Source organism: Acinetobacter sp. YH12068_T, assembly GCF_024606005.1.
GTDB classification, from domain to species: Bacteria; Pseudomonadota; Gammaproteobacteria; order Pseudomonadales; family Moraxellaceae; genus Acinetobacter; species Acinetobacter amyesii.
In genome coordinates, this window is record NZ_CP094555.1 from 1 (window position 1) to 115,343 (window position 115,343).

95 protein-coding genes, 2 tRNA genes and 3 rRNA genes (1 of these 100 running past the window's edge) are annotated in these 115,343 nt (G+C 41.1%); 52 read left to right on the forward strand and 48 right to left on the reverse strand.

From position 1 onward, the window contains the following. The 5 genes from dnaA (at position 1) to MST18_RS00025 (ending at position 6,809) form a co-directional block, all read left to right on the forward strand. Entirely contained in the window at positions 1-1,386 is a 1,386-nt protein-coding gene (dnaA, locus tag MST18_RS00005; RefSeq protein ID WP_180066860.1) for a chromosomal replication initiator protein DnaA, read from the forward strand. 108 nt (positions 1,387-1,494) lie between these two features. Continuing rightward, positions 1,495-2,643 carry a DNA polymerase III subunit beta gene (gene dnaN / locus MST18_RS00010; protein ID WP_180133861.1) on the forward strand — a complete coding sequence of 383 codons (1,149 nt, stop codon included), beginning with the start codon at positions 1,495-1,497 and terminating at the stop codon, positions 2,641-2,643. A 23-nt stretch (positions 2,644-2,666) separates the two neighbouring features. Beyond that, positions 2,667-3,749, forward strand: coding sequence for a DNA replication/repair protein RecF (gene recF / locus MST18_RS00015; RefSeq protein ID WP_180133860.1), 1,083 nt, complete (start codon positions 2,667-2,669; stop codon positions 3,747-3,749). 43 nt (positions 3,750-3,792) lie between these two features. Continuing rightward, positions 3,793-6,261, forward strand: a complete 2,469-nt coding sequence (gyrB, locus tag MST18_RS00020; RefSeq protein ID WP_180133859.1) for a DNA topoisomerase (ATP-hydrolyzing) subunit B — start codon at positions 3,793-3,795, stop codon at positions 6,259-6,261. Between the two features lie 170 nt (positions 6,262-6,431). After that, positions 6,432-6,809 (forward strand): hypothetical protein, encoded by a 378-nt coding sequence (locus MST18_RS00025; RefSeq protein WP_180133858.1) that lies wholly within the window; start codon positions 6,432-6,434, stop codon positions 6,807-6,809. 530 nt (positions 6,810-7,339) lie between these two features. Here the strand turns inward: MST18_RS00025 and MST18_RS00030 are convergent. Continuing rightward, the gene (locus MST18_RS00030; protein WP_180133857.1) at positions 7,340-9,277 is read right to left on the reverse strand and encodes an ATP-binding cassette domain-containing protein; all 1,938 of its coding nucleotides are present in this window, start codon (positions 9,275-9,277) and stop codon (positions 7,340-7,342) included. 197 nt (positions 9,278-9,474) lie between these two features. Here MST18_RS00030 and MST18_RS00035 point away from each other — a divergent pair, with 197 nt between their 5' ends. From MST18_RS00035 to erpA, 4 genes are all read left to right on the forward strand, one after another. Continuing rightward, positions 9,475-10,479, forward strand: coding sequence for a putative solute-binding protein (locus MST18_RS00035; RefSeq protein ID WP_180133856.1), 1,005 nt, complete (start codon positions 9,475-9,477; stop codon positions 10,477-10,479). Positions 10,480-10,736: 257 nt separating this feature from the next. Beyond that, positions 10,737-11,747: a putative solute-binding protein gene (locus tag MST18_RS00040; RefSeq protein ID WP_078194442.1), complete on the forward strand. Its 1,011-nt coding sequence runs from the start codon at positions 10,737-10,739 to the stop codon at positions 11,745-11,747. 203 nt (positions 11,748-11,950) lie between these two features. Next, the gene (locus MST18_RS00045; RefSeq protein WP_180024958.1) at positions 11,951-12,958 is read left to right on the forward strand and encodes a putative solute-binding protein; all 1,008 of its coding nucleotides are present in this window, start codon (positions 11,951-11,953) and stop codon (positions 12,956-12,958) included. Between the two features lie 135 nt (positions 12,959-13,093). Continuing rightward, positions 13,094-13,429 (forward strand): iron-sulfur cluster insertion protein ErpA, encoded by a 336-nt coding sequence (erpA, locus tag MST18_RS00050; RefSeq protein WP_078194440.1) that lies wholly within the window; start codon positions 13,094-13,096, stop codon positions 13,427-13,429. A 68-nt stretch (positions 13,430-13,497) separates the two neighbouring features. Here erpA and MST18_RS00055 read toward each other — a convergent pair whose 3' ends face one another. The 4 genes from MST18_RS00055 to grpE all read right to left on the reverse strand — a co-directional run bounded on the left by MST18_RS00055 (position 13,498) and on the right by grpE (position 17,723). Next, complete coding sequence (locus MST18_RS00055; RefSeq protein WP_171263823.1) at positions 13,498-13,875, reverse strand: hypothetical protein; 378 nt, start codon at positions 13,873-13,875, stop codon at positions 13,498-13,500. Positions 13,876-13,995: 120 nt separating this feature from the next. After that, a complete protein-coding gene (locus MST18_RS00060; RefSeq protein WP_180133855.1) occupies positions 13,996-14,907 on the reverse strand; it encodes a matrixin family metalloprotease in 912 nt (303 codons plus the stop codon). A gap of 215 nt (positions 14,908-15,122) precedes the next feature. Beyond that, complete coding sequence (gene dnaK / locus MST18_RS00065; RefSeq protein ID WP_078194438.1) at positions 15,123-17,063, reverse strand: molecular chaperone DnaK; 1,941 nt, start codon at positions 17,061-17,063, stop codon at positions 15,123-15,125. A 120-nt stretch (positions 17,064-17,183) separates the two neighbouring features. Continuing rightward, a complete protein-coding gene (grpE, locus tag MST18_RS00070) occupies positions 17,184-17,723 on the reverse strand; it encodes a nucleotide exchange factor GrpE (RefSeq protein ID WP_111885723.1) in 540 nt (179 codons plus the stop codon). A 936-nt stretch (positions 17,724-18,659) separates the two neighbouring features. On the opposite strand from grpE, the gene MST18_RS00075 reads away from it, so the two are divergent. Continuing rightward, positions 18,660-18,887 carry a hypothetical protein gene (locus tag MST18_RS00075; RefSeq protein WP_257227544.1) on the forward strand — a complete coding sequence of 76 codons (228 nt, stop codon included), beginning with the start codon at positions 18,660-18,662 and terminating at the stop codon, positions 18,885-18,887. Between the two features lie 184 nt (positions 18,888-19,071). Here MST18_RS00075 and MST18_RS00080 read toward each other — a convergent pair whose 3' ends face one another. After that, positions 19,072-19,641 (reverse strand): hypothetical protein, encoded by a 570-nt coding sequence (locus tag MST18_RS00080; protein ID WP_168379529.1) that lies wholly within the window; start codon positions 19,639-19,641, stop codon positions 19,072-19,074. A 201-nt stretch (positions 19,642-19,842) separates the two neighbouring features. Here MST18_RS00080 and MST18_RS00085 point away from each other — a divergent pair, with 201 nt between their 5' ends. Further along, positions 19,843-20,913 (forward strand): alpha/beta hydrolase, encoded by a 1,071-nt coding sequence (locus MST18_RS00085; protein ID WP_078194436.1) that lies wholly within the window; start codon positions 19,843-19,845, stop codon positions 20,911-20,913. A 63-nt stretch (positions 20,914-20,976) separates the two neighbouring features. Here MST18_RS00085 and MST18_RS00090 read toward each other — a convergent pair whose 3' ends face one another. Next, positions 20,977-21,648 carry an acetoacetate decarboxylase family protein gene (locus MST18_RS00090; RefSeq protein WP_180133870.1) on the reverse strand — a complete coding sequence of 224 codons (672 nt, stop codon included), beginning with the start codon at positions 21,646-21,648 and terminating at the stop codon, positions 20,977-20,979. 101 nt (positions 21,649-21,749) lie between these two features. Between MST18_RS00090 and MST18_RS00095 the strand changes: the two genes are divergently transcribed. The 11 genes from MST18_RS00095 (at position 21,750) to MST18_RS00145 (ending at position 34,604) form a co-directional block, all read left to right on the forward strand. Beyond that, positions 21,750-22,319 (forward strand): peptidylprolyl isomerase, encoded by a 570-nt coding sequence (locus tag MST18_RS00095; RefSeq protein ID WP_180024952.1) that lies wholly within the window; start codon positions 21,750-21,752, stop codon positions 22,317-22,319. A gap of 429 nt (positions 22,320-22,748) precedes the next feature. Then, positions 22,749-24,287 (forward strand): 16S ribosomal RNA (locus MST18_RS00100). 61 nt (positions 24,288-24,348) lie between these two features. Continuing rightward, positions 24,349-24,425, forward strand: a tRNA-Ile gene (locus MST18_RS00105). 74 nt (positions 24,426-24,499) lie between these two features. Then, positions 24,500-24,575, forward strand: a tRNA-Ala gene (locus tag MST18_RS00110). Positions 24,576-24,988: 413 nt separating this feature from the next. Further along, positions 24,989-27,882: ribosomal RNA gene (locus MST18_RS00115) — 23S ribosomal RNA — on the forward strand. 190 nt (positions 27,883-28,072) lie between these two features. Next, a 5S ribosomal RNA gene (rrf, locus tag MST18_RS00120) occupies positions 28,073-28,187 on the forward strand. The 16S, 23S and 5S rRNA genes sit together here with 2 tRNA genes alongside, the layout of an rRNA operon. A 628-nt stretch (positions 28,188-28,815) precedes the next feature. Further along, positions 28,816-30,189, forward strand: coding sequence for an MFS transporter (locus MST18_RS00125; protein ID WP_180066004.1), 1,374 nt, complete (start codon positions 28,816-28,818; stop codon positions 30,187-30,189). Positions 30,190-30,549: 360 nt separating this feature from the next. Further along, entirely contained in the window at positions 30,550-31,995 is a 1,446-nt protein-coding gene (locus tag MST18_RS00130; RefSeq protein WP_180134004.1) for an aldehyde dehydrogenase family protein, read from the forward strand. Positions 31,996-32,082: 87 nt separating this feature from the next. Then, positions 32,083-32,643, forward strand: coding sequence for a DUF1287 domain-containing protein (locus MST18_RS00135; RefSeq protein WP_180134003.1), 561 nt, complete (start codon positions 32,083-32,085; stop codon positions 32,641-32,643). 367 nt (positions 32,644-33,010) lie between these two features. Then, positions 33,011-34,495 carry a sodium-dependent transporter gene (locus MST18_RS00140; RefSeq protein WP_078194502.1) on the forward strand — a complete coding sequence of 495 codons (1,485 nt, stop codon included), beginning with the start codon at positions 33,011-33,013 and terminating at the stop codon, positions 34,493-34,495. A gap of 1 nt (position 34,496) precedes the next feature. Continuing rightward, positions 34,497-34,604, forward strand: coding sequence for a methionine/alanine import family NSS transporter small subunit (locus MST18_RS00145; protein WP_078194501.1), 108 nt, complete (start codon positions 34,497-34,499; stop codon positions 34,602-34,604). Positions 34,605-34,678: 74 nt separating this feature from the next. Here the strand turns inward: MST18_RS00145 and rsmB are convergent, their stop codons facing one another. Together rsmB and fmt are read right to left on the reverse strand one after the other, a co-directional pair. Next, a complete protein-coding gene (gene rsmB / locus MST18_RS00150; RefSeq protein ID WP_180107714.1) occupies positions 34,679-35,986 on the reverse strand; it encodes a 16S rRNA (cytosine(967)-C(5))-methyltransferase RsmB in 1,308 nt (435 codons plus the stop codon). Then, positions 35,986-36,945, reverse strand: a complete 960-nt coding sequence (fmt, locus tag MST18_RS00155; protein ID WP_180009587.1) for a methionyl-tRNA formyltransferase — start codon at positions 36,943-36,945, stop codon at positions 35,986-35,988. The genes rsmB and fmt overlap by 1 nt, the downstream gene beginning before the upstream one ends. A 437-nt stretch (positions 36,946-37,382) precedes the next feature. Between fmt and ilvD (MST18_RS00160) the strand changes: the two genes are divergently transcribed. From ilvD (MST18_RS00160) to MST18_RS00175, 4 genes are all read left to right on the forward strand, one after another. Further along, the gene (gene ilvD, locus MST18_RS00160) at positions 37,383-39,212 is read left to right on the forward strand and encodes a dihydroxy-acid dehydratase (RefSeq protein ID WP_180107712.1); all 1,830 of its coding nucleotides are present in this window, start codon (positions 37,383-37,385) and stop codon (positions 39,210-39,212) included. 687 nt (positions 39,213-39,899) lie between these two features. Then, complete coding sequence (gene ilvD, locus MST18_RS00165) at positions 39,900-41,585, forward strand: dihydroxy-acid dehydratase (protein WP_180134002.1); 1,686 nt, start codon at positions 39,900-39,902, stop codon at positions 41,583-41,585. 151 nt (positions 41,586-41,736) lie between these two features. Then, positions 41,737-43,059: a hypothetical protein gene (locus tag MST18_RS00170; protein WP_180134001.1), complete on the forward strand. Its 1,323-nt coding sequence runs from the start codon at positions 41,737-41,739 to the stop codon at positions 43,057-43,059. Then, a complete protein-coding gene (locus MST18_RS00175; protein WP_180134000.1) occupies positions 43,040-43,327 on the forward strand; it encodes a chorismate mutase in 288 nt (95 codons plus the stop codon). The genes MST18_RS00170 and MST18_RS00175 overlap by 20 nt, the downstream gene beginning before the upstream one ends. 69 nt (positions 43,328-43,396) lie before the next feature. Here MST18_RS00175 and MST18_RS00180 read toward each other — a convergent pair whose 3' ends face one another. After that, positions 43,397-44,731: an ISNCY family transposase gene (locus MST18_RS00180; RefSeq protein ID WP_016658832.1), complete on the reverse strand. Its 1,335-nt coding sequence runs from the start codon at positions 44,729-44,731 to the stop codon at positions 43,397-43,399. 567 nt (positions 44,732-45,298) lie between these two features. Between MST18_RS00180 and MST18_RS00190 the strand changes: the two genes are divergently transcribed. Further along, positions 45,299-45,679 (forward strand): hypothetical protein, encoded by a 381-nt coding sequence (locus MST18_RS00190; protein WP_168417344.1) that lies wholly within the window; start codon positions 45,299-45,301, stop codon positions 45,677-45,679. A gap of 195 nt (positions 45,680-45,874) precedes the next feature. Here the strand turns inward: MST18_RS00190 and nadS are convergent, their stop codons facing one another. The 4 genes from nadS to MST18_RS00210 form a co-directional block, all read right to left on the reverse strand. Continuing rightward, positions 45,875-46,147, reverse strand: coding sequence for a NadS family protein (nadS, locus tag MST18_RS00195; protein ID WP_004676016.1), 273 nt, complete (start codon positions 46,145-46,147; stop codon positions 45,875-45,877). Next, complete coding sequence (locus MST18_RS00200) at positions 46,140-46,460, reverse strand: type II toxin-antitoxin system RelE/ParE family toxin (RefSeq protein ID WP_002126330.1); 321 nt, start codon at positions 46,458-46,460, stop codon at positions 46,140-46,142. The genes nadS and MST18_RS00200 overlap by 8 nt, the downstream gene beginning before the upstream one ends. Positions 46,461-46,607: 147 nt before the next feature. Further along, positions 46,608-47,948 (reverse strand): ISNCY family transposase, encoded by a 1,341-nt coding sequence (locus MST18_RS00205; protein ID WP_180133351.1) that lies wholly within the window; start codon positions 47,946-47,948, stop codon positions 46,608-46,610. A 180-nt stretch (positions 47,949-48,128) separates the two neighbouring features. After that, positions 48,129-48,737 carry an FMN-dependent NADH-azoreductase gene (locus MST18_RS00210; RefSeq protein ID WP_180133350.1) on the reverse strand — a complete coding sequence of 203 codons (609 nt, stop codon included), beginning with the start codon at positions 48,735-48,737 and terminating at the stop codon, positions 48,129-48,131. A gap of 98 nt (positions 48,738-48,835) precedes the next feature. Here MST18_RS00210 and MST18_RS00215 point away from each other — a divergent pair, with 98 nt between their 5' ends. Together MST18_RS00215 and MST18_RS00220 are read left to right on the forward strand one after the other, a co-directional pair. Beyond that, positions 48,836-49,747 (forward strand): LysR family transcriptional regulator, encoded by a 912-nt coding sequence (locus MST18_RS00215; RefSeq protein ID WP_180128562.1) that lies wholly within the window; start codon positions 48,836-48,838, stop codon positions 49,745-49,747. A 379-nt stretch (positions 49,748-50,126) separates the two neighbouring features. Then, a complete protein-coding gene (locus MST18_RS00220; RefSeq protein WP_180133349.1) occupies positions 50,127-50,864 on the forward strand; it encodes a sulfite exporter TauE/SafE family protein in 738 nt (245 codons plus the stop codon). Positions 50,865-50,867: 3 nt separating this feature from the next. Here the strand turns inward: MST18_RS00220 and MST18_RS00225 are convergent, their stop codons facing one another. The 4 genes from MST18_RS00225 to MST18_RS00240 all read right to left on the reverse strand — a co-directional run bounded on the left by MST18_RS00225 (position 50,868) and on the right by MST18_RS00240 (position 56,954). Next, positions 50,868-51,776: a LysR family transcriptional regulator gene (locus MST18_RS00225; protein WP_180133348.1), complete on the reverse strand. Its 909-nt coding sequence runs from the start codon at positions 51,774-51,776 to the stop codon at positions 50,868-50,870. 115 nt (positions 51,777-51,891) lie between these two features. After that, the gene (locus MST18_RS00230) at positions 51,892-53,196 is read right to left on the reverse strand and encodes a solute carrier family 23 protein (RefSeq protein WP_067765704.1); all 1,305 of its coding nucleotides are present in this window, start codon (positions 53,194-53,196) and stop codon (positions 51,892-51,894) included. A 297-nt stretch (positions 53,197-53,493) separates the two neighbouring features. Beyond that, complete coding sequence (ppc, locus tag MST18_RS00235; RefSeq protein WP_180133347.1) at positions 53,494-56,178, reverse strand: phosphoenolpyruvate carboxylase; 2,685 nt, start codon at positions 56,176-56,178, stop codon at positions 53,494-53,496. A 152-nt stretch (positions 56,179-56,330) separates the two neighbouring features. Further along, positions 56,331-56,954, reverse strand: coding sequence for a TetR/AcrR family transcriptional regulator (locus MST18_RS00240; protein ID WP_180133346.1), 624 nt, complete (start codon positions 56,952-56,954; stop codon positions 56,331-56,333). 151 nt (positions 56,955-57,105) lie between these two features. Between MST18_RS00240 and MST18_RS00245 the strand changes: the two genes are divergently transcribed. The 4 genes from MST18_RS00245 (at position 57,106) to dnaJ (ending at position 63,085) form a co-directional block, all read left to right on the forward strand. Further along, positions 57,106-58,212 carry an efflux RND transporter periplasmic adaptor subunit gene (locus tag MST18_RS00245; RefSeq protein ID WP_180133345.1) on the forward strand — a complete coding sequence of 369 codons (1,107 nt, stop codon included), beginning with the start codon at positions 57,106-57,108 and terminating at the stop codon, positions 58,210-58,212. Continuing rightward, positions 58,212-61,349 (forward strand): efflux RND transporter permease subunit, encoded by a 3,138-nt coding sequence (locus MST18_RS00250; protein ID WP_180133344.1) that lies wholly within the window; start codon positions 58,212-58,214, stop codon positions 61,347-61,349. Before MST18_RS00245 ends, MST18_RS00250 begins: the two co-directional genes overlap by 1 nt. Before the next feature lie 133 nt (positions 61,350-61,482). Further along, complete coding sequence (locus MST18_RS00255) at positions 61,483-61,860, forward strand: hypothetical protein (RefSeq protein ID WP_078194105.1); 378 nt, start codon at positions 61,483-61,485, stop codon at positions 61,858-61,860. A gap of 106 nt (positions 61,861-61,966) precedes the next feature. Beyond that, entirely contained in the window at positions 61,967-63,085 is a 1,119-nt protein-coding gene (dnaJ, locus tag MST18_RS00260; RefSeq protein WP_078194104.1) for a molecular chaperone DnaJ, read from the forward strand. An 84-nt stretch (positions 63,086-63,169) separates the two neighbouring features. On the opposite strand, the gene MST18_RS00265 is transcribed toward dnaJ, so the two are convergent. After that, positions 63,170-64,813, reverse strand: a complete 1,644-nt coding sequence (locus MST18_RS00265; protein ID WP_180133343.1) for a PglL family O-oligosaccharyltransferase — start codon at positions 64,811-64,813, stop codon at positions 63,170-63,172. A 198-nt stretch (positions 64,814-65,011) separates the two neighbouring features. Between MST18_RS00265 and dapB the strand changes: the two genes are divergently transcribed. Both dapB and MST18_RS00275 read left to right on the forward strand, forming a co-directional pair. Further along, positions 65,012-65,833: a 4-hydroxy-tetrahydrodipicolinate reductase gene (dapB, locus tag MST18_RS00270; RefSeq protein WP_078194102.1), complete on the forward strand. Its 822-nt coding sequence runs from the start codon at positions 65,012-65,014 to the stop codon at positions 65,831-65,833. 58 nt (positions 65,834-65,891) lie between these two features. Then, on the forward strand, positions 65,892-66,536 hold the full coding sequence (locus MST18_RS00275; RefSeq protein WP_180133342.1) for an START domain-containing protein: 645 nt from the start codon (positions 65,892-65,894) through the stop codon (positions 66,534-66,536). Positions 66,537-66,568: 32 nt separating this feature from the next. Here the strand turns inward: MST18_RS00275 and MST18_RS00280 are convergent, their stop codons facing one another. Beyond that, positions 66,569-66,997, reverse strand: a complete 429-nt coding sequence (locus MST18_RS00280; protein ID WP_257227520.1) for a hypothetical protein — start codon at positions 66,995-66,997, stop codon at positions 66,569-66,571. A 107-nt stretch (positions 66,998-67,104) separates the two neighbouring features. On the opposite strand from MST18_RS00280, the gene MST18_RS00285 reads away from it, so the two are divergent. Further along, complete coding sequence (locus tag MST18_RS00285) at positions 67,105-68,541, forward strand: PLP-dependent aminotransferase family protein (protein WP_180133341.1); 1,437 nt, start codon at positions 67,105-67,107, stop codon at positions 68,539-68,541. Positions 68,542-68,611: 70 nt separating this feature from the next. Here MST18_RS00285 and MST18_RS00290 read toward each other — a convergent pair whose 3' ends face one another. From MST18_RS00290 to MST18_RS00345, 12 genes are all read right to left on the reverse strand, one after another. Continuing rightward, a complete protein-coding gene (locus MST18_RS00290) occupies positions 68,612-69,634 on the reverse strand; it encodes an NAD(P)-dependent alcohol dehydrogenase (protein WP_180024808.1) in 1,023 nt (340 codons plus the stop codon). Between the two features lie 24 nt (positions 69,635-69,658). Beyond that, a complete protein-coding gene (locus tag MST18_RS00295) occupies positions 69,659-70,228 on the reverse strand; it encodes a DNA-3-methyladenine glycosylase I (protein WP_078194098.1) in 570 nt (189 codons plus the stop codon). A gap of 19 nt (positions 70,229-70,247) precedes the next feature. After that, positions 70,248-70,493 carry a hypothetical protein gene (locus MST18_RS00300; protein ID WP_078191630.1) on the reverse strand — a complete coding sequence of 82 codons (246 nt, stop codon included), beginning with the start codon at positions 70,491-70,493 and terminating at the stop codon, positions 70,248-70,250. 15 nt (positions 70,494-70,508) lie between these two features. Then, positions 70,509-71,015: a M23 family metallopeptidase gene (locus MST18_RS00305; protein ID WP_180026235.1), complete on the reverse strand. Its 507-nt coding sequence runs from the start codon at positions 71,013-71,015 to the stop codon at positions 70,509-70,511. A gap of 85 nt (positions 71,016-71,100) precedes the next feature. Then, entirely contained in the window at positions 71,101-72,147 is a 1,047-nt protein-coding gene (mutY, locus tag MST18_RS00310) for an A/G-specific adenine glycosylase (protein ID WP_180133340.1), read from the reverse strand. Positions 72,148-72,302: 155 nt separating this feature from the next. Beyond that, a complete protein-coding gene (locus tag MST18_RS00315; protein ID WP_180128550.1) occupies positions 72,303-72,662 on the reverse strand; it encodes an HIT family protein in 360 nt (119 codons plus the stop codon). A gap of 51 nt (positions 72,663-72,713) precedes the next feature. Next, positions 72,714-73,454, reverse strand: a complete 741-nt coding sequence (locus MST18_RS00320; RefSeq protein WP_180133339.1) for a dienelactone hydrolase family protein — start codon at positions 73,452-73,454, stop codon at positions 72,714-72,716. A gap of 193 nt (positions 73,455-73,647) precedes the next feature. After that, complete coding sequence (locus tag MST18_RS00325) at positions 73,648-74,340, reverse strand: FKBP-type peptidyl-prolyl cis-trans isomerase (protein ID WP_180133338.1); 693 nt, start codon at positions 74,338-74,340, stop codon at positions 73,648-73,650. A 54-nt stretch (positions 74,341-74,394) separates the two neighbouring features. After that, positions 74,395-75,108 (reverse strand): FKBP-type peptidyl-prolyl cis-trans isomerase, encoded by a 714-nt coding sequence (locus tag MST18_RS00330; protein WP_078191625.1) that lies wholly within the window; start codon positions 75,106-75,108, stop codon positions 74,395-74,397. A gap of 246 nt (positions 75,109-75,354) precedes the next feature. Next, the gene (locus tag MST18_RS00335; protein ID WP_218955361.1) at positions 75,355-77,541 is read right to left on the reverse strand and encodes a polysaccharide biosynthesis tyrosine autokinase; all 2,187 of its coding nucleotides are present in this window, start codon (positions 77,539-77,541) and stop codon (positions 75,355-75,357) included. A 16-nt stretch (positions 77,542-77,557) separates the two neighbouring features. Continuing rightward, positions 77,558-77,986, reverse strand: coding sequence for a low molecular weight protein-tyrosine-phosphatase (locus MST18_RS00340; RefSeq protein WP_180133337.1), 429 nt, complete (start codon positions 77,984-77,986; stop codon positions 77,558-77,560). Next, on the reverse strand, positions 77,986-79,041 hold the full coding sequence (locus MST18_RS00345; RefSeq protein WP_180133355.1) for a polysaccharide biosynthesis/export family protein: 1,056 nt from the start codon (positions 79,039-79,041) through the stop codon (positions 77,986-77,988). Before MST18_RS00345 ends, MST18_RS00340 begins: the two co-directional genes overlap by 1 nt. A gap of 418 nt (positions 79,042-79,459) precedes the next feature. On the opposite strand from MST18_RS00345, the gene tviB reads away from it, so the two are divergent. From tviB to MST18_RS00370, 5 genes are read left to right on the forward strand one after another with little or no spacing between them, the layout of a single operon-like run. Next, positions 79,460-80,734 (forward strand): Vi polysaccharide biosynthesis UDP-N-acetylglucosamine C-6 dehydrogenase TviB, encoded by a 1,275-nt coding sequence (gene tviB, locus MST18_RS00350; RefSeq protein ID WP_306670019.1) that lies wholly within the window; start codon positions 79,460-79,462, stop codon positions 80,732-80,734. Positions 80,735-80,744: 10 nt separating this feature from the next. Continuing rightward, positions 80,745-81,866, forward strand: a complete 1,122-nt coding sequence (wecB, locus tag MST18_RS00355) for a non-hydrolyzing UDP-N-acetylglucosamine 2-epimerase (RefSeq protein WP_180133335.1) — start codon at positions 80,745-80,747, stop codon at positions 81,864-81,866. A 19-nt stretch (positions 81,867-81,885) separates the two neighbouring features. Continuing rightward, positions 81,886-83,136: a UDP-N-acetyl-D-mannosamine dehydrogenase gene (gene wecC, locus MST18_RS00360; RefSeq protein ID WP_180133334.1), complete on the forward strand. Its 1,251-nt coding sequence runs from the start codon at positions 81,886-81,888 to the stop codon at positions 83,134-83,136. Positions 83,137-83,196: 60 nt separating this feature from the next. Then, complete coding sequence (locus tag MST18_RS00365; protein WP_180133333.1) at positions 83,197-84,357, forward strand: hypothetical protein; 1,161 nt, start codon at positions 83,197-83,199, stop codon at positions 84,355-84,357. After that, positions 84,354-85,226, forward strand: a complete 873-nt coding sequence (locus MST18_RS00370; RefSeq protein ID WP_180133332.1) for a glycosyltransferase — start codon at positions 84,354-84,356, stop codon at positions 85,224-85,226. Before MST18_RS00365 ends, MST18_RS00370 begins: the two co-directional genes overlap by 4 nt. Here MST18_RS00370 and MST18_RS00375 read toward each other — a convergent pair. Beyond that, positions 85,223-86,608: a lipopolysaccharide biosynthesis protein gene (locus MST18_RS00375; RefSeq protein WP_257227519.1), complete on the reverse strand. Its 1,386-nt coding sequence runs from the start codon at positions 86,606-86,608 to the stop codon at positions 85,223-85,225. The genes MST18_RS00370 and MST18_RS00375 overlap by 4 nt on opposite strands. Before the next feature lie 105 nt (positions 86,609-86,713). Here MST18_RS00375 and MST18_RS00380 point away from each other — a divergent pair, with 105 nt between their 5' ends. From MST18_RS00380 to MST18_RS00410, 7 genes are all read left to right on the forward strand, one after another. Then, on the forward strand, positions 86,714-87,757 hold the full coding sequence (locus tag MST18_RS00380; protein ID WP_180133330.1) for a hypothetical protein: 1,044 nt from the start codon (positions 86,714-86,716) through the stop codon (positions 87,755-87,757). A 14-nt stretch (positions 87,758-87,771) separates the two neighbouring features. Further along, positions 87,772-89,580, forward strand: a complete 1,809-nt coding sequence (locus MST18_RS00385) for a heparinase II/III family protein (protein ID WP_180133329.1) — start codon at positions 87,772-87,774, stop codon at positions 89,578-89,580. Further along, the gene (locus MST18_RS00390) at positions 89,577-90,788 is read left to right on the forward strand and encodes a glycosyltransferase family 4 protein (protein ID WP_180133328.1); all 1,212 of its coding nucleotides are present in this window, start codon (positions 89,577-89,579) and stop codon (positions 90,786-90,788) included. The genes MST18_RS00385 and MST18_RS00390 overlap by 4 nt, the downstream gene beginning before the upstream one ends. Positions 90,789-90,791: 3 nt before the next feature. Beyond that, on the forward strand, positions 90,792-91,400 hold the full coding sequence (locus tag MST18_RS00395; RefSeq protein WP_180133327.1) for a sugar transferase: 609 nt from the start codon (positions 90,792-90,794) through the stop codon (positions 91,398-91,400). Then, on the forward strand, positions 91,400-92,053 hold the full coding sequence (locus MST18_RS00400; protein ID WP_180024793.1) for an acetyltransferase: 654 nt from the start codon (positions 91,400-91,402) through the stop codon (positions 92,051-92,053). Before MST18_RS00395 ends, MST18_RS00400 begins: the two co-directional genes overlap by 1 nt. Positions 92,054-92,085: 32 nt before the next feature. Beyond that, positions 92,086-93,255: a DegT/DnrJ/EryC1/StrS aminotransferase family protein gene (locus MST18_RS00405; protein WP_180133326.1), complete on the forward strand. Its 1,170-nt coding sequence runs from the start codon at positions 92,086-92,088 to the stop codon at positions 93,253-93,255. A gap of 127 nt (positions 93,256-93,382) precedes the next feature. After that, a complete protein-coding gene (locus tag MST18_RS00410; RefSeq protein ID WP_180133325.1) occupies positions 93,383-95,257 on the forward strand; it encodes a nucleoside-diphosphate sugar epimerase/dehydratase in 1,875 nt (624 codons plus the stop codon). A gap of 69 nt (positions 95,258-95,326) precedes the next feature. Here the strand turns inward: MST18_RS00410 and glmS are convergent, their stop codons facing one another. The 8 genes from glmS to MST18_RS00450 all read right to left on the reverse strand — a co-directional run bounded on the left by glmS (position 95,327) and on the right by MST18_RS00450 (position 102,946). Next, the gene (gene glmS, locus MST18_RS00415; RefSeq protein ID WP_180133324.1) at positions 95,327-97,165 is read right to left on the reverse strand and encodes a glutamine--fructose-6-phosphate transaminase (isomerizing); all 1,839 of its coding nucleotides are present in this window, start codon (positions 97,163-97,165) and stop codon (positions 95,327-95,329) included. A gap of 12 nt (positions 97,166-97,177) precedes the next feature. After that, a complete protein-coding gene (glmU, locus tag MST18_RS00420) occupies positions 97,178-98,542 on the reverse strand; it encodes a bifunctional UDP-N-acetylglucosamine diphosphorylase/glucosamine-1-phosphate N-acetyltransferase GlmU (RefSeq protein ID WP_180133323.1) in 1,365 nt (454 codons plus the stop codon). Positions 98,543-98,563: 21 nt separating this feature from the next. After that, complete coding sequence (locus tag MST18_RS00425) at positions 98,564-99,040, reverse strand: phosphatidylglycerophosphatase A (RefSeq protein ID WP_078194116.1); 477 nt, start codon at positions 99,038-99,040, stop codon at positions 98,564-98,566. 22 nt (positions 99,041-99,062) lie between these two features. Further along, entirely contained in the window at positions 99,063-99,980 is a 918-nt protein-coding gene (gene thiL, locus MST18_RS00430; RefSeq protein ID WP_180133322.1) for a thiamine-phosphate kinase, read from the reverse strand. A 20-nt stretch (positions 99,981-100,000) separates the two neighbouring features. Continuing rightward, positions 100,001-100,450: a transcription antitermination factor NusB gene (nusB, locus tag MST18_RS00435; protein WP_067765594.1), complete on the reverse strand. Its 450-nt coding sequence runs from the start codon at positions 100,448-100,450 to the stop codon at positions 100,001-100,003. A 4-nt stretch (positions 100,451-100,454) separates the two neighbouring features. Next, positions 100,455-100,925, reverse strand: coding sequence for a 6,7-dimethyl-8-ribityllumazine synthase (ribE, locus tag MST18_RS00440; RefSeq protein WP_180133321.1), 471 nt, complete (start codon positions 100,923-100,925; stop codon positions 100,455-100,457). Between the two features lie 11 nt (positions 100,926-100,936). Next, entirely contained in the window at positions 100,937-102,058 is a 1,122-nt protein-coding gene (gene ribBA, locus MST18_RS00445) for a bifunctional 3,4-dihydroxy-2-butanone-4-phosphate synthase/GTP cyclohydrolase II (RefSeq protein ID WP_078194075.1), read from the reverse strand. 309 nt (positions 102,059-102,367) lie between these two features. After that, positions 102,368-102,946, reverse strand: a complete 579-nt coding sequence (locus tag MST18_RS00450) for a TetR/AcrR family transcriptional regulator (protein WP_180133320.1) — start codon at positions 102,944-102,946, stop codon at positions 102,368-102,370. Between the two features lie 152 nt (positions 102,947-103,098). Here MST18_RS00450 and MST18_RS00455 point away from each other — a divergent pair, with 152 nt between their 5' ends. Continuing rightward, positions 103,099-103,842 carry an SDR family oxidoreductase gene (locus tag MST18_RS00455; protein ID WP_180133319.1) on the forward strand — a complete coding sequence of 248 codons (744 nt, stop codon included), beginning with the start codon at positions 103,099-103,101 and terminating at the stop codon, positions 103,840-103,842. Positions 103,843-103,891: 49 nt separating this feature from the next. After that, positions 103,892-104,497: a 2-hydroxychromene-2-carboxylate isomerase gene (locus MST18_RS00460; protein ID WP_180133318.1), complete on the forward strand. Its 606-nt coding sequence runs from the start codon at positions 103,892-103,894 to the stop codon at positions 104,495-104,497. Between the two features lie 191 nt (positions 104,498-104,688). Here MST18_RS00460 and MST18_RS00465 read toward each other — a convergent pair whose 3' ends face one another. Together MST18_RS00465 and MST18_RS00470 are read right to left on the reverse strand one after the other, a co-directional pair. Beyond that, complete coding sequence (locus MST18_RS00465; protein ID WP_180133317.1) at positions 104,689-105,180, reverse strand: hypothetical protein; 492 nt, start codon at positions 105,178-105,180, stop codon at positions 104,689-104,691. 244 nt (positions 105,181-105,424) lie between these two features. Next, positions 105,425-106,936 (reverse strand): aldehyde dehydrogenase family protein, encoded by a 1,512-nt coding sequence (locus tag MST18_RS00470; RefSeq protein WP_078194071.1) that lies wholly within the window; start codon positions 106,934-106,936, stop codon positions 105,425-105,427. 221 nt (positions 106,937-107,157) lie between these two features. Between MST18_RS00470 and MST18_RS00475 the strand changes: the two genes are divergently transcribed. Next, entirely contained in the window at positions 107,158-108,339 is a 1,182-nt protein-coding gene (locus MST18_RS00475) for a transcriptional regulator (protein WP_078191528.1), read from the forward strand. Between the two features lie 21 nt (positions 108,340-108,360). On the opposite strand, the gene MST18_RS00480 is transcribed toward MST18_RS00475, so the two are convergent. Both MST18_RS00480 and MST18_RS00485 read right to left on the reverse strand, forming a co-directional pair. Further along, positions 108,361-109,323, reverse strand: a complete 963-nt coding sequence (locus MST18_RS00480; RefSeq protein WP_180133316.1) for an alpha/beta hydrolase — start codon at positions 109,321-109,323, stop codon at positions 108,361-108,363. Positions 109,324-109,569: 246 nt separating this feature from the next. After that, complete coding sequence (locus MST18_RS00485; protein ID WP_180123833.1) at positions 109,570-110,781, reverse strand: iron-containing alcohol dehydrogenase; 1,212 nt, start codon at positions 110,779-110,781, stop codon at positions 109,570-109,572. A gap of 400 nt (positions 110,782-111,181) precedes the next feature. On the opposite strand from MST18_RS00485, the gene MST18_RS00490 reads away from it, so the two are divergent. After that, a complete protein-coding gene (locus MST18_RS00490; RefSeq protein ID WP_078194067.1) occupies positions 111,182-112,882 on the forward strand; it encodes an NAD-dependent malic enzyme in 1,701 nt (566 codons plus the stop codon). Positions 112,883-113,029: 147 nt separating this feature from the next. Here the strand turns inward: MST18_RS00490 and MST18_RS00495 are convergent, their stop codons facing one another. The 3 genes in view from MST18_RS00495 to MST18_RS00505 are tightly spaced (at most 10 nt apart) and all read right to left on the reverse strand, a layout consistent with a single transcriptional unit that may run on beyond the window. Continuing rightward, positions 113,030-113,689, reverse strand: a complete 660-nt coding sequence (locus MST18_RS00495; protein ID WP_078191524.1) for a methionine ABC transporter permease — start codon at positions 113,687-113,689, stop codon at positions 113,030-113,032. Continuing rightward, a complete protein-coding gene (locus MST18_RS00500) occupies positions 113,670-114,740 on the reverse strand; it encodes a methionine ABC transporter ATP-binding protein (protein ID WP_180133315.1) in 1,071 nt (356 codons plus the stop codon). The genes MST18_RS00495 and MST18_RS00500 overlap by 20 nt, the downstream gene beginning before the upstream one ends. Before the next feature lie 10 nt (positions 114,741-114,750). Continuing rightward, positions 114,751-115,343, reverse strand: partial view of a MetQ/NlpA family ABC transporter substrate-binding protein gene (locus tag MST18_RS00505; protein ID WP_180133314.1) — the 3' portion only. Its footprint extends 238 nt past the window's final position; the window shows 593 of its 831 coding nt (coding positions 239-831); the start codon falls outside the window, past its right edge — the gene reads right to left on this strand; the stop codon is at positions 114,751-114,753.

The window sequence follows — 115,343 nt, forward strand, 5'->3', positions numbered from 1 at the left end:
ATGCTTTGGACAGACTGCTTAACTCGCTTGCGACAAGAGCTTTCAGGAAATGTCTATACAATGTGGATACGCCCACTAGTGGCAGAAGATGCAGGTGATAGTCTAAAACTCTATGCACCGAATCCGTATTGGACACGCTATATTCAAGAGCATCATTTAGAACTGATTTCAATTTTAGCGGAACAGTTGTCTGAAGGTCGGGTACGTAAAGTCGAGATTTTGGTTGATTCACGGCCTGGTGCAATTTTATCTGCAGCTGAGCAACCAGCAACAACCACCGCAGCATTAGAGTCAACGCCACAAGTGTCGGCACCGACTCGTCCTAAAAAAGAAAAAGAAGAGACGTCATCAAAGAATAACCGTAAGCGTCAGCTTAACCCATTATTTACCTTTTCCTTGTTTGTTGAAGGCCGTTCCAATCAGATGGCGGCAGAAACCTGTCGTAAAGTCTTGACGCAGCCCGGTGCTTCACAGCATAACCCCTTATTTTTGTATGGACCGACTGGTTTAGGTAAAACCCATTTGATGCAAGCCGTAGGTAATGCATTATTACAAGCGAAGCCGAATGCACGTGTGATGTACATGACGGCTGAAAGTTTTGTACAAGACTTTGTGAGCTCGTTACAGCAAGGTAAGGTCGAAGAATTTAAGAAAAATTGTCGTTCGCTAGATTTGTTATTGGTGGATGATATTCATTTGTTGGCGGGTAAAGAGGCCAGTTTGGTTGAGTTTTTCTATACCTTCAACGCATTATTAGATGAATCTAAACAAATCATTTTAACTTCGGATCGTTATCCAAAAGAACTGACTGAGCTAGATCCACGTTTGGTTTCACGTTTTTCGTGGGGCTTATCGGTGGGTGTGGAACCACCAGATATCGAAACTCGTATTGAAATTTTACTGAAAAAAGCGGAAAGCAATGGCGTGGAACTTCCACGTAATTGTGCGCTGTTTATTGCTCAACAGGTGGTTGCCAATGTTCGTGAACTAGAAGGTGCGCTGAATAAAGTTGTAGCCATTTCTCGTTTTAAAGGTACCGCTATCGACCTTGATGTGGTGCGTGAATCATTAAAAGATGTGTTGGCGATTCGTGCACGTACCATTAGTACTGAAAATATTCAGCGTGTGGTGAGTGAATATTTTCGTATTCCGCTGAAAGAATTGGTTGGCCCAAAACGTACACGTATTTATGCACGTCCACGTCAGTTGGCTATGGGGCTAGCACGTGAGCTGACAGGGGATAGTTTCCCTGAAATTGGTATGGCTTTTGGTAACCGTGACCACAGTACTGTGATGCATGCCTGTGAAAAAGTACAAAGCCTGCGAGAAGAAGATCCAATCTTCAATGAGGACTATAAAAACTTGCAACGTCTGCTGCAAAGTTAAGTCTTTTTGTTCAAATTCTGTTCTTGCAATGCGGTATATTCTGCCGCATAGTACACTGCTAAAAAATTAATTTATTTTGTCTGTCTTCAGTTTTTAGAGGAATGTATCGTGCGTTTAAAAATCGCGAAAGAAAGCTTACTGAATGTTCTATCACATGTCGTAGGAGCGGTTGAGCGTCGCCATACCTTAAATATTTTATCTAATGTCAAAGTACAGGTAACAGAGCAAGCTTTGACCATTACCGGTTCAGATCTTGAAGTTGAACTGGTTGCAAGTACACCACTTACTGAAGGTGCATGTTTACAAGCAGGGGTGACGACAGTTCCTGCGCGTAAACTGATGGATATCTGTAAATCATTACCGTCAGCGGCATTGATTGATTTGCAAATTACTGAAGACCAACGTTGTATTTTAAAATCTGGAAACAGTCGTTTTGTATTGGGTACTTTGCCTGCTGAAGACTATCCATTATTAACCACTGAAAATACTCACGGCACTCAAGTCGGTGTGACTCAACGTGAGTTAAAGCGTTTATTTGAAAAAACGTCTTTTGCTATGGCGGTTCAAGATGTGCGTTTTTATTTGACGGGTACTTTGCTTGAAATTGATGAAAATCAATTGCGTGCAGTAACGACCGATGGTCACCGTTTGGCGATGTGTGAAACAGCGGCAAGCTCGAATGCGACACAAGCAATGCAAGCGATTGTTCCACGTAAAGCCGTAGGTGAATTGCAGCGTCTATTGAGTGTTGAAGACGAGCAATTATCGTTGTTAATTGGTCGTGAATTATTAAATGTAACAATTACCATTGCCAGCCGTGATAAAGAGCAGGGTGATATTACCGTGAGATTTACTACAAAATTGATCGATGGTAAATTCCCAGACTACCGCCGTGTGATTCCACGTGGTGGCGATAAAAACGTGCGCATTGCACATGATGTATTTAAACAATCACTACAACGTGTAGCGATTTTAAGTAATGAAAAATTGCGCGGCGTATTTTTGAAGTTTAATGCGGACACTTTACAACTTCGTGCCAATAACCCTGAGCAAGATGAAGCGATCGAAGATCTTGCGATTCAATATGCAGATGCACCGATGGAAATGTCGTTTAATGCACAGTACTTATTGGAAGTTCTGAATGTATTGGATGGTGATGATGTTGCAATGACCATGACAGAAGCCAACCATTCGGTATTGGTACAAGATCCACAACAACAAGATCAAACCTATGTTGTGATGCCAATGCGTGTTTAATTCAGACTGACGTCTCAATTATTATGCATATCACGCGTTTACATGTAAAACGTGTTCGAAATTTAAAGACGGTTGCACTCTCTGGGTTGCAGCCGTTTAATGTCTTTTATGGGCAAAATGGTTCAGGCAAAACTTCTGTATTAGAAGCAGTACATTTGCTGGCAACAGGCCGTTCTTTTCGAACTCATATTCCGAAAAACTATATTCAAAATAATAGCCCTGACGCTGTCGTCTTTGCGCAGTCTGCAACAGATCGTATTGGTATGCAAAAAATGCAGTCGGGCGAGCAAGTGATTAAAGTCAATGGAGACCTAGTGGGGACACAAGGACAGTTGGCTAAGATTTTACCGCTACAACTCATCGACCCACAAAGTACAGATATTATTGATCATGGTGCGAAGCCACGACGTCAACTTTTAGATTGGTTGATGTTCCACGTGGAACCGGAGTTTTACCATACATGGCAATATTATGCACGGGCATTAAAACAGCGGAATAGTTTGCTGAAATCACGACGTCATTTGAGTCTGTCTGACTTAGAACCGTGGAACAAAATGCTCAGTGACTATGGTGAGATATTACATAGTCTACGCAGCAATGTGGTGGAACAGTGGATTCGATATTTTCAACAAGATCTAGAAGCCTTATTGCCTGATTTAACAGTGACACTGGAATACAATGCAGGCTTTCATGCTGAAACAGGACTGCTGAATGATCTGACCAATCAGCACTTTAAAGACTGCGAACGTGGCTATACTGAGTATGGTCCGCACCGTGCAGATTTAAGGTTAAAAACCACTATGGGTGATGCAGATGTTGTGCTCTCTCGTGGGCAAAAAAAGTTATTGATCATGGCGTTAAAACTGTCACAGATTGCAATGCTACATGCTTGTAATAAGGAAACTGTGGTATTATTAGATGATCTGACAGCAGAATTAGATTTAACCGCACAACAGCGTTTAATTGAGCGTTTAAGCCATCTTGGTAGTCAAGTTTTTATTACCACTTTAGACCATGATTCAGTGCAAAAACACTTACATGATTTATCTATTTCTTATCAATTATTCAAAGTTGAAAATGGTACGGTGCAGGCTGTTGTGCAATGAAATACCACCTTTGGATAGACCTATTTTTCACTAGGGAGAAACCATGAGTTCAGAAGATCAAGCTGCTTCTCAAACAGAACAAACCATAGAAAAAGCTTATGATTCCTCTAGCATCAAAGTATTACGTGGTCTAGACGCTGTACGTAAGCGTCCGGGCATGTATATTGGTGATACTGACGATGGTACTGGCCTACACCACATGGTGTTTGAAGTTGTCGATAACTCAATTGATGAAGCGTTGGCAGGTCATTGTGACGAAATTCAAGTCACCATTCATGAAGATGAATCTGTAAGCGTATCGGATAACGGTCGTGGTATTCCTACCGACATTCACCCAGAAGAAGGTGTTTCTGCAGCAGAAGTGATTTTGACGATTCTGCATGCGGGCGGTAAATTTGACGATAACAGCTATAAAGTTTCAGGCGGTCTACACGGTGTAGGTGTATCCGTGGTGAATGCGCTTTCAAGTAAGCTCGAATTAACCATTCATCGTGCGGGTCAAATCCACCAGCAAGAATATAAACACGGTGATTCCGTGTATCCATTAAAAGTGGTGGGTGAGACAGATCGTACAGGTACACGTATACGTTTCTGGCCAAGTGCTGAAACCTTCAGTCAAACGATTTTTAATGTCGATATTTTGGCGCGTCGTTTACGTGAATTATCTTTCCTGAATGCAGGTGTGCGAATTGTACTACGTGACGAACGTATCAATTTAGAACACGTTTATGACTATGAAGGTGGTTTGTCTGAGTTTGTAAAATATATTAACCAAGGCAAAACCCATCTGAATGATATCTTCCACTTCACTACTCAAGCCGATAATGGCATTGGTGTAGAAGTTGCATTGCAGTGGAACGATTCTTATCAGGAAAATGTTCGTTGCTTTACCAATAACATTCCACAAAAAGATGGCGGTACGCATTTAGCGGGTTTCCGTGCTGCATTAACCCGTGGCTTAAACAGCTACATGGAAAGCGAAAACTTACTCAAAAAAGAGAAAGTGGCGGTTTCTGGTGATGATGCGCGTGAAGGCTTAACTGCAATTGTTTCGGTGAAAGTGCCTGATCCAAAATTCTCTTCGCAAACCAAAGAAAAATTGGTGTCGAGCGAAGTGAAAACTGCGGTTGAACAAGCCATGAATAAATCGTTCTCTGAATATCTTTTAGAGAATCCACAAGCTGCTAAATCGATTGCAGGCAAAATTATTGATGCAGCACGTGCGCGTGATGCAGCGCGTAAAGCACGTGAAATGACTCGTCGTAAGAGTGCGCTTGATATTGCAGGCCTGCCAGGTAAATTGGCCGATTGTCAGGAAAAAGATCCTGCATTGTCTGAACTTTACTTAGTGGAAGGTGACTCTGCGGGCGGTTCTGCAAAACAGGGCCGTAACCGTAAGATGCAAGCGATTTTGCCGCTGAAAGGTAAAATCCTCAACGTGGAACGTGCACGTTTTGACAAGATGATTTCTTCACAAGAAGTGGGAACGTTGATTACTGCTTTAGGCTGTGGTATTGGCCGTGAGGAATACAACCCAGATAAACTGCGTTATCACAAAATCATCATCATGACCGATGCCGACGTCGATGGTTCGCACATTCGTACGCTACTATTGACCTTCTTCTTCCGTCAAATGCCAGAACTTGTGGAACGTGGATATATTTATATTGCACAGCCACCGTTGTATAAGCTGAAAAAAGGCAAGCAAGAACAGTACATCAAAGATAATGATGCACTTGAGACTTACCTGATTTCAAATGCAATTGATGAGCTTGAATTACACATCAGTGCAGAAGCGCCAGCCATTCGTGGTGAGGCTTTAGCGGGTGTGATTGCGGATTATCAAACCTCTCAAAAGAGCTTGCATCGTCTGACTGTACGTTATCCTGCAAGTGTGTTGGATGGTTTATTGGCAGTAGAAGGCTTTAAGTTAGATCAAGCAAATAACCAAGACTATGTACAGACTTGGGGTGAGCAGCTACGTGCCAATATTGAGAAAACTCAACCAAGTTTACGTCCTGAATTAAGCTTAGAAACTTTTGAGCATGAAGATACTGAAGGCAATAAGTCAGCAACTTATTTCCCGCGTATTACCATCTATGTTCATAATTTACCGCACCAATACTTGTTAGATTCAGGTCTATTGGGTTCAGGTGAATATGCGCGTTTACTCAAAAATTCGAAGAGTTGGTTCACCTTATTGGAAGAAGGTGCTTACCTACAAAAAGGCGAGCGCAAAATTCCAGTGGGCAGCTTCCATCAGGTTTGGCAAAACATCCTACAAGACTCACGCCGTGGCATGATGATTCAGCGCTATAAAGGTTTGGGTGAGATGAATGCTGAGCAGCTTTGGGAAACCACGATGGATCCTGAGAACCGTAACATGCTGCAAGTAACGGTACAGGACGCGATTGAAGCTGATCGTATGTTCTCTTGCTTGATGGGTGATGATGTGGAACCACGTCGTGCTTTCATTGAAGAAAATGCGTTAAATGCGGATATTGATGCCTAAATTCTGATTACAGAATCATTCAAAAAAGCACTCTTCGGAGTGCTTTTTTTTGTGCTATCTTAAATAAAATTGAATATTAAATCGCCAATTTGTGTTTTATAAAATTGACTTATTCTGATGCTAAGCTCAAATCAAATTGAACTTAGCAGCTAAAAATAAGAGGTCTATATATGATGGACAATCAACTTGAACACATTCGTGACATCTGGGTAAATGCATTTTTTACCGGAAATTATACTGTTTTAGCCGAATACGAAGATGAGCACTTTAAGGTGGTTTATGAGCAAGATGGGCGTGTCGAAAGTAATTATATCCGCTATGAACGTATTGCACATGCAGTGAAGAATGGGGTTTGGAAACCACAAAAACCAGACGTAGAATTTGAAGAATATGAGTTTAATCGTGACCAAACTGAGTGCAAAATTTTAATTGGTTTAGCTGAAACACAGCAGCAAATACAGGAAATCTGGCATTTTGATCAGACCTGGAAAATACAAGAATTACGTTTTTTAAAGGCAAAAAAAGCCCATCCTTCTGCCTTATCTTAAACAATAAAAAGTTTAAATTGATGTAGTCAGTAGAGATAAAATGCATCCATCTTGCAAATATGGATAAGTTTTGTGAATTTTCACATTTAATAGTGTTCAACATCAAAGTTATTTATAATTGTGGATAATATTATTTAAAAATATTTATCCACAAAAAGGTGGTTCGATATTTTGAATTTAAAAAATAAAAATGAATTTAAAACTAAGATTTGAATTTAAAAATGGCTTTTGTGGATAACTGCGGCAATGAGTTTGATGTGAAGTATATTTTTTGAATTCATTTACAAAATTAGGGTAAAAGCTATCGCTGAATTTTTAAATTCTTTACGAATAGAAATGCCTTAACGATGCAATAACCAGTTGGATATGAACATTCGATTTTTTAAATATTTTTTAGATGTATAATGTGATTATTATTGTGAAGTATAAATAAAAAATCGCCGTGGAACATTTAAATTTCACGGCGATTGATTTTTTGAGCTTAAGTTAGGTTTTCTTAATAATGCAAATCTAGGGTTTTGCTTTTGAAATTAAGCCTCAAAACTACTTTCCATTTCTTCTAATTCCATCATTAATTCAAGCATTTGCTCTTCGACAGATTCAAGTTTGGCTTTTAATTCTGTTTGCTCATTCATTAGTTTGAGTAAGTCATCTTTACGACTGGCTTCATATAAAGCACTGTCTGCTAATAATTCCTCGATTTCGTTTAAGCGTGGCTGAATTTTGCTGATTTGCGCTTCATTTTTTTCAATGTTTTTACGAATCGGGCGGGTCAATTCACGCTGACGTGCAGCTTCTTTACGCTGCGCTTCTTTATCGACTTTAGAAATCGTCTGTTTAGTTTCAACTTGAGATTTGATGGGAGTAGGGGCTTGTTGGCTATTTTTCATCATGTCAATCCGTGCTTGACGCAGCCAATCGGCATAAGCCACGAGGTCACCATCAAATTCGCGACATTTACCATGATGTACCAACAATAATTCGTCACAAACGCTGGCAATCAATTGACGTTCATGCGAAACCAAAACCACAGCGCCTTCAAAATCTTGTAATGCCATAGTTAGGGCATGACGCATATCAAGGTCTAAATGGTTGGTCGGTTCATCTAGAATTAAAACATTGGGACGTTGCCAAACAATCAAAGCCAAAGCTAATCGTGCTCGTTCACCGCCTGAAAAGCCTTCACTTGGTGTATCCATGCGTTCGCCACTAAAACCAAAGCTGCCTAAAAATGAACGTAATGCAGCTTCACTGATTTTTTTGTCAGCAATTCGAGATAGTTGCAACATCGGGCTGGCATTGCCATCTAGAGCATCCATTTGATGCTGAGCAAAATAGCCAATATTCAACAGTTCAGAGGCTTTGCGCGTCCCTTGTAATAAAGGAAGGTCACCAACTAACGATTTAATTAAGGTTGATTTACCCGCACCATTCATCCCGAGTAAACCAATTCGGCTGGTTGGGGTAATTTGCAGGTTTACATTGGTCACGATCAGTTTGTCGCCATAGCCAATATCTGCGTGTTCTATTTGCAGCAGTGGTGAACTCATTTTGGTCGGTTCACGGAAACTAAAGGTAAATGGTGTATCGACATGCGCCGCAGAAAGTTCCTGCATGCGTTCTAATTGTTTAATACGGCTTTGAGCCTGCTTAGCTTTAGTCGCTTTGGCTTTAAAACGGTCAATAAATTTTTGGAGATGCGCACGAGTTTCAAGCTGCTTTTCATAGGCTTGTTGTTGTTGTGCCAAGCGCTCAGAGCGGGTGCGTTCAAAGGTCGAATAGTTGCCGGTGTAAAGTGTCAGCTCTTGATTTTCGATATGTAAAATATGATCAGTCACCGCATCTAAGAAATCACGGTCATGTGAAATCAAGATTAGTGTACCTTCGTAAGCTTTTAACCAATCTTCTAACCACAAAATCGCATCTAAGTCTAAGTGGTTGGTTGGTTCATCGAGTAATAAGAGGTCGGAACGGCTCATCAGGGTACGCGCAAGGTTTAAACGCATACGCCAACCACCTGAAAAGCTTGAAACATTGAGCTGGGACTGATGTTCAAAGAAACCCAGGCCGGCCATCAGTTGTGAGGCTTTGGATGGAGCTGTATAGCCATGGATTTCATCAAATCGGCCATATAAGTGTGCCAACGCTTCATTGTCTAATTGTTCTGGATGTTCAAGTTTATGTTGTATATCCCAATATTCCTCATCGCCTGATAGAACGAAATCAATCGCTTTCATATCGAGTGCTTTGATTTCTTGTGCCATATGAGCGACGGTCCATACTGCAGGACGAGTTAAGGATCCGCCATCAGATTCCATTCCACCTAAAAGCGCAGAAAAAAGAGTGGATTTACCCGCACCATTTACACCGGTTAAGCCGATTTTCCAGCCTTGATGCAATTGCATAGATGCTTTTTGAAATAAAACACGCCCACCGCGACGAATGGAAAGTTGGTCTAACTGAATCATGGAACTAACTAAACAAGAAGAATGTGGGGCTATTCTAATGGATGGCTTTGCAAAAGAAAAAACAAAGCATCGCAACCATCTGAAAAAATGTGACAGATTCCACGTATTTAGGTATATTGAAAGGGCTATAGTATTAAAAAAATATTTCAAGTTGTTGTTTTTAAATGGATTAATAAAAAATATTGGGAATATAAGAAATGAGAAAAGGAATTTTAATTTTATCGCTTCTTTCAGGTGTGATATCTGCACAAAGCTATGCCAATCAGAAGGTTTGTGTGTTCGATTTACTTGGAAAAGCGGGGGAATCTTATAAGCTGATGGAAGAGTGGTCTCTGGCCAGTAAGGCATGGGGAGCACAAGTTCAACTGATTTCATATCAAGATGAATCCAAAGTCGATAAAGATTTTAAAGAAGGGAAATGTGACGCATTTTATATGACCTCGATGCGGGCACGTGCGTATAACAAATTTGCCGGTTCGATTGATGCCATTGGCGGTGTACCGAACAATACCATCGCGCAAAAAGCCATTACCTATGTCTTAGATAAACGGAACAGTAAACGACTGATTAGCAATCTAGGTAAAGATAGTTATGAAGTGGCAGGGATCGGGCAAATTGGTTCAGCCTACATTTTTGTCCGTGATCGCAATATCAATAATTTAGAAAAAGCTGAAGGTAAGAAATTTGCCATTTTGCATTATGACTATGCGCAAAAAGTGATGGTCGACCGTGTTGGCGCTGTGCCAGTGATGTCGGAAATTTCTAATTTTATTCGCAAGTTTAATCAGGCCGAAGTTGAAATTGTGGCTGCGCCAGCTTATGCCTTTAAGCCACTCGAAATTTCAAAAGGCTTAGGCACTACCGGGGCGATGGTGAATTTTCCTGTGGTGAATGTCACGGCAGACCTGATTATTCGTAACAATAAATTCCCAGAAGGTTTTGCTGAACCTTCTCGGCTATGGTTTGTTAAGCAATTACCAAAAAGTTTTGCCATGGTGAAACGTATGGAAGCTGAAATTCCTGCCAAATATAAGATGAATCTCAGCAAAGACGATCAGGTAAAATATCAGAAAATTTTACGCGAAGGTCGGATGGATTTAACTAAACAGGGGATCTATGACTCCACTATGATGACGGTACTGAAAAAAGCCCGTTGTACAATTGAGCGAACCAATTTTGAGTGTTCAGTGGCGGGTGAATAAGCTTTTTTCTGTATTTCTTTGTAAATTTTGATGCAATCGCTGTAAATGTAAAAAGCCATTTTTGCAAATATAAGATGATGATTATATTTATAATTTCAGTTTGAATAAAAAGTGATATACATCACAGAAAAACAGAATATGCCAAAATGACATAAATAAATGGAGTAAATGCTCTATTTTTTTTAAATTAACTTGCTTAATATCGGGCTTGTGTAAGGACACCTCTGAACCATAAAAAGATTTGAAAGGAAAATAGAATGAAAAAAACGCTCCTATCATTGGCTACGTTTGCTGCAATTGGCTTTGCTGGTTCAGCTCAGGCAGCAAAAGTAGATATCTGTGTATTTGACTTACTGGGTAAGTCAGGCGAGTCATATCAAATGGCTCAGGAATGGGCGCTTGCAGCAAAAGGCTGGGGTGCTGAAATTAACTTAATTCCGCGTCAAGACGAAGCAGTAGCCGACAATGACTTTAAAGCAGGTAAATGTGACGGCGTATTTATGACGGCGATGCGTGCCCGTCAGTACAATAAATTTGCAGGCTCTATTGATGCGCTGGGTGGCGCACCGAGCAATGCGATTGCGCAACGTGCGATTACCTTTGCATTAGACCAACGTAATGCTGCAAAAATGGTTAGTAACCTAGGTGGTAAAAAATACGAAGTGGCGGGTATTGCCCCACTGGGTTCAGCATTCATCTTTGTCAAAGACAAAAAAATTGACTCAATTGAAAAAGCAGCAGGTAAAAAGTTTGCAGTTTTAGGCTATGACGAAGCACAAAAAATCATGGTGCAACGTGTCGGCGCTCAAGCTGTGATTTCAGATGTATCTAACTTTGTGGCGAAGTTTAATAATGGTCAGGTCGATATGGTGGGTGCGCCTGCATATGCCTACAAACCATTAGAGATCTATAAAGGTTTAGGTACCAATGGTGCGATGTTTAACTTCCCAGTTCTACAAGTGACTGCGGACTTTATTATTCGTCCTGATCAGTTCCCAGCTGGCTTTGGTCAAAAATCACGTGATTGGTTTGTGAAACACTTACCGAAGAGTATCGCGATGATTAACCGTCTAGAAGCAGGTATTCCTGCGAAATATAAACTTAACCTAAGTGCAGAAGATAAAACCAAATATCAAAAATTACTGCGTGAAGGTCGTATGGATATGACGAAGCGTGGCATTTACGATGCAGGCATGATGTCTGTTTTGAAAAAGGCACGTTGTTCTGTCGATAAAGCCAATTTTGAATGTTCACTGGGCGGCGAATAAGCTGATATTTAAAGAAAAAAGTCTGGATTTATCCAGGCTTTTTTTTGCAAATTTACAGGTCATTCTCGCCATTGAGTGAGCAAAATATTCAGGTAATCTAAATTCAAATCGAGGGCTGTGAGTCAATTGAATCGAACTCAGCATGACCCAAAATTCAAAAAATGGTTAAAAAACAAAAACAGTAAAAAACAAGGAAAGTCAGTATGAAACAATGGACAAAGGCATTGAGCGTTGCTGCTGCATTAATAGCGGTAAATGGCGTAGCTCAAGCGAAGCAAGTGGTATGCGTATTTGATTTGGTCGGTAAAAATGGTGATGTTTTTACCCTGATGAAAGATTATCAATTGGCGGCAAAAAACTGGGGCGCAGACATTGAGCTCCGCGTCGGTCAAAATGAAGCGGTGATTGCAGAAGATTTTAAAGCTGGTAAATGTGATGGGATCAGTGTTACTGGTATGCGTGGTCGCCAATTCAATAATTTTACCGGTTCTTTAGATGCCATTGGTGCGATTCCAGATTTGAAATTGGCCGTAAAAGTTATGCAAGGTCTTGCAAGTCCAACATTTGCTAAGAGCATGGTCAATAGTAAATATGAAGTGGCAGGTGTGATACCTGTTGGTGATGCCTATCTGTTAGTAAATGACCGAAGTATTAATACTGTCGCTAAAGCAGCAGGTAAAAAAATTGCGGTGCTTGACTACGATGAAGCACAGAAAATTATGGTGCAGCAGGTCGGAGCTCAAGCAGTCAGTGCTGATGTAACCAATTTTGGCGCCAAATTTAACAATGGTCAGGTAGATATAATTGGGGCACCTGCTGCGGTGTTCAAACCATTAGAATTACATAAAGGTTTAGGCAGCAAAGGCGCAATCGTCAATTATCCAATTTTACAAGTCACGGGAAATATCATTATTCGCCCAGATAAATTCCCTGCAGGTTATGGACAAAAATCACGTGATTGGGTCAAAACACAATTACCTCGCGCATTCACCATTTTAGGAAAAATGAAATCGGAAATTCCAGCCAAATATTGGATGGATGTTCCAACAGCAGACAAAGCTGGTTATCAAAAAATGATGCGTGAAGCGCGTATCGATTTGACTAAACGTGGTATCTACGACAAGCGAATGATGAAACTATTATGGCAATTCCGCTGTAAACAAGACCCTAAAAACTTCGAATGCGCATTACAGGAAGAAAACTATAAATAAGTTTTAAATGAATCTTGAGAAAAATACTCTGATTTAACTTTAAACTGTGAAGACTGACCATATATTGAGTATGTTATACTTGAAATATGGTCTTTTCTTTTTTAAAGACACCCCAATGACTCAGAGGAATCCATCATGAATGCTCAAGCACTTGTGCTGACTGACAATGCTGCCAATAAAGTACGCCAATTGCGTGAGAGTGAAGGTAATCAAGACCTTATGTTACGTGTATATGTGACTGGTGGTGGTTGTTCAGGTTTCTCCTATGGGTTTAATTTTGCTGAAAGCCAAAACGAAGATGATGCTGAATTTATCAATGGTGATGTGAAGATGTTGGTTGATTCACTGAGCTATCAATATTTAGTTGGTTCAACAGTCGACTATATTGAAGGTCTTGAAGGTTCTCGATTTGTGGTTCAAAACCCGAATGCGACAACCACGTGTGGATGTGGATCTTCATTCTCGATCTAATCGCGATGATGAATTGAGCCATAAAAAAGCCCTCATTTAGAGGGCTTTTTTAATGTTTAAAATCGATATTAGGCTTCAAATTTTAGTGCTTCTAATAGATCTAAAATTACGGTAGTCACGTCTTGAGTCAATTGATAATTATTAAAAATTTCATATGCCGTAATGGTGACATCGGTATCACTCGGAAGCAGGCGTTGTTCTTCTTCGATGAGGTCACGGATCGGCAATAGGGTTTGTTTGACCTGTAAATGCAAGACATCTTTAAACTCAAGATTTTCGTCTTCGAGCTCAATTAATTGCTCATTAAAAAAGGGTAAAAGTACCGCATGGAGATAAGGTTGAATGTCTGTAATATCAAAAATCTCAATATCACGGGTTTGTTCAATCGTGCTGATGTGGTCATTCACTTCAATTAAGATATGGTAGTAACTCACATTGCTCTCCACGGAAGATGTCATTGATATAAGGGGATTATTGCAGATCAACAATAACATGAAATGCTGATTTTTGTTGGTGAATCCTGCAATATCCTTATAAATTGTATGGTTTTTTTTGCTCAGGGTATTCTAACGATAATATAGTAAGCCTTGGTCTGCTGGCATCAGTTTAAAGTTTTCTAATTGTTGCGCGCCTAAGATTGGGTACATTAATGCAGCAGGGTCATTATGGTGAGATAAGCCGAGAGCATGTCCGAGTTCGTGGGCAAGGGTAAGGCGTAAATCATCTTCGGCATCAAATTGATAAATCTGAATCTGATCGCCCATAAAGACACCTTTATGAAACTCTCGAGCAGGAAAGCGCTGACTGGCTTGTATCACGCCTGCATTATATTGATCGATTTGCTGGTTATAGCTTAAGACTTGTTGGTTAAATTGATCATTTTGCTGATTAAATCGATCTATTTCTTGGTCTAATTGCATCGCTTGTGCTTTAACTTGCTCAAGTTCTCTTTCAACGCGTTGCATATTGGGGCCTTGTGCATGCTCTATTCGGCTCCAATTCATACGTTCTTGCGACAGCTGTGCGATTTCCGCACGAATCATGGCTTGTTTTGATCGGAGCTGTTGCTCATTCATCTCCAGACCTTTTCTCGAATTTGCTAAGTTCTCGGCATATAAATCATTACGGGCTTTATCTGCGGCTAAGGTCTTTTGGACTTGCTTATAGGCATTGTATTGTTCTTGGCGATCATCATAAATTAGATGGATCGCCAGTTGTGCATTTGAGTCATAGATAAATAACGGTTTGAGTGTCCCTTTATGCCATATCTCTGCGGCTTCTTGGCTAAGTTGAATGACTTGTTGCTGGCTTAATCCAAAACGCGGATCGACATCAGCAACCCGATAACGCAGTCGGGTATCGAGAGGGTGTAAAAGTCGATCTGAAATTGAATTAAATTTCAGTTGAGGATGCTGCTTGGTTTGATAGATCCACCAAGTACTCAAAACGATGACAACAATAATTAAAATCAAACGCATAGCGTCGCAAAACTTGATTATTTTGCATTAATTTAACTGAAATTTAGCGCTATGCAAATCTAAGTTTAGATTGATAGTGAGTCGAGAAGAATGTGGCTGTTTGAACGTTTGCGTGTTATTTGAATATTGCCTGATGCAGATAAAATCATCCACAAAAAAAACCGCGCTTTCGCGCGGTCTTTTTGAGCTTTGAAAGACTCAGTTAAAGCGACAAATTATTTTTTGTCATCTTTCACTTCAGTGAACTCAGCATCTACAACGCCGTCATCTGCTTTTTGAGCTTGACCTTCAGCGCCTTGGAAAGCGTTAGGATCAAAACCTTCAGCACCGCCTTGACCTTGTGCAGCTTCATAAGCACGTTGAGTGATCGGCATAATGATGTTTTGAAGTGCTTCAGTTTTCGCTTTGATTGCATCTACATCGTTTTCTTTAGTCGCTGCTTCGAGCTCAGCTACAGCAGCATCGATTGCAGATTTCTCATCAGCAGTTACCTGTTCGCCAAGATCTTTTACTGCTTTTTGAGCAGAAGAAACAAGTGCATCAGCTTCGTTACGTGCTTTCGCTAATTCTTCAAATTTACGATCTTCTTCAGCATTCGCTTCAGCATCTTTGATCATCGCTTCAATTTCAGCATCGCTCAAACCAGAGTTAGCTTTAATTTGAATTGATTGCTCTTTACCTGTGCTCTTATCTTTTGCAGATACTTTCAAGATACCATCAGCGTTGATGTCAAATGATACTTCAATTTGTGGTACACCACGTGGAGCAGGTGGAATATCGCCCAATTGGAAGTTACCCAACAATTTGTTTTGTTGAGCCATTTTACGTTCACCTTGGTAAACTGAAATGTCTACAGCTGGTTGGTTGTCTGCAGCAGTTGAGAACACTTGAGATTTCTTCGCAGGAATCGTCGTGTTTTTCTCAATGATCGCTGTTAACACGCCACCCATTGTTTCAATACCAAGTGTAAGCGGAGTTACGTCAAGAAGAAGTACGTCAGTTTTATCACCTGAAAGTACTGCACCTTGAATCGCAGCACCCATCGCTACAGCTTCATCTGGGTTCACGTCTTTACGTGGCTCACGGCCGAAGAACTCTTGTACTTTTTGTTGTACAAGTGGCATACGAGACTGACCACCCACCAAGATTACGTCAGAGATGTCAGAGGTTGAAAGACCTGCATCTTTAAGTGCAATCTTACATGGTTCAATTGTACGAGCAACCAATTCAGCAACTAAACCTTCAAGTTTAGAGCGAGTCACGTTGATCACTAAGTGTTTAGGACCAGTCGCATCTGCTGTGATGTATGGAAGGTTGATTTCTGTTGCATTCGAAGAAGAAAGCTCGATTTTTGCTTTTTCAGCAGCTTCTTTTAAACGTTGAAGTGCAAGCGGATCTTGTTTCAAGTTTACGCTTTGTTCTTTCTTGAACTCTTCAACCAAGTATTCAATTAATGCATTATCGAAGTCTTCACCACCAAGGAATGTATCACCGTTTGTAGACAACACTTCGATTTGTTGGTCGCCATCAAGGTCAGCGATTTCAATGATTGATACGTCGAAAGTACCACCACCTAAGTCGTAAACCGCAACTTTACGGTCGCCTTCTTTTTTGTCCATACCGAACGCAAGTGCAGCAGCTGTTGGTTCGTTGATGATACGTTTAACATCTAAACCAGCAATTTTACCTGCATCTTTAGTCGCTTGACGTTGAGCATCGTTAAAGTACGCAGGAACAGTAATTACCGCTTCAGTTACTGTTTCACCAAGGTAGTCTTCAGCTGTTTTTTTCATCTTTTTCAAGATTTCAGCAGAGATTTGTTGTGGTGCAAGTTTCTTGTCGTTTACATCAACCCAAGCATCGCCATTGTCAGCTTTGATGATTTTGTAAGGTACAAGGCCGATATCTTTTTGCACAGCTTGGTCTTGGTACTTACGACCGATCAAACGTTTGATTGCAAATAATGTGTTTTTAGGGTTAGTCACTGCTTGACGCTTAGCAGATTGACCGACAAGGATCTCGCCATCTTTATACGCAATAATAGATGGGGTTGTACGAGCGCCTTCAGCGTTGTCGATTACTTTTACTTTGTCGCCTTCAAGTACTGCTACGCAAGAGTTTGTAGTACCTAAGTCAATACCAATGATTTTCGCCATTTGGATGTTTCCTCTAAAATTCTTTTACGATGTTTTCGCTTGTTATCCGATATGAGAGCCAATCAAAAATTTTCAAGTAATATTGGTTAAAATTTTTAATTCGTCTCAGAAAATTTGTCTTTATGCACCAACCATAACCATAGCAGGGCGTAATAGGCGACCGTTTAAACTATAGCCTTTTTGCAATACTGTCCCAATTTCATTCGATTTGGCATTTGGATCGATGCCCACAGCCTGATGAAGATCTGCATTGAAACCATTTGCAGTATCCACAGCAACCACACCAAATTTTTCTAAAGTGCTGAGCAATGATTTCAGTGTAAGTTCTACACCTTCAGATAAACCTGATTTTTCATCACCTGCCGCAGCAATCGCGCGTTCAAGGTTATCAACTGACTCAAGCAATTGTTTTGCAAATTTTTCCAGCACAGTATCTTTATGCTTTTCAGATTCGCGTTGAATGCGCTCTACACTTTTTTGCGCTTCATATACGGCATTTGCAGTACGTGCTTTTTCAAGTTTTAAGCTTTCTTCTAAATTGGTGATTTGTGCTTGTAAATCTTCAACTGAAACTTCAGCTTGCTCGTTTTCAGCTTGAGTTTGCTGTTCTGCTTGCTCTTGTTGAAGATCTTGAGCGTCTTGGTTTTGCTCAGTCGCCATTGATTTACTCCGTTTAAATGGGTTCTTAAACATGTTCAGTCCTTATAGCTGTGCGTTCAAACGACATCGATGCGTAACTGCCATGCGTTTTGAATTCATGATTAATAAAAGAAATCGGGGCAGGGTATAAAAATTCAAGCGAAGTCAGCGATTAAATGCAATTTTTTATTCAAATAAATGGTTTTTCAGCCAAATATCGACTGCAAAATTAAATTCTATGAAAATATAAATTATTGATTTGAATGTATAATCATATTTTGATCGGATTTATAGATTTTCATCATAAATTTTAACGGTTTCTCTTTGTGCCTGAAAATTTGCATAATTTATCTATCGGAAGTGACCATATCCATTGGAGAGAGGGATATGGTGACTACCTCTAGATTTTAGAAACACTTTTCCATGCTGATTTCCCAAGAATCAGCATTTTTTTGCCTCAAAAAATAGTGGTTAATATTTATACATAAAAACTCTTAGTATCAGTTTTATTAAATATTTCACAAAAAATGATCAGCACAGTATTCTTTGTTTCAGATTCTATCGCTGTAGTTTCTTAATTTATTTCAAATGTGTTTTTCATGGCCTGCTTCTCTCATAAGCAGGCTTTTTTTTGCATGAAATTTATAAAAACAGCCACTTAAGTAACTGAGTTGCAAGTTTTGTTGAACTTTGTTGTATTCAAAAGCTGTGATCACGCTTTATTCAAAATCATTTATATTTATTTTTTTAATAAAAAACAAAGCACTTGAGTTAAAAAAATGATGTAAAGCCTTAAAATGAAAGAAAACCGCCTAATTAATAAAACATTTCATAAGCTGTACCGTGCCTCGTACAAAGTACAACTCAGAAGGTGGGAACTTCACAGAATTATTTTCCATTATGACTCGGGCAAAGTTGAGCTTTGCTTTTAATGATTCAATGAAGGAAATAATGAAGATGAAAAAAATTGGTTTATTCGCTGTCGCAGTTTTAGGTTTTGGTTTAGCTGCGGTGGGTTGTACTTCTCAAGAAACTATAGAATCTCCGGAAACCGCACAAGTAACGTCTGCAACTGAAGCATCTGTAACAACAGAGCAATCGGGTGCTGTGGTTCAAGCAGATCCATCAGCTCAAGGTGCTGAAGTTCAATCTGCGCCTGCACCGCAACCTACAGTTCAGCAATAAGATTGTTTAATGCTCTCTGACCTGTAACAACAGGCAGTCAAGAATAGACAGAAGATAGGATGCCTCTTCTGTCTATTTTCTTTTTTATAGCTTTTTTTACGCCCTTTTCTATTTTTAGCGAGCAAAAAAAAGCCCATCATGTAGATGAGCTTTTTACTTTTAACCGATCTGCAAAAAACATCAATTAACGGCGATTTTCCCACGCGCGACGACGTTCTTCAGCCGCTTTACGTTGTTGATCTGATGCCTTTCTTAAATCTTGAATATTTTTTTTGCGTTCTTGCTCAATTTGTTTTCTACGATCTTGACTGGCTTTACGGCGCTGTTCTTCTAAGCGCTGACGCTCTTTGCTGACTTTTTGACGATCTTGTTCAGCACGTTTACGACGTTCAGCTTCAGAGTATTTACGCTGTTGTTCTAGACGTTGACGTTCGAGTTCGTTTTTACGACGATCCCACTCTTGTTGATTTTTACGATTTTGTTCCCAGTTACGCTGGTCAAGTTGCTGCTTTCTACGTTCGAGCTCTAAACGATTACGTTGTTGTTGCTGACGTTCCCATGTACGGCGGTCTTGTTCATAACGACTGTCATAACGGCGATCATAACGATTGTCATAGCGTCGATCATTATTATCATAACGGCGGTCATAACGTTGATCATAACGTCCATCGTAGTAACCATCTTCAGGGAATGCTACGCAGCCTACAGCCAAAAAAGCAGTCGCAAAAGACAGAAGGATGATCTTTTTAGCCATGGTGAGTATCCTTTATCGAGAATGGGTTAGCATAATCAACCCATAAAACTTGGGTAAATTGTCAATGACAACTCTATAAAAGAAGATTAGCTTAACTAGGTTTGTACTATGTATGTCGATGTTGAGACTTATATGTGAATATGGTCACATTTGACCTAGATCATGTAGAAAGTATGAAGAGCATAATTCGAAGGATAGAGCATGTTTGCATTGAATGAATCACTTAAAAATATGAAAGATAAAGGCCAAGGTACGGCTGCTCGGTTACTTGATCGTCTTCCTAACTTTGCCAAAGAAAGCCTCGCAAAACGTCTCGATTATCCGTTTATTTTTCCAGAATTAGATCCGCTGGTGAAATGCATGATGGCGGCTCAACTCAAGCAAGGTAAGTCAGGCTTTGTGACCGAAGACTATGTGAAGTCTCGTAAATTATTTGATTTACAGATGGAGTCGATCAAGACCAAGCCGACTTTTGTGAAACAAGTGCAAGATATACGTCTACCTTTACAAAGTGCTACGCTGTTTGCGCGTCATTATCATCCTGCTCCAAATAAAAAATTACCGATGATCGTGTTCTATCACGGTGGTGGTTTTGTGGTGGGTGGTCTAGACACGCATGATGAAGTTTGTCGTTTATTGGCCGTGCATGCCAAAGCACAAGTTTTAAGTATTGATTATCCACTCACGCCAGAGGCCAGCCCAGCTCAATTAATGCAAAGTTGTGAAGATGCCTTGGCTTGGACTTATCAAAATAGTCGTCAGTTTAAAATTCTAAAAAATCGAATTGCGGTGGCAGGGGATAGTGCAGGCGGCAATATTGCTACCGCAGTTGCGCAGCGCAGTGCTCAGAAAGTTTTTGCCCCGCAAGCTCAGCTATTAATTTATCCTGTGGTGGATTTCAAAAGTCGCCACCCATCTTTCTATGCTTATAAAGATGGTTTGGTTCTGACTGAAAAAGATATTGATGTCGTAACTGCTTTATATGCGGAACAACATGCAGTGGCCTTAGATGATCCATTAATTTCACCAACCTATGGAAAATTGGCAGGTATCGCACCCGCGTATATCGTGACGGCAGGGCATGACGTTTTACATGACGAAGGTGAAATTTATTCGCATAAACTCCGTCAGCAAGGGGTGAAAGTGTTTTATCAAGAATATACCGATCAAACCCATGGTTTTATCAATTTAACCCCGGTTTCGCACCGAGCTAAAAAATACGTGATCGAGATCAGTACGAAGTTCCGTAAATTTTGGGATAAACGTAGCTAATTATTCCTTTATATAAAGTAAACCCAGTGTTTCACGTGAAACACTGGGTTTTTATTTATTGGGTTATTTATCTTGGATTTTTGCAGCAGGAAAAACGAGGCTAAATTCTGGGACATAAAAGCTTTGCAATAATCGTGCTTCAGAAAAATTTGGAAAAATGTCCTGTGTGTTATGCCATTCTACCTGTTTCAGTTTAGAGAGCCGTCCGCGAAACTTCGGTGAAAATTGATAGCGCTTACCTTCCCACGCTTGTCTGATTTGCAACATCGCTGCTGGGATAAGATGACTATTAATATAGAAAGAACGCTGTAAACGTGATTTTTTTAAACGGATCTGCATTTTTTGTTGTTCAACTTCTATAGTACAGACCACTTCATTGTCATGTTGTTGCCATTCAAACTTTGCCAACTCTTTAGGAATACCCCAGAGTTTTTGGCCATGAATGACAGAGATATCTGTCGAAACATAAATCTTAGGTATCGAACTTAACCTTTTCTTACTCCATAAAGGGTGATCTAAAATCAGCAATTCGTCATAAGGACCCACAGGCGAATCATGGTATCGGACCAATAACACCTGAACCACACGACCCAAAGCTGATGTCGCTAAACGGAACATCTGCGCTCGTTGGATAAAACTCGGAGAGATCCAATAATTCAAAATAAAAGCATCGCCACGCAGTTGCCAAGGCGGTAAATGTGTCAATGCAGTGTCCGACGGTATTATTTGCGTCATCATTGTTCTCGTTTTAATAATGGCAGAATAATTACTTTTTAATCATCAAAGACTAATATACAGTCAATAACAAGTACGAGATCAACCAGAAGAGTTAGCAAATGTTAAAACAGATTTTATTTACCGCAGCACTTGGCTGTGTGAGCTTAAGCAGTTTTGCTGCCAATACTATTGTCGAAATGAAAACCTCTCAAGGCAATATTGAAATTGAGCTATTCAATGACAAAGCACCTATCTCAGCTAAAAACTTTGAAAGCTATGCAAAAGAAAAATTTTATAACGGTACAATCTTTCATCGCGTGATTCCTGGATTTATGGTTCAGGGTGGGGGCATGGATGTCAAGATGCAGGAGAAGCCAACAAAAGCGGCGATTAAGAATGAATCAAGTAATGGCTTGAGCAATAAGCGTGGCACATTGGCAATGGCACGGATGAATCATCCTGATTCAGCAAGTAGTCAGTTCTTTATTAATGTTGCAGACAATGACTTCCTCAATAAAAGTGCAATGAATGCGGGATATGCTGTTTTTGGTAAGGTCACTAAAGGTATGGATATCGTCGATAAAATCGTAAAAGTTCCAACTGCGAACTATGGAATGCACCAGAATGTCCCTGTAAACCCAGTAGTTATACAGAGTGTGGTGATTAAAGCAGCACCTGAAAAAAACTAAGCGCACAAAATAGGAAAAATATTTTACATGATATTTGTAATAAATATCATGTATTTATGTAAATAAAGTGCGTTTTTTGAACCATAATGGTGCATAAAAATAAAACACTCGTGTTCTTTGTGAGTGAAAAGCACTTGCACGTGTAAGAAATTGCCCTATAATGAGCACCATACCGACGAGATAGACGGAAATGAACGAAACGCGAAGCGTTGAGTTGTTAAGTTTATCGAAGTCCAGCTTCTAGCATTGACGAGATGTTAGAAAGATCATTAAGAGATTATGAAGAACAACTTGTGTGGATTTTTACTGATTGATCGATCGAAATTATTTTCATTGATTGATGGTAGAAATTACTCGAAGTTTATTTGAGCAAATTTTTGTCAGTAATTGATGAGCCAAGATTGGTACACTATATGTACTATTGATTTTAAACTGAAGAGTTTGATCATGGCTCAGATTGAACGCTGGCGGCAGGCTTAACACATGCAAGTCGAGCGGGAATAGGTAGCTTGCTACCGATTTCTAGCGGCGGACGGGTGAGTAATGCTTAGGAATCTGCCTATTAGTGGGGGACAACATTTCGAAAGGGATGCTAATACCGCATACGTCCTACGGGAGAAAGCAGGGGATCTTCGGACCTTGCGCTAATAGATGAGCCTAAGTCGGATTAGCTAGTTGGTGGGGTAAAGGCCTACCAAGGCGACGATCTGTAGCGGGTCTGAGAGGATGATCCGCCACACTGGGACTGAGACACGGCCCAGACTCCTACGGGAGGCAGCAGTGGGGAATATTGGACAATGGGGGGAACCCTGATCCAGCCATGCCGCGTGTGTGAAGAAGGCCTTTTGGTTGTAAAGCACTTTAAGCGAGGAGGAGGCTACTTTGGTTAATACCTAGAGATAGTGGACGTTACTCGCAGAATAAGCACCGGCTAACTCTGTGCCAGCAGCCGCGGTAATACAGAGGGTGCGAGCGTTAATCGGATTTACTGGGCGTAAAGCGTGCGTAGGCGGCTTTTTAAGTCGGATGTGAAATCCCCGAGCTTAACTTGGGAATTGCATTCGATACTGGGAAGCTAGAGTATGGGAGAGGATGGTAGAATTCCAGGTGTAGCGGTGAAATGCGTAGAGATCTGGAGGAATACCGATGGCGAAGGCAGCCATCTGGCCTAATACTGACGCTGAGGCACGAAAGCATGGGGAGCAAACAGGATTAGATACCCTGGTAGTCCATGCCGTAAACGATGTCTACTAGCCGTTGGGGCCTTTGAGGCTTTAGTGGCGCAGCTAACGCGATAAGTAGACCGCCTGGGGAGTACGGTCGCAAGACTAAAACTCAAATGAATTGACGGGGGCCCGCACAAGCGGTGGAGCATGTGGTTTAATTCGATGCAACGCGAAGAACCTTACCTGGTCTTGACATAGTAAGAACTTTCCAGAGATGGATTGGTGCCTTCGGGAACTTACATACAGGTGCTGCATGGCTGTCGTCAGCTCGTGTCGTGAGATGTTGGGTTAAGTCCCGCAACGAGCGCAACCCTTTTCCTTATTTGCCATCGGGTTAAGCCGGGAACTTTAAGGATACTGCCAGTGACAAACTGGAGGAAGGCGGGGACGACGTCAAGTCATCATGGCCCTTACGACCAGGGCTACACACGTGCTACAATGGTCGGTACAAAGGGTTGCTACTCCGCGAGGAGATGCTAATCTCAAAAAGCCGATCGTAGTCCGGATTGGAGTCTGCAACTCGACTCCATGAAGTCGGAATCGCTAGTAATCGCGGATCAGAATGCCGCGGTGAATACGTTCCCGGGCCTTGTACACACCGCCCGTCACACCATGGGAGTTTGTTGCACCAGAAGTAGGTAGTCTAACCGTAAGGAGGACGCTTACCACGGTGTGGCCGATGACTGGGGTGAAGTCGTAACAAGGTAGCCGTAGGGGAACCTGCGGCTGGATCACCTCCTTAACGAAAGATTGACGATTGGTAAGAATCCACAACAAGTTGTTCTTCATGACGATGTATCTGAGGGTCTGTAGCTCAGTTGGTTAGAGCACACGCTTGATAAGCGTGGGGTCACAAGTTCAAGTCTTGTCAGACCCACCATTCTGACTAACGAAGTATTTGAATAAAATACGGAAGCAAACAGAGAATCAGAAACATTGACTTATTGATAAGCTGGGGACTTAGCTTAGTTGGTAGAGCGCCTGCTTTGCACGCAGGAGGTCAGGAGTTCGACTCTCCTAGTCTCCACCATACATTCCTTCGGAATGTATAAAGAACGAAGCTAAAATAAACAATCAAGCGATTGTTAGCTTAGTCCTTAAGCGATCAAGTGCTTAGGTTATAGAGCTTAGCAACAAAGTGGCGTATGATTCGCTGCATTGTTATTAAGCTCTGTGATTTATCACAGTTTCCTGACCTGACGAAGGCTGGAAAAATCATTAACAGAATATATTTGAGTTGAAATAATTTGTTCATACTCGTTTGATTTAACTTAACAAGCAATTGTGAAAGTTGAATGAAATGAGTTACTAGCGAAATTAACTGAATCAAGCGTTTTGGTATATGAATCTAATTGAAGCTGTACAGTGATTAAATTCACGAAGCTCTAAACTGTAATGTTGGTTGATCTACTTGTAGGATCAAACGACTGTTTGGGGTTGTATAGTCAAGTAATTAAGTGCATGTGGTGGATGCCTTGGCAGTCAGAGGCGATGAAAGACGTAATAGCCTGCGATAAGCTCCGGGGAGGCGGCAAATATCCTGTGATCCGGAGATTTCTGAATGGGGAAACCCACCCGCTATAAGGCGGGTATCATAAACTGAATACATAGGTTTATGAGGCGAACGAGGGGAAGTGAAACATCTCAGTACCCTTAGGAAAAGAAATCAATTGAGATTCCCTCAGTAGCGGCGAGCGAACGGGGAAAAGCCCATTAAGTTATCTAAGCTTTAGTGGAACGCTCTGGGAAGTGCGACCATAGTAGGTGATAGTCCTGTACACGAAAGGGCTTAGATAATGATGTCGAGTAGGGCGAGGCACGTGAAACCTTGTCTGAATATGGGGGGACCATCCTCCAAGGCTAAATACTCCTGACTGACCGATAGTGAACCAGTACCGTGAGGGAAAGGCGAAAAGAACCCCTGTGAGGGGAGTGAAATAGATCCTGAAACCGCATGCATACAAGCAGTGGGAGCCAACTTGTTTGGTGACTGCGTACCTTTTGTATAATGGGTCAGCGACTTACATTCAGTAGCAAGGTTAACCGATTAGGGGAGCCGTAGAGAAATCGAGTCTTAATAGGGCGTTTAGTTGCTGGGTGTAGACCCGAAACCGGGTGATCTATCCATGAGCAGGTTGAAGGTTGGGTAACACTAACTGGAGGACCGAACCCACTGTCGTTGAAAAGCCAGGGGATGACTTGTGGATAGGGGTGAAAGGCTAATCAAACTCGGTGATAGCTGGTTCTCCCCGAAAGCTATTTAGGTAGCGCCTCGGACGAATACCATTGGGGGTAGAGCACTGTTTCGGCTAGGGGGTCATCCCGACTTACCAAACCGATGCAAACTCCGAATACCAATGAGTACTATCCGGGAGACAGACTGCGGGTGCTAACGTCCGTAGTCAAGAGGAAAACAATCCAGACCGCCAGCTAAGGCCCCAAAATTATAGTTAAGTGGGAAACGATGTGGGAAGGCATAGACAGCTAGGAGGTTGGCTTAGAAGCAGCCACCCTTTAAAGAAAGCGTAATAGCTCACTAGTCGAGTCGGCCTGCGCGGAAGATGTAACGGGGCTAAAACTATATGCCGAAGCTGCGGATTTACACATTAGTGTAAGTGGTAGGGGAGCGTTCTGTAAGCCGATGAAGGTGGATTGAGAAGTCTGCTGGAGGTATCAGAAGTGCGAATGCTGACGTGAGTAACGACAAAACGGGTGAAAAACCCGTTCGCTGAAAGACCAAGGGTTCCAGTCCAACGTTAATCGGGGCTGGGTGAGTCGACCCCTAAGGCGAGGCCGAGAGGCGTAGTCGATGGGAAATTGGTTAATATTCCAATACTTCAGTGTAATGCGATGAGAGGACGGAGAAGGTTAAGTCAGCCTGGCGTTGGTTGTCCAGGTGAAAGGAAGTAGGCATGTATCTTAGGCAAATCCGGGGTACTCTATGCTGAGATCTGACAGCAAGCTGTACTTGTACAGTGAAGTGGCTGATACCATACTTCCAGGAAAAGTCTCTAAGCTTCAGTTACACTGGAATCGTACCCGAAACCGACACAGGTGGTCAGGTCGAGTAGACCAAAGCGCTTGAGAGAACTCTGCTGAAGGAACTAGGCAAAATGGTACCGTAACTTCGGGAGAAGGTACGCTGCTTTTGGTGATGGAACTTGCTTCCTGAGCTGAGAGCAGCCACAGAAACCAGGCCCCTGCAACTGTTTATTAAAAACATAGCACTCTGCAAACACGAAAGTGGACGTATAGGGTGTGATGCCTGCCCGGTGCTGGAAGGTTAATTGATGGGGTTAGCGTAAGCGAAGCTCTTGATCGAAGCCCCAGTAAACGGCGGCCGTAACTATAACGGTCCTAAGGTAGCGAAATTCCTTGTCGGGTAAGTTCCGACCTGCACGAATGGCATAATGATGGGGGCGCTGTCTCCAGCAGAGGCTCAGTGAAATCGAAATCGCCGTGAAGATGCGGTGTACCCGCGGCTAGACGGAAAGACCCCGTGAACCTTTACTGCAGCTTGACATTGAACTTTGATCTTACTTGTGTAGGATAGGTGGGAGGCTTTGAAACCGAGACGCTAGTTTCGGTGGAGCCAATCTTGAAATACCACCCTGGTAATATTGAGGTTCTAACTCTGCTCCATTATCTGGAGCGAGGACCATGTCTGGTGGGTAGTTTGACTGGGGCGGTCTCCTCCTAAAGAGTAACGGAGGAGTACGAAGGTGCGCTCAGCGTGGTCGGAAATCACGCGTAGAGTATAAAGGCAAAAGCGCGCTTAACTGCGAGACCCACAAGTCGAGCAGGTACGAAAGTAGGTCTTAGTGATCCGGTGGTTCTGTATGGAAGGGCCATCGCTCAACGGATAAAAGGTACTCTGGGGATAACAGGCTGATACCGCCCAAGAGTTCATATCGACGGCGGTGTTTGGCACCTCGATGTCGGCTCATCTCATCCTGGGGCTGAAGCAGGTCCCAAGGGTATGGCTGTTCGCCATTTAAAGAGGTACGCGAGCTGGGTTTAGAACGTCGTGAGACAGTTCGGTCCCTATCTACCGTGGGCGCTGGAAATTTGAGAGGATCTGCTCCTAGTACGAGAGGACCAGAGTGGACGAACCTCTGGTGTACCGGTTGTGACGCCAGTCGCATCGCCGGGTAGCTATGTTCGGAAGGGATAACCGCTGAAAGCATCTAAGCGGGAAGCCTACCTCAAGATAAGATTTCCCTTGGACTTTATGTCCACTAAAGAGCCGTTGAAGACTACGACGTTGATAGGTTGGATGTGGAAGTGCGGTGACGCATGAAGCTGACCAATACTAATTGCTCGTGAGGCTTGACTATACAACACCCAAACAGTTGTATGTAAAGCATCAATTGATTCGATATTAAGCAAAATAACTTGATTTAGTTAACGCTTAAGAACAAAATACTGCAACTCAGATATGATCTGTTAATAACTCATTTGGTAGAAAACTTAGCACGAAGAGCACTGCTCTGAGATTAGACTAAGCGAGTATCCATAAACAGTTGTGCTGGCGACAATAGCAAGAGTGAACCACCTGATCCCTTCCCGAACTCAGAAGTGAAACCTCTTAGCGCTGATGGTAGTGTGGGGTTACCCATGTGAGAGTAAGTCATCGCCAGCTCATTATTCGAAACACCCCCTGACTCGTGCAGGGGGTGTTTTTTTATGTGCGGAGAAAAGGGAAAAATAAGCAGAAAAGTAGAAGGATAAAACAGGAAAATGAGAAAATTATTGATAGATTGAGACTTGAATTATTTAAACATGGATGATTATTAGACAATAAACGCATTTAAAAATCATCAATTGAGGGAATTCTCAGCCTAAAAATGTCGGAAAACCTGAATGTAAGTCAGCTAAAACAACAGCTTAAATGCCTAATTATCGACTTAAGTGATGGCTGATGACTTATGATTTCGAAATCTACGACTTAGATCGTAGAACTGCGATTTTTTTCTATAAAATTTGAGTTTTATTCTGACAATTTTCATATCAAATAATCTATCGTCTGATTGTGATTTAGCTTCTAATAACGCATTGATAATTAATCATTATTAAAACTAGACCCGCAGTTCATCGACTTTTGTATGTATAAATATTTCAAAAATATTCGAGTTTTTATGACATTTTATTCCCAAACAACATGGATATATCTGAAAGGTATGGATCTATACCTTTGTAATTTTGGACAATTTACATTGAAAAACGGCATTGTAGCGAAAAATAAAACTCACAATTGGAGGTGAGGTTCAATGTCTGCAAGCACAATGAATGTGAATAGCGTTGTCGATAACGCTAAGTTCACAAAATCGCATTTCAGCATCATGATGTGGTGTCTAATTCTTATTTTATTTGATGGTTATGACTTAGCGATCAATGGTGTTGCGCTGCCTTTATTGATGAAAGATTGGGGATTAACAGCTGTTCAGGCAGGCATGCTTGCGAGTACAGCACTTGCAGGGATGATGTTTGGTGCCATGATGTTTGGTACTTTGGCTGATAAGATTGGCCGTAAGAAAGTCATCATGATCTGTGTATTTTTATTCAGTACATTCACATTTCTAGGCGGTTTTGCATCAAATCCTACTGAATTTGGTGCTTTACGTTTTATTGCTGGACTTGGCATTGGTGGAGTATTACCGAACCTTGTGGCATTGACGTCTGAATATGCACCTAAGCATCTACGCAGTACTTTAGTGACCACTATGTTCAGTGGTTATGCAATGGGTGGCATCATGGCCGCTCTATTTGGTTCATGGTTTACTGCGGATTATGGCTGGCAAATCATGTTCTTCATTGCGGGTATCCCACTGTTACTGTTGCCGTTTGCTTGGAAGTTTTTACCTGAATCGCTCACATTTTTGGTGAAGGTGAATCGTCACGATGAAGCTCGTAGGATGATTCAAACCATTGCACCAGAGCAAACGGTGACTGCAAATACTCAACTTGAACTGACTGAAGTTGCTGTTCCGGGTGGAGCGTCTGTTAGAGCATTGTATAAGCAAGGTCGTGGCATAAGTACGATGTTGTTTTGGCTATGCTTCTTTATGTGTCTATTAACCCTGTATGCATTAGGTAGTTGGTTACCAAAACTAATGATGGCCGCAGGTTATTCATTAGGTAGCAGTTTGACGTTCCTATTGGCGATGAATATTGGTGCGGTAATTGGTACGATTGGGGGAGGTATCTTAGCGGATAAGTTCCATTTAAAACCGGTGATCATTACATTATGTCTGGCAGGTGCTGTGGCATTATCTTTACTCGGCTTTAATTCTCCACAGCCTGTGATCTACCTGTTGGTTGCAGTCGCAGGTGCATCAGCAATTGGTTCTCAAATCTTACTCTATAGCTATGTTGCACAGTATTATCCGCTGTCTGTTCGTTCGACAGGAATTGGTTGGGCATCTGCTGTGGGGCGTACAGGTGCGATTGTTGGTCCGATTCTGATCGGCTATTTATTATCACAAGAATTGCCACATCAAATTAATTTTATGGCTGTGGGAATTCCAGTAGTCATCGCAGCGATTGCAGTGTTCTTTATTCGCAAAGCTCAAACGGATGAAGAAGTTGCTGCTTTAGAAAATGTGAATAAGGCTTCAGTGAAAACACAACGTTCATATAGCTAAATCATAGATTTAAAAAGCCCGTCATTTGATGGGCTTTTTTCATGTTGTATTCACATTTTTTATTATTAATTTAGTTTGGAAGAATTTATTAATATTATGATAAATAATGAGATTTTTTATTTTAAATAACTTTTCTAATTTAATGTCATTGTTATATAGAGACTCGATCATCATTTTTTCAGTGCAAGCATAGATCTGAAAATAGGGATGGTATTCAGGGCAATTAGGTAGCTGAGTTTGAGGCTTGTGGTTCATTTTGTTACTTAAATATAGTGAACTCTGTGTTCAGTCAGCGCATGATAGAGGGCATAGATTTATTCACATTTATCAATAATGTCTCAAGATCATGGAAATATCGTCATGTCCAAAGCCGTACAAGATATAAAAGACTATCCGCTCTATGTTGTAGGTAAAGCAGCGACTACCGATCAGTGGTTAGAAGTGGATCAAAAATATACCCAAGACGTATATGCACGCGTTGCACTCGCAGATGCTGCAACCATTGAAAAAGCCATTGATTCAGCGGTTAAATCTAGCGCTGCAATGGCGGCATTGGAACCTTTTCAAAAACAAAAAATCTTACTGCACTGTGTTAAACGTTTTAATGAAATGCGTGCAGAATTGACTGAAATTTTAATTGCGGAAGGTGGAAAACCGCGTAAAGCCGCAGCTGCTGAAGTTGAACGTTTAATTAATACCTTTCAAATTGCTGCCGATGCTGTCACACAGATGGATGATGGTCGCATGATCCCATTGGCGGTTACCGCAGCGGCATCTGGCTATCAAGGCATGGTCAAACATGTGCCAATTGGTCCTGTATCGTTGATCAGCCCGTTTAATTTTCCGATCAATCTGACTGCGCATAAAATTGCACCTGCCATTGCCGCAGGCTGTCCATTTGTTTTGAAGCCTGCAAGTTTGACGCCTATTTCAGCTTTAAAAATTGCGGAAGTTTTGGCAGAAACGGATTTACCTAAAGGTGCTTTTTCAGTTTTACCTTGTCCACGTGAACATGCAGATGTCTTGGTAACAGATGACCGATTTAAACTGCTCAGCTTTACCGGTTCCGATGTTGTCGGCTGGGATATGAAAGCGCGTGCGGGGCGTAAAAAAGTGACTTTGGAACTCGGTGGCAACGCTGCTGTATTGGTTGAGCCTGATACTGAAATTTCAGCGGCATTTATTGAACGTTTAGTCGGTGGGGCGTATAACCATGCAGGGCAGGTGTGTATCAGCGTACAACGCATCTTGGTGCATGCCGATATCTATGCCGATGTGAAGAAAAAACTCGTGGCGAGAATGAAGCAGCTTAAAGCCGCTGATCCTCATTTGGAAAGCACCATGGTCGGTCCAATGATTAAGGAAGCAGAAGCAACACGCGTACATAAATGGGTCGATAAAGCAGTAAAAAAAGGTGCTAAAGCATTGGTTCGTGGTGAACATCAGGGTGCATTGCTCGATCCAATTTTATTGGAAAATGTCGATGAATCGCTAGAAGTGTATAAAGATGAAATCTTTGGCCCTGTAGCGATTTTAGAGAAATACAAAAACTTTGAAAAAGGTATCGCCAAAATTAATAGCAGCCGTTTTGGTTTACAGGCGGGCATCTATACGCAAAATTTGAATAAAATGTTGTATGCGTGGAATCACTTAGAGGTTGGTGGAGTGATTATTAATGACATTCCGTCTTTCCGTGTCGATAACATGCCATATGGTGGCGTAAAAGATTCTGGCTTAGGCCGTGAAGGGATTCAGTCTGCCATTCGAGATATGCAAGAAGAACGCGTATTGGCGATAAAACTGTAGCAGTTTAAACTTGGGCTTTGTTCAGTATGGATCTGTTCGAAGCCCAGTTTTTGAATCATTGCAAAAATCTAAAGTGAATAAGAAAAAATGAAACGAATTTTATTATTGGTCAGTTTGATGACCGTGAATATGGCTGTCTTTGCCTTTAACGCCACTCAAATGGTGACGGATGCACGCAGTCAAATAGGGAAAACCTTATATTACGATCCTGCGTATACTGCACTGCGTTATCCGATGGGAGATGTCCCTTTAATCAAGGGTGTTTGTACCGACGTGGTAATTCGTGCATTACGACAGCAAGGAATTGATTTACAACAAGCCATTCATGAAGATATGAAAGCCAATTTTAAGCAGTATCCACAAAAATGGGGCTTAAAAAGTACTGATAAAAATATTGATCATCGGCGTGTTCCCAATATTCAAACCTGGATGCTACGTCAGGGCTTTGTTGTCAAAGATAAGCAGTATTTGGCCGGAGATATTGTCACTTGGGACTTAGGGCGTGGTTTAGTGCATATCGGTGTGGTTTCAGATCGTAAAGTGAAAGCTAGCGGTGTTCCGCTGATTATCCATAATATTGGAGAGGGCACACAGGAAGAAGATATTTTGCATGCCTATCAAATTACCGGACATTATCGAGTGAAATAACTTTAAAAATTTAATTGGAAATAAAATATTCCTAAAAGTTATATTATTGATAACTTAAATTGTATGAAAAATAAGCTGATTAAATGAACATTTAAGCCTAAACACATTATAAAAATGGAATATTTGCCGTAGAAATTACAGAAAAACTTAAAAAAAGTGAGTATTGTTAATTCATACAAAGGGAAAGTTATTTGTGGTGTTTTTAACCAAAATGCGCATGTGATTTTTCTGTTTGCAATTTGGTATAGACGCTCACAAGGTATCTCACCAGATCAAACACCCAGAATTTTATTTTTATGGTTCTTTTTTTGCTCGCGATATAACCATAACAAGCAGCAGTTAAAGATGCCTGAGGTTTAGGTGTTCTATGTCAGATAATCGTGAAAACTGGTCGGCACGATCAGGATTTATCATTGCCGCTATTGGTTCTGCTGTAGGTTTGGGAAACATTTGGCGTTTCCCTTACGTGGCATATGAAAATGGTGGCGGTGCATTTTTAATTCCCTATTTAATTGCAATTTTTGCAGCGGGTTTGCCTTTATTATTCTTAGATTATGCAGTGGGGCATAAATTCCGAAAAGCACCGCCTACTGCATATAAAAAACTTATGAACAGTGAGGCATTAGGCTGGTGGCAAGTGATGGTGACACTCATCATCGGGATCTACTATGCCAGCGTATTGTCATGGGCCGGCAGTTATATTTTCTACTCAATTGGTCAAAAATGGGGTGAAGATACGCAAGGCTTCTTCTTTAATACCTACTTGCAAAATGCCGATGGAATTGCCTTTGGTTTTGTACCGACCTTATTTTTTGGATTGGTGATTGTTTGGGCGATTACCATGTTCATTTTATATGGTGGTGTGAAGAAGGGTGTAGAGCTTTCGAATAAAATCTTTATTCCATTGTTGGTGATTTTGTTCTCGATTTTGGTGATTCAAGCGGTACGTTTACCTGGTGCTACAGAAGGTTTAAATGCATTCTTTACGCCAAACTGGGATGCGATGACTGACTATAAAGTATGGTTAGCAGCCTTTGGTCATATCTTCTTCTCGTTATCGATTGGTTTCGGGATTATGTTGACCTATGCGTCTTACTTAAAAGCAAAAACCAACTTAACCGGTTCAGGTGTAGTCGTTGCATTAGCCAACTCATCATTTGAAATCTTAGCGGGTATTGGTATTTTTGCGGCATTGGGCTTTATGGCGCATAGTGCGGGCGTACCTGTAAATGAAGTGGTTTCAGGCGGTATTGGTCTTGCGTTTATTGCTTTCCCGAAAATCATTTCGAGCTTGGGTACGGGCGGTGATTTATTTGGTTTCTTGTTCTTCTCATCACTTGCTGTTGCGGGTATCACGTCAATGGTGAGTATTTTGGAAGTGCCAATTGCGTCGTTCCAAGATAAATTCGGCTGGTCACGTAAAAAAGCAGTAACGATTGTGGCAGGTGGTTCTGCCATTGTATCAACCTTAATTTTCTCAACCCACAGTGCAATTACTTTCGTTGACATCATTGACTACTTTGCCAATAACATTGGTATCGTGGCGGGTGGTTTGTTCTCAATTATCTTGGTGTCGTGGTTCCGTCGTCCATTGCTTGCGCAATTACGTGATCATGTGAATCAATATTCAAGTATCAAATTGGGCTTTGGTTGGAACTTCTTATTAACGGTTGTTACTCCGCTTTCATTATTAGTAGCTTTAGGCTTAACCATTAAAGACGTTGCATCTAAAGGCTATGGTGGTTATCCAGTAGACGTGTTATTGCCTGTTGCTGGTGTGGTCATTGCATTCTTTGTGCTTGGTGCGATTGTATTTAGTTGCATGAAAGACAAAAAACCTGAGGAGAAATAACATGAATACATCTGCATTAATCATGATGATCATTTCAATGGTTTTACTTTGGGGCGGTTTGATCTTAGCGTCGATTCATTTAGCAAAACATCCAGATGAAGAAGATTAAGCTTCATCGTTGATAAAAAAGGAACCCGAGGGTTCCTTTTTTATGTGGTACTAAAAAGCAAATTCTATTGCAGATTAAGCTGTTTTTTGAATACGACAGTAGAAGAAGCCATCGCCATAACCCGCTTTCGGGAACAGTTGACGACCATGAATTTGTTCAACACCCCAATCCGCTTCAATTTTAATTTCTTGGGCATCGGCATGATTGGCAAAGAACTCAACCATTTGCTGTTCATTTTCAGCTTTTAAAATCGAGCATGTGATGTAAAGCAGCGTGCCGCCGACTTTAAGCTGCTTCCACATGTTTTCCAAAATTTGTTTTTGTAACACTACAGTTTTTGCAATGTCGCCCGATTGACGTAGTAAACGTATATCAGGATGACGACGCATTACACCGACAGCAGTACATGGGGCATCGAGCACGATACAATCAGCAAGTTCAGGAGCAGTATAGGTGATGGCATCGGCAGTCTGAATTTCAACATGTTTACCATCGAGATCCAAACGATCAAGGTTTTCAACCACACGTTTTAGACGCTTTTCATCTTGATCCAGTGCAATGAGTTTCTTCGGTTGGAAAGTCTCTAAAATATGTGCGGTTTTACCACCCGGCGCAGCACAAGCATCAATCACAAATTTACCATCGAGATTTGGTAATAGTGTTGCACACAGTTGAGCATGTTCATCTTGTACCGAAAAACCACCTGCTTCAAAGCCCGGTAAGCTTGGAATATGTAGGCTTTCGTCCATCACAATACCGACATTAGAGAGTTCACAGCGATGTGCATCGATGCCTTCATCTTCCAAAATATCAAGGTATTCGTCACGGCTGACTTGGCGTGTATTGACACGTAAAGTCAGTGGTGCAATTTGCTTAAGCTCATAACTAAGTTCATCAAATTGTTCGCCCCAGTCTTTTTTCAGGCGTTTGGTTAACCAACTTGGTAGATTTGTGGCTTGTTCAAGTACATCGTAGAACTGTTCTGTTTCACGTGTTGCACGGCGCAAAATTGCGTTGATTAAGCCACTTAAACTTCCCATACCCAATTGTTTTGCAGCTTCCACCGTTTCAGAAATTGCAGCATGAGCTGCGACACGGGTACACAACAATTGGTACAAACCAAGGTATAAACAGGTTTCAACCACTTGGTTATCTACCGGTTTAGACAGAAGCGGTAAAGTCAGTTGTTTCAATGCATACCATTGACGTAAACAACCAAGCACCAATTCATGGAATAACGCACGGTCTTTATCTGACACGATATTCATTTGCTGCGCGAGGACAGATTGCAGCGATTGACCATTTTGGACAGCCAATAACGTCTTCACTACCTGAGCACGTAAATTAAGGTCTCGGGTCGAGGCGTTGGGAGATTGCTTCATTATAAAATTTGTCCAATAGTCAATTTTTGGGTTTGTAAAATTTGTACAGGGTTGAGTGGTTTAGCACCTGGCCATTGTAAAGAGGTCAAAATAATCACGCTGCCATTGGCACAGGCAACGTGTATGCCTTTTTTGTCGATGGCAATGATTTCACCTGCTTGAGCGTTCGGTGCAGACACAGCAGAAAGTTCAGAATGCCAAACACGTAAGTTGTTTTGTTCATCCAACTGAATAAAGGCTACCGGCCACGGATTAAAGGCGCGAATATTACGATCGATTTGTATGGCATCGATGGACCAATCAATTTTTGCTTCGGCTTTTGAAAGCTTATGTGCATAAACCGTTAACGCTTCGTCTTGGACTTCACGGCTGTCCAGATATTGCTGCAATGTTTGTTCAGTGTCTAAAACGGCAGCAATTGCAGTTGCACCTTGCTCTGCAAGTTTGTCATGCAAAGTTGCAGAGGTATCCGTTGCTTCAATCGGGCAGATGGTTTTATACATCATGTCGCCTGTATCGAGTCCGGCTGCCATTTTCATAATGGTGACACCTGTTTCAATATCACCTGTTGCGATGGCACGTTGAATCGGTGCTGCACCACGCCAACGTGGCAGCAATGAGCCATGAATATTTAGGCAGCCATATTTCGGGGTATCTAGCACCACTTGCGGCAAGATCAAACCATAGGCAGCAACCACCATAACATCGGCATTTAAGGCCTTTAATTCCGCTTGTGCGGCTAAACCTTCTTCAGTCGATGATTTGAAATGAAGGGGTTGGTAAACAGGAATATGGTGCTCTAAAGCCAATTGCTTTACGGCAGAAGCTGTGAGTTTTTGTCCACGTCCAGCTTTGCGGTCAGGTTGAGTGTATACCGCAACAATTTCATGTTGTGTGTTGAGCAATGCAGCTAGTGCTGTTGCGGCAAATTCTGGCGTACCGGCAAAGATGATTTTCAAAATGAATGAACCGAATCTGTGTTGAATATGTGGATTATAGCAAATGATTAATGCGTAATTTAGAACATTAGAAATTGATTTTTGCAACTTTGAAGCTGTCCAAGCTCAATGATTTCATAACCCAAAATCGCAAATTTGCAATTTTTAAATAAATTATATTTATATAAAATTTAAAAATTATTCATGAAAGTTTTGTATTGTGCAGCCATTGATGGCGGTATAGTAGATTTCAGTTAAAAGATTTTTGTCGTCAAATCACTCGTTTTTATTGATAGACCCATCTGCCCAAATCTCAGCTTAAAAAGCCATCTTTAAAAACAATGGCTTGGTGTATGATAGGTTTAAAATTCGACTGATTTTACATCATTGTCAGTATGATTTAGCCAGAGTGAATCTGTAGGATTCATTTCAAGCTCAAACTTTGTTGGAAATATAAAATGCCTGACTATCGTTCAAAAACATCGACACACGGAAGAAATATGGCGGGTGCGCGCGGCTTATGGCGCGCAACTGGTATGAAAGATGAAGACTTCGGTAAACCAATTATTGCCGTCGTGAACTCATTTACTCAATTTGTACCGGGTCACGTTCATCTTAAAGACCTTGGTCAACTCGTGGCGCGTCAAATTGAGCAAGCAGGCGGTGTAGCCAAAGAGTTCAATACTATCGCAGTCGATGACGGTATTGCGATGGGCCATGACGGGATGCTGTATTCATTACCTTCACGAGACTTAATTGCAGACTCTGTGGAATACATGGTAAGCGCGCACTGTGCCGATGCCATGGTATGTATTTCCAACTGTGACAAAATTACTCCAGGGATGTTGATGGCGGCAATGCGTTTGAACATTCCAGTGGTATTTGTCTCTGGTGGTCCAATGGAAGCGGGTAAAGTTAAAATCCGTGGTAACGACAAAGCCATCGACTTGATTGATGCCATGATTGTGGCTGCAGATGACAACTATACCGATGAAGAAGTTGCTGAATACGAACGTTCTGCATGCCCAACTTGCGGTTCATGCTCAGGTATGTTCACCGCAAACTCAATGAACTGCTTAACAGAAGCATTGGGTCTGTCTTTACCGGGCAACGGTTCTACACTGGCAACACATGCAAACCGTAAAAAATTATTCGAACGCGCAGGCTCTTTAATTGTTGAATTGGCTAAACGTCATTATGAACAAGATGATTACAGCGTATTGCCACGTGAAATGGTGACCAAAGCCTCGTATGAAAATGCAATGACTTTAGACATCGCGATGGGTGGTTCAACCAATACCGTTCTACACTTGTTGGCTGCAGCCAATGAAGCTGGCGTTGATTTCACGATGGACGACATTGACCGTTTGTCTCGTAAAGTGCCTGTTCTGTGTAAAGTTGCACCTGCGAAAAACGACGTGCATATGGAAGATGTACACCGTGCGGGCGGCATCATGTCAATTCTCGGTGAATTAGATCGTGCAGGCTTGCTCGATACTTCGGTTGGTACCGTTCATGAAGCTTCACTAAAAGATGCCTTGGATAAATGGGACATCATCCGTACTGAAAATGAAGACGTTTACCAATTCTTCCGTTCAGCGCCGGGCGGTGTACCAACGCAAACAGCATTCTCTCAAGATCGATATTACCAACGACTAGATGGTGACCGTGAAAATGGCGTGATCCGTAATGCTGAACATGCGTTCTCGAAAGACGGTGGCTTAGCTGTGCTTTACGGCAACATTGCGCTCGATGGTTGTATCGTAAAAACTGCGGGTGTAGATGATTCAATCTTGAAATTCAACGGTACTGCACGTGTGTTTGAAAGCCAAGATTCAGCAGTAGAGGCGATCTTGGGTAATCAAATCAAAGCCGGTGATGTGGTTGTGATTCGCTATGAAGGCCCACGTGGTGGTCCGGGTATGCAAGAAATGTTGTACCCAACCAGCTACTTAAAATCGAAAGGTCTAGGCAAAGAATGTGCGTTATTGACTGACGGTCGTTTCTCTGGCGGTTCATCAGGCCTTTCAATTGGTCACGTTTCACCTGAAGCAGCAGAAGGTGGTGCAATTGGTTTGGTGGAAGATGGCGATTTAATCGAAATTGATATTCCAAACCGTACCATCAACCTTGCTGTTGATGAAGCAACCATGGCCGCTCGCCGTGCAGCGCAAGAAGCCAAAGGTTGGCATCCAGTTGAAGAGCGTCCACGCAAAATTTCGAAAGCATTGAAAGCCTATGCAATGCATACCACGAGTGCGGCGAAAGGCGCAGTACGTGAAATCTAAATTTTAGATCTCCAAATAAAAAAGCACTCCACATGGGGTGCTTTTTTAATTTACATCTACATAACTTGCATTGGATACGAGGAAATGTCATCCGCAACTGTCTGAGGCAAACGGTAATTTAAAAGTGGATGTTTCTGCGATCATTTTTTTAGTTGCAAACAGTTGCCGAGTTTTGCGGATGACAAACGGTTTTGGTTACTTTTGCCAAAACAAAAGTAACATACGAGCTCCGAAAATTTGCTTTTATAGAGGTAAGACTCCGCTGTAATCAGCTTTTAAATGAAATAATGGGACAATAATTCTAAGTTATAGATTTCTTAATCTGATTGAAAATAATGTTTCTTGAAGCAACTAAATAAAATTTAATAATTAGTGGATGTCATTAAAATTCTAAAAAGACAGCCTCGAATAGTAGCTATAATTTATGTGGCTTTGTGTAGGCAATCCCTTACTTTTGAAAGATCAAAAGTAACAAAAATCTTTTGTTCTCCTGATATGGCATCCCTGCCATACAGGAAAACAGCGACATCCATGTCGCTTTGTCATGTGATTGAATGGTATTGCATGCGCTAAAAATCTCTTTTGTTGAGATGTAATTTCTTTTACATACCGAGCGCTTTCTATACAATAAATTTAAAAGAATCCGCCAAAGCTAAAGCCAAAATCAGCCATCGCCAAGGAAGAACAATGAGTAAAAATAATACCCGCGAACATTCAGCACCTGTTTATGATGGCATAGAAAATGCGCCCGCACGTTCCATGATGCGTGCCACGGGCTTCCAAGATGCAGACTTTAAACGCCCATTTATTGGTATTGCTTCGACTTGGGCCAATGTCACGCCGTGTAATATGCATATTGATGGCTTGGCGCGTGAAGCTGAAAGTGGGGTGAATGCTGCAGGCGGGAAAGGCATTATTTTTAATACCATCACCATTTCTGACGGCATTTCCAACGGTACAGAAGGAATGAAGTATTCATTGCTATCGCGGGAAATCATTGCCGATTCCATTGAAGCCGTAGTGGGCTGTCAGGCCTATGATGGCGTAATTGCCATAGGCGGCTGCGACAAGAACATGCCGGGCTGTATCATGGGTTTGGCGCGTTTAAACCGTCCGGGTCTGTTTATTTATGGTGGCACCATTAAACCCGGAGCAGGTCATACCGATATGATCTCGGTATTTGAAGCAGTGGGTCAGCATGCCAAAGGCGAAATCAATGAAATTCAAGTGAAGCAGATTGAAGAAGTCGCGCTGCCGGGGCCGGGTTCGTGCGGCGGTATGTATACGGCCAATTCGATGGCTTCAGCGATTGAAGCCTTAGGCATGAGCTTGCCAGGTTCATCGGCGCAGGAAGCAGTTTCAGCAGATAAAATTGAAGATTGCCAACGCGCAGGTGAAGCTGTGATGAACCTGCTGCGTTTAGATATTAAGCCGCGTGACATTATGACCAAAGCCGCTTTTGAAAACTCGATTAAAGTGCTGATTGCTTTAGGCGGGTCAACCAATGGCGTACTGCATTTGATTGCCATGGCGCATACCGCAGGTGTGGAACTCTCTTTGGATGATTTTGTGCGCATCGGTAAAGATATTCCTGTGGTGGCCGATGTGCGTCCATCGGGTAAATATTTAATGTCGGAACTGATTGCTATTGGCGGTATTCAACCGCTGATGAAGCGTATGCTGGATGCAGGTATGCTCGATGGTTCTTGCCTGACTGTCACTGGCAAAACTTTGGCGGAAAACTTAGCCAAGGTAGAGGATTATCCTGAAGGACAGCAAATTATTTTGCCGTTTGATGCGCCAATCAAAAAGGATTCACATTTGGTGGTACTCAAAGGAAATTTGTCGCCGACGGGTGCAGTGGCTAAAATTACCGGTAAAGAAGGGCTGTATTTTGAGGGGCCTGCGCGGGTATTTGAGGGTGAGCAGGGTGCCATGCGCGGTATTTTAGATGGCGAAGTACAAGAAGGTGAAGTGGTGGTGATCCGCGGTGTTGGGCCGAAAGGCGGGCCGGGTATGCCGGAAATGTTAAAACCGACTTCAGCGATTATTGGTAAAGGTCTAGGCCAATCTGTTGCACTGTTGACTGATGGGCGTTTCTCGGGCGGCAGCCATGGTTTTGTGATTGGGCATGTGACACCAGAAGCCTATGAAGGAGGCCCAATTGGCTTGGTTAAAAACGGCGATAAAATTTCAATTAACGCTGAAACCCGTGAAATGACTTGGCATGTGGCTGAGGATGAAATTGCTGCACGTCGCGCGGCCTGGGTCAAACCGAAACCCAACTATACCCACGGCGCTTTGGCTAAATTTGCCAAGTTGACCTCTGGTGCGGAAAAAGGTGCGGTGACTGACCTAAATCTAGACGTCTAATCTATTGTTAAACATTGAACATTCAGCCCTGACTTGATATAAGTTTTGCACAAGGCTTATATCTCATTTAAAACAGCTTCATAATAGAAGTTGAATTTTAAGTATGTGCTGGAAGGTTCGGCACAATTCATCATTTTGAGGCAAAAAACGCATGTCACTGTTACGCCGTTGGTTCGATCCAATCCGATCGAGTTGGTTTTATCAGAAACCGACCCGACAAGCGGTGTTACCCACGGAACAAGGTCTGAGTGTTTATCTTCGACTGGATGATGTCTATAGCTATTTGGCTGCGCAGCAACTGCCTCAATTAGAAGAAATTCTCAGTGATGAAATTAAACCACTAAAAGTGATTATTTGTCGTCAGAGTGCAGAACCTCCTAATCAAATGTCCTCGATAGAATGGCAACAATATTGTCTGAATGACGCCCAAATTTTAGCGCGGCAGCATCGTTTTAGTTTTCATGAAACACCTGAACAACCGACCGCTGAATCTTTAGAACAAGCCGAAATTATTCTAAAAAATACCCCATTACGCGGCCAAGACTTTCTTTATTTACTTGAAGATGTGTTCCACATGTTGTGGCAAAAGCAGTATGGCAAGCTGAGAACACTGTACGCGATGGCCAGCCGTCATCACAAAGCACAAGATTTTCCTGAACGTATCTTTACCGATACCCCGATTTTATCAGGCTATTTTGAGTTTGGTGAACGTAAGTACCATGCTGTAGATGATTTACTGCGTTTAACACGCCGTTTAAAACAACAAAAACTCCTGACAGATAACCCGATCTTTATGATCAATCATATTGAATGGCGTGAGCACCTGATCAGTGATGCAGAAGAGTTGAACGAAATTCAGGGACTCGATCCTGAGCTTGATCTCTACATCGCGATGGAAGATCCGATATCATGGTTATTATTGGCTTATATTCGTGAGGAATTGGCGGACTATTATAATATTCAGCTGAATGTGTATCCATTGTCGTATCACGGTCGTGATCTGTTTGACTGGAGTTTGGCAACACGTCTGTCTAAACGGACAGAAGTTAAGTTCACGCCATTTTTCCGGCCTACAGAAGCAGCGACATTAGCTATGTCACAGCTTTACTACAGTGCGCCCGAAGAGCAGCGTATTGATGGGATGTATCGCATTTTGGAGGCCGTATGGACCAAAGGGCGTGATTTATCCTTCAAAGCACATTTTCAGGCTTTACAGTATGAGTTAGAGATTTCTGAACTGACTACTGACGATATTGCTGAAAAATTAAAAGAAAATGATATGCACTGTGAGATGAAGTCACAGCCCGATTTTCCTGTTTTAGAATTACGTATTGCAGGTCAAAGCTATGTATTTAATAGCTTATACCGCGTATGGATGATTGAAAGTATTTTCAGTAATGTGTTAGAAGAGAAGTATAAAAGTGAAAACACCGCTGAAAGTGAAGCCAGAGAAGATGAAGAAAGAAAAAGTTGAGTCATTAGAGCAAGCCCGTGCACAGATTGATGTGATTGATCATGGGATTATTGAGCTCATTGCTGCACGTCAGTTTTATGTCGATCAAGCGGTGCGTTTTAAGCGTTCAGTACAGGATGTTCAATCACCAGAACGTGTCGAAGCGGTAATAAGTAAAATTCGTCTACAAGCCACAGAGCACGGTGTAAATGCAGATACTGTGGAACGTTTATACCGCGATATGATTCAGCATTTTATTCAACGTGAGTTGAAAGAGATTCGTCCATAGTTGGGACCGATTTGATGTTATTCACCAATTAAAATGTCTATGCGATAAACCATTTAAAATGTCCTGTTTTTAACTGCAAGAGTCAAGAACAGGATTTAAATTTCTTTGTTCAATAACAGCTTTCTGAGCTTTACGACTCGGCATACTTTTCTTGAGGCGGGAACGTTTATTTTGTTTTTCCAACTCTTCATGCTGTTGCTGGATATGCGCCAGAACTGAGCCTAATCTTTTATTCTCAACAATCTCATTTTGCTGTAGCCCAGCCAATTTATTGAAGATGCTGTAATTGAGCTTTCGGCCTTCGTGCATGATGGCTACAGTGCCATCCGGGTACTCCAGAAATGAAATGTATTGCCCAACAAGTTTGTGATTCAGTGCTGTTGGCTCAAGCATATAAATACACTTGTCATAAGTGATGGTCAGGTTCTTCGTGACCTTACGCGGTTCCTGCCAAGTAAAAATATCCTCCAGCTCAGCATCAGATTCGGTTAATGGTCGATGTAAATTCTTTGAGTTTCGCGCACATTTGGCGAACTTCTGATTGAACTGCTCAATAAAGCAGGGCAGCCAGGCATTTGCTTCGGCAATCGAACTGATACCCTCCAGGCGCATCTCCTTGATCAGACGGTCCTGAAGTGTCCTGTTGGCACGTTCCACACGTCCTTTTGCTTGTGGTGAGTTGGCAAAGATAATATCAATGTTTAACTCATTCAGAATCCGCCCAAATTGCGTGATCTTGCTGTCCTGGCTCGATTTCTGATTCACTCGGAAGACCGAGTGTTTATCGCTATAAAAGGCCAGAGGCTTGCCGTATTGCTCAATGTAGGCTCTAGTCGAAAGCATATAATCGAAGGTCGTTTCCGCCTCACAGAAGCGCAGATGCAACAGCTTTCCAGTGGCATCATCGATATACACCAATAAACAGCACTTAGCAGCGCGTCCTTCGAACCAGTCATGATATGAGCCATCAATCTGGATCAGCTCACCGAAGCAATCCCGGTTATAACGTGGCTGATATGGACGTTTAAGGCGCTTGGATCGCGGAATCCAGAGGTCATTTGCAGTCATCCAGCGCCGAAGCGTTTCTACCGGGATATCTAGGTCAAACATGCTGCTGAGCTTCTCATGGGCCAAGGTGGGTCCAAATCCAAGCAGATGTTCAGAAATAATGGAAAGACATTTTGATTTTAATAAATCATCATGGCGACGATGACCTGGTTGACCACGACTGGCATGTGCCATACCTGAGACACCATCTTGATTGAGCTTTTGTAATAACCGGGTAATTTGACGGGTTGAAAGATTGAGGATTTCAGCACCACGGACCTGGGTAATACGATGATCTCGAACGTCTTGCAGAACTGCAAGTCGTTGAATTTCTTTGTCAGACATAGTGATCAGCATCTATATTTATATCCAGTCCATGGTGATAAAAACCATCATAAACTAGACATTTTTATTGGTGAGAATATAGACACTTTAAATGGGTTCTAACATTTGAATTTCGTATAAGAGATTTTATGTTAAATAGATTCGATTAGGTGTTTATCTCTATACATCGTAATCTCAGCCTCCATTATAAAACTCAATAAATTCTGAGTTTATGCACGAGTCGTGGTGCCGTACATGATTTTGAACTATTCAAACGCCATTTAAATCAGATTCCTGCAAGGTGTTTTCTCCTTATAAGGGCTACCAAGTGATCTATACCGTGTATCCAAATAGTCTATTGCCATTAAAAGCAAAAAAGCACTGTAGACTAGAGCCTGAGCTAAAACTTTATAACTAAGAAATCAATAAAAGAAGAATTGGAATTGAGCATGTATTTGGGATTTTGAAAACCTTCAAAATTCTTGCTTAACGATATCGCAACCGTGGTAAAAGACTGGGATTAAGATTCAATTTAATTGCAGGAATCTATAATTTGGAACTGAGTAAAAATGACTTATGAAAAAGCTTTAATGGTGTTTTATGGAATCTAATAAAGGTTATCCTCGTTTTTATATTTTTGCTTGTTTAACTCTAATTCCTGTTGTGTATTTTGGTTATTTTGCCAAGGAGTATTTTCTTATGGAAAAAGCAAGAGAATATAAAATAAAAAATAAAGTAAATGTGGGATGTTTGTTTTTGGAGAAAAAATATCAAACTAAACATGGTATTGATAAGTTTGAGGTAAATATTGATGGTAATAAATATTTGCTGAGCGATGTTGTTGTTAAAGGTTTTCCATTTAAAAAAAAATATTATAATTTTCAAAAAGAAATTAGTAATGAAAAAGCTTGTTATAGGGTTTCCTATGTAAAGGTTAAAATTCTATTTTTTGAACGGAGTTTTATTTATGATTTAGAATAGACCTCTTAAATTGGTTAAAATTTAAATATTATTCAATTATATTTTATAATGATTTAGCTAATAAAAAATTAGATAAAAGCCATACTTTCGCAAGGGGTCTATTAATTTGAATGTTAACTTACCCTAAATTAACATAATACACGTTATACGAATTCAAAAAAATGGGAGCTAAGCTCCCATTTTTAATGCATTTTTTTAAATAAGACTAGGATGTGCATCTAAAATTCGAATCAATGTTGCTGCTGGTCCTGTTGGATAGCGTCGGCCTTGTTCCCAGTTTTGCAGAGTACGATGGCTAATGTGGAGACGTGCTGCAAATTCGCTTTGACTTAAACCAGTTTTTTCTCGCACTTCCTTAATATCTGGTAATTCAAGTTCGGTCGTTCGACTAGCTTGGATCTCTTTGCGCTTGATTGCTCCTGCTTCTTTAATCGAAGCAACTAAGTCATCAAATAAGTTGTTATCCATGAAATTGCTCCTTCACGAGTTGGCGCAGAATGGCGGTTTCTTTATCCGTTAGATTATCTTTTACAGATTTTGGATAAGCCACCAAGAAAAAGATTTGATCATCCTCATTTACCCAATAGTAAATTACTCTGATACCGCCACTTTTGCCTTTATTACCTTGAGCACAACGTACTTTTCGAATGCCACCGCCATTCTTGATTAAGTCACCTTTATCTGGCTGAACCAATAGATCTTGTTGAAGTTGACGATATTCCTCATCAGATACAAGGTCTTTGATTTGCTTGGTAAAGATACTGGTTTCAATGAATAACATAGATTCTGTGTACGTCAATGGCGTACAAGTATTCTAGCAGTTTCCACATCAAAAAACGAGAGCTGCTGCTCTTGTTATTCCTAAGTAGAAATGTCCTACCTAATAACCAAATAGAAATGTCCTACCTAATAACCAAATAGAAATGTCCTATATGGACATTTCTAAGTCAAGCACAGGATTTAAATTTCTTTGTTCAATGATGGCTTTCTGAGCTTTACGACTCGGCATACTTTTCTTGAGACGGGAACGTTTATTCTGTTTCTCCAAATCTTCATGTTGCTGCTGGATATGGGCTAGAACCGAGCCTAATCTTTTATTCTCAACAACTGCATTTTGCTGTAGTCCAGCCAGTTTATTGAAGGCGCTATAGTTGATCTTCCGTCCTTCATGCATGATTGCCACCGTACCATCCGGGTACTCCAGAAATGAAATGTATTGCCCAACAAGCTTATGATTCAGTGCTGTTGGCTCAAGTATATAAATACACTTGTCATACGTGATGGTCAGGTTCTTCGTGACCTTACGCGGTTCTTGCCAGGTGAAAATATCCTCCAGTTCAGCATCAAACTCTGTTAAAGGGCGATGTAAGTTCTTGGAATTTCTCGCACACTTGACAAACTTCTGATTGAACTGCTCAATGAAGCAGGGTAGCCAGGCATTGGCTTCGGCAATCGAACTGATGCCTTCCAGACGCATCTCCTTGATCAGACGATCCTGAAGTGTCCTGTTGGCACGTTCCACACGACCTTTGGCCTGCGGTGAGTTGGCAAAGATAATATCAATGTTTAACTCGTTGAGGATCCGCCCAAATTGCGTGATCTTGCTGTCTTGGCAGGATTTCTGATTGACTCGGAATACCGAGTGTTTATCGCTATAAAAGGCCAACGGCTTGCCGTATTGCTCAATGTAGGCTCGGGTTGAAAGCATATAATCAAAGGTTGTTTCAGCCTCACAAAAGCGCAGATGCAACAGCTTTCCAGTGGCATCATCGATATAAACCAGCAAGCAGCATTTGGCGGCTCGTCCTTCAAACCAGTCATGATATGAACCATCAATCTGGATCAACTCACCGAAGCAATCCCGGTTATATCGAGGCTGATATGGCCGTTTCAGACGCTTGGAGCGCGGAATCCAGAGCTCATTGGCAGTCATCCAGCGACGAACCGTTTCCACAGGAATATTCAGACCAAACATGCTCATCAGCTTCTCATGAGCCAAGGTTGGGCCAAAGCCCAGCAGATGTTCAGAAATAATGGAAAGGCATTCAGACTTTACGGCTTCATCATGGCGACGATGGCCAGGTTGACCACGACTGGCATGTGTCAGGCGTGAAACACCGTCTTGCTTTAGCTTCTGTAATAATAGGGTAATTTGGGGGGTAGAAAGATTGAGGATTTCAGAAGCACGGACTTGGGTAATACGATGATCTCGAACATCTTGCAGTACAGCAAGACGTTGAATCTCTTTATCAGACATAGTGATCAGCATCTATATTTTATATCCAGCCCATGATGGTTAAACCATCATAAACTAGACATTTTTATTGGTGAGAATATAGACACTTTAAATGGGTTCTAACATTTTCATTTCTTATAACAGCCATTATGTTAAATAGGAACCTTAGAACAATAGAAAATTATAATTTCATTGCCATAAGGAAGAATATACTTACAATCCTACGTTCGTTTGTAAAGCAATTTGCTGTGAAGCTAATTCAAGTGCTTTAGCTTTCCCTAATGGTTTAATATCAGTGCCTTCAGCATATATAAAATCTACCTTATTAATACCAATTAATCCTAATACTGCTATTAAATATGTTGTAACAGCATCTGTTGGAAGATCTTGATGAAAACCACCACGTGAACTAAAGATAATTGATTTAACACCTTTAATTAATCCTACGGGTGCGGTTTCTGTATATTGAAAAGTTACTCGTGCTCGTGCAATTAAGTCGAACCAGTTTTTTAATTGGGTTGGTACATTTAAGTTATACATTGGTGCTGCAATCAATAATAGATCACAATCTTTCAGCTCTTGAATAAATTGATCAGAGAGAGCCACTGCTGCTTTTACCTCAGGTTTTTCATTCGCCTCTCCACGTAAGGCATTAAATATCTCTAAGTTTAATACTGGTAAGTTCATAGCTCCTAGATCATGTTCAATTATTTGGTCAACATAACCACTTTGCTTACGTCTATATAAATATTTATTAATGAGCTGATTACTTAGAGATTTTTCCTGCATAAAACTAGATTTGATAACTAAAATTCTGTTCATAGTAAGGTTCCTAATATGAATTTTTATTAGATTATCATTGATAAATTGGATACAAAAGTGATAATAAATCAACTCATTGATTCCCAATTGGAACTAATATGCGTGTTAATGATCTGAAAAGTTTGATGGCATTTATTAGTGTTGTTGAACAAGGAAGTTTTACTAAAGCATCAGAAAAATTACATCTGACTCGTTCCGCTGTCAGTAAGATGATTTCAAAGCTTGAGGTACAGCTCGGAGTAGTACTTTTTAACAGAGATACACGTCATTTAGCTCTCACAGAAGAAGGTAGTATTTTCTATGAACATAGCCAGCGGGCTGTACAAGAATTATTAATAGCTGAGACATTATTTGAAAGTAATAATCAAAATATTCAGGGAATGATACGTATCTCTATGCCTGTATTATTTGGACAAAAGTTCATAGTTCCGATATTAAGAGACTTAGCAGATGAACATCAAAATTTGAATATGGTTCTTTCTTTTAATGATCGTTATATTGATTTAATTGAAGATAATTATGACCTAGTGATAAGAATTGGTAATTTAGAAGATAATAGTCAATTAATGGTTAAAAAGATTTCTGAGCATGCAATGTGGCTCTGTGCCACACCTGAATATTTAAAAAGATACCAGATTCCTGAGAGCATCAAAGATTTAGATAACCATCAGACTATTGGATATTTGAAAAATGGGCAGCTTGAAAAGTGGATATTTCAAAGTTCTCATCATAAAACTATGAAATATTTGCCAAAAAATAAAGTTCAAATGGATGACATAAAAAGCATATTAGATTATGTACTAATGCACGGAGGAATTGGTTGGTTACCTTCCTGGTTGATTCAAGAATATATACAAAGTGGTCAATTAATACACCTACTTACTAACTATTCAAGTACTAACTATCCTATTCAAATTGTATGGAAAAGATCAAATTTCTTACCAATACGTGTTCGTACTACCATTGATAAAATAGCTTCATCAATACAAAAAGATAGCGTCATTAAATAAGATTTATAAGAGAGGAATTCTAAATTGATAGTAATACAAAATCTTTCTAGTTTAATTTTTAAACACGGATTTATTAAGCTTTCCTAAAATTAACATAATACACGTTATGCGAAATTCTTGAAATTTTCCTATAAGTATCAATATTTTATTAAAAACCGTTCTAGTAAACAGCATATTGGAACGGTTTTTATATCACTATTCCACCAATACGCTTATAACTTATTCGAAATCAAAAGAGTTTGTTTAGTCCATCTACGCTATCTGCTTTAGACGCTATAACCTAGCCTCAACTTTTTATTGAGGCTCTATTCCAAAAACACTGATTTTTCAAAGTGCCTGAATTGCATAGCATAGAGCCAATTTTTCAGCGAGTTTCGCCATGATTTGGTTCGTCATCACAGTTTTTGCAATCGCAGGTCTAATTAAAGGCACGATTGGGTTAGGCCTGCCTGCGGTATCGATGGGCCTACTCACCATGGTGATCAGTCCATTTCAGGCAGCGACGTTATTGATTATTCCATCTATGGTCACCAACTTTTGGCAACTATTTGCCGAAGGGCAGGTGCTGCGCCTAATTCAACGCTTTTGGCCCTTATTACTTGGGATTATCGTCGGTTCAATTTGGAGTATTTTTCCAACTTTAGGACATGGTGAATTTAAAAGTGAAGCTTTACTGGGGGGCATGTTGGCACTATATGGATTGTATGGGCTTTGTGCCAAAAGCTTGCCGAACTTTGCACCACATGAAAAATGGCTATCTCCAATGATCGGTTATCTCGGTGGAGCACTGACTGTGGCCACAGGTGTAGTGGTGATTCCTGTGGTGCCATATTTGCAAGGTTTGCAGCTCAAACGCGATGATCTTGTACAGTCACTCGGTTTGGCCTTTACCACGTCGACTATTTGTTTGGCAGTGTTCTTACAGCAAAATCCTGTGGAAGATCTCCCGATTGATTATGCCATGTCAGCCTTGGCACTGATTCCTGCGCTCATTGGCATGTGGGCAGGGAAAAAAATCCGTTACCGCATTCCAGAACAAAAATTCCGTAAGGTGTTTTTTATCGGGTTGATTGCCCTAGGTAGCTATATGATGCTGCACCAGTTTGGCGTGATTTAAAGCCTAGACTTGGCCATCTAAAGTAGATTTTTGTGACAGTAGAAACTGACTGAAATGCTGATAATTTAAGGGTAAATCATCAAAATTACGTGCGGTGAGGAGCAGTTTTCGATTGGCCCAGTCACCGCTGAGCTCAACTTGGGCAAAGGTATACAAACTGATTAATCGTTGGGCCGCACGTTTTGGCATGATGGCAATGCCCACACCATTCGCCACCACTTGTGCGATAGCGGCAAAGTTTGGCAAACGCAGCCGATACTGAATTTCACAGCCGAATAATTTGGCTTGTGCCTCGATCGATTGTTGCAAGGAATGATATTGCATTAAACCGACAAAGGGATAATTCAAAATCTCTGCGGGTTTGACGCTAGGTGTCGAGGCCAATTCATGAGTTATAGGGCAAATCAGTACCAAAGGATCATCTGCAAACTCTAGTGTTTGTAACTGTGCAGATTTAAAGAAACCTGAAATTAAGCCTAGTTGTGCATTACCTTGCTCTATCGCTGCAATGATGTCTTTAGACTCGGCTTCATGCAGCTCAATTTGTGTGTTGGGATTTTCCAGTAAATAACGTGGTAGCAAGACCGGCAAATATTCACTTTGTGCAGATGAATTACACCATAAGGTCATATTGGAACTCAGCCCACGCGCAAAGGGCAGCATCGCGTGTTCTAATTGTTGCCCCTCACCTAAGATGCGCTGTGCATGTTCAACCAAGGTTTGACCGGCAAGAGTCAGTTTGACCCCTTTGGCTTGGCGAGTGAACAGGGCGGTGCGGTAATGCTGTTCGAGTTTTTTAATCCGTTCACTGGCTGCTTGTAGCGAGATGGCAGAACGAGCAGCGCCTTTGGTCAGACTGCCGCTGTCTACAATGTGCAGCACCAATTGAAGGTCGAACAAATCCAGTCGCATATGGTGTATTCCTTGGCTAATGCCTTATCTTACCGAAAGAGCAGCTATAAAAAAAAGCGACCTTTCGGCCGCTTTTCAAATGAATGTTGTATTCTTTTTTAAATGCTTTGGAGGCTTATTCTGATTTATCGCCCAAGCTAAAGAACCAATTCAAAATCAGCGCTGCAAATGTAGCAGTACCAATACCACCTAAGTTGAAGTTACCGAATTGAAGTGCAAAGTCACCTGTACCTAAAATAATCGTGACTGCTGCCACCATTAGGTTTTTATTTTTTGAGAAATCGACTTTGTTTTCAATCCAAATTTTCGCACCTGCAATGGTAATTAGACCAAATACAACAATCGATGCACCTGTCAAAATGGCTTGCGGAATGGTATGAATAATCGCACCAAACTTTGGAGAAAGACCAAGGAAGATGGCGAATACACCTGCAAATACAAACACGATGGTCGAGTAAACACGCGTTACTGCCATCACACCAATATTTTCGCCATAAGTGGTCATACCCGGACCGCCGACACCGCCTGAAAGTGTGGTTGCAACACCATCTGCAACGAAGGCTTTACCAATGTGCGGATCAAGATTTTCACCTGTCATCGCGCCTACAGCTTTGATATGACCAAGGTTTTCTGCAACTAAAATCAACGCAATCGGTGCAATGATAAGCATGGCATTGAAATCAAAAACAGGCGAATGGAATTGAGGAACACCAAACCAAGCGGCTTCTTGTACGGGAACGAAATTGATTGGCGTGCCATGACCCATGACATTGGAAATGATGTAATACACCAAGTAAGCGAGTAGAAGGCCAACTAAGAGTAATAGACGTTGTAATAAACCTTTGGTGAACACAGCAATTGAACCCATACATAGTACGGTTACTAAAGCCATCCACATATTAAAGTTATTACCGGCAACCCCTTTAATGGTCACTGGGGCAAGGTTGAGACCAATGATCATCACCACTGCACCTGTCACTACAGGTGGCATGAGTTTTTCAATCCAACGGGTACCCGTTGCCATCACGATAAAACCAAAAATGGCATATAAAATACCGCAGGCCATAATCCCGCCAGCAGCCAATGCGATATTGGCATTTGCTGCGCCAGTACCTGACGCTGCATAACCTGTTGCGGCAATGACCACACCAATAAAGGCAAAACTAGAGCCTAAATAACTTGGTACACGACCACCTGTCATAAAGAAGAACAGGATGGTACAGATCCCCGACATTAAAATCGCAAGGTTGGCATCAAAGCCCATCAAAAATGGCGCAAGGACAGTTGCGCCAAACATTGCAAAGGCATGTTGTATCCCCAATACAACACTTTGCACCGGAGGTAGGTACTCATTTGTACCTACAGGACGTGCATCAATATTGCCTTCGTACGGGCGCCATTTGGGAAACCAATTGGACATAAAATGAGCACTCAATAGATAAATTGTGCACATCATACTCTTGTTTTTTAGAAGATTTAATCTCTTTTAAAAATATTTTGTTCAAACTAATTACATGACTTTACATGTAAATTTACCAAATGGTAAAAGTTTTAAGGGTGTAAAAAAGGCATTAAATCATGCAATTAATCCAATAGGATAAGAGTCAATACTTCATAAATTTTTCTTATTTTATATATTCCAAAATAAATTAAAACCAATATGACTGGTCAAAAAAAAAGCACACAGTTCTGTGTGCTTTTTGAAAACTTGGAAGATTTAGCCAGTGTTACGCAAACCTGCCGCAATACCCGCGATACTGACCATCAACGCATGGTCGACTGGGGTATTTTCAGCTTGACGCTCGGCAAGGTATGCACGGCGGCGTTTCATCAGTTCGGCTTGTAGTAAATGTAGCGGCAATAAATAAGGCTTACGCACCTTCATGGATTGGTCGAGCACATCGTTACTGCTGAGTAATTTCGATTCACCTTTGAGTGCTAATAGCGTTTGTACCGCATCACGTAAACGCTGACGTAACTCTTCACCCAACTGTTTGAGGTCTGCGTCATCCGTCAGATGAGACTCATAATACAGCGCCACATGACCATCAGCCTTAGACAAGACCATTTCCAACATATCAATTAACGTTTGGAAATACGGCCATTGCTCTAACATTTCTTCGAGTGTCTGCTTTTGACCTTGATCAATCACTTGATTAATCGCAGCACCTGTACCGAGCCAAGCAGGTAACATCAAACGGATTTGCGTCCATGCGAACACCCAAGGAATCGCACGTAAAGACTCAATCCCACCGCTGACTTTACGTTTGGCTGGGCGTGAGCCGAGCGGTAACATTTGTAGTTCTAGTTCTGGCGTTACAGTCCGTAGGTATTTTACAAAATGCGGATTTTCACGCACGGTTTGACGATATACCTGTACCGACAGATCCGTCATGCTGTGCATGAGCTGACGCCATTCCTGTTTCGGTTCAGGCGGTGGTAATAAGGTCGCTTCTAAGGTCGCTGCGGTGTAAATTTCTAAGTTTTGTAAGGCAATGCCTTCTAATCCAAACTTGAAGCGAATCATTTCCCCTTGTTCTGTGACACGGATCGCTCCTGAAATCGAACCCGGTGGCTGTGAAAACAGCGCTTGCTGTGTCGGCGCACCACCACGGCTGATTGAACCGCCACGGCCATGGAATAATGTCAGTTGTACATCATGTTTTTTCGCAACTGCGGTTAATTCTTCCTGTGCACGATACTGCGCCCAGTTTGCCGACATAAAGCCCGCATCTTTGGCTGAGTCTGAATAGCCAATCATCACCTCGTGTTTACCCTGAATATGCTGCTTATACCAATGCATATTAAATAGGGTATTCATGGTACGGGCTGCACCATCCAAATCTTTTAAGGTTTCAAACAGTGGCACGACACGTAGCGCTTGTTTGATGCCGGCTTCTTTTTGCAGTAACAATACGGCCAAGACATCACTTGGATGTTCGGCCATGGAAATAATATAAGCCCCTAAACTTTCAGGTGGCTGTTCTGCCAAAGTGCGCATGGTCGCAAAGACTTCTTGTACATCTGGATGTTCAATCAGGCTTTGTTTTGGCTCATTTAAAAACTTCGGTAGCAGTGGACGTTTGCTTTGCAGTTCCTGAATCAAGAAGTTTTGACGGGCTTGCTCCGTCCATGTTTCAAAATTGCCTAAACCTAAATATTCAGTAATGGCAGAAATCGCTTGGCGATGACGAGTCGACTCCTGACGAATATCGAGTTTGAGTAATTCGATACCGAAACAATTCACCCGATGAATAAAGTCGAGTAACTGACCATTGGCAATTTCAGGTAAACCGCTGTCAATCAGTGAACGGTAGCAAACCAATAGTGGATCGAGCAGCTCATGGCGGCTTTTAATGACTTGGCTATCGTCCGCATCTTCACCACGGAGTTTTAGTGCCAACCAGTGACGAGTGGCTTTGAGGCGTTCCCGCGCATCACGTAGATATTCACGATAGGGTTCAGGGTGGAAATGACCCAAGGCGTCACTGAGTTCTTTACTGCATTCTTGAATCGAAAGTTCCCAGCGCAGGTCTTCGATATCGCGTAAATACAAGTCGGCAGCTTTCCAACGTGAAAGCCACAGCACTTCTTGAGTAATATTATGGGTGACGTTTGGGTTGCCATCACGGTCACCACCCATCCATGACGCAAAGCGTACAGGGGCAACATGTAAAGGCAAGGTCTTGCCACAATGATCTTGAACCATGCCATCCAATTCACGCATGAATTTGGGTACAGCATTCCACAAGGTCTGTTCAATGGTCGTGAAGCCCCATTTTGCTTCGTCGACAGGCGTCGGGCGATGTTGACGAATTTCATCCGTTTGCCATGCCGAGCAAATCAGTTGTTTTAAATCATCCAGTACGGCTTTGCGTTCGCGTGGCGTAAGTTTTTGTTGATCCATTTTAAACAGGCAATCATTAATACCATCATATTTTTGGATCAAGGTACGGCGGCTGACTTCGGTTGGATGTGCAGTCAGGACCAATTCAATTTTTAATTCACAAATTTGTTGGAACAGTTGGTCCGAACTGATGTTATTGCTTTTAAATTTTTCAAATAAATGATCGAGTGGATTCGGTGAAGGTGCTTGCTCATCAAACTCACTTTGGCGACGGCTGCGCACCACATTGTACTGTTCGGCAATATTGGCAAAGTTCAGAAAGTGCGTAAATGCACGGGTCAGTGGCAGAATTTCTTCATCTTTTAAATTTAAAAATAATTGTTCTAACTGTTTTTCAGCTTCAACTTGTCCATCGCGCGCGCCTTTAGACAAAGCACGAATTTGCTCTACCTGATTAAACAAATCTTGTCCTGCATGCTGCTTTAGGGTTTCACCCAATAAATTGCCCAGTAAGCGCACGTCTTCACGTAATGGAGCATCAATTTGTTGAATCATTTGTTATTTCTCCGCGTATTCCTGTCTCGACTATACCCCGAAAGTGCCGTGGCAAAAGGGGGTACAGACAAAAGTCGGATGACTTTTCTAGGTAAATGAGCAATAGCTATGCCATTTGTTTCAGTTTAGCCTTGAAATATTTCAGAAAATGCTTAGCTCTGCGTGCCGAGTTGATATTTCAACATAAAGATGTCGATGGCAGAGTGAATAATGGCCTGTCGCTCTGCTGCTTCAGGTACTGGGCGCATGCCCAATAAGACTTCTTGATGGCGTAGTCCCATCAGTAGCGACACAATCAGTTCAGTTTGTCGGGCAGGGTGATCCTGCTGAATGAAATTTAAAGCTGCTGCGTCTTGAAAGAAATTTTCCCAGACTTGGCGCATTTTCAAATGTGAGGCACGGAAAAACTGTTCCACCAAGGGACTGTGTTCGGCAGCCAACTCCAAAAGTAATAAATCCAGTTTAATGGCTTCTGGCAAATTCATGATGTTCAGCCCCAACTCACAAATTTCAACGAAAGCCTGCATAAAATGACTTTCGCTGTGCAGGTGTCGCGGGCGGGTATTCAAAATATATTCACAGGTGTCTTCAATCGCACTGGTAAATAACGTGGCTTTGTCCTGAAAATGGTTATAGACCGTCAGTTTGGTGACCGCTGCATGTTGTGCAATCTGATTCATGCTGCAACCGTGATAGCCCATTTCTAAAAATAATTGTTTTGCAGACTCTAAAATCCGTTGTCGTTTTTCTAAGTCTTTCGGGCGGCCGACATTCATTTGCTGAAAAAATTCCAAAAAAGGCGAAAAGGTCATTGATTTCGGATAATTAATCTAATTAATGTACCGCATGGTTTATTAATTAAAAAATAACCAAATTAATTGAATAATATTCTGCCCTAAAAAAGACTTTTTATTAAGAGCGAACTTCATGAGTACGATTAAGACCACAGTTGTCAGCATGATTATCGTTTGCAGTGTGACCTTATGGGGATGCAGCAAGGATAAAGCCCAAACGGAACAGGAAGTGCCATTTGTGATGGTGACTCAGCCGGGCGCCACACATTTTGAACAAAAAAGTTATGCGGGTGATGTACAAGCCCGCCAGCAAACAGCTTTAGCTTTTCGGGTTGGCGGCCAAATCACTGAGCGCTATGTCGATGTTGGAGACCAAGTCCGAGTCGGGCAAGTCTTGGCAAAATTAGACGTCAAAGATGCACAGTTGCAACTGAATGCAGCACAAGCGCAGCTTGAAAGTGCGCGTTCCGCTGCACAAATTGCTGAAGACGAACTAAAACGCTTTAAGCAATTATTGCCAGTCAATGCTGTGAGTCGTTCGCAGTATGATGCAGTGGAAAACCAATATAAAGCAGCACAGTCGAACTTAAAGCAAGCCCAATCAAATTATGATGTGAGTCGTAATCAGACCGGTTATAACCAATTAATTGCCAATAAAAATGGGGTCATTACTGAGCGTAATATTGAGATTGGTCAAGTGATTGCAGCAGGACAACCAGCATTTCAATTGGCGATTGCAGGTGAACGTGAAGTGGTCATTGGTGTGCCTGAACAAGCGGTTACTGAAATTAAAACAGGGCAGGATGCATGGGTCACCTTGTGGTCGAAACCACAGGAAAAATTTGCAGGCTATGTGCGTGAAATTAGTCCTGCAGCAGATCAGTCTCGTACATATAGTGTCAAAGTGGCATTGCGTGAAGGCAATAGCGCCATTCAACTGGGGCAAAGTGCACGGGTATTTTTAACCAAAGCACAGCAGAATGTTTTGCATGTGCCGTTATCGAGTGTGTCTGCGAGTGGTCAGCAGGCATATGTGATGGTGGTCAATGCAGATAATACGGTACGTAAAGTTCCAGTAACTTTAGGCGAATACGGACGTGACAGCGTGCCCGTACTCAGTGGTCTGCAAGCAGGGGATTTTGTTGTGGTTGGCGGCGTGCATTTGCTCCGCGAAAAACAAAAAATACAACCTGTTGATCGTGAAAATCGTGCGGTACACATTCAGACAGGAGTTAAATAATGAATTTTAACTTGTCTGAGTGGGCACTGAAAAATAAAGGCTTAATCCTTTATTTTATGATTCTGCTGGGCATCGTTGGGATATTTTCCTATTCCAAATTGTCGCAGAGTGAAGACCCGCCATTTACCTTTAAAGTCATGGTGATTCAAACCTATTGGCCTGGTGCAACGGCAAAAGAAGTTTCGCTACAGGTCACCGATCGGATTGAAAAAGAACTGATGACCACGGGGCAGTATGAACGCATCATGGCGTATTCACGTCCGGGTGAATCCATGGTGACCTTTGTGGCCAAGGACAGTTTACGTTCGCAGCAAGTCCCTGATGTTTGGTACACCGTGCGTAAAAAGGTCAATGATATTCGCCATCAATTACCATCTGGGGTGCAAGGTCCTTTCTTTAATGATGAGTTTGGTGACACCTTCGGTAATATCTATGTGCTCACCGGCAAAGACTTTGACTATGCCACCATGAAGGAATATGCCGACCGTTTACAGCTCCAGTTACAACGAGTCAAAGACGTTGCGAAAGTGGATTTAATTGGTCTACAAGATCAAAAAGTTTGGATTGAAATTTCCAACACCAAAGCCACGCAAATGGGCATACCCGTGACGGCGATTCAACAAGCCTTGCAGCAGCAAAACACAGTTGCCAGTGCTGGCTTTTTTGAAACCAATTCAGACCGGATTCAAGTGCGTGTCAGCGGCAATTTACAAAACATTGATGAACTGCGCCAGATGCCCTTATTGGTGAATGGTCGAACGATTCAATTGGGTGATGTAGCAGATGTACATCGGGGCTTTAGTGATCCACCGCAGCCGCGTATGCGTTTTATGGGTGAAAATGGTTTAGGCATTGCCGTGTCGATGCGTAAAGGTGGCGACATTCTGGCTTTGGGTAAAAACCTAGAAACAGAATTTGCCCGCTTGCAAAAAACCTTGCCCTTGGGCATGGAACTGAAAAAAGTGTCGGATCAGCCTGTAGCCGTGAAGCGCAGCGTCAATGAGTTTATGAAAGTCCTCGCTGAGGCGGTGATTATCGTCCTATTGGTGAGCTTCTTCTCCTTGGGTTTCCGTACGGGATTAGTCGTAGCATTTTCCATTCCATTGGTCTTGGCCATGACTTTTGCTGGCATGCAGATGTTTGATGTCGGTTTGCACAAGATTTCTTTGGGGGCGTTAATTCTCGCACTCGGTTTATTGGTGGATGATGCGATTATTGCCGTCGAAATGATGGCGATCAAAATGGAGCAGGGCTATAGCCGGTTACAAGCCGCCGGACATGCATGGCGGACCACTGCATTTCCAATGCTAACAGGCACGCTAATTACGGCTGCAGGATTTTTGCCGATTGCCACAGCCGCATCGAGCACAGGGGAATACACTCGCTCGATTTTCCAAGTGGTCACTATCGCATTGGTGGTGTCATGGTTTGCAGCGGTGCTGTTTGTTCCCTATCTAGGGGATAAATTACTGCCAGATTTTAACAAAGATTTAGTACAAAAAGCCCCGTGGTATCAGCGCCTGTGGGCACGTTTACGTAAGCAGCCCGAACCTCAGCCGATGGTACATCATGCCGGCGAACATCATGATCCTTATCAGTCTCCGTTTTATCAACGTTTCCGTGGTTGGGTCGACACTTGTGTGACCTATCGTAAGACGGTGATTGCCGCGACAGTTGGCATCTTTGTGTTATCGATTTTAATGTTTAAAACTGTACCACAGCAGTTCTTCCCACCGTCAAACCGTGCTGAAATTTTAGTGGATTTAAAGCTCGAGGAAGGTGCATCTCTGAAAGCCACAGAAGCGGCCGTAAAAAAAGTCGAAGCGTTCTTGTCGAAAAAACAAGGCATTGATAATTTTGTGGCTTATGTGGGGACAGGTTCACCGCGGTTTTATTTACCTCTAGATCAGCAGTTACCCCAAGCCAGTTTTGCTCAGTTTGTGGTATTGGCTTCATCTTTAGATGATCGTAATGAGATCCGCCAGTCATTAGCAGAAGAAATCCGTAAGCTCTTACCTGAAGTACGTACTCGCGTTTCACTTTTAGAAAATGGCCCACCTGTGGGTTATCCATTGCAGTTCCGCGTGTCGGGTGAAAATCTGAGCTTGGTTCGAGAGTGGGCACAACGCGTGTCTGCAAAAGTCAGTGAAAACCCGAACACCACCAATGTGCATTTGGATTGGGGTGAACCAAGCAAAGTCATTAAACTGGACATCGACCAAGATCGCGCACGTCAAATGGGAGTTTCCAGCTTAGATCTGTCGAACTTCCTGAATAGTTCAATCAGTGGTGCGGTGATTAATCAGTATCGTGAGAAACGAGAGCTGATTGAAATTCGGATGCGTGGTGATCAAGCCGAGCGATTGGATGTCGGTTCTCTCAGCAGTTTGGCTGTACCGACCAGCAATGGTGGTTCAGTGCCATTGGCGCAGATTGCGAAAATTGAGTATAGCTTTGAAGAAGGTTTGATTTGGCATCGTAACCGTTTACCGACCATTACTGTGCGCGCGGATATTCGCAGTAAATTGCAACCTGCAACGGTGGTGGGTGAGTTAAAAGATTCATTTGATCAGTTACGTGCAGAGATGCCGAATGGATATCTCCTCGAAGTAGGCGGTACTGTGGAAGAGTCAGCACGTGGTCAAACTTCTGTAAATGCGGGCATGCCATTATTCCTCGCAGTTGTCATGACCTTATTGATGATTCAACTACGTAGCATGTCACGGGCGATGATCGTATTTTTAACTGCACCTTTGGGCATTATTGGCGTGGTGTTATTCCTGTTATTGTTCAATAAACCCTTTGGTTTTGTGGCAATGCTCGGCACGATTGCACTGTCAGGAATGATTATGCGCAATTCACTGATTTTGATTGATCAGATTGAACAAGATATTCAGTCTGGGGAGTCGGCTTGGGATGCGATTATCAATGCAACTGTGCGTCGTTGCCGTCCAATTGTGTTGACTGCATTGGCTGCTGTATTGGCGATGATTCCACTTTCTCGCAGTATTTTCTTCGGTCCAATGGCCGTGGCGATTATGGGTGGATTGATCGTGGCGACCCTGCTGACCTTGTTCTTTTTACCTGCGCTATATGCACAGTGGTTTAAAGTGAAAAAAACTCAGCAGAATCCTTAAAAGTGTCATAATATTGGGTGCGAAATATTGAATTTTTCTCTATAGTAGCACCTGATCTACAAAGACATTTTTAAAAAGTAAAACAACCACAAGTGCAGCGCAGCATATTGTGGTGTACGGGGTTGAATCACAGATGACAGCAGAGAGTTTAGCTAAGTATCGCCGTTATGTTGCGATTTCTTATGTCTTCATGTTTTTCGCTTTATTTACCCTGATTAGTGGTGTATTTGCCTACGGCTTTGCACGCAAAGTGACTCAAATCGATTCTGCAGAAGTTTGGCTCCAAGCCCAAGCGCTTTGGGTCATGCGCACCGTTGTGATTTATTCGATGATGGCCATTTTTGCCGCACTGTGGTTTATTCCTTTATTCTTCTATTATTGGGACACCTATCTTTGGGTGACTGCATGCACGGTAATTGGTGTGGTCTTTGCTGCGATTGCCTTTTTGTATTTATTAAATGCATGGATCCAAGGTCTATCCAAATTCGTTAAAAATAAGGCTGTTTTCTAAGTCAATTTATTTTTTTCCTGCCTACCCCTTGAAAAAATGGTTTGATTCCCCAATTTCAGACCACAGTTAAGTATTAAATTAAATTCCGTGAGGAGCATCGCCAGACATGGCTAAACGTGATTATTATGAGGTTTTAGGTGTATCTAAAACCGCAAGTGATGATGAAATTAAAAAAGCCTACCGTAAGTTGGCGATGAAGTATCACCCTGACCGTAATCCAGATAACCCAGAAGCTGAAGAAAAATTCAAAGAAGCTGCAGAAGCATATGAAGTTTTATCGGACAGCGAAAAACGTAGTATGTATGACCGTATGGGACATCAAGCTTTTGAAGGCGGCATGGGCGGCGGCGGTGGCTTCGGTGGCGGTTTTAGCGCAGAAGATATCTTTAGTCAGTTTGGCGACATTTTCGGTGGCGCATTTGGCGGTGGTGGCCGTGGTGGTCAGCAACGTGCACGCCGTGGTTCAGACTTACGCTATGTTATGGAGCTTACCCTTGAGGAAGCTGTAAAAGGCGTGAAAAAAACCATTACCTTTACTGCGCCAGCGCCATGTGATGCCTGTAATGGTAAAGGATCTAAAAATCCAAATGACGTCGAAACGTGTAAAACTTGTCATGGTGCAGGTCAAGTGCGTATGCAACAGGGCTTTTTCTCTGTACAGCAAACCTGTAGCACCTGTCGTGGTCAAGGTAAAATTATTAAGAACCCATGTAATAAATGTCATGGTTCAGGGGTTTCTGACCGTCAGCAAACTTTAGAAGTGACCATTCCTGCAGGTGTGGATAATGGCGACCGCGTACGTTTAAGTGGCAAAGGCGAGGCGATCCGTGATGGCCAAGCAGGCGACTTATATGTAGAAGTGGTGGTACGTGAACACGAAATCTTCCAACGTGATGGCGCTGACCTGTATATGGATGTGCCTGTAAGCATTGCGGATGCTGCATTGGGTAAAGAAATTCAAATTCCGACTCTCGATGGTCGTGTGAGCTTGAAAGTGCCTGAAGGAACTCAAACTGGTAAGTTGTTCCGCTTACGTGGTAAAGGTGTGAAACCTGTACGTACCAGCATGACCGGTGACTTACTCTGCCGTATTGTGGTGGAAACGCCTGTAAACTTAACGGCTCGTCAACGTGAATTGTTGAAAGAGTTACAAGACACGATGGATGGCGATGACAATAAATCATCTCCGAAGAAAAAATCATTCTTCGACCGTTTATTTGATTAATTGATATGATTTGCTTGAGTTCGCTGTGATGTGAACTTAGCTATAAAAAAGCCTGCATAATTGCAGGCTTTTTTAATGAGCGTTTTAAGGTTTCGGCTGTGCTATAGGCGCTAATAAACTCTCATAGCTCATGTCGAGCCTATAGATATTTTTAAGACGCTGTAGCTGATGACGTGCTTCAGCCTCACGACCATTAAATGCCAATAAACGTGCATATTTAATGATGTGGTATTTCGCTGGATAGCTGCGAACCAATTTTTCAGTATCCTGAATGGTTTGTTCAGAAACGATGGAATATGGATTTAAACGAATAATCGCCACCCGATGTCTAAATTCCGTGAGCAAATAGATCGGCTCATGATTGGTGATTTTCTCCGGTGTTTTTTCATATTTTGATGCCTGACCCAGCTGAATCGCTGCATTGGCATAATCACGATAAATCACCGTAATCAGCACGGCGCCAATCCCGAAAACAATGCGGATAAACCATGGTGACAGATTCAAAGTAGCCGTCTGTGGCTTCGCTGCTTGAAGAATCCCGATAATAAAACCCGCAGGCAGTAAGAAATATGCGTAGTTTTGCGGAAACTCCAACATGGCATGAATAACGAAGACACCGACCATCAATAGGCCAATGACAGATAATGCAGACTTGGCTAACTTCTGTAATTGAATGCCCCAATAAGCGAAATAGGCCAAGAACGGCACACCAATAATGGCGCCATTCCACAATAAGAAATCCAAAATAAAATTGTGTGAGCTACGAATCCATACAGGCCCTTGTACCGTGTCAGAGATCGAGACAAAAGCGCTACTGGTTTGATGCCAACCATAGCCAAACCAAGGCTGTGCAGCTACGGCATGCGCCATTTGTTGCCAAATGGCTAAACGAGACATATCTCCACCAGCACGTTCGGCTACGTCACGACTTTCTTGAATATTCATGTCGGATATTTGGCTCATGATTTGACTTAATTTTGGCATCAATACAATCAGTGCCACAAAGCCGATAAACCAGGCCAAGCTGTAAAACCAGCGAAGACGGATATAATCTTTGTACTGTGCATAAGCCAAATAGACTAGGACACAGATACTTGCCACCCAAGAGGTGCGAGATTGGCTGAGCGCGACCCCAATTAAAATAGGAATTGCACAAGCGACCAAATAGCGGGTTTTAACTTTTTGCTGTTCATAAACATATAAGCAGGCTAACAAGGACATGAGCAGAAACGTGGCCATGTTATTTGGCTGAGCAAAGTTTGCAAATGGGCGCGTAGTTCCACTAATTTTCATCACAAAAGGAAGAAACGAGTCGAAATCTAACCACTGACATATTGCGATGAGTCCCGTCATGACCCCAGATGCAACAAAGGTATAGCTTAGGTATAGGAAGGTTTTTTCGCGTTTTTCCGTACCTTGCGAGAGGCTGAAACCAAGATTGATACACAGCCAGAAGCTGAACACAAACAGCATACAGAGCAAGGCAATACTAAAATAATACACCTGCCCAAAAGCCAATTGGACGAAGGGAATCAGCGCTAAGAGCAACAGGGGCAAGGAAATTTTTGCCACCATGAGCTTTTCTTTAAAGAATGTTGCCGCTAAGGCAAACAGGGCAAAAAAGGTATAAAGCTCACCGGTATACGTGGCCCAAGGTCGGTAATGAATCGGAATCAGCCATGCCAGTGCAATACAGACTGCCGCACAAAGATACAATAGGGTTTTCATGAATATTCAAGATCAATAGAACGTGCCTATCATACCGTGAAAATACCCAAACTTGGTGAGGGAATAGTCAGCGTCTGTGGTAGAAGTTGATTTGCAAAAGTCCTTCGGAAAATGCAGGATTTTTTTGTTTGCAACTTAGCCTGCGCATGGAGTTTTGATATAGTAAGACCAATTTCGAATCAACATTAGGAAAATGTTATGTCAGCAGCTCCACGTATTGGTATCTTGGGCGCAGGCGGTCGTATGGGACGCATCTTAATTCAGGCGGTTCAGCAAGCTGGTTATCAATTAGCTGCTGCGGTAGAACGTCCTGAAAGTAGCTTAGTCGGTGCGGATGCCGGTGAACTTGCAGGGATTGGCGCGGTTGGCGTAAAGGTTGTCGGTAACCTAGCTGAGGTTTTAAAAGATTGTGATGTCGTGATCGATTTTACTGCACCTGCAGCAACAGCACAGCATCTTAAACTTTGCCGTGAAGCAGGCGTTGCGATTGTCATTGGTACCACAGGTATGAATGATGAGCAAAAAGCTTATCTCGATGAAACAGCAACAGAAACCCCTGTGGTCTATGCAGCGAACTATTCTGTCGGAGTAAACGTTTCAATCAAACTTCTTGAATTGGCATCAAAAGTGTTTGGCGATACTGTGGATATTGAAGTGATTGAAGCCCATCATCGCCATAAAGTTGATGCACCATCAGGTACAGCGCTGATGTGGGGTGAAGCCATTGCCGGGGCTTTAGGACGTGACTTAAAACAAGATGCTGTGTATTGCCGTGAAGGTCATACGGGTCCACGTGAACGTCAAACCATTGGCTTTCAAACGATTCGTGGTGGTGACATTGTCGGTGAACATACTGCGATGTTTATTGCGGATGGCGAACGTGTTGAAATTACCCATAAAGCGACTAACCGTATGAACTTTGCCTCTGGTGCAGTACGTGCAGCTGCATGGGTAGTTGGTCGTGAAGCACGTAAGTACGATATGAAAGATGTACTGGGTTTTAACGATATTGACGTATAAAAGCGCGTTAAAATCCGTTATAACAACAGCATAAAATTAAAATAAGACGATCAATGGAATGAAAAAAGTCATCTTTATGGCCTGTGCTGTCGCATTCACTGCGGCAGTACAAGCGAAAACTATAGATAATGCCAAACTCACGATTAATAAAAATAATATTAAGGTTTGGACCTACCAAAATGCTCAAAATCCTGTCTTTCAATACAAAGCTGAAACCAGTTTTGATGTACCCATTGAAAAAGCGGTTTCCCTGATTTTAGATGTGGAAAATGCAGTGAATTGGGTCCCTTATATGGGCAGTGTCAAAGTCTTATCCCGTGATGACCAGAAAGGTGAATTCAGTTTATATATGGTGTTGGATTTTCCTTTTCCGTTAAAAGACCGTGATTTGGTGGTACAAGGCAAAATGCGTAAAGATGCACAAGGCATCATTAGCATCCAAAATAAAGCGGTGAAAAAAGGTTATCCGATCAATCCCAATTATGTACGTCTAACCGACTATGAGGGCGATTGGACCTTCCAGCGTTTAGGCAATCAAAAAGTCAAAGTGTCGACCTATGGCTATGCCAATCCGGAAGGCTCCATTCCGCTCAGTTTCGTGAATATGTTTGTGCAGCAACAACCTTATCAAATGCTACAAAAAATGAAAGTGCAGCTGGGTAAAAGCAAAACTGTTGCGACCTTTCCCGAAATTTTAAAATAAGCACCAGTAATGATTCAGTTCAATATGAACGATCAATGACTTTGCATCTCAGGCAGACGAAATGCCGTCAACTGCTGCATGTGCTGTGCTTCTGGAAGTTCGATACTGAGTAAGGTCTGTTCTGGAAATTGATGTGGATGTAACTTGATTTGAAATTGCCGCGCGGTCATTTGTTCACAGGCAAAGCGAAGTTTGGCTTGCTGCGGCATCATATTCATGCCGTTTTCAGATTTGGCTTTATAAATATATAGCTTTTGATGTAACCCGCCGCTGGTGATTGGTTGGATCTGCTCAAGTTCATATTGCGTCAGTTTTTGGGCACTCAAAAAACCTTGAATTAAAGATTTACAGATAAAATTTTGCTGGCTTTGAGCTTGAGTGTGCTGTTCGGGTTGGCACGCCATAAGCGTGAGTGTGCCGATGATGATTAGACCCGCTCGAAACTGCGTGAAGTCATTCATTTAATTGTCCCCCTATCGTTATTTTTGAGATATCAACCTGATGCCATCAGCTTAAATCTGTTAACTTAATGGGTACAGATACAAGAATGATTAAAAAAAGGGTACAGATGGCTTTTCAATATCAGCAGCTTGCGCAGCAGTTGGCACAGAAAATTTATAGTGGTGAATTGGCCGCAGGGCAGCGTCTGTATGCGCTACGTCAATTTTCACAGCAGCATCAGATCAGTTTAAATACCGCGAAACGCTGCTATGAATTACTTGAAGCCAAAGGCCTGATTTATGTCAAAGAAAAGTCTGGTTATTTTGTACAATCCTCACAGAAAGCCCAGCAAATTGCCGTGCCGAATCATCCTGATTTTGATTCCCGACCACGTGAAATTTCGAATTTAGAATTGCAAATTCAGATCCATGAAGCATCTGCAAATAGTCGCCTGATTCATTTGGGTTCAATTCAGTTGTCCCCCAATTTTGTTCCTGTTGAAGCAATCAGACGTTCAATCCAAAGGGCATTAAAGCATTGTAAACCAGAAGATTTTTTATATAACAATCGGCAAGGACATCCACAATTGCGTGAAGCTTTGTCGGCACATTGGGCTGAAGATGGTTTTTATATGCCTAAGGATGATATTTACATCAGCAATGGTTGTATGCCGGCTTTGTCAGTGATGTTGCAAAATCTGAGTGCGGAAGGGGAGAGTGTCATTGTCCCGACGCCGAACTATAACGGGCAATTGCAATTATTGGCTTTATTAAAGCGGAAAATTGTTGAAATTCCTGCCAATACGGAAGGTTTTGATTTAGATCGTTTAGAGCAGGCGATGCGGGATTCAGGCGCGAAAGTATGCTTATTGACTGCAAATTTTCAAAATCCTTTGGGTTTTTGTTTAAGTAATGAAGATAAGAAACGAATTGCACAACTGGCTGAAAAATATCAATGTTATGTGATTGAAGATGATATTTATGCTGAGTGTAGTTTCAATGCAAAGCGACCATTGCCTATCAAATATTGGGATCGGGCGGGCTATGTGATCTATTGTGCGTCGATTTCAAAATCTTTATCGCCTTCTTATCGGGTGGGGTGGTTTTGTCTTCCACCACATTTGCAACATTTGCGTCCCAAATTACTTTTGCAAAATGATTCGGTGAATACGCCTTTGCAGTTAGGACTTGCAGATTTGATTTTTAGTCGTGCTTATCGCCAACATCTTGCTGAATTGCGTCCTAAATTAATGGTGCAAGTCGAGCAGTATCGTCAGTATATTTACGATGCTTTTCAAGGGGTTGATATCCGTCTAAATCGGCCTCAAGGCAGTTATGCACTGTGGTTGCAGATGCCTGAACAAATAGACAGTTTGGCGTTGTATTACCATGCGCAAAAACATGGCATCAATATTGTGCCAGGTTTAATTTTTGGTGAGGACAATCGTTATAACAATTGTATTCGTTTAAATGCAGGGCATGAGCTGTCTGTAGATATTCAGCAGGCTATTTTATTGCTCGCAGATTGGGTGCGTAAGGAATGCATAAACTCAAATACCGTCTAATTTTGATGAGTGTATAAAGGACACAAAAAAGCCTGCATGCAGCAGGCTTTTTGGGCTTAGATTTTTACCGTTAAAAATCAGCTTTCAGTACAATTCGATACCGCACATTTCCTGAATGCAAACGTTCAATCGCTTCATTCACCTGAGACATTGGATACATTTCAATTTGTGGAGCAATATTTTGACGTGCGGCGAATCGAAGTAATTCACGCAGTGCCGCAGGAGAACCTGTTGATGAGCCTGTGACAGATTTAGCACCACTGATCAGCATACCTGCGGGAATTTGCATGGGCTCAAGTGCTAGGCCAAGCATGTGAACACTTCCATTCGGTGCCAAAGTCGAAAGGTAGGCTTGCCAATCCAACGTCACATTGACCGTGCTTAAAATTAAATTGAATTTCCCACGCTGCGCTTTAATCGCGGCAAGATCACGACTATTCACCACATGGTCAGCACCCATGGCTTTAAGTTCATCGGTTTTATCTAAGTTTGAACTGAACGCAGTAATTTCACAGCCCCAAGCTTTGAGCAGTTTAATCGCCATATGACCTAAACCACCAATGCCGATCACGGCAACATGGTGAATGGCCTGAATTTGGTGCTGTAAGATGGGATCAAATACCGTAATCCCGCCGCAGAGCAGAGGGCCAGCACTGGTTGGGTCGAGATCATCTGGAAGCGGAATAACCCATTGCCAGCCAGCACGGACTTTGTCGGCAAAGCCACCTGCATGACCGACGATCGTCGCTGTCTTGGTTCCAGTACATTGCACTTGGCGACCATCGATACACGAGTCACAGTGTTGACAACTTTCTGCTGTCCAGCCAATGCCTACACGTTGTCCGACTTTGAGTCCTTTTGCTTCGCTGCCGAGTTGGGTAATGGTTCCAATCACTTCATGTCCTGGGACCACAGGATAAACCGAAGATTTCCAATCATTTTGGATAATAGAAATATCTGAGTGACAAAGACCGCAATACTCGACTTTGACTTCAACCTGATGGGCTTGTAATTCACCTGCATCAAATTGGTAGGGAACAAGGGCTTCACCACTGTTCATTGCTGCATAGGCGTGGATTGTATTGTCACTCATTATTCTATCCTTTATGTTTTGAGGTCATTCTTCGTGCGTGTATTTAAAGTCACAGTGATTTTCATGATCATTGACCATGCCGATAGCTTGCATCAGAGCATAGCAAGTCGTTGGGCCTACAAATTTAAAACCATGCTTTTTTAATGCTTTGGACATGGCCTGACTTTGAGCGGTTTGTGCAGGGGCGCTACGATATTCAACGACATCATTATTGGCAATGTGTCCTTCGACAAAATTCCAAAGAAATTCCACAGGATGAATCCCTTGGGCTTTTAACTGTTGCCATGCTTTTGCATTATCACGAATGGCAGTGAGTTTGCCGATATGGCGAATCAAACCTGAATCTTGTAATTTTTCTTGTAATTGTAGGTCACTCAACGCTGCGATTTCGGCAATGGGATATTGAAAAAAATGCTGCTGATAGCAGGCCCGCTTTTTCAGCACAGTGATCCAAGACAGCCCCGCTTGTTGTCCTTCAAGACACAGCATTTCAAAGAGATGCTGCTCATCAAAACTAGGTTTAGCCCACTCAGTGTCGTGGTAGGCAATATACAAAGGATCTTCGGAGCACCAAGCACAGCGTTGTATCGTCATGTTGAATGCTCCTTTTGACTTAAATTTTAAAGACAGTCCATTGATCGTTTTTATTGTCCCAATACAACAGTTCCGCTTGATCGAGATCGGCAAATTGAATCCATACATCTTTACCTGATTTGTCTGCGTAGCCGGTGCTGATGAGTAATGCTTCTTCAGTGATCTCCATGATCCAGCCCTGATAAGACTGTCCATTGAGGCTGATTTTTTGTTGATTACCAGATTCTGCAAATTCCACCAGACGATTGATCAACGCTTCTGACATGTATGTTTCCTAAAATTAACGTAAATACGGATAGGGGTTAACGGCATTGCGACCTTTACCACCCAAGTAAATGCCATAATGCAAATGTGGTGCAGTATGTCGAGCATTGCCAGTATTACCTACATAGCCAATGACATCACCTTTTTTGACATAGTCGCCGACGTTTAAGCCACGTTTATGACCATCAAGATGCGCATAATAATGCCAAGAACCTGCGGGCCCCATAATCCATATCACTTTACCACCCAAATTGTTATTACGTAAGTCAGCAACTAAACCTTCTGTAGCACTGAGAACTTTTGTTCCACGTGGAACAATAATATCAATGCCTTCGTGGCTCCGCCCTTGGCTACGCGCTGCGCCCCAAGTATCCTTGAGCGCACTTCGTTTGACTTGATGAACAGGAACAGGCAATTGATTGGATAAACGCATGTTTTGTAATTTTTTCACTTCATGTGCAGGCAATGTACTACCAGATGGTTTGGGGGGAGTTGACGTACAGGCGCTGAGTAAAAGCAACATAAAACCAATACCGCCGAAAAACCCTCTGCGAAGCAAAAACTCTTGAGTCACATTTGTCCCTATTCAATTGATGAGCAGTTAAAAACTATGGCATAGAATGGCTTTCGAGTTCTAGCGTAGAAATGAGTTTTTTCATGGCAGTAGGAATACCGAGAGCAGTGGCTTGTATCGGGGTATACCACTGCGCGTTGCATTCAATCGCTAAATGCTCTTTTTGATCGGCAGCAACAGTAAATACAGTAGCTTCTAAAAGCCAAGTGAAGTGGGTAAAACTATGCGATATTTGCACTTGAGTGGTGGTAGGTTTCAGTCCAAGCTGCTGAGTGTAGGATTGAAACTCATGGGGTTGATCAAAAATAGGTAAACACCACAGACCACCCCATAGACCGCTATTCGGACGTTGTATCCACAACCATTCTCCTGCAGATTGAATCAGCATGACTTGGGCCTCTCTCACTGGAACAGGCTTTTTAGGCTTTTTATAAGGTAATTCAGTCTCTAAACCTTGAGCATGTGCTTTGCAGTGCTGCTGCATAGGACAATATAAACAGAGCGGCTTTTTCGGCGTGCAAACGGTTGCACCAAGATCCATAATCGCTTGGGTATAATCGTGATTGCGTTCAATGGGGCAGAGCTCTGTCGCCAGTTGCCACATGGCCCGTTCATGTACAGGTTTCGATAAATCATCTTCTATAGCAAAGAATCGAGACAATACTCGCTTGACGTTGCCGTCCATAATCACGCCATATTGTCTTAAACCTAAAGACATCAGCGCACCCGCGGTAGACGGGCCGATGCCCGGTAGTTCCATCCACTGCTCAAGATTGCTTGGAAAATGTCCCTGACGTGCAACAATGCCTGCGGCTTTGTGTAAGTTCCGAGCCCGTGCATAGTAGCCTAAGCCAGCCCAATAGGGTGCCACATCATCCCAAGAAGCATGACCTAAATCTTCAACAGTTGGAAATCGTTGAATAAATCGATCAAAGTATTGTAAGACGGTTTTGACTTGAGTCTGTTGTAGCATAATTTCTGAAACCCACACTTTGTAAGGGTCATCCTTCACTTGCCACGGTAAGTCATGACGACCATGGACATCAAACCAGTCGAGAAGGGCATCAGAAAAGTTAAACATGCAAAACAGTCAAAATTGAAAAAACCTGCCTAGTATACATCTTTCTATAGGTATTCTTTTTGTTCAAAACGAAATCTGTATATCAGGGGAAATGCCAAAATAGCAGCTATCAAAAAAGGAGCCGAAGCTCCTTAGTGAGTGTCAATTTTTAAATTTTAGCTTTTAAAGCCCCAGCGGGAATCAAGCGCCAACGTTTGGTTTTCATAACGTGGAATAATGTGAATATGCACATGTTCAGTGGCTTCGCCAAAAACTTGTCCATCATTAAACCCAATATGAAAGCCAGTAGGTTGATAACGTAAATTTAATTCATTACGTGCTTGTTCAAGTAAGGACATTAAACTTTTACGTTCTTTATCAGTAATTTCAAAAAAAGAACCAACGTGACGTAGCGGGACAATGACAGCATGTCCTTTAGACAGTGTGTGTGGTTCAGGAAGTACAACTCCAAAATCATTTTTTGCAATAACGTCATATTCATCAAAATTGCAATATGGACAATTGAGTTCTGTCATTGTGCTCTCCGCATTTTTATAAATTAAATATTGGTATTGGTTCTTAGCGCTTTAAGAATCAAGCTGGCGTGCTAACAAGGCATACATGGCCGCTAAGCTTTGTTGTTCTGCAGTAGCGTTATAAGCTAAATCTACACCGTTGGCTTTGGCGCGTTCATCCGCCATCGGGTTGCTAAAGCCATGTTTTGCACCTTCAAAAATATTAATTTGATACTTCACTTGGGCAGCATCCATTTCATTTCTAAAGGTCGCAACATCTTCTAAGCTCACCATCGAGTCGAGCTCACCATGTTGCACTAAAATCTCTGCTTGAACTTGTCCTGTTTGTGCAGGAGTCGCTGTAGCAAGTGTTGCATGGAAGGTCACCACAGCTTTTAATGCAGCACCTGAACGAGCTAAATCCAGCACGACTTTTCCGCCATAGCAAAAGCCTATAGCTGCGAGTTTATCTGCATTTACTTCTTTTTGCTGTGCCAAAGTGTTTAATGCAGCAGACGCGCGGGTCACAATGGTGTTGGCATGATCAAAAGTCTGCATCATCCATTCATAAGCTTGCTTGGCATCTGTGGTGACTTTTTTGTCACCATACATATCCAAAGCGAAAGCAGCATAGCCTTGTTCTGCCAATTCACGCGCACGTTGTTCGGTATATTCATTGCGTCCCCACCATTCAGGGGCAACTAATACACCTGCGATCGCAGTGTCTGACTCTGGTGCGGCAAAATAGCCAAAAAGTTGAGTTCCATCCGCTGCTGTATATTGAATTTCGCGCGTCTTAATTTTAACGGTCATGGTCAAATCCTTATGTGCGGCTACGCAGTTAATGAAGATTTAAAATAAAGGGGAAAATAGTTTTGTGAAATAAATATAAGATATCAATGTGAATTTTAAGTCAAATCAATCAAAAAAATTGTAAAAGAAAATAATGGTACGCAGAAATATTGAGGAGCACCGAGATTTGTCGATGCTCCTGAAGTGGGTATTGTTATTTAGAGAGAACTTCGATGAGCTCTACATCAAAAATCAGCGTGCTATTTGGCTCAATGACGTCTGCTGAACCAATTTGACCATAGCCCAAATTGGCAGGAATGAAGAAGCGATATTTTGCACCTTCTTTCATCAACTGTAGACCTTCTGTCCAACCTTGAATGACTTGGCTCACTTGGAACATCGCAGGTTGGTTACGTGCAATTGAACTATCAAAAACAGTGCCATCAATTAAGCGCCCTTCATAGTGAACTTTCACTTTTGAATTGGCTTTGGGTGACTTGCCTTTGCCGGCTTGAATGACTTGATACTGCAGGCCAGATTTCGTGACCTGAATACCTGGTTTTTTGGCATTCTCAGCAAGGAAAGCGGCACCAATGGTGGCATTCGCATCCGCTTTTTTCTTCAATTCAATCAGTTGTTTCGCTTCGGTTTGCTTTTTATATTGAGTTAAAGCACGAGTCATTTCTTCATCTGTTAATGAAGAAGCTTGACCTTTAGATGCTGCCTTTAAACCTGCAACAAATGCATCAATATCCAAATCCTTAATGGATTCAGCATTACTGCGTCCCATTAAGTAACCAAAACTATAACCCACTTGTTCTGCAGCACTACTTTTATTACTGACATCTTTGGCAAATACAGTGCTTGAGCAGAGTGCCAAACACAACATACTGATCTGTAAATTCATGACCGAGTCTCAAAATAAAGCAGGAGAGCGAAAAGCTCTCCTGTACCGGTTTTATTATTTAACTTCAATGAGTTCTACATCAAAAATTAAAGTACTGTTCGGTGGAATCGTTCCTGGAACACCTTGAGCACCATAACCTAGGTTTGAGGGAATATATAAAGTAGCTTTGCCACCTTCCTTCATTAACTGTAGACCTTCAGTCCAACCCGGAATTACTTGGTTCAACGGAAATTCAATTGGCTCGCCGCGCTGTACTGAACTATCAAATACTGTGCCATCCACTAACTTACCTGTGTAGTGAACTTTAACAACTGATGTGGCTTGCGGTTGTTTACCTGTACCTTCTTTCGTTGTTAGGTACTGTAAACCAGAAGCTGTAGTTTTAACCCCAGCTTTGCTTTTGTTTTCTGTTAAGAAATTATCGCTGCTACTTTGTGCTTGCTTATTGCTTTCGAGCTGCTTATTTTGCATTTCTTGTTGGAACTCAGCATATGCTTTTTGTAATTCTTCTTCAGTATATGCAGGTTTTGCACGAGCATGGCCTGCACGAACGCCAGTGACAAAGCTATCAATATCTAATTCTGGAGGCGTTTGATGGGCAACTTCATAACCAAGTGCATAACTGATTTTAGCGACAGCAGAAGCATTTGCAGCTGGTTGAGTTGATGTTGCTGATTGCGTAGCAGGCGTTTTAGTTGCATAGTAAACAGGAACAAGTGCGGCACCGCCGAGTAATACAGCGACAGCGATAGGTAGGGCCTTACTCATATATTTTCCCACAATTATTTTATATGTAAAAAGTTGCTGAAATTCTAGCAGACTTTTCCTGTTCAGCGCTTACCTATCTCTACGATCAGGTAAGGTGCAGGAAAGATCATCATAGTGATGTTCTTATTTTTATACTATAACGGTATGAATATATAAAACATTTTTTATACAGAAAGAGGCATGCAACATAAATTTCGCACATAAAAAAGCCACCGTATTCGATGGCTTTTTTTACAACGCGCTGAATCAGTCTTGGTCTTTTGAAGCTTTATAACCATAAGAATAGTTATAGCCATAACCATAGCCTGCTGAGCTACGTTGAATGTCGTTTAGAATAATACCATTGACCTTCACACCCACTTGTTCAAAGCGGTTCACGGTTAACTCTAATTCTTTCAACTGAGTTTTCGCATAACGAGCAATCACCAGATTCACGCCAGCAAATTGCGAAATAATGATACCGTCTGTCACCGCAAGTACAGGAGGGGTATCAATGATCACATGATCAAACATCGGTGAAATTAAATCTAAGAATTCTTTGAATTTCCCAGAGCTTAAAAGTTCAGATGGATTAGAAGGGCTTTTACCGCGAGTAATCACACTTAAATTTGGAATTTCAGTGGTTTTAATGATGCTGTCTAGATCACGCTGACCATTTAAATATTCAGAAAGACCTGGTTGGTTGTCATGATTGAAGTATTTGTTTAAATAACCACGACGTAAATCAGCATCCACAATTAAAACATGTTTATTACTTTGCGCAAGAATCGTAGCTAAATTGGTTGAAATAAATGATTTACCGACTTCAGGCGCAGGCCCTGAAATCATGATCAGATTATTTTTTGCAGAGGTTAGTGCAAAGTGAATGGCAGTCCGCATACTGCGTAGGCTTTCAATCGCAATATCATCGCTATTTTTAACCGCAAGTACAGGAATGGTCTTTTTCTTCTTCAGTAACTTGATGCGACTTTCCTGAATAGGGGAACGTGGCACAGTGGCATAAACCGGAAGATCAAGGGTGTTCTCAATTTCTGAAGAATCTTTGATTCCTGAGCGTAGCATGTTACGTAGTAGTGCAAGTAATGTACCGAGGAAACCACCAAGAAAAATTGAAAGTATCAAGATTTGTAGTTTTTTTGGTGCAATTGGTTCAATAGGCTCTACGGCAGTATCCACAATACGGACATTACCAATTTCACCAGCTTTGGCAATACGAAGCTGTTGGTAAGAATTCAACAACGCTGTATAAAGTTGTTGTTTCACTTCAACTTCACGATAGAGCTGTAAATAACGACGTTGTAGGTCTGGTAATTTTTTTAAGGTGGTATTCAATTCACCAATTTTGCTATTGATTGCACCCAATTGAGCATTCATTTGTTGCATCACTGGATGCTCACTGGTGTACTTCGCAGAAGCTTCAGCAACTTTTTGCTCTAATTCAGCTTTTTGAGTTTCAAGAGTGACACTTTGAGTTAAATAGAGTTCAGATTCTTTAGTGACATCGACAGTATTAAACTCTTGACGGAATTTGTTAAATTCACGTTCTGCGACATCAAGCTGTTGTTTTAATTCAGGGAGTTGTTCGTCTAGGAATTTTAATGTTTGTGCACTTTCAGCCGAACGTCTTTCAATATTTTGATGGCTGTAGGCTGCTAAAATGGCATTTAAAACTTTTGTAATATGTTCTTTATCTTGGCCCTGATAGTTAAGGCCAAGCACGCCCGTCATTTTTCCTTTTTCAGCAACCGAATAGTTTGCCAAAATGCTGTCCACAGCAGCTGGTAAAGATTGCTTTTGAATCAAATAATGATCATTGAGTTGGTCACGGGTGTAAATAGCAATATCCCATTGACCATCGGCAGTTCTTAGAGAGCTAGCTTGATTAATTTTGGTGCTTAGAATGGTTTGTTCAGTTTGAACATCCGTCAAAGTAACCTGATTATCTTGAAAACTTAAACTAATATTCTTATCACGATAAATTGAGGGAATATCAAATTGGCGTATTTCAAAACTTTTCTCATTATCTTTGAAAACGACTGATTTATTTTTATATTCTGTGACATATTCATGCGGCGAAAATAAGCGATCAGTGAAAGAATTCTCTGTACCGGAAATTTTTAAATCTAGATGTAAGTTTTGAATCACGGTGCCTAGAACTAAACGTGATTTAAGAATCTCAATTTCTGCTTGCGCTGGTTGTTTTTGATCAATCATATTAGAAAGATCACCTAATAAGGCAGCAGAAGCTCCTTTATTCTCTTCGACCTGTACTAAAGCGTTGACTGCATAAGTGTCGGGAGTGGTTCTAAGATAAAGTAAAGCACAAACAAGACTTAAAATTACACATAGAGCAATTAACTTCCACTGTGCAATCAGAGAGAAAAATAATTCCTTTAAATCAATTGTATCTTCTGTATTGGTATTTTGGCTCATAATCGTACATCAAAAGTTAAATTTGTTTAGTCCAATCTGCAATGCAAGATTGGATCAGTTCTGAGATCTGGTCAAAAAAAGCTTGATCGTGCTGATATGGGTCAGGCACATTTTTACCTTGCCAATGGCCTAAACGAAAAGTCTTTCCTTTTGCAAATGGCCATGTTTGTTCAATATGCTTTTGTTGATTTGAACTCATGACTAAAATTAAATCTGATTTCTTGATCAGTTCAGCATTTAATTTTTGCGCAATGTGTCCACTCATATCGATGCCAATTTTTTGCATACAGTGTTGAGCTTTTTCATCTGCTGGATGTCCAACCATGCCTGAGATTCCCGCTGAATAAATATTCAGGTCGGGATGATCTTTTTTTAGGAGATACTCCGCCATAGGACTTCGGCAAATATTACCTACACACACCACCAGAATATTTTTAAATAACATTATTGACCCATTCTGTCGATGTTATAGATCATATTTGAGAAAGGAATCACCTGATTGATCACACGCTGCCAACGTGCTAAACCAGATGCATCAACATAGACAATATCATTGCTGCGCATTTTGAACTGGTTAGCGAGTCCAAAGTCACCAATACTGGTTAAATCCAAATGATAAATTTCGGTCATCGGGCTATTCATATCACTACGTACTACGTAGATTTTACCTCGACTTGCAGAAAGCGAGTTTACCCCAAGACTTTCGCCCAAGACGTCACTTAAACTCATTCCTTGATCACGCATTGGTAGGGATTGATTTTTACCAGATTCACCCATTACATAAATTTTCTGATTTTCGCGTGAATTGACATAAATTGTATCGTTAGGCTGTATGAGTAGATTATGTAGTGAATAGCCAGCCTTTTCTAACTGAATGCTATTTAAGTTGTAAGTTTGTCCTTGGCGTACCAAGGTAATAGACGTATTATCGCCAAATTGCGTATTCACACCGCCAGCAAGACCAAGTGCAGTATATACGCTGGTAGGTTGGTCGGTGAGATTAAATTGACCACCTCTCATTACATTACCTTGGACAGAATAACGCTGGCCTTGGTAGGAAAGAACGCGAACAATCACATCAGGAGTTTTCAAATAGCGGGCAAGTTGGCTACGTAACTCCTGATTAACTTTTGTTAGGGATTTTCCGGCAGCTTTATATCGGCCAATAATAGGGAATTGAATATAACCATTTTGGTCGATTTGGTAACCGTTTGATTTTATCGCCTCTTCATTACTAATGGTATTTGTAGGTGGCGTTATTTCTGGATATGCCCATAAATAAATGGATAAAATATCACCAGAATTTAATCGATAATGTTGTTGTTGTTGATTGAAAAGGTGAGCAAAATTTTGTTGATTAATCTGTGCGGGTTGAACGGCTGCTAAATTGTCTTGTGATAATTTGATGACATTTACAGTTGAACCTAGATCTGTTTGGAAAACACCTTCTTTTGGTAAATCATATGTTTGAAGACCTGATGTGATTGCACAACCCGTCATACCTAAACTGAGTGCTAACAAGAAGCTATAACGATAGTAACTCACTCGAAATCCTACTTATAAAAATAATTGAATTGTAAAAAAGGCAATCGCCTGATTTTTAAAATATATAACGCAGCATTTTATACTATGTAAAGTAAACATCCTAGGATTTGCTGTCAAAATGTGTTGCTACAGTGTAATGATTATTGTGTGAAATAAAACACATATATGTTAATGAATACATAATAAATTCATTTAAGTAATTGGTGTTAAAAATCAAATATTAATATATTGGTTAAAAAATAAACGTTTAATTTTGCAGTTATAATTTTCGATTACGAAAAATAATAATTCCCGAAAAATATAAGAGCGATTTCTGCTATATTATGAGGCGTTTTTCACATGATTAAATCATAAATTATAAGGCACTGGAATGTTGCAACTCTCGGAACTAAAAATTGCAATTATTGGACTAGGTTATGTTGGCTTGCCTTTGGCAGTTGAGTTTGGCAAGAAAGTTCCGGTAGTTGGGTTTGATATTTATCAGCAGCGAATTGATGAACTTAAGAGCGGGAGAGATCATACACTAGAAGTGTCGCCAGAAGAGTTAAGTCAATCCGCTAATGTATGTTATTCATCAAATATCAGTGATTTAGTGGGGTGTAATTTTTTTATTGTCACAGTTCCTACCCCCATTGATGATTTTAAACAGCCTGATTTAACGCCACTTATTAAAGCTTCTGAAAGTATTGGTTCTGTATTGAAAAAAGGAGATATCGTAGTTTATGAATCTACGGTTTATCCTGGAGCAACAGAAGAAGCATGTATCCCTGTTTTAGAAAAAAAATCAGGTTTGAAATTTAATCAAGATTTTTATGCGGGCTATAGCCCCGAGCGCATTAACCCAGGCGACAAGAATCGCCGTGTGACTAATATTTTAAAAATTACTTCTGGATCGAATCCAGAAGTAGCCGAATTTATTGATCAAACCTATAAAATGATTATTGAAGCTGGAACATATAAAGCATCAAGCATTAAGGTTGCTGAAGCGGCTAAAGTAATTGAAAACACACAGCGTGATGTCAATATCGCATTGATTAATGAATTGGCGCTGATCTTTAATAAAATGGGTATCGATACGGAAGAGGTATTACAAGCTGCAGGGACGAAATGGAATTTTTTACCTTTTCGCCCAGGTCTTGTTGGCGGACATTGCATTGGTGTGGATCCATATTATTTAACTCACAAAGCACAATCAATTGGACTTCATCCAGAGATTATTTTAGCGGCTCGTCGCCTAAATGACCGTATGGGAGAATATGTTGCAACTCAATTAATTAAAGAAATGGTGAAACAGCGAATACAAGTTGTTGGCTCTAAAATCCTGATTATGGGGCTGAGTTTCAAAGAAAACTGTCCAGATATCAGGAATACCAAAATTGTAGATATGGTCAATGCGCTGAAAGAATACGAATTGGATTTAGATATTTACGATCCTTGGGTTGATCCTGAAGAAGTGGAGATGGAGTATGGTCTTGCTCCTGTAATGAAATTAATTCCAAATAGCTATGATGCAATTATTTTGGCTGTTTCACATGATCAATTTAAGTCAATGACTGTGCAGGAACTACATGGCTTAGGAAAGTCAAAGCATGTTTTATATGATTTGAAATATATATTGGATAAGCAAGACAGTTCACTACGTTTGTAAGGTAAAAATTGTGAAAAGAATATTATTGGTTTTTGGTACACGTCCAGAAGCGATTAAAATGGCGCCTTTGGCGCTCCAGTTGCTGCAGGATTCTAATTTTGAAACTAAAGTATGTGTAACTGGCCAGCACCGTCAAATGCTGGATCAAGTGCTTGAGCTTTTTAATTTAAAGCCTGATTTTGATTTGAATTTGATGAAGCCGGGTCAAACACTTTCAGACGTGACTTCCGGTGTTTTGAAAGGTTTGGAGCAGGTTTTTAAAGATTGGCTTCCAGACGTTGTATTGGTGCATGGCGATACGGCTACAACATTTGCGGCGTCTTTGGCTGCATATTATCATAAAATTAAAATCGGCCATGTTGAGGCAGGGCTGCGCACAGGGGATATTTATTCTCCGTGGCCGGAGGAAGCGAACCGCAAACTTACAGGCGCTTTGGCAAACTATCATTTTGCGCCTACACAGTCTTCTTATAATAATTTAATTAAAGAAAATATTGATCCTAATCATATTGCAATCACCGGCAATACTGTTATTGATGCATTATTAAAAGTAAAGCATAAGGTTGAAACGGATCAAAAAATTGCTGCCGATTTTGAATCGCAGTTCAGCTTTTTAGATGCGGGCAAAAAGTTAATTTTAGTGACTGGCCACCGCCGTGAAAACTTCGGTCAGGGCTTTTTGAATATTTGCCAGGCGCTGGCGAATATCGCTCAAAAATATCCTGATGTTCAAATTGTTTATCCTGTGCATTTAAATCCAAATGTGCAAAAGCCTGTAAATGAGCTGCTGTCGGGTATTTTAAATATCCATCTGATTGCTCCTCAGGATTATTTGCCTTTTGTGTATTTAATGAATAGAAGTTACCTGATATTAACGGATTCAGGCGGTATTCAGGAAGAAGCGCCGTCATTGGGCAAGCCGGTGCTGGTTATGCGGGATACGACAGAGCGTCCAGAAGCGGTTGATGCGGGCACGGTTAAATTGGTGGGTACAGATGCTGCTCTGATTCAGCAGGCTGTAACAGATTTAATTGAAAATAAAGCGCTGTATATGCAGATGGCAGAATCCCACAATCCGTACGGGGATGGAACAGCATGTCAGCAAATCATTGAGTTTTTGAAAAATAACTGAGTAAGTGTTAGTCAATATTATGAATAATCAATTTAAGCATATTTGTGTTATCGGTTTAGGCTATATCGGCCTTCCTACTGCAGCCACTTTCGCTGCGCATGGTGTAAAAGTAACAGGTGTTGATGTTAATCAGCATGCTGTAGATATGATTAACCAAGGAAAAGTTCATATTGTTGAACCTGATCTTGATGCGCTGGTTAAAGATGTTGTTGAAAAAGGCATGCTGTCTGCTCAAACAGCGCCAGTCGAAGCCGATGCATATATTGTTGCTGTGCCAACGCCGTTTAAAGACAATTATGAGCCGGATCTGAAATATATCGAGGCAGCATCAAAAGCGCTTGCGCCATTTTTGAAAAAAGGCAATTTGGTTATTTTAGAGTCGACTTCTCCTGTAGGCGCAACTGAGCAGATGTCTGCCTGGTTAAGTGAAGCGCGTGAAGATTTAACTTTCCCGCAGCAGGCTGGGGAAGAGTCAGATATCCGTATTGCTCACTGTCCAGAGCGTGTACTGCCTGGCAAAGTGCTGGTTGAGCTGATCAGCAATGACCGGATTATTGGCGGCATGACTCAGCCATGTTCAACAGCTGCCAGCGATTTGTATAAAACATTTGTAGAAGGCGGCTGCATTGAAACCAATGCGCGTACAGCTGAAATGTGCAAATTGACAGAAAACTCTTTCCGTGATGTGAATATTGCTTTCGCAAATGAGCTTTCGATTATCTGTGACAAGCTGGATATTAATGTTTGGGAGCTTATTGCGCTTGCCAACCGTCATCCGCGTGTCAATATTTTGCAGCCGGGCCCTGGGGTGGGCGGTCACTGTATTGCTGTTGATCCATGGTTTATTGTGTCAAAAACGCCAGAGCAGGCGCGTTTAATCCGTACTGCGCGTGAAGTAAATGACAGTAAGCCTGAGTGGGTGATAGATCAGGTAAAAATTAAGATTGCGGAATTTTTACAAGCAAACCCTGAAAAAACCATTAAAGATGTAAAAGTAGCTTGTTATGGTCTAGCGTTTAAACCTGATATTGATGACTTGCGCGAAAGTCCTGCGTTGGAAATTACCAAAAAGCTTGCAGAGCAAGGTTTAAATATTTTAGCTGTTGAGCCGAATATTAGTGAATTACCAAATAAACTAGAAGGATTGGTCAAACTTGTAGATTTAGATGATTCCCATAGTGCGGATATTAAGGTTGTATTAGTTGGACATCGTCAATTTGGTATGGATTTACTAGGTAAGGATAGTTTGATTACGTGTAATTTATTTTAATTTAAAAAATAAGCAAACTTGAATTTGTATTGAGTTTGCTTATTTAAAAGTGTATTTTCTATGTTAATAAGTATTGAAAAATTACTGGCAATCGTATTAGTTATATTAATGTTTTCATCAAATCCTCTTTGGTTTTTGTGGGGATTTAATTATTATATTGTTGGAGCCTGTGTTTTATTTTTATTAACTATTCAGATTTCTCGCTTAAATTCGATAAATAAAAAGAATGCTTTGTTTGCATTTTTATATATTTTGTTATTTTGTTATTTTGTTGTAATTAAGGGTTTTTTTGAGTTTAGGGTATCTTCAGTTTTATTTTTCGTAGCATTATTGAGTGCCTTTTTATTAAAAGAAAAAGAGAAAGTTTTAGCCTTGGATTATATAACGAAAACATATGCTATTATCCTAGGTGTTTCTTTTGTATTTTGGTTTATACATAATTTTTTATATCAAATCCCTTATAAATTTGATTTGATGTATGGCGATCTTTGGGGGAAAGCTGAAAATTTAACATTTTATCACTATATATTTTTTATACAGCCTCAAATGGATTATGTGCGATTCTATAGTGTATTTGATGAACCAGGTGTTATAGGTACTTTTTCTGCTTTTATATTATTTGCACAAAAATATAACTTTAAGAAAATTAGTAATGTTATTATCCTTGTTGCTAGTTTTTTCTCATATTCCCTCGCATTTTATGTTATTACATTTTTAGGGATGGTTTTTATATATTTTTATGAAAATAGAATAAAGTCAATTTTAGCTTTATCTACAATTTCATTAGTAGCATCAACATTTATTCTAAGTATAGAATCATTTAGATTAGTGGTTTTGAATAGATTTAATGATTTTGGTGATTCTTTATCGAGAAGAAATGGTGTTTTATCAAGTCAATTTTATGAAGAATTTTTAAATTCAACCAATATTTTTTTTGGTATGCCTTTAAATTTTTTGACAATAAACAAGCAGTTAATAGATGGTCAAAGTTATAAATTTTTTATTATTGAGTATGGAGTAGTTGGAGTATTTTTAATTTGCTTGATCTATTTATTTTTTGCCATCAGATCAAAATCAGTATTCTCAATAGTTTTATTTTTAATTTTTCTAATATCGTTTGTGCAGCGCCCCTTTCTCTTTACCCCGTGGCAAATTATTCTTTTTGTATTGATTTGTTCGTATTTTTCTAAAAGCGAAAATTCAAAGTTGGTTAGTAAATGAACATCTTATATTATTTATATAGTCTTAATGTAGGAAAGAAAAATATTTTTTCTAAAATATTTAGATTTATATTGAGATATGTCTATGGTTTTTTATCTACTCTTTTTTATACATTTAAAAAAAAAGATTTGAATAATGTTACTAATAATATAGTAATTTCTTTGACTACGTTTCCTGACCGGATAGATAAAACATGGCTGGTGGTAGAAAGTTTATTAAATCAAAATTATAAACCAAGTAAAATCGTTTTAACCCTATCATTAAAACAGTTCTCTGGTATGGAAGCATTGCCAAAAAAGTTATTGCAGCAACAAAAAAGAGGATTAGAAATTTTATGGGCAGATGATGATATTAGATCCCATAAAAAATATTATTATGTGATGAAAAAATATCCTAAGCATATTGTTGTAACTGTAGATGATGATTTCTTATATTCGAAAGGCATGTTAGAGGTTTTAGTTAAATTTAGTGAACAATATCCTGACTGTGTTATTGCTAATTTAGCTGCTCAAAAAAACGGAAATAACTATAAAGATTGGAAGAATTTACTTTTTAGTAGAGTTGAGCCTTCAAAAGAAATAATGCAATATGGGGGGAGTGGTGTTTTGTATCCACCAGGAATATTGCATAGTGATGCTCTTGATAAAGAAAAAATTTTAGAGTTATGTCCGTTAGCTGATGATATTTGGCTTAATTATATGACAATCTTAAATGGGAAAAAAATCGTCAAAACTGATTATAAATATTATTTGATGCCAATAAGCTTTAAAAGTAAGGCAGCACTTAAAAATATTAATGTAGGTGAAGATATGAATACTATACAAATAAAAAAATTAAATGATCATTATCTATTAAAAAATAAGGCTTAAGCCTTATTTTTTAATAGTATTTTTAATTGATTAAGATTTTTTTTAAGATATACCAAAATATATATGCCTGTTATTAATGTTGATAAGGTATAAAATGTAATATTGATATATTCTCTAAAAACAATAATTAATGATGAGGTGGTAATCATTAACACACTTAAAATATATATTTTTAATCTAGGAAATTTTTTCCATACAATGATTGATAATTCAGTTCTCGCCACTAAAAAAACGAAAAATGATAAGCTTGTACTAACTGCTGCTCCAAAAGCACCAAATTTAGGTATTAAGAAATAGCAAGTTATAATATTAAATATTAAAGCGATCATAGATGCCAAAAATGACAAATATGTTTTTCTTGAAATATTAATACCTATGACAGTTGTTTCTGACAAGGTATATAGTAGTGGAAAACATAAGCATGCCATAAATATATATTTAACATCATTGTATTTGTTTGGTAAGATGTAATCAATTAACCATGCAGAACTGCAAAAAAGTAAAAATAAAATAAATATAATTTGTGTTAAATGGGATCTAATGATATTTATTTTAGCAATTCCATTTTCGTGGTTTATCCATTTAAATACAGTAGGAGCCCAGATGGTTGAAAAAATACTTTGTATTATCAAAGCTGCGCCAGCAAAACTTATTGATATAGAATAAATCCCTAATTGATCTAAACTGGAATATGTTTTAAGCATGATTTTATCAATAGATGTTAGTCCCCAGTAGGCAATGCCTCCTAAAGCTAAAGGGTATCCATATGATAATAATGATTTGGTGTTTTTAATTTCAAATTTTTCTCTAGCTGCTATTATCCATTTTTCACGAGTATTCCAACTAAAAAATATGAAAACTGTAGCTATTGATAAAAGTTGTATGATAAACAAATGAGTAAAATTTACATTTTTATAGAAACTTGCAAATAAAATCAATATTAAAAAAGTGACTTTAGGGGCTATTTGGCTCAATGAAAAAGCTAAGCCTTTTTCCTCCATTCTTAGTATTAATGATAGGAATCTGGTAAAAAATGAAAATGTTATATATGCTACTAATAGTATTATTAGATAATAGTCTGATTTTTCAAAAAATAATTTTGAAAAATGATTGGCGTTATAAATCATTATAAAATTTATGAATATTAAGAGAATTAAACCTGGAAATAGACAGCTTTTTAGTAACTTGGCTTTTTCTTTGGTATTTTGGTATTCACGTATGTATGCTTGATCTAAGCCTAATGTTAAAACTAGAACGGCAAATGTATTAGTTAGTTGTACTATTGTAAGTCTAGCTATATCTTCTGCAGAAAATATCCATGCCATAATCGGTATAGAAATAAATCCAAAGAAAGCTATTCCAATTGGCCCAATAGCAAACATAGTAATATTTCTTATATTCAATTTGATTTACTCTGGAATAAATACTACTATTATATAACAAAATGGTTTATATGAATTAAACTTCACTCTTTTTAGTATATCTAGATGAAAATTAAGTATATTTTAACAACTAAACAGTTTTTTACTGAAGGGCCTTGCGGGAGGGTTAGTCATGCCAAAGGCTTTTCTGAAGGTCTTGTGGAAAATGGTTTTATCATAAAGGTTAATAGTTATGGGAAGGCGGAAAGTTTTATAAAAAAAGATAAAAATATACTTTTTTTGACGGCTATTTGCTTTTTTAGTTTTTTTAAAGAAATTTTAATTTCAATCTTTTTAAAAGAAAAAATAGTGATTAGGTGGCGTCCTATGTTGCCTTTTTTATTTTTTCCATTCTTATTGTTTTATAAAAATATTTATTTTGAAGTTAATTCAATTACAGGATTGAATTCGTCTAATAAGCTTATTCAATATTTTGTTCGGCTGTCTATTTTTTTGACTGCCAAACTATCAAAGATTATTGTTGTTTCTGAAAATTCAAAAAAACAAATTCTCTCTATTTCTAGGGCTAAATCTATTTATGTTATGCCCAATGGTTTTTCTAGCGAATATTTAGAATTTTTCGAAGTTAAACATGAAAATGGTGAAGATGTAAATTTTGTATACTTTGGTAAGAAACAGGATTACTACGAGTGGGATGCAGTTTATAAGTTTTTTAAACACCATCCAGATTTAAAGTTCCACATATTTGGATTTAATGAAGATGTAAGTTTAGAAAATGTATTCTTTTATGGTCCTTTTAATCATGAAAATCTAATTCATTCATTAAATAATATCGTTAATCCTATATTGATAATTCATCCGGATGATTCTGAGTTGGCTAAGTCAGGGAGTCCTATGAAGCTATTTGAGTATGCTTACTTAAATATTCCTATGGTGGTTGGAGACTCATTATCTCATATAGATTCTAATTTTAATGAGTTTATTTATTATAAATCTGGTAGTTATGAAGATCTTGAAGAAAGTCTTCTAAAAGTAGCAAGAGATTATGAGTCGTTTTTTGCTAAATCCCAGACTTTAAAGAATAAAGTTCAAGAAACCTATTCATGGAGAAGTATTATCAAAAAATGGATAGATAATGATGTTAAATAAGCTTTGAGTTTAGTATGAATAAATTAACATTTATATCCACAGCACTTAGCTTAGGAGTGCATAATTTATTAAGAGTTATGTACTACCGTATAGGGGTTAAAACTGGTTTAAACCCTGTGCAGAAAATTGCTGCACAGATGCCTTCAGGCTCTTTTTTTGCACACACTCAAAAGCAAGAAACAGTGTTTGAGCCTTCATATCAGCTTACAGCTTTTGGCTGGAAGTCTTATGCCATAGGTCAGTATCCCAACTGGTTTTATAGCCCTTTAACAGGGGCTAATTTTGCCAATACTGCAAAATCCTGGTTTGAAATTCCTGATTTTGATGCCAATGTCGGTGACATTAAAGGCATCTGGGAGGCATCCCGTTTTGACTGGCTACTTCACTTTGTTTTAAGACATCATGAAACTCATGATCAAGCTGAATTGGCTCAGCTTGATCAATGGCTGAATAACTGGTGTGAGAATAATTCTGCATACCTCGGCCCCAATTGGAAATGCGGTCAGGAGGCATCTATCCGTGTAATGCATTTGATCAGCGCGTTAATTGGTTTGGAGCAATGGGAGTCACCATCGCAAAATGTGCTGGCGCTTATAGAAATTCATTTAAAGCGGATTGCTCCTACGATTGATTATGCGATTGCGCAGGATAACAATCATGGAACTTCAGAAGCGGCTGCCTTGTTCATCGGCGGATCTTTGCTCAATAGTGTAAATCAAACAAAACTTTACAGCACATGGCAGTCATTAGGGCGTAAATGGCTAGAAAACCGTGCGTCTAAGCTGATTATGGCTGATGGCGGGTTCAGTCAGTATTCAGTCAATTACCACCGTGTAATGCTGGATTCTTACTGTTTAAGTGAAATTATCAGAAGAAAACTTAAACTGCCTGAGTTTTCCGCTTCTATGTACAGTCAATTGCATAAGGCTGCCGATTGGCTGTTTGTGTTGACACAGGAAAATGGCGATGTGCCAAATTTAGGCGCAAATGATGGCGCAAAATTGCTGCCTGTGTCGAAAACAGACTATCGTGATTTCAGGCCGAGTGTGCAGCTGGCAAGTACTTTATTTGCTGGGCAGAGCTATTATACAGAAGCGGGCAGCTATGATCAGCCCTTAACATTCTTTGGTTTAGATAAAATACATCAGACCGCTTTTGTTTCGCCGAATAAAAATAAATTTTTTAAGTCCAGCGGTTTAATTTCCGCAGAGCATAATAATTTTTTTATTGCTTTTAAATTGCCGGTATTCAAATTCAGGCCTAGCCAATGTGATGCTTTGCATTTGGATGTGTGGTGCAATGGCCAAAATACACTTAGAGACGGTGGTACATACAGTTATAACTCTACTGCTGACGATCTAGATTATTTCAGCGGACCTGCCAGCCACAATACTGTTCAGTTTGACGGGCATTTGCAAATGCCAAGATTAAGCCGCTTTTTATTTGGCGCATGGCTGAAGCCATTAAACTTAGCATATTCAGAAGATAAATTTTCCTGCGGATATGCCGATTTTTGGGGATGCCAGCATCAAAGGCAGGTCAGTCTGCATCATAAAGAAATTATTGTTATAGACAGCGTGTTGGGATTTAAAGAGTCGGCTGTTTTACGCTGGCGCCTGCAGCCTGGCTCATGGGAGCTGAATGGCGGCACGCTTTCCAATGGCAGAATTTCAATCGAAATTAAAGCAAATACTGAGGCTGAAATTACACTTTCCTCTGGATTTGAGTCTCGTTACTATTATCAAAAGACTGTTTTGCCGGTGTTAGAAGTGAAGGTGAAGCATTCCTCAACAATAACTACGGTCATTAAAGAGATCTCATGAAAATTCTATATTTCCATCAGCACTTTTCTACTCCCAAAGGATCAGCGGGTATCCGCTCTTATGCTATGGCGCAGTCGCTGATTCGCAATGGCCATCAAGTGACGATGGTATGCGGCTCCTTTGGCGCTGGCCAGACTGGCTTAACACAGCCCTTTGATAAAGGCGTGCGTAAAGGAAATGTAGATGGCATTGATATTATTGAATTTGAATTGCCTTACTCAAACAGCCTAAGTTTTTTAAAGCGGATTTTGATTTTTCTTAGTTTTGCTTTCAAATCGATCAAAGTAGCTTTTACTGAACAATATGATGTGCTGTTTGCTACGACCACACCGCTCACTGCAGGTATTCCTGGCATTTTTGCAAAATGGCTTAGACGCAAGCCCTTTGTATTTGAAGTTCGCGATTTATGGCCCGAACTGCCTAAAGCGATGGGAGTCATTAAAAATCCGGTTGTCTTATGGATGATGTCAGTTCTTGAATGGGTTTCATACCGTTCGGCTGACCGCTTAGTCGGGCTGTCTCCAGGAATTGTTGAGGGAATAAAAAAACGCGGTGTCGCGCCGGAAAAAATAGCGTCCATACCTAATGGCTGTGACTTGGATATTTTTGCTCAGGAACATGCGCCATGGCGCCCAGCTGAGGTTAAATCGACGGATTTAATGGCTATTTTTACAGGAACCCACGGTTTAGCAAATGGCTTAGGCGCAGTAATTGAGGCGGCAGCTGAATTGCAGAAGCGCGGCAGGGATGATATTAAGCTTGTATTGGTTGGAGACGGAATGCAGAAAAAAACATTGGTGGAGCAAGCGTCACAGCGTCAGCTAACCAATATTGTTTTTCATGATCCTGTCAATAAAACCAAATTGGCTGGCTTGATGGCAAGTGCGGATATTGGCTTGCAGATTTTAGCCAATGTACCTGCATTTTATTATGGAACATCGCCAAATAAATTCTTTGATTATATTGCAGCGGGATTGCCTGTTTTAAACAATTATCCTGGTTGGTTGGCCGAATTAATTGAGAACCAAAAATGCGGTTTTGCTGTTGCGCCTGAAAATCCACAAGCCTTTGCAAATGCATTAGAATATGCTGCTGATCATCGTGAAATATTGGTTCAAATGGGTAAAAATGCACAGCAAACTGCGCAAGCGCAATTTAACCGCCAAGATCTGTCTCAGCAATTTTCTGAATGGGTGGCAAGGGGTTAATTTATGCTAAAACGCTTATTGGATATCTTAATCGCTTCAATTGCCTTAGTTCTCCTTTCCCCCTTATATGCATACGTTGCTTATAAAGTGAAAAAAAATCTAGGTTCGCCGGTGTTGTTTCGTCAAGTTCGTCCAGGGCTCAATGGTAAGCCATTTGAAATGATTAAATTCCGTACCATGAAAGATGCAGTAGACGCACAAGGTAATCCGCTACCCGATAGTGAACGCTTGACCCCATTTGGCAAAATGTTGCGTTCAACCAGTTTGGATGAAATGCCAGAGCTTTGGAATGTCATCAAAGGTGATATGAGTATTGTGGGTCCTCGTCCATTACTGATGGAGTATTTGCCGTTATATAATGACGAACAAGCAAAGCGTCACAATGTGCGTCCAGGTATGACGGGTCATGCACAAGTGAATGGACGTAATGCCATTAGCTGGGAAGAAAAATTCAAATTAGACACATGGTATGTTGAAAACCAGTCCATCTGGCTCGACTTTAAAATCATGCTGAAGACGGTGCAGAAAGTGATTGCGAAGGATGACATTAGTGCAGAAGGTGAGGCAACGATGACTCGCTTTACAGGATCAAAACATAAGGATGAAAAATAATGTCGAATAAATTGATTGGTGTTTACGGTGCAAGCGGATTTGGTAAAGAAGTCATGCCACTAGTACGTGCGCAATTTACTGAATTAAATAAAGAACATTTTGTATTTATTGATGACGGTCAGGCAAATACAGATTTAAACGGATATAAAGTACTAAGCTACACTGATTTTATCAATGATTCTAAAACCGATAAACATGTGACAATTGCAATCGCAAATAGCCTAGTACGTGAAAAATTGGTAGCTCGTTTAAATCAGGACAATGTTCAACATTTAGAAATTCAAGCGGCGAATACGGTTATTCTAGATGAAGTTGAAATAGGTGAAGGCAGTCTACTGTGTCCTTTTACATGTATTACTTCAAATATTAAAATTGGTAAATTCTTCCATGCCAACATTTATAGCTATGTTGCGCATGATTGCGTTATTGGTGACTATGTCACATTTGCACCAGGTGTAAAATGCAATGGCAATATTCACATTGAAGATCATGCCTATATTGGTACTGGTGCGGTGATCAAACAAGGTACCCCAGACAAACCATTAGTGATTGGTAAAGGTGCTGTGGTTGGTATGGGGGCAGTCGTGACTAAAAGTGTTCCCGCAGGTGTTACTGTTGTAGGTAATCCAGCCCGAATTTTAGAGAAGAAATAAAGATTTTTAAAAAATCAATTTAGGAAAGAGATATGTTAAACACTGCATTTGAACCGTGGCCAAGCTTTACGCAAGAAGAGGCAGATGCTGTATCAAAAGTTTTACTGTCAAATAAAGTAAACTATTGGACGGGTCAAGAATGCCGTGAATTTGAAAAAGAATTTGCCGCTTTTGCAGAAACTCAATATGCCGTAGCTTTGGCAAACGGTACTGTTGCACTCGATGTCGCATTAAAAGCTTTGGGTATTGGGGCAGGGGATGATGTGATTGTCACTTCACGAACATTCCTCGCTTCTGCAAGCTCTATTGTGACTGCTGGTGCAAACCCTATATTTGCAGATGTAGAGTTAGATTCGCAAAATATATCTGCGCGTACAATCGAAGCTGTTTTAACACCAAATACTAAAGCAATTATCTGTGTACATTTGGCGGGTTGGATGTGTGATATGGATCCAATCATGCAGCTAGCACAAGATAAAGGCATTTATGTTATTGAAGACTGTGCTCAAGCGCATGGTGCAAAATATAAAGGGAAATCAGCGGGTTCTATCGGACACATTGGTGCTTGGTCTTTCTGTCAGGATAAAATCATGACCACTGGCGGTGAAGGTGGTATGGTCACCACCAATGACGAAGCCTTATGGAAAAAAATGTGGTCTTATAAAGACCATGGTAAAAACTTTGACAGCATTTATAACAAGCAGCACCCGCCAGGTTTCCGCTGGTTACATGATTCGTTTGGCACCAACTGGCGCATGATGGAAATGCAAGCAGTCATTGGGCGTATTCAGTTGAAAAAAATGGCTGAATGGACCAAGGTCCGTAATGAAAACATGCAGAAAATCTATGCAGCCTTTGCTGAAACACCATTTATTACTGTCTCACAGCCAAGTGAGGAATATGTACATGCAGCATATAAATGTTATGTTCAAGTGAATCCAGAGCATTTACCTGAAGGTTGGTCACGTGATCGCATTATGAATGAAATCACGGCACAAGGTGTCCCATGCTTTAGTGGTTCATGCTCTGAGGTTTATTTAGAACATGCTTTTGATGGAACGCCTTGGCGCCCTGAACAGCGTTTAGCAAATGCACAAAAACTTGGAGAAACTAGTCTGATGTTTATTGTGCATCCAACCTTAAGTGAAAGTAGTTTAAGTACAACAATTCACGCAATTCAAAGTGTACTTTCAAAAATTTAATTCATTTTCTGTGTGGCGAGTCTCAATAATTGAACTCGCTTACATTTTTACATTTGTTTAAAAATGCTAGATCGACTAAAAACATTTTTAGTTCAATTATATAAATAGCATAGAGAAGACTAATCCTGTGAAATCAGTCATTATGCCCTTGGTGAATTCTCCTCGATACGCCAAACAATTATTTTTAGTAATTTTAGATTTTTTAGCGTTTCCAGTTCTCATCTGGTTTTGTTATGCGTTACGTGAATTTAATTTAGGTGCTGAAGTTGTTCCTAATATCGCATATGGCTCACTTTGGGTAAGTACTCTTGCTGTAGCTATGTCACTTATTTGTGGACTTTATCATTTTATTGTTCGTACATTTAATGAAGTTTTTTTTACGCGTTTAGCAATTGCTACAGGATTAACAATCTTAGGTTTATACGCTTTAGCGTACTGTAGTCATGCATTTATACCCACTTCAATTCCATTGATGTTTGGTTTTTTAATGTTTGCTTGGGTGTGGTTTAGTCGTAGCGCAATTCGTTTTATCGTGAGAGCGAGTTTACAAACGAATATGCCCAAAAGAAAAATTGTGATTTATGGTGCAGGTTACGCAGGTCAACAAATTGCGGCGATGCTAAATCGTTCTGATGAGCATTTTCCATTATTTTTTATCGATGATGATGAGTCACTTACAGGGCAAATTATTGGTGGTTTAAAGGTTTATAATGCCGAACAAGCACTTAAGCATCTTGATCAAGAAAAAGTAGATGAAATCTTAATTGCGTTACCTTCTGTAGGACGTACACGTAAAAGTGAAATTGTGAAGTTCTTAGAGCCAGCGCATATTAAAATTACTGAAATTCCTGGCTTAACGAAATTGGTCGATGGTGATATCCATGTTTCCGATATTCGTGAAATTGATATTATTGATTTATTGGGTCGTGACCCTGTACCTCCAGTTCCTGAATTACTGGCGAAAAACATCCAGAATAAAGTCGTGATGGTAACAGGAGCAGGAGGCTCAATTGGGTCGGAGTTGTGTCGGCAAATTATTAAAAACCACCCGCAAAAATTAGTAATATTTGAACTCACTGAGTTTGCACTATATAGCATTGATAAAGAGCTACGTCTGAATTGTAATATTGAAATTATTCCAATTTTAGGAACAGTATTAGATGAAGCTAAACTTGAGCGAGTCATTGAACAATACCATGTTCAAACCGTTTATCATGCAGCAGCTTATAAACATGTCCCCTTAGTTGAATGTAATCCTTTAGCAGGATTAAAAAATAACTCTGTGGGTACAGCTTTTAGTGTAAATGCAGCTGTTAAAAAAGGCGTGGAAACCTTTGTATTGATTTCAACTGATAAAGCAGTCCGCCCAACCAATGTGATGGGTGCTTCGAAGCGAATGGCAGAGCTATATTGCCAAGCAATGGCTGAGGCGCAAAATCAAACACAAATTAGTATTGTGCGTTTTGGTAATGTTCTAGGTTCTTCAGGTTCGGTCGTACCTTTATTTAAACAGCAAATTGCCAAAGGTGGCCCGATTACCGTTACACATCCTGATGTCACTCGTTACTTCATGACAATACCCGAAGCATCACAATTGGTTATTCAGGCTGGAGCTCTCGGCACAGGTGGTGATGTATTTTTGTTAGATATGGGAGATCCTGTTCGAATTCAGGATTTAGCACGTCAAATGATCGCTTTAAGCGGTTTAAAAGTTCGTGAAGACGGAACGGATATCGGTGATATAGCAATTCATTATTCTGGATTACGGCCTGGTGAGAAATTGTATGAAGAGTTATTGATTGATCAGGAAGATACTCAAGTGACGGATCATAGTCGTATTCTTCGCTCATTTGAAAAGCATTATCCGCTTGAGGAATTACTGCCTATTTTTGAGCGAATTTATAACTTAACTGCAATTGAAGCCGATGTTAATTGGGCATTGGAGCAATTGGAGTTCTATGTTGATGGTTATCAACGTGGCAAAGAAATAAAAGTGAACTAATATCATTATTCTTTGAAAAATAAAACTGAATAAAAAGGGCGCTTAAGCGCCCTTTTTAATACCCTTAAATTATTCCACCGTCACAGACTTCGCCAAGTTACGTGGCTGATCGACATCTGTTCCACGCAGCACTGCAACATGGTATGAGAGCAGTTGTACTGGAATGCTATACACAATTGGTGCCAAGATTTCATTCATACTTGGTACATAAACCACGTGTTGACGATCTTTCGCTTTGATCCCGCTATTTTCATCTGCAAAGACAAATAACTCACCACCACGAGCTTGAACTTCTTCCATATTCGATTTGAGTTTATCCAACATGTCATCTTGTGGAGCTAGAATCACCACAGGCATATCATTATCAACCAGTGCCAATGGACCATGTTTTAATTCACCAGCCGCGTAGCCTTCTGCATGGATATATGAAATCTCTTTAAGTTTCAAAGCACCTTCAAGTGCGATAGGGAACTCAGTTCCACGACCCAAGAATAGACAGTGATTTTTTTCAACAAATAATTCTGATAGACGTAGAATCTCAGCATTATTTTGTAAAGTATCTAAAATCACTTTCGGTGTATGCCAAAGCGCTGCAATAATTTCAGAGACACGGTCATTTGAAATGCTTTGCTTAATTTGACCAATTTTCAATACCAATAGCATCAATGCCGCAAGCTGTGTGGTAAATGCTTTAGTCGAAGCAACACCAATTTCAGGGCCTGCGAGTGTTAACAAACTGTAGTTGGTTTCACGTACCATTGACGAAGTTGCCACGTTGCAAATGGTCATGGTGGTGATATTCAAGCTTTTCGCTGCTGCACGTTTTTGCGTATCACGCAGTGCAGCTAAAGTATCGGCTGTTTCACCTGATTGAGAAATACAAACATACAGTGTGTTATTCACAATCACAGGCGAGCGATAACGGAATTCACTGGCAATTTCGACTTGGCAAGGCACGTCAATGAGTTGCTCAAACCAATATTTGGCAATCATGCCGGCATGGTAGCTAGTACCACAAGCGATGATTTGCACTTGTTGAATTTGGCTGAAATCTTGAGCTGCATTGGCAAGGAAATCATCACGAAGCGCATTACCATTTAAGGCTTGTGAAATCGTTTGCTTAATCGCTTCAGGCTGCTCATAAATTTCTTTGAGCATATAGTGTTTATATTCACCTTTTGAAGCATTGCTGACAGTCGCATCAAGCTCTTTGATTGGACGATTCACCAATTTACCATCGACGAATACTTCAATAGTATTACGTGTCAAACGTGCAATATCACCTTCTTCAAGGTAAATAAAACGGTTGGTAATTGGTAAAAGTGCCAATTGATCCGAGCTAATAAAGTTCTCGCCAATACCGACACCAATCACGAGAGGTGAACCTTCACGCACCGTGATTAATTCATCAGGATGGTCGGTATGTACGATACCCAGTGCATAAGCACCTTTGAGTTGAGGCACCACACTTTTAACCGCTTCTAAAAGACTCGGGGTGCTTTTTAAAGCGTCATTGACTAAATGTGCGACAACTTCTGTATCTGTTTGTGATGTAAAGACATAACCAAGCGCTTCAAGATCATCTTTAAGCTCTTGATAGTTTTCAATAATGCCGTTATGAACAACAGCAACATTACCTGAAATATGCGGATGGGCATTATTTTCAGTCGGTTTACCATGGGTTGCCCAGCGCGTGTGTGCAATACCGACCGAACCTGCGATATCTGCTTCTTCAACGGCTTGTTCAAGATTTGCAACTTTACCTACGCGACGTTCACGTAGAACATGGCCTTTATTAATCAGCGCTAAACCCGCAGAGTCATAGCCACGATATTCAAGACGCTTTAAGCCTTCAATTAAAATATTGGTAATACTACGTTCTGCAACGCCACCGACAATACCGCACATAATTTAATCCTCTTATTTCTTCAATTTTTGGGGACGTTGATAGTTTTCTTTGGCAAATTGCTTCGAACGTTCTACCGCAAGACTATTTTCTGCTACGTCACGTGTAATGGTTGAGCCAGCACCCACTGTTGCACCATGACCAATGGTGACAGGAGCGACTAATGAGCTATTTGAGCCGATAAAGGCTGAGTCACCAATAATGGTTTTAAATTTGTTTGCGCCATCATAGTTGCAGGTAATGGTGCCTGCGCCAATGTTTGAACCTGCACCGACTTCTGCATCACCTAAATAGGTAAAGTGGTTGGCTTTTGAGCCTAACCCGACAGTGGTATTTTTAACTTCAACGAAATTACCAATATGCACTTCATTGGCCAATTTTGCGCCTGGGCGTAAACGTGCAAATGGACCGATTTGAGCGTCTTCACCAACAATGGCGCTGTCAAAAACGCTATATGGTTGAACTTTAGTTCCTGCTGCAATCTTGGTGTTTTTAATCACACAACCTGCACCAATTTCAACGTTATCACCGAGTTCAACATCACCCTCAATAATTACGTTGATATCGATACGGACATCTTGACCGACAGTCAGTGTGCCACGTAAATCAAAACGAGCAGGATCAATCAGGTGAACGCCTTGTTGCATCAGTTGTTTTGCTTGGAAACTTTGAAATTCACGTTCAAGGGCTGCCAATTGTACGCGGTCATTGACACCTTCCACTTCGAAAGCGCGTTCTGGTTCAACAGATGCCACTTCGAGACCGTCAGCAATTGCCATTGCCACGATATCGGTCAGGTAATATTCACCTTGTGCATTATTATTGCTTAATTTTGGCAGCCATTCATGCAATTTGGCATTGCTCACTGCATAAATACCGGTATTAAATTCTTTGATCTTACGTTGTTCTTCAGAAGCATCTTTATGTTCAACAATGGCTTGAATCTTGCCATTTTCACGAACAATACGCCCGTAACCTGTCGCATCATTAACCGTTAAAGTTACTAAGCCAATACCTGTTTGAGCAGATGCATCTAATAATTTTTGTAATGTTGCTTCAGTGATACAAGGCACATCGCCCGAGAGAATCAAAGAAATCCCAGTCTTTGCTAGGACAGGCAGAGTCACTTTGACTGCATGGCCTGTACCTAATTGTTCTGCTTGTTCAACCCATTTCACATTTTCATGTGCAAACGCGTTTTGAACCAATTCACCGCCATGCCCATAGATGGTAATTATTTCTTCTGCATTTAATTTTTTCGCAGTGTTGATGACATGGCCGAGTAAAGGTTGTCCTGCGAGTGGTTGTAATACTTTGGGTAAACGAGAACGCATACGTGTCCCTTTACCTGCAGCAAGAATAATAACGCTAGTAGACATGTTTAATCCTAGGTGTTTCTATTACATAGACAAAATATAAAAATAAATACAGATGCAAAGCGCAGCCCAAAGGCCCGCAATAATATCGTCAAACATGATGCCAAAGCCACCACCGACTTGACGGTCAATGACACGAATAGGCCACGGTTTCCAGACATCAAATAAACGGAATAAAGCAAAACCAATCAATGCCCAAGTCCAGCTCATTTGCCCAAGATATAAAATTGGGAGGAAGGTAATGGACTGACCGGCAAATTCATCCCATACGATGCGGCCATCATCATGAACACCCATGACTTTGGCGGTTTGACCGCAAATATAGATCCCAATAATCGACATGATGATCATGACTATAATGGAGTTGAAAAAGCCGATTGCAAGCCAACCTGGAATAAACAACAAAGCAAAAGCAGAGCCAAAGGTGCCCGGTGCTTTAGGTGCAAGACCCGAGCCAAATCCCACGCCACAAAAGGCGATGACTCGGTTAAACCAAGACATGGATTTAAAGTTAATGGCTGGCTTATGCAAAATGCTGGTATCCCTTAAATTTTATGACTTGGTCCACACCGTGGTTGTTATAACGGATTCCCAAATTTGGGGTGATTTGACCGATTTTACTAATGTTTACATCTAATTCTAGTTGCAGAATTCTTTGATAATTCTGCGGGCTTATTGTAAAGCATAACTCATAGTCATCACCACCCGCGAGTGCGTACTGCCACTGCTTTTCTTGTTGTAATTGTTTTACATCGTGATCGATAGGAAGTTGATCTAATTCAATTTCTGCACCGACGTGTGAAGCAGCGAGGATATGTCCTAAATCTTGTGCGAGCCCATCAGAGACATCAATCATACTGTTGGCTAAGCCTTTGAGCTGTTGGCCCAATAAGCAACGTGGTGTGGGATAATCTAAACGGCGTTGTAAGCGATGACCTAAATGGTTTAAGCCAAATGCAGCATCACCGACTTGTCCGCTGACGCAGATATAATCACCGACTTGGGCACCTGAACGTGGGACAGCTTGTCCTGATTCTACCCAGCCGAGGGCTGTAACTGAAATCGTCAGATGAGGACTTTGTGTGGTATCACCACCAATTAAACTCACACCAAATTGATCGCAACAATCATATAAACCCTGACTAAAGCCTTTGAGCCATTCATGATCAATTTGGGGTAGGCTTAATGCCAGTAAAATACTATGCGGTTTGGCGCCCATTGCAGCAATGTCAGATAAATTGACGGCAACAGATTTCCAGCCAATGGCATGTGGGTTGGTGTCGAGAGGAAAATGACGTCCAGCAATGAGAGTATCGGCACAGATGACCAATTGTTGCTGTGGAGGAGGGGTGAGCAAGGCTGAGTCATCACCGACCCCTAAATCGACAGCACTACTGCTGTGACGATTAAAATAGGTATCAATGATAGAGAACTCAGCCATACAACGTACTACTTAATAAATTAATTAGCTTGTTGCTTTTCTGCTGCACGCAATGTAGTCGCTAAACGATCCAATACACCATTGATGTACTTATGGCTGTCTGCACCGCCAAAATGTTTAGCTAACTCGATCGCTTCATCGAGTACGACACGGTAAGGAATCTCAAGGTGTTCTTTGAGTTCATACGCGCCTAAACGAAGGGTTGCAAGTTCAACGCCATCTAAGGCTTCAACTTCGCGATCGAGTACAGGGATTAAAAGCGCATCCAATGCTTCATGATTGGCAACAACCTCGGTCAATAACTCGTGGTAATAGCCGAGATCTACCTTGTGCATGGCATTTTCCACACGCGTACGTGCTTCAATCTCATGCACAGGATTGCGGCTCATTTGCCATTCATAAATTCCTTGTACAGCAAAGCGACGTGCTTTACGTTTTGCTGCATAAGTTGCTTGAAGTGTTTGCGACATAGCGTTAAATAGCCTTTAACAAGTTAACCATTTCAATAGCAGTCAAGGCAGCTTCACTACCTTTATTGCCTGCTTTTGTACCTGAGCGTTCAATCGCTTGTTCAATACTATCCGTAGTCAATACACCATTAATTACTGGTAAGCCAGTGTCTAGACCAACAACGCCTAAACCTTTGGCACATTCGCCAGCAACAAAATCGAAGTGAGGCGTGCTACCACGAATCACTGCGCCAAGCGCGATGATGGCATCGAAACGATCTGAAGTTGCAAGTTTCTTCGCAACCACAGGAAGTTCCCAAGCACCCGGTGCATGAACAACAGTGATATTATCCTCTGATACGCCATGACGTTTCAATGTATCAACGGCACCTTCTAGCAAATGTTCAACAACAAAGCTATTAAAACGACCAACTAAAATCGCATAACGGTCTTCGTTCGTGAGATGTAACATACCTTCAATACGGCGAACTGCCATAGCAACCTCGATTATTTCTCTGATGTTTGATTTGCGGTGATGTATTCCACCACTTCTAAGTTAAAACCTGATAGTGCATTAAAGCGTAGTGGCGAGCTGAGAAGCTTCATTTTTTCCACGCCTAAATCACGTAAAATTTGTGCGCCGACACCAATGGTTTGATACTGCTGAGACAGTGCTGCATTGGATTTAACATTTTTCGGTGCAGTTAAATTTTCTAAAGCAGGACCTAAGTCCTGTAAATGACGCTGACCAATCCATACTAAAACACCACGATCGCTGGATGCGATTTCTTTCAGTGCTTTATCGAGATTCCACGCCGGAGCGCCATCTTGTTTATTCAGTTTTAGTAAGTCGCGAACTGGATTGAAACCGTGTACGCGTACAGTGGTTACACCTTGTTTTGGTTCGCCTTTCACAAGGGCTAAATGAATGTCTGGATTACCAATTTCACGGTAACGGAACAATTCAAATGTACCGTATTCTGTATCTAGTGTTTGCTGGTCTAGACGTTCAACCGTTTGTTCATTGGTCATGCGGTAGTGAATCAGATCTGCAATGGTTCCCATTTTTAAGCCATGCTTTTCAGCAAACACTTCAAGGTCTGGGCGACGTGCCATTGTGCCGTCTTCATTGATGATTTCACAAATCACAGATGCGGGTTCTAGGCCGGCTAAACGAGATAAGTCACAGCCTGCTTCAGTATGACCTGCACGGTGTAGTACACCACCTGGCTGCGCCATAAGCGGGAAAATATGGCCTGGCTGAACAATATCAGCGGGTTTTGCATGTGCTGCTACAGCAGTTTGAATGGTATGTGCACGTTCAGCAGGAGAAATACCAGTTGAAATGCCATTTGCTGCTTCAATAGACAAGGTAAAGTTGGTACCGTGCTGCGCACCATTGGCATCAACCATGAGTGGTAAATTTAACTGTTGGCAACGCTCTTTGCTGAGCGTTAAGCACACAAGACCACGCGCATGCGTAATCATGAAGTTGATATCTTCAGGGCGTACGTGGGTCGCAGCGATAACAAGGTCGCCTTCATTTTCACGATCTTCATCATCCATGAGGATGACCATTTTTCCTGCACGAATATCAGCTACGAGCTCTTCAACAGTATTGAGCGGCATCAATCTTCACCTTTTTGTTTGTCTCGAATGACATTTACTTGCATTGATTGTTGCATAGTCTAACGTTTTTTTGCGTTCTTTGCCTATGCTTATCATTTTCCTTTAATGGCTCATTGTTATACACAGTCGTCAGAACCTTGAAAAGAGGACTTTATTTGAATTGTGCCATTTATGCCCAATCTTTAAGCGATTGAAAAGCATAAAAATGGGTAAGCTTATACAGATTTTAAATAATTCAAATGAAAGAGATGAGCAGTTTGTCGGAAAACTGTAGGGCTTTAACTCCATGAACAGTCACATAAAAATCAATCACGTTGATGCAGCCACATGGCTCTCTAAATATTGCCGAATCATCATCTTATTGGCGTCTAAAATAGTTTTTTGCAAATGTGGATCTGCAGCTGCTCGCGCAATTAAAATTGCACCGACCAGTTGGGACATTATGGCCCAAGCGAGTTCTTCGCTACCGAGATGCTGACTAAATAAAGCGTGACCACGCAGTAATTCCTTTTCATAGGTCTGTTTAATCGTATCATCTGCGCGGGCCACTTCGGTCGCAAGTGTCGGCAAAACACAGCCTTGTTCAGGATGTTCAAGGTGGGAAGGGGTTAAGTAACGGTCTAACTCAAAATTAATCCAGTCGGCTGCATTATGATGCGGGTTGCTTTGCCACATATCAAAACTGTGTTGTAACTCATGTTCAATTAAGGCTTTGAGTAGCTCTTGTTTAGACGAAAAATGTGAGTAAAAGGCACCACTGGTGACGCCGGCGGCTTTCATGAATCCATCCACACCTGTTGCGGCAAAGCCGTCTTTTTTCGCAATTTGTCCGCTGATGGTTAATAGTTCTTGGCGTTTTTGTTGTTTGTATTCGGGTTTGTAGCGCATCTGCAACACCCTTGAAAATAAGATTGACGATAAATTAACCATAACATAGTATTCGTTATAGTAACGATCGTTATTTAATAATGTGTGGTTTAAAACCGACGCTTAAATAAAATGAGCATGGAATAAAAATAAAACAGTAATGGAGTGAGACTATGCAACAACTCAATCGGACTTCGTCAAAAGTCGCTTTAGTGATTGGTGCAGGTGATGCAACTGGTGGTGAAATAGCTAAGCGTTTTGCCCGAGAGGGTTATATTGCCTGTATGACACGACGAAATGCAGACAAATTACAGCCCTCAATAGCTGAAATTCAAGCGCAGGGAGGGACTGCTTTTGGCTTTGGTTCGGATGCTCGAAAAGAAGAGCAAGTGATTGAACTCATCGAGCATATCGAATCAAACATTGGCCCGATTGAGGTCATGGTCTTTAATATTGGTGCCAACGTCCCTTGTAGTATTTTGGAAGAAACCGCACGTAAATATTTCAAAATATGGGAGATGGCATGTTTCTCGGCATTTTTAACGGGTCGGGAAGTGGCAAAACGCATGGTGACACGTGAACGAGGCACGATTATTTTTACAGGGGCAACCGCTGGGACACGTGGTGCGGCAGGATTTGCAGCATTTGCAGGGGCAAAACATGCGTTGCGGGCATTGGCACAAAGCATGGCACGTGAACTTGGACCAAGAAATATTCATGTGGCACATGTAGTGGTTGATGGTGCAATTGATACCGATTTTATCAAAGATACATTCCCTGATCTTTATGCTAAAAAAGAGCAAGATGGTATTTTAAATCCAGTACATATTGCGGAAAATTATTGGCATCTCTCACAGCAACCACGGGATGCATGGACGCATGAATTAGATCTGCGACCATGGATGGAACATTGGTAAGCACTGATTTAAAAATATTAGGAAAATAAGCAAAAAAGGACGAAAAAAAATGAAAGTAATCGAGTTTTATTTTGATGTTGGCAGTCCATATAGCTACATCGGATTTCACCGTATTCAGCACATTGCTGAGCAATATCAGGCAGAGATTATCTGGAAACCGATGCTATTGGGTGGGGTGTTTAAAGCTACTGGCAACAGTAGTCCGATGGCTGTGCCTGCAAAGGCACGCTATTCCATGCGGGATCTTAAGCGCTGGTCAGATCTATGGCAGATTCCCGTACAGATGAATCCGTATTTTCCAATCAATACTTTGCAGTTGATGCGTTTGATAACCGCAGTCCAGTTATTTCAGTCTGAAGAGTTTCTGAAAGTATTGACGGGTATTTTTAACGCGATGTTTGGTCAGCCACGCAATTTAAATGATCTCACCACCTTCATGCAACTCATGCAAGAACTGGGGCTAGGTGCAGAACAAGTGAAACAGTGGTTGGATGATGAAAAAGTCAAATCTGAGCTGAAAGTGGTGACCGAAGAAGCTATTGAACGGGGTGTGTTTGGGGCGCCAAGTTGGTTTGTCGATGATGAGTTATATTGGGGTGTCGATCATTTACATTTTGTTGAGGCGGCTTTACAGGCTTCATCACGATCAGCCTAATTGGACGAATACTTGAGTGAATGCTACTGAATATGAGCACCAGTTTTAGGGCGGGAATGCAGAAGTCATTGTAGATGTAAGTGGAATTATAGAATGGATCATGGCTGATTGTCTTACTTACATCTACTTTTACTCAGCTTTCATTTGTATTGAGTCTTATTTTTGGGGTACTAACTTAAAAAACTTAAGCTTTATTCCGTATATAAATAATGCTGACATTTGGTGCAATTTACGGTGCATGAATCGCTTGCATAAATACCTTTACGAAAGAATCGTTTATTGCCGCAAAAGATACAGATAAATTCATCTTTATGATTTTTAGCGCTTGGTAGCTCTTGGTAAACGAGTCTTAATCCATTGTCTTTATAACGATAATTTCGACCATAAATTTGTTTAGCAAGCCAATAGTCCAAACTTGTAAATTTTATGGCAATACAACTGATGATACAAAAAGGAAATAGCCATATAGATTCAAATGCTTTGGAAACAGACGCCCAACCTGAAAATACACTTGTGAAAGTAAAAAACATGACCGCGAAAGCACCAAAGAAGAAAAGATAGAATACTTTGCTTTGGAAAGAGCTTAATTTGTTTAAGTATTTGAGATGATGTTCATAGGTCGAAATATCATCTTGGTTGGGCACAAATGCTGGATAACGTGCTTGCTTAGGTTTTTCTGACACTTGATCACCAAATGAATGACCACAGGCACTACAAAAGTGATGTTGTACTAATGCTTTTTCTCCACAGGAGACACAATATTTCATAGCTATTTAAATGTTTTTAATTAATAAAGTTATTTGTTTAGCAAGCATAAGAAAATTTGCAGCTTTTTAAAAGAAATTTTAATGAATTCTTTGAAGCGGCTTCTAACAAAAAAAGCGAACCGAAGTTCGCTTTTTTATCTTATGTATTGTTCAACGCTGCTTAGAAGAAGCCCATCGGCTTGGTGTCATAGCTCACCAATAGGTTTTTGGTTTGTTGGTAATGATCCAACATCATTTTGTGGTTTTCCCGGCCGATCCCTGATTTTTTGTAGCCACCGAATGCTGCGTGTGCAGGGTAAATGTGATAACAGTTGGTCCAAACACGGCCCGCCTGAATCGCACGGCCTGCACGGTAAGAAGTATGCGCTGAACGTGACCAAACACCTGCACCGAGACCATAAATCGTGTCATTGGCAATTTTGATGGCATCGTCGAAGTCTTTAAAGGTGGCAACTGAAAGCACAGGGCCGAAGATTTCTTCTTGGAAAATCTTCATGTCATTGGTGCCTTTGAAAATGGTTGGTTCAATATAGAAACCTGTACCGACTTCATTGCGTGGATCACCACCAGTAATGAGCTGTGCACCTTCATTTTTACCTGTAGCGATACAGCCTAAAATTTTGTCTTGCTGCTCTTGCGATGCCTGTGCACCAATCATGGTATCGGTATCGAGTGGATGACCCGTCTTAATACGTTTCACACGCTCAACCGCCATTTCCAAGAATCTATCTGCAATGCTTTCTTGTACCAATGCACGTGATGGACATGTGCAAATTTCACCTTGGTTGAGCGCAAACATGGCAAAACCTTCGAGTGTTTTATCTAAGAACTCATCGTCTTTGTCCATGATGTCTTCAAAGAAGATATTTGGTGATTTTCCACCAAGTTCTAAAGTCACAGGAATGATATTTTCAGTCGCATATTGCATGATCATTTGACCGACAGCGGTTGAACCTGTGAAGGCGATTTTTGAGATGCGTGGATTGGTCGCCAATGGACGACCGACTTCAACACCATAACCATTCACAATATTCAGCACGCCCGGTGGGAGTAGGTCTTGAATGAGTTCAGCCAAGACCAAGATGCTGACAGGCGTTTGCTCCGCAGGTTTCAACACGATGCAGTTTCCCGCAGCCAATGCTGGAGCAAGTTTCCAAGCAGCCATCAAGATTGGGAAGTTCCACGGAATAATTTGACCGACCACACCAAGTGGTTCATGGAAATGGTACGCAATGGTATTTTCATCAATTTCAGAAATACCGCCTTCTTGGGCACGGATACAGCCTGCAAAATAACGGAAATGATCAATACACAGTGGAATATCAGCGGCTAAGGTTTCACGAATCGGTTTACCGTTGTCCCATGTTTCTGCAACTGCAAGGAGCTCTAGGTTTTCTTCAAGTCGATCGGCAATTTTTAATAAAATATTTGAGCGTGTCGTTGGGGAAGAGGCGTTCCATTGGGCTTTGGCTTTATGCGCTGCATCCAAAGCCAGTTCGATATCTTCAGCAGAAGAACGTGGCACTTTGGTAAAAACTTTACCGTCTACAGGGGAGATATTTTCAAAGTATTCACCTTTCACTGGCGCGACCCATTGGCCACCAATCAGGTTTTCATACTGAGCTTTAAACTGAACTTTTGAACCGGGTTGATTAGGATCGACATAACGCATATGAATTTTCCTTTGCTTGTTTATTATGATCTTGTTGGGCTGCCCATCTGTGGCAATCTACAGCTTTGGTATAAGGTACTTTTGTACATTATTTGATTAGCATAGCCTGTATAAGGTTGGAAAAAGGTTGGAGACAAGAAGGTTTACAATATTTTTTTTCAGTCTTAAAAACAAAAGCCGGGAAACGGATTTTTAGTCATGAATTGTTGTGAGAATAATGAATGATGATACAGAAGGATTTATCTGAAAAACGACAGAATGTCGAACGGTTAAGGCAGGGCATGAGTCTGTCAAAGCAGCAAACTTCGCAATTGAATGAGAGCATTGCAAGCTCTTGGCAGCGATCGGCGCAGGCTGAAATTCCGGAAAACCGGAGTGCTGCGCCTTTGGTGAATTTAAGTCCTCAGAGTCAACAACAGTCGGCATTGCATCATGCCTTACAACATTGTGCCGAAGATTTAAAACACATTGCCGAACAGTCGTCGATGGTACTTGCTGTGGGTGATGTGGGTAGCACGATTATTTGGAGTGCGTCGAGTCGGCAAATGCAAAGTGCTGCGGAAAGTGTACATTTTATTGCAGGTGGGCAATGGCGCGAAGAATTGGTCGGCACCAATGCATTAGCGTTGTCTTTAAAAACCCAACAGTCGAGTTGTGTGTTTTCAAATGAACATTACATGCCATCAGTACATGAATGGGTCTGCTATGCAGCACCGATTATCGATCCACATACGCAGCAAATTTTGGGCGTGGTTGATTTATCCACCGTGTGGAAAAACCACAATAGTTTAGGGCTACTTGCGGCTGAACGCTGCGCTTCGATTATTCAATCGGCTTTACTCGATTTTCAAAAACAGCATTTGTATATTCGGGCCTTTGCTGTGCCGCAAGTGTTATTTAATGGCAAAGTGATGGTGCTGACCCCGCGGCAAATAGAAATTTTGACCATCTTGGCGCTATGTCCGCAAGGCATGACCTTAGATACTTTGCATCAAGCCTTATATGGTGAACGTAAGGTGAGTGTTGGGACTTTAAAAGCGGAAATGTCGCAGCTACGCGATATTTTGGGTGGCATGTTAGGCTCAAGACCCTATCGCTTATTGGCGCAAGTCGAAGCCGACTTTTTACAAGCCGAGCAAGCTTTAGATGCAGGTTATCTCGATTCTGCATTAAAACTGTGTTCAGGGGTTTTCTTGGCTAAAACTGAAAGCCCATTTTTAGGGGCATGGCGTGATTGTCTTGAGTCACGCTTGAGCCAAGCGATTTTTAATGCCAAAGAAACGGATGTTCTGCTCAAGCATGTCGCGCGTTTTCCTGAAGCCATTGATGCGGTTGAACGCCTGATTGAGCTGATGCCGAGATCACATCCCGTACATCAGACCTTGTTGAAATTAAAACAGTAAGTTGCAATGTCATACAGGCTATTAAAGGCCTTTATTGGCCAGCCATTGAAAGAGCTGGGTATAGACTTGTTCGCGTGCTGATTTCTCAGAAAGGACTAAGTCATGTAAACCATTTTGGATACTTTGAATGGTGACATCGCCTTGAATTTTTTTGGCATATTTTTGGATATCTTTTACACCCAAAATCACATCACTGGTCTGCGCTGCTTTACCCCATTTTTTGGGATTTTTAGTTTGATGTGAATGCATCACTAATACCGGTACATCAATCGTCACACCTTGATGAATTTCCTTTTGAGCCTCATAAATTGTCCGTACAAAACTTAAATACACCATTGGATAGCGGGTCTTTTTCCAGTCTAAATTGAAGCTCCATTCACCCTTGAGTTCACGGTGTAAGCTGGCGGTGTACCATTTATTTAGTTCACTTGGGAATTTTAGATTTGGAAAAGTCTTTGCCAATTTACTCAGCTGTGGAATACCCAGTGCGCGTTTCACTGGATTCATGTTGAAATCATAAAATGGGCTGTTAACCCAAAGGGCTTGAATTAAAGGATGATTTTGATGATGCGCCGCATACAAAGTGGTGGTTAAGCCACCGGTAGAATGACCACAGAGCAGCAAGGCATCATGACCTTCATCAGCAATGATCGTTAGGGCTTGATCTATTTCGGCATCGTATTCAGACAGTGCATGCACATTATAGTATTTTTGATGCGGGCGGATTGAGCGACCATATTTTCTTAAATCTAAGGCATAAAAGTCGAAACCGTGCTGATTGAAGCGTTCCGCCATTTCGGTTTGGAAAAAATAATCGATAAAACCATGGATATAGAGCACCGCTTTGGAGGTAGGAGCCGTGGCTTTTTTGCGAACCAGTGTGGCAACCACTGGGCCTTCATAATCATCCGGGAAGGTCAGCGTGGCTTGTTCATAGCCTGCGCCCAAAATGTCAGGCTGATACTGAATTGGTGAATGGCTCATTATTATACTCATTAATATTATTGGACATTATGCTTTATCCTTGATGAGTCATGAGCTTTTGTCAAATGAATAATCGATGCTGTTTTACCGACTAAAAAAGAGTGACCTCAGTATGAAAGCGACCAATCTATAGTCGCTTCCCTGAAATAAAAAGTGAAATGGATTCAGTTGAGCCTACATCACCAGACTCAAAGGGTAATGTAGGCACTTAGGTCACTTAAACATGAAGACCTTTGAGGGCTTAACTTAAACGGCCGCTTTGAAGTCGACCACAGAGGCATTGGCTTTAAGCGCTGCCTTGAAAATATCAACCACTTGAGCATGAGTCGCTTTACGTGGGTTGGTGAGCATACAGGCATCTTTTTGCGCATTTTCAGACATGATGCTGAGGTCTTGTTCTTTCACACCAAGTTCAGAAAGGCTCGATGGAATGCCAATCGAAGCAGACAGTTCACGGATTGCTGCAATTGCTGCATAAGCCGCTTCAGTCACCGTTAAACCATCGGTTGGCACACCCATGAGCTGCGCGATACGTGCATATCGGTCAGGGCAGGCGATCAGGTTAAATTCGCAAACGTGTGGTAACAGCACGGCATTACATACGCCATGTGGCAAGTTGTAGAAGCCGCCGAGTTGGTGCGCCATCGCGTGGACATAACCTAAAGATGCATTGTTAAATGCCATCCCTGCTAAGTACTGTGCATAGCTCATCGCATCACGCGCTTCTAAGTTTTCGCCATTGGCTACGGCAGGGCTGAGCCATTCACTGATCATGCTGATGGCTTTTTCAGCACAAGCATCGGTAATAGGATTGGCTGCTGTAGAAACATAAGCTTCGACCGCATGCGTTAACGCATCCATACCGGTTGCTGCAGTGAGCGCCGCAGGTTTCGCAATCATCAGCTTCGGGTCATCAATGGCGATAAGAGGGGTACAACGCCAATCGACAATCGCCATTTTAACGTGGGTGTCGGTATTGGTAATAATACAGAAACGGGTCATTTCTGATGCCGTACCTGCGGTGGTATTAATCGCAATGAGTGGAGTCATTGGGACTGTACTTTTATCGATGCCTTCATAGTCACGAATATGGCCACCACCCGCAGTCACTAAGCCAATGCCTTTGGCACAGTCATGAGAAGAGCCGCCGCCTAGAGAGACAATAAAGTCACAGCCATTGTCATTGTAGGCATCTACACCGCTATGTACGTTGGTGTCAGTTGGGTTGGGTTCTGCGCCCGGGAATATATGACTTTCTACGCCAGCTTCAGTTAAATATGCGGCAATGGTGTCTGCCACACCAAATTTGTATAGACCGGCATCGGTCACGATAAGCGCTTTCTTTGCGCCAAGATTTTGCGCCTTTGCGCCAATTTCTTTAGCGCAGCCGGGACCAAAAAGTGAAACACAAGGGATGTAAAAACCGTTTGTTTGATCTGCAATATTTTTAAAAGCCATGGTGCGATTCCTTCTACCATTCATTGTCATTTGTTATGGGTGATACTCACCTAAACTGAGTATTGCGAGGGATGTTTTAAATTCACACCTACCAAAGACCTACCAAATTTAGGGCTTTGTATTGAAATTATTTAATTGATTGAAATTTAATCATTAATTGTTTTTGCTATTTTCTGAGATTCGCTAAAAGTCGTATACGTTTAAGCCAAAATAGGCGTTGCAATGATTGGATGCATGATCGAGTTATCAGATTATAAAATCTAACTAAAACTACTATCAATTTATTAAATGCCCCAAAGCGCTCGAATCAGGATAGGCTATAACAAATAACGAGATAGTCACTTTTGTACATTTTGCTTTTTGCAGTGCGAAACAAAAGATTAATTAAACGAGTTAAATAATGCCTAGTGAAAATTTGAAAACGAAACGTCCTTTATATATTCCTTATGCCGGAAATACACTTTTAGAACTCCCACTTTTAAATAAAGGCTCTGCGTTTAATGAAGATGAACGTAAGAGCTTTAATTTGCACGGTTTAATTCCACACGTCACAGAAAGCATTGAAGAGCAAAGTCAGCGTTCTTATCAGCAATATTGTGCATTTAATAGTGATATCAATAAGCATATCTACCTGCGCAATATTCAAGATACCAATGAAACATTGTTCTATCACTTAATTGAAAATCACCTCAGTGAGATGATGCCAATCATCTATACACCAACAGTGGGTGAGGCTTGTCAGCGCTTCTCGGATATTTATCGTCGTCATCGTGGGATCTTTATTTCATATCCTGACCGTGATCATATTGACCAAATTATTCATAACGTGAATAAAAAGAACGTGAAAGTGATCGTTATTACGGATGGTGAACGTATTCTTGGCCTTGGTGACCAAGGCATTGGGGGGATGGGGATTCCAATTGGTAAGTTGTCACTGTACACCGCATGTGGTGGGATCAGTCCAGCTTATACATTGCCGATTACTTTAGATGTCGGAACCAATAACCAACAGCTGTTGAATGACCCGATTTATATGGGATGGAGTCAGCCTCGTATCAGCGGTGAAGAATATTATCAATTTGTCGATGACGTGATTAAAGCCATTCAACAACGTTGGCCAAAAGCGCTGATTCAATTTGAAGACTTTGCACAAAAAAATGCGATGCCTTTATTGGAAAAATATCGCGATAAAATTTGCTGCTTCAATGACGATATTCAAGGAACAGCAGCGGTGTCTGTCGGAAGTTTAATTGCGGCATCACGTGCAGCAGGCAAGCAGCTCAAAGATCAAATCGTCACATTCCTAGGGGCAGGTTCAGCAGGTTGCGGGATTGCAGAACAGATCATCAAGCAAATGGTGGCGGAAGGCTTGACCGATGCTCAAGCGCGTGCGAGGGTGTTTATGGTCGATCGCTTTGGTTTAATTACTGAAAATCAGCCGAATCTTTTAGATTTCCAACGCAAACTTGCGCAAGCACCGGATAACGTTGCTCATTGGGCAAATGCAGATTCAGTCATTTCGCTATTGGATGTAGTTACACATGCTAAACCGACTGTATTGATTGGCGTTTCGGGACAACCGGGACTGTTTAGCCAAGAGGTCATTGAAACGATGGCTGCGAATTGTGAACAGCCTATTGTGTTGCCACTGTCTAATCCAACATCGCGTGTCGAAGCGGTGCCTGCAGATATTATCGAGTGGACCAAAGGTAAGGCCCTGATTGCGACTGGCAGTCCATTTGCACCAGTGAATTATCATGGCAAGATTCATCAGATTTCACAGTGTAATAACTCCTATATTTTCCCGGGGATTGGTCTCGGTGTGATTGCATCTGGGGCGAAACGTGTGACGGAAAATATGCTGATGGCATCTAGTACGGCGTTGGCAGACTGTTCACCAAAATTGGCAGATCCAAATGCCGATTTATTGCCAAGTTTGGATTATTTACAGGATATTTCGAAGAAAATCGCATTGAAAGTGGCATTAGCTGCGATTGCTGATGGTGTTGCGCCAAATGTCAGCATTGAAGTACTAGAACAGGCCATTGAAGAGAATTTCTGGAAACCTGAATATCGTGATTATGTTCGTGTGACTTATTAATTTGATCTAAAGATGCTGATTGAACAGAATCCATTTTTGCATCTAATCGAAAAATACCCTAATCCAGATTAGGGTATTTTTTTATGTATAGAGGCATATTTTTTTTAAGAAATACGAAAAATTATCGAGCGGGGGCGCTTTAAATCTTTAAATTTTGCGTTTATCCAATTGGTTGGAAATGTGATCTCCACAGGCTTGAACCAGCATCACGATCGCGACCAAGACCACTATCACTGCCAGCATGATTTGCATATCAAAGCGTTGATAACCGTACCGATAAGCAATATCCCCCAAACCACCTGCACCGATCGCCCCTGCAATGGCAGAAGAATTAATCATGGTCACCAAGGTCACGGTAAAGCCCGCGACGATGCCAGGAAGCGCTTCAGGGAGCAGCACATGCCAAATGATTTGTTTGCGATTACAGCCGATGGCTTGAGCGGCCTCAATCAGACCTTGATCGACTTCACGTAAACTCACTTCTGCAATGCGTGCAAAAAAAGGCGTGGCCGCAAGGGTTAAAGGCACGACGGCAGCCCAAACGCCATAACTGGTGCCCACAATAAAGCGCGTGAGCGGAATGAGCGCCACCATTAAAATAAGAAAAGGTACCGAACGGGTAATATTGACCAACCAACCTAGGGTGTGGTTTAGGCTTTTTGAAGGATAAATCCCGTGTTCAGCACTACACACCAATACGACCGCTAAAGGCAGGCCGATCAGAAAGGCCACAAAAGCTGAAACGCCGACCATCAGTAAAGTATCAATGGTTCCACTAATCAGTAAATCAATGAGTTGGTCGTGCATAGCCAAGTACCTCAATCTGTGCGATATGGTGTTTAAGTTGTTCAGATAAGGCGTTGATCTCTAAATGGCTGTGGTCTACAGCAACAATCAACGAGCCAATTAAATGCCCTTGAATACTATCGATATGACTTTGATACAAATGTACTGGCGCCTGAAATTGATCAAAAATAAACTTTAAGTCTGGCGACTGTTGTAGTATCGATTCATAGCGTAATTTTAAAATGATTTGATCATTTGAATCTGACGGTTGTGGCTGAATGTCGCTTGGTAAATCAAGTTGTTCAAGGTTGAGTAACTCTTGTGTGATCTGCTGCTGAGGCGTAGAAAACACTTTCCAAACCTGTCCTGCTTCTACAATTTCGCCTTGATCGATCACCACAACTTGATCGCAAATCTCGCGAATGACCTGCATTTCATGGGTAATCAACACAATGGTGATACCAAGCTTTTGATTAATTTCTTTAAGCAAAGACAGCACAACAGAAGTACTTTCAGGATCGAGTGCAGAAGTCGCTTCATCACAGAGTAAAATTTCCGGATGATGAACTAACGCTCGTGCAATCCCGACACGTTGTTTTTGCCCGCCCGAAAGTTGAGAAGGGTAGTGCGCTGCTTTATTTTCAAGACCTACCAACTTCAGCACTTCATTCACTCGCTGAGCGATATCGGCTTGACTGAAATTGGCGATTTTAAGGGGCAGCGCGATATTGTCATACACGGTTTTGGCAGACATCAAATTAAAATGCTGAAAAATCATCCCAATACGCTGACGCAGGGCTATCAACTCTGCATGATTTAAGCGAGATAATTCCTGTTGATGGATGTGAATACTGCCATCACTGATTTGTTCTAAGCCATTCAGCGTTCGAATCAGCGAAGATTTACCCGCGCCGCTTTTCCCAATAATGCCGAATATTTTGCCTTGTGGAATATTCAGATTGATATCTTTTAAGGCATGAACCTGCTGTCCTTGCACATCATAAAATTTATTTAAATTTTTGATTTGGATATGGGGGACGGCAAATTCAACCGATGAACCGAAACTCACCATGAGTGACTCCTTATTTCCAACCAGGGAACCACAGTTTTGCACCAAAATCTGCGTCCAATGCTTGTTTAACTTTAGGTGAGTTTTGATAAATATCGACAAATTTACGCAGTTTATCATCATGATCTACATAGTCATCACGTACGGCAAATAAGATGGCAAAACGTTTGTCAGTATTGGAGTCAAATAACAATGCATTTTCAGGATCGGCAGTTTTTGCTAAACGTAAATAATGTGGGTAGCCAAAAGCCAGATCGACATCATCAATTGCACGTGCCGTTTGAGGGCCTTCCACCTCAATAAATTGAAGCTGTTTAGGATTCGCTGCAATGTCATTTAAAGTCGATAAAAAGTTATCTGGCTGTTTCAGTTCAATGAGCTTGGCTTGCTGTAACAGTTGTAAGGCACGGCCCTGATTGACCGGATCATTCGGAATCACCACTTTGGCTTTATGGGGTAAATCAGCAAAGTTTTTATACTTTTTTGAATACAGTCCGACATGGGTAGCAGCACCGACATCAAAGGCTTTGATTTTAAAATCCGTTTCTTTTTTTGCATTGTCTAGAAACGGCTGATGTTGAAAAAAGTTTGCATCAATATCACCGT

Coding starts and splice junctions, on each gene's coding strand:
- dnaA (WP_180066860.1), top strand. CDS start 1: ATGCTTTGGACAGACTGCTTAACTCGCTTGCGACAAGAGCTTTCAGGA.
- recF (WP_180133860.1), top strand. CDS start 2,667: ATGCATATCACGCGTTTACATGTAAAACGTGTTCGAAATTTAAAGACG.
- gyrB (WP_180133859.1), top strand. CDS start 3,793: ATGAGTTCAGAAGATCAAGCTGCTTCTCAAACAGAACAAACCATAGAA.
- MST18_RS00025 (WP_180133858.1), top strand. CDS start 6,432: ATGATGGACAATCAACTTGAACACATTCGTGACATCTGGGTAAATGCA.
- MST18_RS00030 (WP_180133857.1), bottom strand. CDS start 9,277: ATGATTCAGTTAGACCAACTTTCCATTCGTCGCGGTGGGCGTGTTTTA.
- MST18_RS00035 (WP_180133856.1), top strand. CDS start 9,475: ATGAGAAAAGGAATTTTAATTTTATCGCTTCTTTCAGGTGTGATATCT.
- MST18_RS00040 (WP_078194442.1), top strand. CDS start 10,737: ATGAAAAAAACGCTCCTATCATTGGCTACGTTTGCTGCAATTGGCTTT.
- MST18_RS00045 (WP_180024958.1), top strand. CDS start 11,951: ATGAAACAATGGACAAAGGCATTGAGCGTTGCTGCTGCATTAATAGCG.
- erpA (WP_078194440.1), top strand. CDS start 13,094: ATGAATGCTCAAGCACTTGTGCTGACTGACAATGCTGCCAATAAAGTA.
- MST18_RS00060 (WP_180133855.1), bottom strand. CDS start 14,907: ATGCGTTTGATTTTAATTATTGTTGTCATCGTTTTGAGTACTTGGTGG.
- dnaK (WP_078194438.1), bottom strand. CDS start 17,063: ATGGCGAAAATCATTGGTATTGACTTAGGTACTACAAACTCTTGCGTA.
- grpE (WP_111885723.1), bottom strand. CDS start 17,723: ATGGCGACTGAGCAAAACCAAGACGCTCAAGATCTTCAACAAGAGCAA.
- MST18_RS00075 (WP_257227544.1), top strand. CDS start 18,660: ATGAAAAAAATTGGTTTATTCGCTGTCGCAGTTTTAGGTTTTGGTTTA.
- MST18_RS00080 (WP_168379529.1), bottom strand. CDS start 19,641: ATGGCTAAAAAGATCATCCTTCTGTCTTTTGCGACTGCTTTTTTGGCT.
- MST18_RS00085 (WP_078194436.1), top strand. CDS start 19,843: ATGTTTGCATTGAATGAATCACTTAAAAATATGAAAGATAAAGGCCAA.
- MST18_RS00090 (WP_180133870.1), bottom strand. CDS start 21,648: ATGACGCAAATAATACCGTCGGACACTGCATTGACACATTTACCGCCT.
- MST18_RS00095 (WP_180024952.1), top strand. CDS start 21,750: ATGTTAAAACAGATTTTATTTACCGCAGCACTTGGCTGTGTGAGCTTA.
- MST18_RS00125 (WP_180066004.1), top strand. CDS start 28,816: ATGTCTGCAAGCACAATGAATGTGAATAGCGTTGTCGATAACGCTAAG.
- MST18_RS00130 (WP_180134004.1), top strand. CDS start 30,550: ATGTCCAAAGCCGTACAAGATATAAAAGACTATCCGCTCTATGTTGTA.
- MST18_RS00135 (WP_180134003.1), top strand. CDS start 32,083: ATGAAACGAATTTTATTATTGGTCAGTTTGATGACCGTGAATATGGCT.
- MST18_RS00140 (WP_078194502.1), top strand. CDS start 33,011: ATGTCAGATAATCGTGAAAACTGGTCGGCACGATCAGGATTTATCATT.
- MST18_RS00145 (WP_078194501.1), top strand. CDS start 34,497: ATGAATACATCTGCATTAATCATGATGATCATTTCAATGGTTTTACTT.
- rsmB (WP_180107714.1), bottom strand. CDS start 35,986: ATGAAGCAATCTCCCAACGCCTCGACCCGAGACCTTAATTTACGTGCT.
- ilvD (WP_180107712.1), top strand. CDS start 37,383: ATGCCTGACTATCGTTCAAAAACATCGACACACGGAAGAAATATGGCG.
- ilvD (WP_180134002.1), top strand. CDS start 39,900: ATGAGTAAAAATAATACCCGCGAACATTCAGCACCTGTTTATGATGGC.
- MST18_RS00170 (WP_180134001.1), top strand. CDS start 41,737: ATGTCACTGTTACGCCGTTGGTTCGATCCAATCCGATCGAGTTGGTTT.
- MST18_RS00175 (WP_180134000.1), top strand. CDS start 43,040: ATGAAGAAAGAAAAAGTTGAGTCATTAGAGCAAGCCCGTGCACAGATT.
- MST18_RS00180 (WP_016658832.1), bottom strand. CDS start 44,731: ATGCTGATCACTATGTCTGACAAAGAAATTCAACGACTTGCAGTTCTG.
- MST18_RS00190 (WP_168417344.1), top strand. CDS start 45,299: ATGGAATCTAATAAAGGTTATCCTCGTTTTTATATTTTTGCTTGTTTA.
- nadS (WP_004676016.1), bottom strand. CDS start 46,147: ATGGATAACAACTTATTTGATGACTTAGTTGCTTCGATTAAAGAAGCA.
- MST18_RS00200 (WP_002126330.1), bottom strand. CDS start 46,460: ATGTTATTCATTGAAACCAGTATCTTTACCAAGCAAATCAAAGACCTT.
- MST18_RS00205 (WP_180133351.1), bottom strand. CDS start 47,948: ATGCTGATCACTATGTCTGATAAAGAGATTCAACGTCTTGCTGTACTG.
- MST18_RS00210 (WP_180133350.1), bottom strand. CDS start 48,737: ATGAACAGAATTTTAGTTATCAAATCTAGTTTTATGCAGGAAAAATCT.
- MST18_RS00215 (WP_180128562.1), top strand. CDS start 48,836: ATGCGTGTTAATGATCTGAAAAGTTTGATGGCATTTATTAGTGTTGTT.
- MST18_RS00220 (WP_180133349.1), top strand. CDS start 50,127: ATGATTTGGTTCGTCATCACAGTTTTTGCAATCGCAGGTCTAATTAAA.
- MST18_RS00225 (WP_180133348.1), bottom strand. CDS start 51,776: ATGCGACTGGATTTGTTCGACCTTCAATTGGTGCTGCACATTGTAGAC.
- MST18_RS00230 (WP_067765704.1), bottom strand. CDS start 53,196: ATGTCCAATTGGTTTCCCAAATGGCGCCCGTACGAAGGCAATATTGAT.
- ppc (WP_180133347.1), bottom strand. CDS start 56,178: ATGATTCAACAAATTGATGCTCCATTACGTGAAGACGTGCGCTTACTG.
- MST18_RS00240 (WP_180133346.1), bottom strand. CDS start 56,954: ATGAATGTCGGCCGCCCGAAAGACTTAGAAAAACGACAACGGATTTTA.
- MST18_RS00245 (WP_180133345.1), top strand. CDS start 57,106: ATGAGTACGATTAAGACCACAGTTGTCAGCATGATTATCGTTTGCAGT.
- MST18_RS00250 (WP_180133344.1), top strand. CDS start 58,212: ATGAATTTTAACTTGTCTGAGTGGGCACTGAAAAATAAAGGCTTAATC.
- MST18_RS00255 (WP_078194105.1), top strand. CDS start 61,483: ATGACAGCAGAGAGTTTAGCTAAGTATCGCCGTTATGTTGCGATTTCT.
- dnaJ (WP_078194104.1), top strand. CDS start 61,967: ATGGCTAAACGTGATTATTATGAGGTTTTAGGTGTATCTAAAACCGCA.
- MST18_RS00265 (WP_180133343.1), bottom strand. CDS start 64,813: ATGAAAACCCTATTGTATCTTTGTGCGGCAGTCTGTATTGCACTGGCA.
- dapB (WP_078194102.1), top strand. CDS start 65,012: ATGTCAGCAGCTCCACGTATTGGTATCTTGGGCGCAGGCGGTCGTATG.
- MST18_RS00275 (WP_180133342.1), top strand. CDS start 65,892: ATGAAAAAAGTCATCTTTATGGCCTGTGCTGTCGCATTCACTGCGGCA.
- MST18_RS00280 (WP_257227520.1), bottom strand. CDS start 66,997: ATGAATGACTTCACGCAGTTTCGAGCGGGTCTAATCATCATCGGCACA.
- MST18_RS00285 (WP_180133341.1), top strand. CDS start 67,105: ATGGCTTTTCAATATCAGCAGCTTGCGCAGCAGTTGGCACAGAAAATT.
- MST18_RS00290 (WP_180024808.1), bottom strand. CDS start 69,634: ATGAGTGACAATACAATCCACGCCTATGCAGCAATGAACAGTGGTGAA.
- MST18_RS00295 (WP_078194098.1), bottom strand. CDS start 70,228: ATGACGATACAACGCTGTGCTTGGTGCTCCGAAGATCCTTTGTATATT.
- MST18_RS00300 (WP_078191630.1), bottom strand. CDS start 70,493: ATGTCAGAAGCGTTGATCAATCGTCTGGTGGAATTTGCAGAATCTGGT.
- MST18_RS00305 (WP_180026235.1), bottom strand. CDS start 71,015: ATGTTGCTTTTACTCAGCGCCTGTACGTCAACTCCCCCCAAACCATCT.
- mutY (WP_180133340.1), bottom strand. CDS start 72,147: ATGTTTAACTTTTCTGATGCCCTTCTCGACTGGTTTGATGTCCATGGT.
- MST18_RS00315 (WP_180128550.1), bottom strand. CDS start 72,662: ATGACAGAACTCAATTGTCCATATTGCAATTTTGATGAATATGACGTT.
- MST18_RS00320 (WP_180133339.1), bottom strand. CDS start 73,454: ATGACCGTTAAAATTAAGACGCGCGAAATTCAATATACAGCAGCGGAT.
- MST18_RS00325 (WP_180133338.1), bottom strand. CDS start 74,340: ATGAATTTACAGATCAGTATGTTGTGTTTGGCACTCTGCTCAAGCACT.
- MST18_RS00330 (WP_078191625.1), bottom strand. CDS start 75,108: ATGAGTAAGGCCCTACCTATCGCTGTCGCTGTATTACTCGGCGGTGCC.
- MST18_RS00335 (WP_218955361.1), bottom strand. CDS start 77,541: ATGAGCCAAAATACCAATACAGAAGATACAATTGATTTAAAGGAATTA.
- MST18_RS00340 (WP_180133337.1), bottom strand. CDS start 77,986: ATGTTATTTAAAAATATTCTGGTGGTGTGTGTAGGTAATATTTGCCGA.
- MST18_RS00345 (WP_180133355.1), bottom strand. CDS start 79,041: ATGACGGGTTGTGCAATCACATCAGGTCTTCAAACATATGATTTACCA.
- wecC (WP_180133334.1), top strand. CDS start 81,886: ATGAATAATCAATTTAAGCATATTTGTGTTATCGGTTTAGGCTATATC.
- MST18_RS00365 (WP_180133333.1), top strand. CDS start 83,197: ATGTTAATAAGTATTGAAAAATTACTGGCAATCGTATTAGTTATATTA.
- MST18_RS00370 (WP_180133332.1), top strand. CDS start 84,354: ATGAACATCTTATATTATTTATATAGTCTTAATGTAGGAAAGAAAAAT.
- MST18_RS00375 (WP_257227519.1), bottom strand. CDS start 86,608: ATGTTTGCTATTGGGCCAATTGGAATAGCTTTCTTTGGATTTATTTCT.
- MST18_RS00380 (WP_180133330.1), top strand. CDS start 86,714: ATGAAAATTAAGTATATTTTAACAACTAAACAGTTTTTTACTGAAGGG.
- MST18_RS00385 (WP_180133329.1), top strand. CDS start 87,772: ATGAATAAATTAACATTTATATCCACAGCACTTAGCTTAGGAGTGCAT.
- MST18_RS00390 (WP_180133328.1), top strand. CDS start 89,577: ATGAAAATTCTATATTTCCATCAGCACTTTTCTACTCCCAAAGGATCA.
- MST18_RS00395 (WP_180133327.1), top strand. CDS start 90,792: ATGCTAAAACGCTTATTGGATATCTTAATCGCTTCAATTGCCTTAGTT.
- MST18_RS00400 (WP_180024793.1), top strand. CDS start 91,400: ATGTCGAATAAATTGATTGGTGTTTACGGTGCAAGCGGATTTGGTAAA.
- MST18_RS00405 (WP_180133326.1), top strand. CDS start 92,086: ATGTTAAACACTGCATTTGAACCGTGGCCAAGCTTTACGCAAGAAGAG.
- glmS (WP_180133324.1), bottom strand. CDS start 97,165: ATGTGCGGTATTGTCGGTGGCGTTGCAGAACGTAGTATTACCAATATT.
- glmU (WP_180133323.1), bottom strand. CDS start 98,542: ATGTCTACTAGCGTTATTATTCTTGCTGCAGGTAAAGGGACACGTATG.
- MST18_RS00425 (WP_078194116.1), bottom strand. CDS start 99,040: ATGTCTTGGTTTAACCGAGTCATCGCCTTTTGTGGCGTGGGATTTGGC.
- thiL (WP_180133322.1), bottom strand. CDS start 99,980: ATGGCTGAGTTCTCTATCATTGATACCTATTTTAATCGTCACAGCAGT.
- nusB (WP_067765594.1), bottom strand. CDS start 100,450: ATGTCGCAAACACTTCAAGCAACTTATGCAGCAAAACGTAAAGCACGT.
- ribE (WP_180133321.1), bottom strand. CDS start 100,925: ATGGCAGTTCGCCGTATTGAAGGTATGTTACATCTCACGAACGAAGAC.
- ribBA (WP_078194075.1), bottom strand. CDS start 102,058: ATGCCGCTCAATACTGTTGAAGAGCTCGTAGCTGATATTCGTGCAGGA.
- MST18_RS00450 (WP_180133320.1), bottom strand. CDS start 102,946: ATGCGCTACAAACCCGAATACAAACAACAAAAACGCCAAGAACTATTA.
- MST18_RS00455 (WP_180133319.1), top strand. CDS start 103,099: ATGCAACAACTCAATCGGACTTCGTCAAAAGTCGCTTTAGTGATTGGT.
- MST18_RS00460 (WP_180133318.1), top strand. CDS start 103,892: ATGAAAGTAATCGAGTTTTATTTTGATGTTGGCAGTCCATATAGCTAC.
- MST18_RS00470 (WP_078194071.1), bottom strand. CDS start 106,936: ATGCGTTATGTCGATCCTAATCAACCCGGTTCAAAAGTTCAGTTTAAA.
- MST18_RS00475 (WP_078191528.1), top strand. CDS start 107,158: ATGATGATACAGAAGGATTTATCTGAAAAACGACAGAATGTCGAACGG.
- MST18_RS00480 (WP_180133316.1), bottom strand. CDS start 109,323: ATGAGCCATTCACCAATTCAGTATCAGCCTGACATTTTGGGCGCAGGC.
- MST18_RS00485 (WP_180123833.1), bottom strand. CDS start 110,781: ATGGCTTTTAAAAATATTGCAGATCAAACAAACGGTTTTTACATCCCT.
- MST18_RS00490 (WP_078194067.1), top strand. CDS start 111,182: ATGCCTAGTGAAAATTTGAAAACGAAACGTCCTTTATATATTCCTTAT.
- MST18_RS00495 (WP_078191524.1), bottom strand. CDS start 113,689: ATGCACGACCAACTCATTGATTTACTGATTAGTGGAACCATTGATACT.
- MST18_RS00500 (WP_180133315.1), bottom strand. CDS start 114,740: ATGGTGAGTTTCGGTTCATCGGTTGAATTTGCCGTCCCCCATATCCAA.